The organism is Mesorhizobium calcicola, assembly GCF_042682105.1.
In the GTDB taxonomy this organism is placed as follows: domain Bacteria; phylum Pseudomonadota; class Alphaproteobacteria; order Rhizobiales; family Rhizobiaceae; genus Mesorhizobium; species Mesorhizobium calcicola.
Window position 1 is genome coordinate 1 of sequence record NZ_JBHUGY010000076.1, and the last position, 115,343, is coordinate 115,343.

A 115,343-nucleotide genomic window follows, 5' to 3' on the forward strand; every position below is an offset into this window, starting at 1 on the left:
GCGTGGGCCTCTGCACCGCAGGTGCGGATGGTCAGGGCACAGCGAGATCATGCCTCGGCCCAATCATCAGCAGCTTGGCGCGTTTGGGAAAGCGGTCAAGGGTATCGGTCGGCGAATAAAAAAGCATGTCGCATTGGTGAACGGCGAGGAAGAAATAGTCCACGAAGCCAGCAGCCTAGTCGCGAAGACTCACGATCGTTCAGCGTCATCTGCGCGTAACAGGAAATCGGCCTGCGCGAGCTCGACGAGGCCGCAGGTCGGCGGCCCGCCCCGGTCGGTGCTCCAGAACCAGAGGGCAAAGACGATGACGTTGGTCACCCAGATGTTGAGCGCGTCGATCAGCAGCGTCGTGCCGCTGTTGCCGGCATGGCCCTCCAGCAAGGCTCGCACCAGAAAGACCAGCGAGCCGCAATTCATGACGCTGATGATGGCGGTCATGGTCAGGGCTGTTCTGCGGATCATGACGCGAAACTGGCCGATCGCATGCCATTCGTGATCCTCGACCGCCGTTCTAGTGGCGGCCTGTGTCCAGGCCGTGGCCACCGACAGGGGCAGCAGCAGGGCGGCCTCCAGCGCCGGTGCCAGCCAGCGCGGTCCGAATGAGAGATTGTTGATGACCAGCAGCTGCAGGCAGATGATGACGAGGACGGCCGCACGCGCCATCCAGAAGTCAAGCGCACGGTAGTGGATGACGGCATGCTGGTGGTGGCGCATTGGGACCCGGGATTTTTCAGGCAGGGTCAGGCGTGCGGCGCTGTCCTGCGTGGAGAGAGGAGTGCCGATGCTCCTGCTCGATCTTGGTGCAGCAATGGCACACAGCTATACTTTTTCGTAAGCTTCGATGTTTGGGGCTGTTCGCTAAACCGGACTATGTGATTTAAGCGCCGCATGGCGGGGATAGATGGATCCATGGACCACTGGGTGCCGGCAGGATTGCCTGCCGCAGGCGTCGATTCGCCATCGGTTTTAGCCGGTCTAATCCGTCGTCCCTGGTATTTGCTGGCGATTCTGTGCCTGACGCAGATATTCTGCTGGACGGTGATGCCCGCACTTATCAACGTCGGACCGCCCAACGATGTCGTCGAAGGCTTCATGTGGGGACGCGAATGGGTGCTGTTGACCTACAAGCATCCACAGCTTCCCGCATGGCTGCTCGAGACCAGCCATCTGCTGACCGGATCGTTCCGCTGGCCGCAATATTTCGTGGCCCAGCTGACGATCTCGGCGACTTTCATCCTGGTCTATCTGCTGGCCCGCGACCTGCTTGGGCAGAGGCGCGCGCTGGCCGCCGTGCTTTTGATGCCGACGCTCTATTTCTTCGGCTGGCCGACCCCGCAGTTCAATCACGACTACGCGCAGATGCCCTTCTGGGCCGCTATCTGCTGGCTGTTGTGGCGTGTGGGCCGTGGTGGTGGGCCGGGCTGGTGGCTGGCGCTCGGACTGGTGTCGGGCGTCGGGCTCTATGCCAAGTTCTCGACCGGCCTGCTGTTGCTGTTCGGCGCCATCTGGCTGCTGTCCGATGCACGGGCACGCAGCCGGCTCGTCACGCCTTGGCCATGGCTTGGGCTTGCGGTTTTCGTCGCTGTCGCCGCGCCGCTGGCCGCCGAGCTCTACCGCGTCGATTTCCTGCCGCTGACCTATGCCGCCTGGCGCGATCAGTGGGTGATGGCCCATCGTTCCCGCTTTTACTACATCGGCGTCCAGGTGGCCGGGCTCTGCGGCTTTGTTCTGGTGTTGGCGATAGCAGGGCTGCTGCGGCGCTCGCCGGCGCCAGAAGAGCCCGTCGGGCGCGGTACGCTGGTCTATCTCTTGTGGATGGGACTTGGCCCGGCGATCCTCGTCATGGTGGCGTCCCTGTTCACCGGCGCAGGCGAGGCCTGGGGCGCGCCGATGTACAATCTTGTTGGCGTCGTGGCGATCGCTTTGCTGGGCCACCGCCTCGGCGCCGTCGAGATGAGAAAGCTGGCGATCTGCGCGTTCATCTTCATCATCGCCATCTCCGGTGCCTATGCGGGCATCCGCTGGACGAAATGCAATTTGCGCGGGCACATGGACGCCGTCTGCTGGCCGGCGCAGAAGATTTCGGACGAGGCAGAGGTCGTCTGGCATGCGGCCGCGCCCGGTAGGCTCGACATAGTCGGCGGCGATGGCCTTATTGCGCCGCTGGCGGGCCTCAATGCCTATGACAAGCCGTCGATCTTCACCGACCTGAACATGCAGTACGCCCCCTGGATCACCAAGGAGCGGCTGCGCGACCACGGCATACTCCTGGTCTGGCCTGGGCGAAACGTGCCACCGTATCTGCAGGCGTGGCTGGGCAATATCCCGGTCAAGACAGTTCTTTTCGACTGGTCGCTCAAGGCGCCGCCCGTGGCGATCAGTTTTGCCGCCGTTCCGCCCGGCGCGCCGCAGTTGCCGAGTGCGATCGACAGCCTCGCCCAAACGAGCAACTGAACCAAGGTCGGCCGATCCGCTGGACGAAGCAAGAGACAATGCCCATTTATGAGTGGATCCAACTTGTTTTTGCGCAATTCCAGACGGAAAACCGCTACTTTCCTGAATTGCTTTTGAGGAGACGTGAAATGGCGACTTCGACCGAACGCGCAGTCCTTGCCGGCGGCTGTTTCTGGGGCATGCAGGATTTGATAAGGCGCTATCCCGGCGTCATCTCCACGCGTGTCGGCTACAGTGGCGGCGACGTGCCCAACGCAACGTACCGCAACCATGGCACCCATGCCGAAGCCATCGAGATCAATTTCGATCCGGCCATCATCGGCTATCGCGCGCTGCTGGAGCGCTTTTTCCAGATCCATGATCCGACGACCCGCAACCGGCAGGGCAACGATGTCGGGATGAGCTATCGCTCGGCGATCTACTACACCACCGACGAACAGAAGCGCATCGCCGAAGACACCATCGCCGATGTCGATGCCTCGGGTCTGTGGCCAGGCAAAGTCGTGACCGAAGTCGCGCCGGTCGGCGATTTCTGGGAAGCCGAGCCTGAGCACCAGGACTATCTGGAGAAATACCCCAACGGCTACACCTGCCACTTCGTCAGGCCGGGCTGGAAGCTGCCGGTTCGCGAGAAGGCCGTTTCGTAGGGTTCACAGCCCGGTTCCGGCAGGTATCGCCGCTCGACCCGGTCGTCGAGCGGCGTCATCGTATCCCAAACGCCTTTCAGTCTGTGCGCGTTGTCGTGTCGGTGAAGCCGCCGAGCTTTTCACCGATGTCCGAAAGTGCCCCTCGAACGATTGTCTCGACCGTGTCTTGCCTATCGGGATCGAGCAAACGAAGACCGTGTTGGATTGCATTGCGCCAGTTGGCGCCACGATTCCATGCTTCAGCAAACACCACGGCGAGGTCATCTTGCCGGCGGGCAGTTGCCATTGCTTCGACAAGCAAGCTTGCCTGAAGAACATCCTTTTCCCGCTTTGCGGCGCCGTTTGCATTCTTTTGGCGAAGGGAGGCGACAATCAGTTTGTGGACAGCATATCGCTCGGGTGAGGGGACCAGCACCGGGACTCCGGATCGATGCAACAGGACGGTTCTTACGGGTTCGCGGATCAGAAAATCCAGGAATCGCAAAGGCTGCGCCGATGCACCGCCCAATGACGGCATCGCGCTCGCGTGGTCAGCGTATTCGTCACTGCCCCGGTTTGGCGTCAGGAATTCGACCTTGTACCGGGAAGCGTTTTCGAACTGCGTTGTGCGACTGACATCCGTTCGGTGCGGAATTTCGCGAAACGAAGGATCGACGGCGCGCAGCACATCCATGATCGGCGGCAGACTGTCGTTCACTTCGACGGAAACGGAGTGAAATTGAGCAAAGTCGGCATCGCCTGTCTGCAGCGCTACCCCCGGTAGCCTTACGCCCAGATATCCGGCGTAGGTCTGGAACGCGACGGTGCCGACCAATACACCCCGCAGGCGGAAAAACCCGGCCTTGCCAAGGGCTTCAACGATATCACCGGTGAATTTTTCCGGCTCCATCAGCCCAGCCTCGCGTACAAGCGTCGACACGAGCTTGCGACGAGCCTTCAGGTCGCTCTTGATTTCCCTGAAGGCGGCGACGCGGTTTGCGATCTCGGGATCGTCGGCCGGGCCGACATATCGTCTTGTTGTCTTCGGCCTGGTTTCCTCAAAATACCAGTAGTCGCGGCCTTTTACAGGAACCCGCACGAAATTGCCCGCGGTCGAGAAGTCGGTTTGGAACGAGGCGTCCAGGCTTCGTTGCACCAGTTCAGCGAACAAGGTGCGATAAGCGATGTCGATCGGTTTCATCCTGCGTTCGACCAATGCCTTCAGGTTATAAGAAATTCGCGGTTCTCTTATAACTGCGCGCCTTTGCCTCGAATTTCAAGGGAGTTATAAGAAAATTGCGAAAACCTTATAACCGTCGAACTTCGTGTCTGGCTTTCCTCCATACTGTCGGACTGGCGCCACCCATCACACGCCACGGAGCAACCGATCGCGGCGGGGAATGAGCCGCGGGAGTTTTCAGGCCTGCTGCGTCGGATAGAGCGTCAGGATGTTGACATTGACCCTTGGTGGCTGCGAGACCGCGTAGAGCATGGCGGCGGCGATATCCTCGCTCTCCAGCTGCTCCATGTCACCCAGCCTTTGCTCGACCGCCAGCCGGACATCGTCGCGCATGTTGGCGGTGAACTCAGTCCTGACCGCGCCCGGCTCGATCACGGTTACGCGGATGCCGTCCTTGCCGATTTCTCGGCGCAGCGATTCCGCCATAGCGCTGGCCGCATGCTTGGTGCCGGAGTAGACCACCGATGGGTGGATGTAGCGGCCGGTTCCGGACGAAACGATGACGATGTGTCCCGATCCCTGCCGTTTCATCGCCGGCAGCGCTGCGTTGATCGTGTAGAGCAAAGCCAGGATGTTGATGTCGACCATTTCCCGGTATTCGCCGGTGGTGGTGTTCTGGAAGGGGGCAGCGACGCCGACACCAGCGACATTGAACAGCATGTCCACCCGGCCATAGTCGTCCAGCACGCGCCGGACCATGGCGGTTGCCTGCGCTTCGTTGGTGATGTCGGCCTCGATCGCGAGCGCCTCGCCGCCGGCGTCGCGGATGCGTCTGGCCAGATCGTCGAGCCGCTGCCGACGCCGCGCCGCGATGGCGACAATCGCGCCTTGCGCCGCCAATGCCAGCGCGGTTGCCGCGCCAATGCCCGAGGAGGCGCCGGTCACCAGGGCGATTTTTCCGTTGAGTTTCCGCATGTTCGTGGCTCCTGCTCAGAGAGAGATTCAGATACGCTCGATGCCGATGACGGCGCCGTTTGAGACATATTCTCAAGCTAGGCAGCAGACGGTTTTCGGAAAATACCATAGAATGACACGATATTCATTGGAGAACACGGCATAATGCGCGGCAGTGACTATGCGGAGCTGAAGGCCTTTGCCGCTGTTGTCGCGCATGGCAGTTTCGCCCGTGCCGCTGAAGATCTGCGGATTTCGGCGTCCACGCTCAGCCAGACGATCCGCCAGCTCGAAGCGCGGCTTGGCCTGCGCCTGCTCAACCGCACGACCCGCAGCCTCTCTTTGACGGAAGCCGGCGCACGCCTGCACGCGCGCTTCACGCCAGCCATGGCCGAGATGGAGGCGGCGGTCGGCGATGCGACCGCCTTGCGCGACACACCGGCCGGCGTCTTGCGCGTCCATATGCCCAGCGTTGCCGCCGCCACCTACCTGGAGCCGGTGCTTGGCCGTTTTTATGAAGCATGGCCGGACATCGTGCTCGACGTGATGATCGACGATGCCGCCATCGACATTGTTGAGGCCGGCTTTGATGTCAGCGCCAGGCTTGGCGAATTCCTCGAAGCCGACATGGTTGCCGTGACGCTTGGCGGCACACAGCGACAGCTCGCCGTGGCCTCGCCGGACTACCTCGCCCGTCACGGATCGCCGTCGGCACCCGCGGATCTGCTCCAGCACCGCTGTATCAATTGGCGCCGGCCGGGCAGTGTCGGCCTCTACGCATGGGAATTCGCCAGGGATGGCCAATGGTTCTCGGTCGCGGTCAACGGCCCGCTTGTCGTCTCCAGCCGCGACATGGCCATTGCGGCGGCCGTGCAGGGCGTCGGCATCGCCTTTTGGGCGGAAGACCTCGTGCGGCCGCTGATCGATGCCGGCAGGCTGGTGTCGCTGCTGGATGATTGGTGTCCGACCTTTCCCGGTTGGTTCCTCTGCTACCAGAAGCAGCGTCATACGCCGCCGGCCGTGCGCGCCTTCGTCGATTTCCTGTGCCATGCGCATACCGGTCGCCCGACGCTGCCAGATGGTTGAGAGTTTGTCGTTCCAACGGCCCGGTTTCGCAGGCCTGGCGCAATGCTTTTAGCGCAGCGCGCCGAAAAACGGCTTTCCGCTCGAATGGTGCTCTAACCCGCGCATCACAGGGGTGCTCCGTACGGTCGGGGCTGAGACGGGGGCGGCAAGCCCACAGACCCTAGAAGCTGATCTGGGTAATACCAGCGGAGCGAGGCGGGCGATGTTTTCAGGCGCACAGATTTCCCTATATCCCATGGCCGACTGTTTCGTCGGCGTCATCCTTGGCGCGCTGGGCGCGCTCGATCCCTACCGCGATCGGCTCAGGATCGAGACCGACGACATCTCGACTCTGCTGGTCGGGCCGCCCGAAGTGCTGTTTCCGGCGATGCGGGACCTGTTCGTGGCGGCGGCACGCGGTGGCAAGCATTGCGTGCTGTCGGCCACCATCTCGCGTGGCTGCCCGGGCGAGCCGGATCATCCGATCTGCCGCTCCGATGCGCTTGGCGGGCCTGTCAGGCCACTCGGTCCGCGCAAGGACGCGGCAATCGCGGCGGTGCGCGGCGCAGCTTTGGCCGGTCAGCCGGCGGCAGCGCAGTTCTCGCTCTATGTGATGGGCACCGAAGACCACATGGACGAGATCTACGGCTGCATCGATTTTCTCAAGCAGTCCGGCGTCTATGAGCGCTCCAAGCATTTCTGCACGAAATTGCGCGCTGATGCCGGCGCGATCTTTTCGGCGCTCGACGAAGCCTTCTGCCGTTTCGGGCCCGGCGCCGGCCACGTAACCCTCGACGTCACGGTCTCGGCCAACAGCCCGTCGGCCGTCTGAGCCAGCCGCGCTCTGCGCGCGACCCCGTCAAAGGTTATGTCCGGGGCCTCATCCTCAGTCGCTTCGCGCCCGATCGCGAGCCTTCTTGTCAAGGCAGCACCAGCCGCGATCTCGGTCGGGTTGCTCCTGCTGGCGTGGGACCTATTCCGGCATCAAGCCGACGACACGCCGGCGCCGTCGCGCGTGTTCGCGCAAGCGATGCTCAATCGCGAGGCGCTGGTCGACAACGCCATTCCCACCATCCGCGCCACGCTGATCGGCTTTGCCTTTTCGCTCAGCGCGGCCTTTGCGCTGTCGATGCTGGTCGACTTCTTCCAGCCGCTGCGGCGTGCGCTGTTTCCCGTCTTCATTGTCAGCCAGACCTTGCCGCTGGTGGCGGTCGCGCCATTGGTGGTGCTGTGGTTCGGCTTCGGACTGGTGCCCAAGATCATGCTGGTGGCGCTGGTCACCTTCTTTCCAATGCTGGTGGCACTGGTGCAGGGCTACGAGGCGACGGAGGCCGAGATCGGCCGGATGCTGCGTGCCATGGGGGCAGGGCGCTGGCGCGTCTTCCTCCTGGCGCGGCTGCCCTCGGCGCTGCCCTATTTCTTCGCTGGCCTGAGGATCTCCATCACCTATGCCGTGGTTGGCGCCATCTTCGCCGAATATGCCGGTGTGGCGAAGGGGTTGGGCATCTACATGCTCAACGCCAAGAACAATTTCCGCCCCGACCTGGTGCTGGCCGCCGTCGGCGTCAGCGCAGCGCTGACCCTCATCCTGTTTGGACTGACGGTGCTGCTGCAGCGTCTTGCCATGCCCTGGGAACGGGCCGTCGGCAAGCAACCCGCAAGGACGGGGCCACAGCAATGAGCCGGCTCGAGCTGCGGCATGTGCGCAAGGCGTTTGGCGGGCTCGACGTGCTCGCCGACATTTCGCTCAGCGTCGGCGCCGGTGAATTCGTCTCCATCCTCGGTCCATCGGGCGCCGGCAAGTCGACGCTGTTCCAGCTGCTGACCGGTGCGCAGCACGGCGAAGGCGAGATGTTCTTCGACGGCACGCCGCTCGATGACCACGGCAGGCATTTCGCCTTCATGCCGCAGCGTGACGCGCTGATGCCGTGGCGACGCATCCTCGACAACACGACGCTTGGGCTCGAAATGCAAGGCATCGGGCGCTAGGCGGCGCGGGCGCGCGTCGCACCGTTGTTCGCCGAATTCGGGCTTGCCGGCTTCGAGCGGCATTTTCCCGCGCAACTGTCCGGCAGCATGCGCCAGCGCGCGGCTCTGCTGCGCACCGTGGTGCAGGAGCGCGACATGCTTTTGCTCGACGAACCGTTCGGTGCGCTCGACGCACTGACCCGCGCCGCCATGCAGCGCTGGCTGGAACAGATGTGGCGGTACCACCGCTGGACGGCGCTCCTGATAACCCACGATGTGCGCGAAGCCGTCTTCCTGTCCGACCGCATCTATGTGTTATCGGCGCGCCCGGCCCGCATCTCCGTGAGATCAAGGTGCCGCTGCCGCGCCCGCGCGACCCAACCGGCTTGGCCGCATGGCAGGCAAGCACGCTCGAGGCAGAGATTCTCGACATCATCCTCAATCCGCAACTATCCGAAGGAAACGACCATGACTGACCTGACGCGCCGGCAGGCCTTGTTGCTCACCCTTGCCTCCGGCCTTCCGGTGGTTGCCAGAGCGGGCCGTGCCCAAGCGCAATCGGCGGCGCAAAAAATCACCGTCGCACTCGACTGGACAGTCAACACCAACCACATCGGGCTGTTCGTCGCCCGCGACAAGGGCTTTTACGGCGAGGCCGGGCTGAATGTCGACATCCTGCCCTACAGCGATACTGGTGCCGGAACGCTGGTCGCCAACCGCGTTGCCGATTTCGGCATCAACGGCACCATCAGCCTGTTCACCCAGAAAACCGCCGGAGCCGACCTGAAGGGCGTCTATGCCGTGGTGCAATCCGAAACCGGCCGGCTGGTGTTCAACGCGGCGCGCAGCGAGATCAAAAGCCCCAGGGACCTCGACGGCCTGACCTATGGCGGCTTCGGCAGCGCCTGGGAAAACGCGGTGATCGGCACCATCATCCGCCACGATGGCGGCGAGGGCAAATTCGGGACGGTGACGCTCGGCACTTCGGCCTATGAAGCGCTGACCAACGGTTCGGTCGATTTCACGCTGGAGGTCTCGACCTGGGAAGGTGTCGAAGCCGAGTTGAAAGGCGTCAAGCAGCACAGCTTCGTCTATGCCGACTACGGCGTGCCCAACGAGCACACAACGCTGATCTCCTCGAGCGACGCCTATCTCCGGGCAAACCCCAAATCTGCTGCCGCCTTCATCCAGGCGACGCGGCGCGGCTACCAGTTCGCCGTCGACCATCCCGACGAGGCTGCAGCCCTCTTGATCGCCGCCAACAAGGACGCCCTGAGCAATCCGGCGCTGATCGATGCCTCGCTGAAGGCGTTGATCGACGGCCACTACCTGCGCGGCGAAAACGGCGCCATCGGCATCATGGATCCGGCCCGGATGGACGCGATCGGCGATTACCTCTTCGCGTCAGGCATTCTGCGTGATGCCGACGGCACGCCGGCCAAATCACGCCCGGATTTCGGGGGGTATTTCAGCAATGCTTATCTGGGGTAGGTGGCGAATATGCCCCTGAAAGGGAAGATCAGGAACTCGGGCGGCAGCCTAGGTATGGCGATCTTGTAGAGCAGGGCGATTTCGATCTGTCGCCCCGGCTCACCCTGCAGCGACGAGGCAGCCCTGCCCAAACCTGTTATTTCCCCTGCAGGCTGCGTGCCTTCTTGCGGTCGGCCTCGGCGCGCTTGTGGTTGCCCTTGGCGTCCCACGCCCTGCTCCGCACTTTGTAGGCGGCGGCGAAATCCGGTTTGAGCTTTATCGTCCGGCTCAAATCGGCGATGGCTCCGTCATAATCCGCCTCGCTGATTCGAATCACGCCTCGGCCCAAATAGGCAAAGGGGTTCTTGCGATCGAGGCTGAGGGCCTCTTCGAAATCACGTAACGCTGCAACGTCCTCATGCCTGCCCATCAATATGAGGCCCCGATCGGCATAGACCCTCGCGTCCCTGGTATTGAGACTGATGGCCTTTCCGTAGTCAGCAAGCGCCCCGTCGTAATCCTTTTGGAAACTGCGGTTCTGACCACGGTCGTAGTAGGTATCGGCAAAATTCGGATTGAGCGTGATTGCTTGACTGTAATCGGCGACGGCATGAGCGTATTCGCCCTTGGATCCCCAGGCCATCGCTCGGGCCAGATAGGCGTCGTGGAATACCGGAAGGAGCGCAATCGCCTTACCATACTGCGCGATGGCGCCGTCATAGTCGTTCTTCTCATACAGTGCCTGGCCCTTGCTGAACGCCTGCGCGGCTGATGAAGCGCTACTTAGCTTGATCGCCTCCTCGCTAGCCTGGCCAGCGGCTTCGTCTGATGTTTTTGAGGCGTTCGCTTTCGCCACCACCGCCAGCTTGCGGCCTTTACGAGCGAGCGCCAGCTTTGGATCGAGCTTCAGCGCCTGATCAAAGTCGGCAATGGCTTGGTCGTAATCGCCCTTTGCGAACCAGGTGCTGCCGCGGCCGAAATAAACCGGAGCATATTGCGGGTCTAGTTCGATCACGCGACTGTAGTCGGCGATGGCGCGGTCCAATTGATCCTTCCTGCTCCAGGCGACGGCGCGGCCGATGTAAGCGTCGACATAGGCGGGATAGAGTTCGGTGACCTTGCCGTAGTCGTCGATGGCCGCGTCATATTTGCCTATCGCGACAAGCGACGTGCCCCGACCGACATAGGCGGCGGCCTTCCTCGGATCGAGCGCGATCGCGCGGCTGTATTCAGCGATGGCCCGGTCGTATTTGCCTTTGTCGTAGAAGGCGTCGCCGCGATCGATGTGAGCCTTGAGGTTCTTGGGATCCGAGCCGGCGGCACCACGCGCGAGATCGCCTTTCTTCAAAGCAGCCACCGCTGCCTTGCGGGCGACCGCGTAGTCCCGATTGTACGGATGCAGCTTCATCGCCTGGTCGAAGTCGGCAATGGCAGCGTCGTAATCCTTGCTGTCAGCCAGTTCTATGCCACGCCCATAGTAGCTGGGGGCATCCTTCGGATCGATTTCGATTGCTGCCGAATAGGCTGTGATCGCTCGCCCCGCATCGCCCTTCACGTGCCAGGCCATGCCCATGCAGAAATATGCGTCCATCACCTTCGGATCGAGCACCGCGGCCCGGCCGCAATCGACGAGAGCACCTTCGGCATCACCAGACGTGGCCTTGGCCAGGCCTCGGCGAATATGGGCCGAGACCAGATCCGGCAGGAGCCGGATCACCCGATCATAGTCAGCGATCGCCCGATCATAGACTCGCTTGGCGGACCAGGCATTGCCGCGGCCAAAATAGGCGAGGGGACTGTCGGGGTCGAGCGCGATCGCCTTCGCGTACGCGCCGATTGCCTGGTCGTATTGGCCCGCGTCCGACAAGCTGTCAGCGCTCTGCACCGCAGCCAGAACACGCGGGTCGGTCGCCTGAATGAGCTCCGCCATCTTGGCGGTGGAGAGCCTGCCGTTAGACCGGGTATTGTTGCCAGCGTCCTGCGGCGTCGCAGGTTCGGTGTCGACCGCGGCGGCCGCCCTATCGCCCTGTCCTTTCGCCGCGACCGCCGCCTTGCGGCTGACGAGGTAGTCCGTATTGTCCGGATCGAGCTTGATCGCCTGGTCGAAGTCGGCGATGGCGCCGTCATAGTCTTTCCTGTCGGCACGCGCCATGCCGCGCCCATAATAGCTGGCGTCGTCCTTCGGATCGATATCGATCGCCACCGAATAGGCGGCCATCGCACTCCCTGGGTCGCCCTTTGCGTGCCAGGCCATGCCCTTGCAGAAATAGGCGTCGCGCGCCTTGGGATCGAGTGCCGCAGCCCGGCCGCAATCAGCAAGCGCGCCCTCCGCATCACCTGACGTGACCTTGGCGAGGCCCCGGCGAAAATGAGCCGCGGCAAAATTGGGGGCGAGTTCGATGACCTTGTCGTAGTCGGCGATCGCCTGCTCGTAGGCGCGTTTGGCGGCCCAGGCCCTGCCGCGGCCGAAATAAGCGAACCGGTTGTTCGGATCGAGCGAGATCGCCTGGTTGTAAGCGCCGATCGCCTGGTCGTACTTGCCCATGTCCAGGAAGGCATCGCCGCCAAGGATCGCTTCCAGGGCCTGCGGGTCGGTCGCCTCCAAGGCCTTCGCGGCCAGCGTGTCTTGCGTGGCCGTCATATTCGGAACGACGGCTCGCGGCCCCGGCTGTTGTGTGTCTGGCAACGGTGCCGGTTTGCTCTCGTCGCCGGAAACCCGGTCGCCGCAGATTCCTGCACGCGTCGGATCGAGCGTTATGGCGCGCCGGCAATCCGCTGCTGCTCCGATGCTGTCTCCCTTGAGCGTCTTGGCGCGGCTGCGGCCTAGATAGGCGTCGGCATTGTCCGGATCGAGGCTGATGGCCTTGTCGAAATCGAGCAGGGCGCCGTCGACACCATATTTCGACAACCGCATCCCAGCGCGCTCGATCAGGGTCTTTGCGGCCGCAGGATCCCCTGTCGTATCCTTGGCGGCGTCATCCTTGCCTTTGCGGAACAGGGACAGACCCCGCTTGTAAAAGGCATCGGCGAAACCCGGATCGAGGCTGATCGTCTTGTTGAAGTCGGCTATGGCCTGCTCGTCATCGCCCTTGTTGAACCAGGCCGTGCCGCGATTGTAGTAGGTCGAGGCCTGCTTCGGGTCGAGGGCGATCGCCTCGTCGTAGTCGGCGATGGAGCGGTCGTAATCGTGCTTGTCATCCCATGCGATACCGCGTTTGAAATAGGCGATCATGCGGTTTTGGTAGAACTCCGCCTTGTCCTCGATGATCGGTGTGCAGGCCACGATGCGCTTGTCCGGATCGATGTTCTTACCGATGCAGCCGGCATAGTCCTTGTCGGCGGCCATCGCGGAAGCGCCCGAGATGACAACAAGGCTTGCCAGCGACCAGCGCACCCAGGGCTGGGCCTTCACCGGCACGAATGATCCGACCGCGGCGGCAGCCAGCCCCGCACCTTTCCATCTCGGCATCTCGCTGGTCCTTCCCCCGAAAACCCTGGTCCGCTTGAGCGGATAGTCTGCCTATTGTTCTTTATTTGTTCCAAAAATGCAAGCATAAATTGCAATGCGACGGAATGGCCTGCCAGCGGTATGGTACAGGTCGGACCTTGCCGCGAGCGGCGAAGGCGTACGCTACGCTGGCCTCCGGGGACATATTGGGGGTTTAATGCCGATCTGATCTTGTTGGTTAACCGCCCGGCAATGGTTGCGTGCAAAGGTCGCCCCGAGGGATAATCGGGTGCTTGCCTTGCTCATGTCAAAAAGTGAAACCCTTTCGCACGTCAACCACGATGGGATTTTGTCCGCAGCCCGAAAGCGCGAAATCCTGGTCGACCTGCGGGAAGGCTTCTTTCGGCTCTGCGCGCTGGCTTTCGCGGGGCTGTTTGTCTACCGCGGCATATATCACCTTATCCTCGACCCGACCCGCCTCAATGTGGCGCTGGTGGCGACTTCCGAGATTCTTACCTTTACCTGGCTGCTTCTGTCGCGGCGGCCGCAGGTTCGCGACTGGAACCCGCTCACGGTGATCGTCTCCGTGATCGCCAGCTTCGGTGTCGGCTTCATCACCCTGGAGCCAGGTGTGGCCATCATCCCGGTCTATGTCGCCGCGCCGCTGCAAGCCCTGGCGTTGGGTTTCGTGATCTGGGGAAAGATATCGCTGGGGCGTTCGTTCGCCATTCTGCCGGGCAATCGAGGCGTGATGACCAACGGCGCCTATCGCCTTGTCCGGCATCCGATCTATGCCGGCTATCTGGTCGGCCATGTCCTCTATCTGCTGTCGGCTTTCTCCCTCTACAATCTCGCTGTCTACGCCATGATCACCTTCTTCCAGGTGCATCGCATCCTGCGCGAAGAGGCGCTGCTTGCCGCCACGCCGGAATACCGGACCTATATGAAGCGCGTCCACTACAGGCTGTTCTACGGGATCGTCTGATAACAAAGGCCCCTGGACGGGATCTTCGGCCAGCAATTGTGGCGGGCTTTCCGCGCGACTGCCCTGATAGTTCCCGTGCGTGCGCTGTCGCTGCGCCGGCGGAACGCTAAGGCGTTGAAAGCGTTCTCATCCCCAGCAACACGCGAATGGCGCGATGTTGAGCCGGCGCGGAAGCGCGTACAAAGGAGCGGGAAGCCATGAGCCTGGGAACCATACTCATCATCATCCTTATCATTGCGCTGCTTGGAGGCTTCAGCGGCCTCGGCGGCGGGCCGTTCTACGGAACCGGCTACTATGGCGGCGGCGGGCTCGGGCTGGTGCTGCTCATCATCATTATACTTGTCTTGCTCGGACGCATTTAGCTATTGTCGGCGATCGCAATCTCGTGAACGCATCGATGCATGCCGCGCACCGGATTGTGATGTAAACAAACCGGCTTGTGATCCGGCATTTCGCGAAACTTTTGTATGGTGAGCGCGGTCCCCACCCCCTGTGGAAACAAGAGGAAAGGGTCCCACACCTTGTCCTCCTCCAAGGCCCGCTCCGGTTCGCCGTGGCCGGCTTTTGCTTGGCGGCGAAGGAATCGGCTCCCGTCGAGACGGGTGAGTCGCGGAAGGCTGCCAAATGCCCGTGACGCTGCGGACAACACGTTGCGAAATTCGCGATGATACACGTCCTGCGGCGGATGGTGGCGGCTCGCGGCCATATCGAGACCATCCAGGGAATCGGTGCGCTGATTGGGGTGGCGGAAGCAGGGCCATAAGGGTCATCCGCCGCGTCGATCGCGCTGCCTGAACAGAAAGAAGGATCGGGATGAACATCAAGGAGATGACGCGGCAGGACTGCGTCGCCCTGCTAAAGACGCAACGCATTGGCCGCCTGGCCTGTGTGCGTGACCTCAAACCCTATGTGGTGCCGATCCATTTTGCCTTCGGCGACAACGCCATTTTCAGTTTCTCCCTTCCCGGCAGGAAGGTCTAGTGGATGCAGGCCAACCCCCACGTCTGCCTTCCGGTCGATGATGTCGGTGGCCGCATGGCTGGAGGAGCGTCGTCGCGGATGGCCTCTTCGAAGAATTGCCCAAAGGGCCGAACCTGGATGATAGCACTGCCAGCGTCGAAAGGATGATTGCCCTGATCGATGGTGAGCGCAAGCCTGGTCGCTTCTTGCAAAGCACGCGAACTGGTGGGAACCGGCAGCCCTGAAGCCAGGCAAGGCCCCGACTGTTTCCGGCAACCATCTCTTCTATCAGATCAGGATCGAGGCGATATCGGGAAGGTAGGCATCGTGGTAGCGGTCATTACGCCGCCCGCGGCACCCGTGAGGTGAATGTCGCCCGGATCACCGACACGCTGGTGCCGTCAGCGTCGCTGATGACGTCTACCTTGGCCTCCAGCTGTTTGACCAGCGCCTCGACGATGGCTGTTCCAAGGCCGGTAGCCGGCACGTCGTTGGCGATTTTGCCGACGGGCCGCTGGAATCGGACATCTTGCACCTTCCCTAGGGAACCTATCACAATATAGGGAATTGGGTCGGCGCGTTGGATTTTCGGGAGGTGACGTGGTGCAAGACCAGCGTTTCGATGAGCCGGTCAGGATTGCGCTCGGCCGGTCGCGAAACTCGATCTTCAACGTGGAGCGGGTCGCTCAGGCTGCCGATATTCTGATGAACCGCTGGCCGGTTGCGACCGGGCAGAGGCACATGGCCGCCCGCAAGGTCTGCCTGGCCGTTCTTGAGGGAAAGAAAGAAGCCTCGGCGGCACGGGCGGCGTTCATCAGCGCCGCGATCGAGGCGGATATCCTCGTCGAACCCCGTGAAGTGTCGATGCCGTAGCCTGTCCGGCCAATATTGAATCAGGACTTGGCTCTATCCTCTTGATAGATAGCGGTCTTTCGGCGTTAAGGCGTCGGCTTTTCAGGGTTGTTTATTGCCCTGCCCATCGAGGCTTTGCAGGCATTTCTGCAACATTCGGCTTGCCTTCGGCATCCCGTTGACACGGTCTCCACGCCTGTATATTGAACAGGACTACACAGGTTCACTAGACAGGTACGCATATGAAGCGGCGCGCGGTTCAGCTGTCTCCCGGCACGGGCAAGCCCGAGCAGATCGCCACCGTTCTGGAGCACGAAATCCGCTCCGGCGTGCTTGGTTTCGGCGACCGCCTGCAAAGCGAGAACGAGCTTGTCCAGCGCTTTTCCGTCAGCCGCAACACGGTTCGCAAGGGCCTCGAGGAACTGTCCAGCCGCGGGCTGATCACCACCAAGGTCGGCATCGGCTCGTTCGTCACCTTCGACGGCAAGCCGGTCGACGATGCGGTCGGCTGGTCGCGGGCGTTGGCCAATGCCGGCGCCAATGCCGAGACGCGGACGCTGCGGCTGGAGGTGATCGAGGACGCCGACCTGGCCGCCTGGCTCGGCATTGAGAGCCCGCTTTTCATTGCCGTCGACCGGGTGCGCACCAATGCCAGCGATGGCCATGCGATTTCGATCGAGCGCAGCCGACTGCCGCTGTCGACGGAACTGGAGGACGTGCCGTTGCGGGGCCTGCGCGAGGGTTCGCTGCACCAGACGCTGCGCGGCGCTGGTCTCATTCCGGACCATGGCGAGGAATGGGTGGAGATCGAGATGCTCAATGCCGAGGATGCCGCCATCCTCGGCTGCCCGCAAGGCACGCCGTTCCTGCGTGGCCGCCGGTTGACACGGGCCGCCGATGACCGGCCGATCGAGTATGTCACCAGCCTGCTCAACCCTGCGCATTTCGCGCTGCATATGCGGTTCTAAGCGATGTCGGACGCAACCAGCAAGGCGATCGACCGCGCCATGGGCGCACTTGTCGGCGGAGCGATCGGCGATGCGCTGGGCATGCCGACGCAGCTTCTGTCGCCGGCCCGCATCGCCGAGCTCTATGGCCAAGTCGACGATTTCGTCGCCCCGGTGGCCGACCATCCGGTGTCGAAAGGACTTCTGGCAGGCACTATCACCGACGACACCGAACAGGCGCTGCTGCTGGGCCGCATCCTGGTGGAGTCCGGCGACCGCTTCGACCATGTGCGCTGGGTCAACGCGCTGCTCGACTGGGAGCGCGAGGTCAAGGCGCGCGGCAGCTACGATCTGCTGGGACCGTCGACCAAGCGCGCCATCGACGCCATCAACAATGGCGCGCCGGCGGAAGAGGCCGGGCGCGGCGGCGACACCAATGGCGCGGCCATGCGTATTGCCCCTGTCGGCATCATGATGCCGCTGGAGCCGGTCGACGCGCTGGTCGCCAAGGTGGCGGAGACCTGCCGGGCGACGCACAACACGTCGATCGCCATCGCCTCGGCCGCCGCGGTCGCTGCCGCCGTCAGCCGCGGCGTCGCCGGCGGCGGCTGGCGCGCCGCGTCCGACAGCGCCGTGGCGGCGGCGAGGCGAGGGGCGACGCTCGGCCACTGGGTGACCGGCGGCGACATCGCCGCGCGCATCGTCTGGGCGCAGGACATCGTGCGCGGCAAGGCAATGAAGGTTGCGATCCGGCTGATCACCGATCTGGTCGGCACCGGGGTCGCCAGCCAGGAATCGGTTCCGGCCGCCTTCGCGGTGCTGGAAGTCGCCGGCGGCGATCCATGGCAAGCGGCCGTCATCAGCGCAAATCTGGGCGGCGACACCGACACGATCGGCACCATCGCGGCCGGCATGGCCGGCGCCTGCACCGGCTTTTCCCGACTGCCGCAGCAGCACATAGCCAGGCTTGTCGGCATCGACATGTTGGAGGTGCGCACGCTTGCCGGCGACCTTGTGGCGGCGCGAGTGGCGAAAACCGGTTCCGGCAAGGACGCGGCGGCATGAGCGGGCGCCTCGTCCATATCGGCAGTGCCGTCGTCGACTATGTCTACCGTATCGATGCCTTGCCGGCGCCTGGCACGGAGAAGACCGCATCGAGCTTCGCCCGGGTCGCCGGCGGCGGCTTCAACATGATGGTCGCGGCCTCCCGCACCGGCATGCGGGTGGTGTTTGGCGGCCAGCTCGGCAGCGGACCGAACGGCGACTTTCTGCGCGCCGCCTTTGTCGCCGAGGGCATCGAGACACTGACGCCGCCATCGCCCTTGATGGACAGCGGCAATTGCGTCGCCATGATCTCGAGCGACGCCGAACGCACCTTCGTGTCGTGGCCAGGCGCGGAGAGCGTGCTCAGCCTCGACATGATGGCGCCCGTGGTGGTCGCGCCTGGCGACTGGGTGTTCGCTTCCGGCTACACGCTGAGCTATCCCGCGAGCCGCGACGCGCTCGCCGACTGGATCGAGGCGCTGCCGGTAGAGACGCCGTTTGTCTTCGATCCGACGCCGGTGATATCGGACATTCCGCGCCCCATCCTGTCGCGGGTGCTCGCCCGCACCACATGGCTGAGCTGCAACACGACGGAAGCGCCTGAAATTGCCGGTCCGGGCGATGTCGGCGCCGTCGCGGCGCGGCTGCTGGCGGATCACTGCCCGAAGGCTGATGGTGTGGTCATCCGCGCCGGCACCAATGGCTGCCACGTCCGGCTGGCCGATGGAACAGCGCAGACCATTGCCGGCTTCAAGGTCACCGCCATCGACACCAATGGCGCCGGCGACACCCATATCGGCGCCCACGTCAGCGCGTTGTCGCGCGGCACCCCGCCCTTCGAGGCAGCGCGTTACGCCAATGCTGCGGCGGCGATTTCGGTGACCCGCCATGGCGGCTCGTCGGCGCCGACCGATCACGAAATCCAGACATTCCTGAGCCAGGTCACCGACCGTCGAGCGCAGGCCGGACACGGAAGGCCAATGCATAACTGCCAGAAAGCCTGACAAGCCCGGGAAGCGGGCAAACCAACAGAGAGGAACCAACCATGCGCATGCCTGATTTGACTGCTCTGCTGACGGCGACCGCCGTCTTCACCTCCGCACTCACGTTCGCCGCCAAGGCCGACGACGTGCATGTGCTCAACTGGAAGGGCTACGGCACCGACGAGCCGTGGGCCGTCGAGGCTTTCGAAAAAGCCACCGGCAACAAGGTCATCAACGACTTCTTCAATTCCGAACAGGAAATGCTGACCAAGATCCGGACCAATCCCGGCCTCTACGATGTCGTCATGATCAATGCCGCCTTCAACGATCAGGCGATGGATGGGAAGCTGATCCAGCCGATCGATACGTCGAAGTTGCCGAATTACGCCGACATCAGCAAGGACAAGGCGGGATCGCCAATGCTCGTCCATGACGGCAAGGTCTATGGCGTGCCGTGGGTGTGGGGACTGACGGCGCTTGCCATCAACGACAAATCCTTCGACAAGCCGCCGACCAGCATCGCCGAGATGTGGGATGCCGCCCACAAGGGCCGCGTCGTCATTCGCGACGACGCCGTCGAGGCGGTGCAGTTCGGTGCCATCGCCACCGGCCAGAACATCAACGACATCAAGGATATGGACGCGGTCAAGGCGAAGCTCACCTCGCTGATGCCGCAGATCAAGACGTTCTGGAGCTCGGAGAACGACTGGAACCAGATGGTCGCCTCCAACCAGATCGACATCGGCACTTATTGGAGCGGCTCGGCCGATCGCGCCAAGACGCATTTCAAGCTGCCGGTCTCGCTGGTCGTGCCGCAGGAAGGCGCCGTCGCCTGGCTGGACGCCTTTTCCATTCCGGTCGGCGCCAAGAACGTCGCCGGCGCCGAGGCCTTCATCAACTACATGATCGATCCGAAATTCTACGTCGAATGGGTTACCAAGGTCGGCGCGCCGGTGTCTGCCAACACCAAGGCGGTGGAAGCGCTGCCCGAGGATGCGTTCAACCGCAAGGTGATGGGCGACCCCGAGGTGGCCAAACGCATCCAGTTCCAGGCGCCGATCACCGACGCGCAGCGCGAAGCCTACCTTGCGCTCTGGCAGCAGCTCAAGGTCGACGTGAAGTAAAGCTCGCGTCCGGGCCAGCCGGCGGTTCGCGCCGGCTGGTTTTTCTGATCCTGGGAGGAGGGCACCATGGCAGCTGCGACAGGGTCGCGAAGCGGGCTGAGATCGGCACTGCCGCTGCTGGCGCCTGCCTACCTCTGGCTGACGGTGGCGATCTTCCTACCGTTGTCGGCCATGGTCTTCTTCTCGTTCATGACCGAGCTGCCGCTGTCGGGCAAGCCGTGGGCGTTCACGCTCGGCAACTATGCCGCCTTCTTCTCGCAAAGCCTCTATCTGACGCTGCTGCTGGCCTCGCTGCGACTCGGCCTCGAAGTGACGCTGTGGTGCATCGTGATCGGCTATCCCGCCGCCTACGTGCTGGCCAAGGTGCTCAAGGGCCGCAGCCGCGAGGCGATCTTCCTGCTGGTCATCCTGCCGTTCTGGTCGAACGGGCTGGTGCGCATCTTTTCCTGGGCGATGGTGCTGCGCGAAGGCGGCATTCTCGACACGGCGCTCAACGCCGTGCTGCCGTTCAAGATCAACATCGACCTGATGTATTCCTATCCGGCTGTGATCATCGGGCTTGTGCACTCCTACGTGCCTTACATGGTGCTGACTTGCTATCTCACGCTGCAGGCGATCGATGACTCGCTGATCGAGGCCGGGCGTTCGCTTGGTGCCTCGCGGCTGCAGCTGCTGAAGCGGGTGATTATCCCGCTGTCCATGCCCGGATTGGTGGCGGGTGCCGCGCTGATCTTTGTGCCTGTCGTCGGCTCGTTTATGGAACCGCGCATCCTCGGTGGTCGCACCGGCACCTTTTACGGCACCGTCATCGAGGACCAGTTCGTGGCGGTGTTCAACTGGCCGCTAGGCGCTGCTCTCTCCTTCATCCTGCTGGCCGTCGTGCTGGTCATTCTGGCAATCGCTTCGCCGGTGCTGCGGAGGGCCGCCTGATGGCGACGACGCGCATCCTTGAATGGCTCGGCCGCCTCTATATCGCAGTGCTGCTCGCCTTCCTCTATCTGCCGATCATCATCATGGCGCTGATGTCGTTCAACGTCTCGCCCTTCTACCAATTGCCATTCGAATGGACGACGGAGTGGTATACGTCGCTGTGGCAGAACGACCAGCTGATCGCCGCCACCTGGAACAGCGTCGAGATCGCCGTCGTCACCACCGTCATCTGTACGGTGCTCGGCTCGGCGGCGTCGCTGGCGCTCTACCGCCACGAATTCCGCGGCAAGAAATTCCTGCAGGCGCTGCTGTTTCCGCCGATCGCCATTCCATGGCTGATCACCGGCACGGCGATGCTGATCTTCTTCTTCGGCGTCGGCATCGGCCGCGGTCTGCATGCCATCCTGCTCGGCCATGTCGCGCTGGCGCTGCCCTATGTCATCGTCGTCGTCTCTGCCCGGCTGCAGACCTTCGCGCCGGAGCTGGAAGAGGCGGCGCGCTCGCTCGGCGCCAACCAGTGGCAGGTGACAAGACGCGTCACGCTGCCGTGGATCATGCCCGGCGTCATTGCCGGCGGGCTGTTCGCCTTTGCCGTGTCGTTCGACCAGTTCGTGGTGTCCTATTTCCTGGCGACGCCGGGGCAGACGACGCTACCGGTCGAAATCTACGCGGCGATCCGCAAGGGCTTCACGCCCGAGATCAACGCGGTCTCGACGATCATCATTGTCCTGTCGATGGCGCTGATGCTGCTCACGGCGCGCTTCTTCAAATTCGGCGGAGAGAAATAATGGCCGGCGTGCAGGTATCGAACGTCTCCCGCAGTTTTGGCGCGCACAAGGCGCTGGACGATGTCTCCATCGATTTCGCCGATGGCGGCTTCTATGCGCTGCTTGGGCCTTCCGGCAGCGGCAAGACCACGTTGCTCAGACAGATCGCCGGCTTCGATTTTCCCGACTCGGGCCGCATTTCCATCGGCGGCGAGAGCGTGGAGCGGGTGCCGGTCGAGAAAAGGCGCATCGGCATGGTGTTCCAGAACTATGCGCTGTTTCCCAACATGAGCGTCGCCGACAATGTCGCCTTCGGCCTTTCGGTGCGTGGCGAAGCCAAGGCGGTGATCGCGGCCGAAGTGCAGCGCGCGCTCGACCTCGTGCAACTCGGCAAGCTCGGTGGCCGGCGGCCGCATCAATTGTCCGGCGGCCAGCGCCAGCGGGTGGCGCTGGCGCGGGCCATCGTCACCAAGCCGCGCGTGCTGCTGCTCGACGAGCCGCTCGGCGCACTCGACAAGGCACTGCGCGTCGACATGCAGATCGAGCTGAAGCGCATCCAGCGCGAGATCGGCATCACCACCATCTTCGTCACCCACGACCAGGAAGAAGCGCTGACGATGAGCGACCGCATCGGCATCTTGCGCGACGGCAGGCTGGTGCAGGAAGGGCCACCCGAGGAGATCTACGACCGGCCAATGAGCGAGTTCGCCGCCACCTTCCTCGGCGACGCCAACATCTTTCGCGGCGACACGACGGGTAACGGCATCCGCCTGGCGGACGGCACGGCGATTGCCGCGGGCGCGGGCGCCAGGCTTGCCGCCGGCGCCAAGGCGAGCTGCGCCGTACGACCCGAACGCATCCGCATCGCCACCGATGCCGGGGTTTCGGATGCCGCCAATGCGAATGTGCTGCGGGGGCAAGTGTCGAAACGCATCTTCGCGGGCAACAACAGCACGTACTTCGTCGACCGTGCCGGCCAAACGCTCAAGGTCATTGTGCAGAACACCGGCAACGAGCGGTTGGCGGAAGGGCAGGAGGTGGTGCTGCGCTGGTCGCCGGAGAGCACGGTGCTGATCGCGGCTGGCTAGGCGGCGCTATTGCCCGATGGGGAGGTTGGCGTTCCGTCCCACCCCCCTCTGCCCTGCCGGGCATCTCCCCCGCCAGGGGGGAGATCGGCGGTTTCAGCGCCGGTGCTCTTCCCGCACCGTTGGAAATTTGCGAAGGCAGGGCAGAGGGGGGTGCTGTCCCTCCATAAGGTCGAGTAAGGCTCGGAGCACGATGATGCTGGAATTGACAGCTCAGGACCGATCCATGCTCGATGGCGAGCAAGGCCCGTCCGCCGCCGCTGCGATGAAGATCCTGGTCGCGTTTTCCAATGCGGTCGGGGCGGGCAGCCTGCTCGATATTGCCGGCGCCCATATCGACGGCTGTCTCTACCACGGCAAGGCGGGGCTCGATTTCGTCGAGCGGCTGGTCGAGGGCGGCGGCCGCGCCCGGGTGCCGACGACACTCAATGTCGGCTCGTTCGATCTGATCCATCCCGGCATGGTGAAGATGCCGGCGGCGGAGGAAGTGCCGGCGCGGCGGCTGATGAAGGCGCATCTGGAGCTTGGCTGTCAGGCGACTTTCACCTGCGCCCCCTACCAGACGCGCTTCCGGCCAAACTTCGGCGAGCAGATCGCCTGGGGTGAATCCAACGCCATCGTCTTTGCCAATTCGGTGATCGGCGCGCGCACCAACCGCTATGGCGATTTCATCGATCTGTGCTGCGCCATGACCGGGCGCGCGCCGGCCTGGGGTCTGCACTTGAGCGAGAACCGACGGGGCCGGATTCTGTTCGAACTGGACATTCCCGACCCGGAACCGAGCGACAGCCTGTTCGTCGGCGTCGGGCTGATCATCGGGCAAGCGAGCGGCGACCGCATTCCGGTGATTACAAGCCTGCCGCAGCCGCGCGACGAGGACCAATTGAAGGCTCTGGGGGCCGCCGCCGCAACGACAGGCGCGGTGGCGTTGTTCCATGCGGTCGCCATCACCCCGGAGGCGAGAACGCTCGACGAGGCATTCCAGGGCCATGCGCCGGAGGAGACGATCCGCATCACCCGCGCCGACATTGGTCACGCGCTGGCCAAGCTGTCTGATGTGCCCGATGGCGCGCCGCTTTCGGCCGTATCGCTCGGCACTCCGCATTTCTCGCATGACGAATGGATGCGGCTGTTGCCGTTGCTGCGCGAGGTCGCGCCGGGCAGGCGCATTCCGATCTACGTCAACACCGGTCGCGCCACGCTGACGCGGCTGCAGGAAGAGCGTGCGCTGGCCGGCATGGAGGCGTTCGGCCTGATCCCGGTCACCGACACCTGCACCTATGTCACCTCGATCCTCGAGCGGCTCGACGGCGTGGTGATGACCAATTCCGGCAAATGGGCGCATTACGCGCCCGGCAATATCGGCGTGTCAGTCGCCTTTGCCGACATGAAGGATTGCATCCGCTCCGCCGCGGTCGGGTATGTTGTGCGGAGCGCGTCATGACGCAATCCGTGGAAATCTCTCAAAGAGCTGGTAGCTTCCAGCTGGCCGGCGAGGCTTCAGGGCGCGCTCTGGTGTTTTCGCAGCCGCTCAGCTTCTGGGGCGGCATCGACGCCGAGACCGGCGATATAACGGACCATTCGCATCCGGGCCTTGGCCAGAACGTCGCCGGCAAAATCCTGGTCATGCCGAGCGGGCGCGGCTCGTCATCCTCATCCTCGGTTCTGGCCGAAGCGATCCGCAGGGGCACGGCGCCGGCCGGCATTCTCTTGGAACGGCCGGACCCGATCCTGGCGGTGGGAGCCATTGTCGCCGAATTCCTCTACGAGATCCGCATGCCGCTGGTGGTGTGCGATATTGCCGGTATCGCGTCCGGTGACAGGCTTGCGATCGGCCTTGGTGCGGACGGCCGGGCGATCATCAGCATCGGGAGACTTCCGGACTGAGTGGATTGGAAGTGCGGCCCCATCTTCGCGTCGCCATTTCGACCGATGGCGCGGGCAAGCGGGTGGAGCGCAAACACCAACCCGCGCGTTGAAGGGCCACTCCGGGCAAATCTTCCTCCCGGAGGCCGCGTCTTGTTGGCGCGGCCTTGGTCATTTCGTGGTTCCGAGCGGCGTCTGTCGTCACGACTGGTGATGGGAAATGATGGCGCAGGCCTTGGCCGAGGCGCAGGCCATCGCGTTATATCCTGTCCGGCCTTTGAGGACCGCACGGGAGGCGACGATGGCGACGGTCAAGACGAAGCGCGACTACAGCCTGGTCGGCGAAAGCACGGGGACCGCGATCGAGACCGGGCTGGCCTCGGCCGAGTGGTATCACACCGAAGTGCCACGCAAAGCGATGAAGGAGCTGATGCAGCGTTCCGACGCGCCGGCGATCCGCGACACCATCATTTGGATCGCCGCCATCCTGGGCTCAGCTGCCGGCGGCATCTGGTTCTGGGGCACATGGTGGTGCGTGCCGTTCTTCTTCGTCTACGGCGTGCTCTACGGCTCCTCCAGCGACTCGCGCTGGCATGAGTGCGGCCACGGCACGGCCTTCCGTACGCGCTCGATCAACGATGCCGTCTACCAGATCGCCAGCTTCATGCTGATGCGCAATCCGGTGACCTGGCGCTGGAGCCACGCCCGCCACCACACCGACACCATCATCGTCGGCCGCGACGCCGAGATCGCGGTGATGCGTCCGCCGGACCTGTTGCGCGCCGCACTCGCCTTTACCGGCATCCTCGATTTCCGGTATTCGCTGCCGACGCTGGTGCGCAACGCGTTAGGCAGTCTTTCGACCGGCGAGAAGAGCTTCGTGCCCGAGATGGAGCAGCACAAGGCGGTCATCGCCGCGCGCTGGCATATCGCCATCTATCTGGCTGCGATCATGCAAGCGCTCTACCTCTGGTCGTTCCTGCCGCTGGTGCTGATCGGCCTGCCGCGCCTCTATGGCAGCTGGCACATGGTGCTGACCGGTCTGCTGCAGCATATCGGGCTGGCCGACAATGTCACCGACCACCGGCTGAACACCCGCACCGTCTACATGAATCCGATCAGCCGCTTCATCTACTGGAACATGAACTACCACGTCGAACATCATATGTTTCCGATGGTGCCCTATCACGCGCTGCCGAAGCTGCACGAACTGATCAAGCACGACCTGCCGAAGCCCAATCCGTCGATGTGGCATGCCTACCGCGAGGTCTGGCCGGTGCTGATCAAGCAGCTTCAGTACGAGGACTATTTCCTCAAGCGCGAATTGCCGCCGTCGGCGCGACCGTACCGCGACGAGTTCCATGCGCTGACCGTTCCGGTGGCAGCGGAATAGAGGAGAACCAGATGGCCGGCTGGGTTGAAGCGTGTGGCGTTGATGATGTCGAGGAAGAGGACGTCATCCGCTTCGACCATGGCGGACGCACCTTCGCCATCTATCGCAGCCCGGACGGCGAGTTCTTCGCCACCGACGGGTACTGCACGCATGAGAAGGCGCATCTGGCCGATGGGCTGGTGATGGACGACATCATCGAATGCCCCAAGCACAATGGCCGGTTCAACTACAAGACTGGCGCCGCCAAGGGCGCACCGGTATGCGTTAATCTCGCGACCTATCCGGTGAAGGTCGAGGCCGGCAAAGTGATGATCCAGATCGGCTGATCTGCCGCAGCATTTAACAGAGGGAACCTTTCGATGAGCCGAAAAAGACCGACCGTAGCGGACCTGCGCGCCATGAAGGGCAAGCGCCAGCTGACCATGCTGCGCGTGCTGACGATGGACGAGGCCGAGGCAGCCGAGCGGGCAGGGGTCGACATCGTCTCGGTGCCGCCCGAACTTGTGCTCAACCCGCAATACCGCGATGCGGCGCCCAGCCTGTTCACCATGCCGGGGGAAAATTTCTTCGAGATCGGCACGGCCGACGACTTCGTCCGCTGGGCCTTCCGGCTCTACAAGGCGAGCGCCGACGCGGTCTATTGCAGCGCCGGCTACGCCACCATCAAGCGGATGGCGGACGACGCCATCCCTGTCATCGGCCATGTTGGCCTCGTTCCATCGCGCGCCACCTGGACCGGCGGCTTCAAGGCGGTCGGCAAGACCGCCGACACCGCCATGGAGGTCTTCGCAGCGGTGAAGCAACTGGAGGCCGCCGGCGCTGTCGGCGCCGAGATCGAGGTGGTGCCGGTCGAGGTGGCGAAAGCGATCTCGGAGCGGACGTCGCTGATCATGCTGTCGATGGGCGCGGGCACCGGTTGCGACGCTCAATATCTGTTCGCCGACGACATCCTCGGCCAGAACCGCGGCCAAATGCCCCGCCACTCCAAGGTCTATCGCAACTTCGCCGCCGAATATGATCGCTTGCAGGCCGAACGTATCGCCGCGTTCTCCGAATATGTCGCCGACGTCAACAGCCTGGCCTATCCCGAGGACAGGCATGTCGTGCACATGGACCCGGCCGAGCTACGCCTGTTCCTGGACAAGGTCGGTCGGGCGTAAGGTCGCCTGCCAGGGCCCATTGGCGAGCGCGGCGCAAAGCGCTTCGGCGTCTATGCCGAGCGGCCGGTCCTCTTTCAGGGCAGGGACGAGCGCCCGTATCGCCGTGTGAATTGCGGCGGTGCGTGGTGCCAGGGCGAGCCCGTCGCGCAGGTCGATCGCTTGTGCCGCCGCCATCAGTTCGAAGGCGATCAGCCGCCGCCACAGCACGATCATTCCGGCGCATTTCGCAATCGCCAGTGGTGTCTGCGTGGCATGATCCTCGACGCCTTCCGAAACCGGAAGGGAGTCGAGCATCACCGGATTGGCCTTGTGGCGGATGGCTGCCAGGATCGATGTCGCCGTCTTCTGCAGCGGCACGAAACCGGCCGAGGCGCCGCCGACCGGCGACAGATATTTCGGCAGGCCGTTGCGGCCGGAGCCGGTGAGCTGGATGAAGCGGGCAGCGCTCGCGGCAGCGCATTGCGCGATCGCCAGGCTGAGCGTCTCGAAGGCGAGTGAGAGCCCCGCGGTGTGGAAATTGCCGGTCGACATCACCACGCCGTCGTCGCCGAGTACGAGCGGGTTGTCGGCGGCGGCGTTGAGTTCGATCTCGACGGCACGCTTTGCCTGGCCGATCGCCTCGATCAGCGCGCCGTGGATCGACGGCATGCAGCGGATCGACAACGGGTCCTGAATAGTGGTCGGCGCTGGCATCTCGTCGCGGGCGAGCAGATCGTGCAGGGCCTTGGCGGCTTCCTGCTGGCCGGCCGCCGGCCGCGCCATATGCAGGCGAGGGTCGAGGATGGTGCGGTTGGCGCCAAAACCTTCCATGGTCAGCGCGCCGGCCTGTTGCTGCTGGGCAAGGGCGGACAGCGTATCCGTCACCACAAGCGCGCCGCCGCCGGCGGAAACCGCCGAAGCGTTGATCAGCGACAGCCCATCCTTGGGCGCCAGGCTGATGGGGACGAGGCGGGCTATCATCAACGCCTTGGCGGCCGGCATGCGCCTGCCCTGGTACTCGGCTTCGCCTTCGCCGGTCAGCAGGCGGGCGAGCGCCGTCATCAGCACCAGGTCGCCGGCGCCGATCGAGCCGAGCGACGGCATCACCGGATGGACGCCGGCATTGAGCGCGTCGACCAAAGCGACGAACACGGCGGGCGAAAGGCCGGAGCCGCCGGCCGAAAGCATCGACGCGCGGGCGACCATGGTTGCCCGTACGGTTTCGACCAGGAGCGCTTCGCCGACCGCGCCGCTGCGTCCTTCCAGGAGCTGGCGCTGGAACGCGCTGGCGTCGCCCGCTACCGTGGTGCCGAGATTGGCGCCGAGCCCGGTGTTGAGGCCATAGATCTGCTGGCCGGACGCAGCGGCCTGGTCGAGCACTTTTCGCGCCTTCTCCAGCCTGCCGATGACATTGGGTCCGATTTCCACCTTGCGCGCTTCGCGGGCCACTGTGGCGACATCCGCGATGCCGACGCCGGCTCCGGTGAGGACGAGCGCGCTCATGCGAAGCGCAGCCTCTGGCCGATACCTTGCGCCTGCGCCTTGGCCAGCATCGCCTTGCCCAACGCGATGTCGGACAGCGACAGGCCACGATGCCAGAACAGGATCGTCTCGGTGTCGTTCTCGCGCCCGGCCTTGAGGCCGGCGACAATCTGGCCGAGCTCTGCATGCAGCGTCTTTTCGCTCAGCCGCCCGGTCTCGACATGGGCGCGCAGCGAGCCGAACTTGCCGCCCTTGCACTGGCCCCAATCGTCAACGACCATCTTCTGCATGATGTCGGTCAACGACAGTTCCACCGCGCTCATCGTGCCGTAGGGCACGACCAGTGCGCCGGGCTTGATCCATTCGGTCTTGAGCAAGGGCTGCGGCTCCGGCAGCCGCGAGGCCTCGACGACGATGTCGGCGCCCTCGACGCAGCTTTTCCAGTCGGCCACCGCCGCCACCGGCTTGCCGAGATCGGCGGAGAGTTTGGCGGCAAAGCCGTCGCGACTTTCCGGGCGGCGCGAATGGACGCGGATTTCGTCGAAGTCGAAAAGATGGTCGAGCAGGCGGACGTTCCAGTAGGCGGTGCCGCGCGCGCCGATATGGGCCAGCACTTTTGAGCCCTTGCGCGCCAGATGCATGGCGCCGATGGCGGTGACGGCACCCGTGCGCATGTCGGTGATGACGGTGGCGTCGAGGATGGCGCGCGGCGTGCCGGTGCGAGGATCGAACAGATTGAGGATGCCGAATTCCGAAGGCAGGCCGTGCAGGTAGTTGTCGACATAGTCGCCGACGATCTTGACGCCGGCCGCGTCGAGCGGCGCGACGTAGCCGCGCAAGACATTGAAATGGCCGTGGAAGGAAGGGTCTGGCTTGAGATGGACGCGCGGCTCGATCACGGTCTCGCCCTTGCCTTGCGCCACCAGACCAGCCTCGACGGCGGCAATGATTTCACCATTGGTCATGGCGAGGGCGTCGATGTCGAGCGCATTGAGGTAGTCGATATAGATGGGCTTCATCTTGATGCGTGCACTTTCCTCGGCCGCCCCGTTCATCCCATAGCAGGCCGCAATGCGACACGAAAGTTTGTTGCGCCGTCTCTGGACGCGGCCGGCCAAATGCTATTCAAACCGGTTCCGTCATGACTGCCATTCCCGACACTGAAACCTTGCCCGATACGGCCACCAATGCGCGGCGCGTGGCGCTGATCGTGGCCATCGCCTTCTTCATGCAGCTGCTGGATTCGACGATCATCTCGACCTCGCTGCCGCAGATGGGCTCTTCGTTCGGCGTGCCGGCAGTGGCGATGAGCATCGGCATCACCGTCTATATGCTGACCATGGCGGTGTTCGTGCCGCTGTCGGGCTGGCTCGCCGACCGGTTCGGCGCGCGCAACATCTTCCTGCTGGCGATCATCCTTTTCACGCTGGCCTCGCTCGCCTGCGGTTTCTCTGAAAACCTGACCCAATTCGTCGCCGCGCGTGTCGTGCAAGGGCTGGGCAGCGCGCTGATGACACCGGTCGGCCGCATTCTTGTCTTGCGCAATGCGTCGAAGTCCGAGCTGATCAACGCCACCGCGCTGATCACCTGGCCGGCGCTGTTCGCGCCGGTCGTCGGGCCTGTGCTCGGCGGCTTCATCACCACCTATCTGTCCTGGCATTGGAATTTCTTCATCAACATCCCGCTCGGCGTGATCGGTCTGGCACTGGTTGCCCGCTTCATTCCGGGCGACCGCGAGGCCGATCCCAAGCCGCTCGACTGGCCGGGGTTTTTCCTGACATCGGCGGGACTTGCTTGCCTGCTCTACGGCCTCGAGCGCATCGCGCATCCTGAGGACGGCTTGCTGCCGACGATGGCGCTGATTGCCGCCGGCATCGTCATCGGCTGGCTGGCGGTTCGGCATCTCAGGCGCGCACCGCATCCGCTGCTCGAGCTCTCGTCGTTCAAGGTGCTGACCTTCGCCATCTCGACGCTTGCCGCTGGCACTTTTTTCCGGGTGGCGATCAACGCCACGCCGTTCCTGTTGCCGTTGCTGTACCAGGTCGGCTTCGGTTTGAGCCCCGTCGACGCCGGCATGATGATCCTGGCCTATTTCCTCGGCAATCTCGGTATGAAGACGGTGACGACACCGACGCTGCGGCGCTTCGGCTTCCGCTCGGTGCTGGTCGTCAACGGCCTGATCGCCTCCGCATCGATCATGGCGTGTGCAACGATCTCGCCGCAGACGCCGCCAGCGCTGGTGATTGCATTGATGCTCATCGCCGGCCTGTCGCGCTCGATGCAGTTCACCGCCCTCAACACGCTGGCCTTCGCCGATATCGACGCGGCCCAGCGCTCCTCGGCGGCGACGCTGTCCAGCATGCTGCAGCAAGTGGCGATGCTGTTCGGCGTCGCGGTGGCGGCGGCGATCCTCAACCTGTCGCAGATCGCCAGGGACCGGCCGGCGCTCGACCTCGTCGATTTTCGAATCGCCTTCATGGCGATCGGCGCCGTCGGACTGGTGGCGGCGTTGCGTTTCCTCGTGCTGCCGCCGGGTGCGGGCGCCGAGGTTTCAGGCCACTCGACGGGGGATTGAAATCGGATTTTTCCGCTCGAAGCAGAGATTAATTCCACCTTCTCCTTTCGCCGTGGGGTGGGCCTTTCACCAGTGGCCGCGATGGCGCAACCAATTGCCAAAAAATCCAGACTTTTCCGGACATTGCGCCAGTTTTGGCAATCAATGCGTCCACCCGATGAATATCGCCACCGGCCGGGCTTCTGAACGCGGATTCATTTGACGAACCGGCGCTGAGCCGATTAGCTTTCTTCCCAGGGATGGCAGCGCTGCCATTGGGGCGTAAGCAGACATGAACGCGATTGGCTGGCCGAATTTCAGGAGCCTGAACCAGGAAGGCATCGTCTTTGCCATCGCGATCGTGCTGTTCGTTGCTGCTGCCATCGGCCTGCCGGGCTTCATCAGTCCGAACAATCTCGTCGCCATCGTGCGTTCTGTCTCGGTGCTCGGTATTTTGGCGCTCGGCATGGCCGTCGTCATCATCGGCCGGGGCATCGACCTTTCGGCGGTGGCGATCATGGCAATGTCTGTCGCCTGGTATCTGCAGCTTTTGAATTCGGGGACGCCCGACGGGTTGGCCTTCGCCTATGTGCTGGCCGGCGTGCTCGCCATCGGCCTGCTCAACGGCTTTCTCGTCGCCTATGCCGATGTGCCGGCGATCTTCGTGACGCTGGCGACCGGTTCCTTCGTCTTCGGCTATGTGCGCTCGCAATTGATCACGCAGGATGCCGTGCCGGTGCCGCAGGGCCACTGGGTCGAGTTGCTCGGCGGCCTGCGCTTCCTCGACATTCCCATCGAGGTGTTCGTCTTCGCGGGTCTCGCTTTCCTGGTTTTCCTGTTCCTGCGCTACACCAAATGGGGCCGCTACATCTATTTCGCCGGCGACAATCCGGTCGCGGCGCGCAACATCGGCATTCCGGTGCGGCCGATGCTGGTGCTGCGTTATGTGCTGTCTGCCTTGGTCGCGCTGATTGCCGGCCTGCTGACGGCGGCCAGCCTGCATTCGATCAACACCCGCGTCGTGAATTCGACGCTGCTCTACGACATTGTGCTGGTGGCGGTGATCGGCGGCATCGGCCTGTCCGGCGGGCGGGGCGGGGTGCGCAATGTGCTGGTCGGGGCGGCGCTGATCGGCATTCTCTTGAACGCCATGACCATCATCGACATTCCGCTGCTCTACCAGAACCTGATCAAGGCGGCGATCCTGCTAGCAGCGATCATCGTCGACGGCATCATCAATCCACGTGACGAACAGACCGCGCAACAGGGTGACATTTAGACCAGAAGCGGACGGTTGGGGCCATCCGCGAACACAACAGCAAAACAGAGGATGTGACATGAAACTGATCAAGACACTCATGGCTGCCGCGACGGCGCTTGCCGTTACCGGCTTCGTGGCGCCCAGCTTCGCCGCCGACGATCCGGGCCCGGCAGCTTATGCGCAAGCGCTCAAGGGCAAGCGCGTGATGCTGGTGCCGCTAGCGATGGGCTTCGACCTGGCGCAGGGCTGGGCGCATTATCTGAAGACCGAAGTCGAGGCCTGGGGCGGCGTGTTCGAGACGCGCGACCCGAACTGGGTGGTCGATGCCGGCGCACAGGCGATCACCGATGCCATCTCGTCGGACACAAGGCCTGACGTGCTGATCATCCACGCGCCGGACCTCAACTCCTATTCCAAGCTGATGAAGAAGGCGCAGGCCGCCGGCACCTATGTGCTCTTGGTCGACAATCCCGCCAACTTCCCGGCCGACGCCTTTGTCGGCAGCGACTGGGACCGGCTCGGCCAGCTCGAGGCCGAAGCGGCGATCAAGGGCTGTGGCGAAAACTCGTCGAAGAAGATCGGCCTGGTGCAGGGCGACCAGGCGAACTCCTCCAGCCTCTACCAGTACGCCGGCATCATGAAGGTGCTGGACAAGCATCCCGACTTCAAGGTGGTGGCCAAGCCCGACTCCAACTGGGATGCGACGACCTCGCGCAACGTGACGACGACGATGCTGCAACAGAATCCGGACATATGCTCGATCATCGATTTCTGGGATGGTGACGCCACCGGCGCTTCCGCCGCGATCCGCGATGCCAAGCTCGAGGGCAAGGTGTTCCTGGTCACCACCGGCGGTGGCGAGAAGACCGCCGATTGCGATAAGCTGCAGGACGGCACCTATGGCGCCGTTGTGATGACCGAGCTTGCCCGCCAATCGGGCGACATGAACGCCATCATCAAGTTCCTGCTGCAGAGCGGCCAGCCGGCCGGCACCTCGCACACCTACATCTACACGCTGGAGAAGGCGACGACCAAGGCTGACCTGAAGCCTGACAGCTGCTGGGACCTGAAGGCGCTGCAGGCCGAAGCGGCGGCGAAATAGACCGATCCTTGCCAACACCGATCAACGAGGTGGCCGGATTGCCCGGCCACCTCTTTCTCTTGCAGCCCCGATTTTGCAGCAGTGACCTGATGTCCTTTCGCGAACGCCTCCAGTCCTGGCGCTACAATCTCGTGCCCGACCATCTCGTCGGCGAGATTCTGACCAAGCGCTGGACCGACAACGCCATTCCGTTCCTGGCGCTGGTGGTGACATTGGCGACCTTCGGCTCGATCATTCCGGGCTTTTTCAAGCTGACTTCGCTGCAGGAATCGACCCGCCAGCTCGGCGAGTTCTCGATGGTCGTCACCGGCATGACGGTGGTGATGCTGGGCGGCGGTATCGACCTGTCGGTCGGTTCGATCTTCGCACTGTCCTGTTTCTCGGCCGTCTATGTCTTCTTCATTCTCGAACAATCGATCTGGCTGGCACTGGCCGCCTCGCTTGCCACCGGCCTCGTCTTCGGCGCCATCAACGGCTATCTCGTCGGCTACCTCAGACTGCGCGCCTTTCTCACCACGCTGGTCACCTTCATCTTCGGGCGGGCGCTGTTCGATATCCTCGTCACCACCTATGCCGCCGACGTGCAGCTCTCGACAGCAACTTCCGACGTGCTCGACTTCATCGGCGACAGCACCTTCTGGGGCCTCTCCGTCTCGGTGTGGCTGGCGATCATCCTGGCCATCGTCACCCATATCGCGTTGACCCGTTCGCGGCCGGGCTGGCATGTGCTGGCGGTCGGCGGCTCCAGGCGCTCGGCCCACAATGCCGGTATCCGCGTGCGCCGCACCGTGTTCATGACCTATGTCTTTTCCGGCTTCTGCGCCTCGATCGGCGGTTTTCTCATCGCCTGCCGCCTGAGCGGGGCAGGGCCGGGCACCGGCCTCAACCTCGAGATCATGGCGCTGACAGCGGCGGTGGTCGGTGGTGTCAGCCTTGGCGGCGGGCGCGGCTCGGTGATCAAGGGGCTGATGGGCGCTATCATCGTCTTGACCATGACAAATGGGCTGATCCGGCTGGGCTACGGCACTGGCACCAACCAGATGGTGCTCGGCATCATGCTGGCGGTGGCGGTGACCACCGACATTCGCTGGCTGAAGAACCGCCACAAGGTGCTGAACGAAGTCTATGTCGCCCCGGTTTATCTCAAGATGGGCGAAACGCAGTCGGCGGCGCCCGGCTCGGGAACACCCTACGAGCTCGACAACCGGTTGTCGGCCGCCGACCACATCGGGCTCGGCGAACTTGAAGGACCGGAGGATGTCATCCTCGACCGCGGCGACCATCTCTATTGCGGCACGCGCCATGGCGAGATCGTCCGCTTCTTCGCGCCGGACTATGGCAGGTCGGAAGTGTTTGCCCACATCGGCGGCTTTCCGCTCGGCCTGGCCTTCGACAAATCAGGCAATCTGATCAGCTGCGTCGGCGCCATGGGGCTCTATTCCGTCTCGCCGGAGCGCGAGGTGAAACGCCTGTCGGCCGAGACCTCGCGCTCATGGACCTCGATCGTCGACGATGCGCGGCTGCGCGATCCCAACGACTGCGACGTAGCACCCGACGGCCGCATCTATTTCACGGATTCCACCAAGCGCTACGACGCCCATGACTGGGCCCTGGACTCGATCGAGAACCGCGCCACCGGCCGGTTGCTGGTCTACGATCCGAAGGACGGATCGACGACGACGCTGCTCGATGGCTACCGCTACACCAACGGCGTCTGCATGGCGCATGACGGCAAGTCGCTGTTCTTCGCCGAAAGCTGGGCCTGCCGGGTGCACCGCTACTGGCTGGAAGGGCCGAAGGCCGGCACCGCCGAATGCGTCATCCGCGACATGCCGGGCTACCCCGACAACATCAACCGCGCCTCCGACGGCAATTACTGGATGGCGTGGCTCGGCATGCGCACGCCGAGCTTCGACCTGTCGCTGCGCCACCCCGACATGCGCAAGCGCATGACGCGCCGGTTGCCGCAGGACGAATGGCTGTTCCCCAACATCAACACCGGCGGCGTGGTGAAGTTCAACGAGACCGGCGGCATCGTCGAGGCGATGGGCGACCTCACCGGCGGCGCACACCCGATGGTAACATCGATGCGCGAGCACAAGGGATATCTGTTCGTCGGCGGCATCCTCAACAACCGCATTGGCCGCTACAAGATTTCAGGCGCCGACCCGAACTGGACCAGCCCCGCTTCCTACTGGGGGGCGGCGTCATGATCCTTGATCCCGTGCTTGACCTGTTTCGCGGCAAGGCGGTGACCATCCCGCCGCTCGACGGGGCCTTCCGCCCCAACACGCTGCTGGACGACGCGCCGGCTTTCACCGAACTCTCCGAGCCCGACAATCTGCTGATTTCCAGCGACAGGCTGTTGGCCTCCAGCGGCAACGCCATCCATTCGATTGCGGAGGGCGCCGCGCCATCCGTGGTCGAGACCTTTCCATCTTCCGTCACGGCGTTGGCGCTCTCGCCGGCCGGCGAGCTGACGGTCGGGCTCGAAAGCGGCAAGCTCGTCATTGCCGGCAAGGAGGTTTCGCTGCCGGCCGGGATCCGCTGCATCACCGCGCTTGCCTATGCCGACGACGGCATGCTCTGGCTGGCCAATGGCTCGGCTGAACATGCGCCGTCGCAATGGGCCGCCGACCTGATGAAGAAGGGCGCCTCGGGTTCGCTGTGGAAGCAAGACGCGGCGGGCGGCGGCTTCCGCAAGGTGGCCGACGAGATCGCCTTTCCCTATGGGCTGCATCCCATGGGGCGGGATGTGCTGGTCAGCGAAAGCTGGCGTCACCAACTCGTCCGCTTCGACGGCGCAAACGGCAACCGCTCGACGGTGTTGACGCATCTGCCCGGCTATCCCGCACGGCTGTCGCCCTCCGCCGATGGCGGTGCATGGCTGGCCTTGTTCGCGCCGCGCAACCGGCTGATCGAATTCGTGCTGCAGGAAACGCACTACCGCCAGGACATGCTGGAACAGGTGCCGCCGGCCTACTGGATCGCGCCGGCCCTGGCCTCCAGCCGCAGCTTCCTCGAACCGCTGCAATGCGGCGGCATCCGCACCATGGGCATCCACAAGCCATGGTCGCCAAGCCGCTCCTACGGGTTGGTGGTCAGGCTCGACCGGCAGCTGCAGCCGCAATTCAGCCTGCACAGCCGTGCCAACGGCACGCGCCACGGCATTTGCAGCGCCGCGGAAAGGGATGGCCGGCTGTTCATCGCCTCCAGGGGCGGCGACTGCGTGCTGTCCGTCGCCACGGGAGGCTTCTGATGGAACCGATCGTCCGCCTGGAGAATGTCACCAAGGCGTATCGCGGCGTGCCCGCGGTGAAAAACGTCAGCTTTGAATTGCGCAAGGGCGAGATCCACGCGCTGCTCGGCGAGAACGGCGCGGGTAAGTCGACGCTGACCAAGATCATCGCCGGGGTGGTCGACGTGACGTCGGGCAAGATGTTCCATAAGGGCCAGGAGATCGCCTACGCCTCGCCGCATGCCGCCCTTGAGGCCGGTATCGCCATGGTGTTCCAGGAGACCAGCCTGGTGCCAACGATGACGGTGGCGCAGAACCTCTATCTCGGCACCGAAAAGTTCCTCAACCGGCTGCGCGGCACCTACATTTCGGCGCAGCAATTCCTGCAGTCGCTGAATTTTCCGGTCGACCCGAATGCCATGGTGGCGACGCTGGGTGCGGCCAAGCGGCAGATGGTCGAGATCGCGCGCGCCGTCCACCACAATGCCGAGATCATCATCTTCGACGAGCCGACGGCGACGCTGACGCCGGAAGAGAAACGGCATTTCTTCGCGCTGATCCGCCGGCTGAAGGCGAGCGGCGTGTCGATCGTCTTCATCAGCCACGCACTGGAGGAGGCGCTGATGATTGCCGACCGCATCACCATCCTGCGCGATGGCGAGCTGGTCATCACCGACGACACGTCGGCCTTCGACCGCGATCGGATCGTCGCCGCCATGGTCGGGCGTACGCTGTCGGGGCAGATCTACCGCCAGCGCGACGAGGCGAAGCTGCGCAAGGCGGGCCGGAAGGTACTGTCGGTGCAGGACATTTCGATGAGCAATGTCGTGCGCAACAATTCGTTCTCGATTTTCGAAGGACAGATCACCGGCGTGTTCGGGCTGATCGGCTCGGGCCGCACCGAGACCTTCAAGATCGTCTCCGGCATCTACAAGCGCGATTTTTTGCGCGGCGGGGCGATCGAACTCGACGACAGGCCGGTGCGCTATCTCATGCCGAGCGAGGCGGTGGCCGACGGCATTGTCTATGTCACCGAGGACCGCAAGAGCGAAGGCATCTTCGAGACGATGGGCATTGCCGAAAACCTGTTCGGCGGGCTGCTGGCGGCGGGCCGCGAAAAGGCCTGGGTGATCAACCAGCAGGAGATGCGCGCGCTGTCGGCCGATTGGACCAAGACGCTGAACATCAAGTCGATCAACGACAATGCGCGCGTCGTCGAGCTTTCCGGCGGCAACCAGCAGAAGGTGGTGATCGGCAAGGGACTGGTGCAGCAGCCGCGCATCGTCATCTTCGACGAACCGACGCGCGGCGTCGATGTCGGCGCGATCGCCGAGATCCACCAGATCATCAACCGGCTGGCCGATGAGGGCCTCGCCGTCGTCGTCATCTCGTCCTACCTGCCGGAGATCATGAACCTGTCCGATCGCATCCTGGTCTGCCGCCAGGGCCGCATCGTCGAGGAGTTTTCGCCGGCGGAGGCGACGGAGGAGAAGATCATGTACGCGGCCGTGCACTAGGTTCAGGCGAGGCCGGCCCGCAAATGGCTGATACCTGAATCTCCACGCCGCCGCTTGAAAAGTAAGCTATCCAATGGATTGGCCGCGATTGCTCAGGGCCCGCTTCAATGCGCTCACACGACGATTCAAACGAAAGGACCAGCCATGGCTACCACAAAACTTCTGACCGATGCCGAGGTGGAAAAAATCCCGGCCGTGAAAGCCGTCTTCGACGACATCCGCGCGACGCGTAAATCCGATTTCGTCAACAATTTCTGGCGCGGGCTGGCCGATGATCCGGCGGCGCTGAAGCGGATCTGGGAACAGCTGAGGGCGGTGATGGTCGCTGACAGCGCCATCGACCCGCTGACCAAGGAGATGATCTACATCGCCGTGTCGACCGCCAATGGCTGCTCCTACTGTGTTCACTCGCATACGGCGGCAGCGCGGGCCAAGGGCATGACCGATGCGCAGCATGGCGAGCTGGTGTCGATCATCGGGCTGGCCGGCCAGACCAACCATCTGGTCACGGCGATGCAGATTCCGGTCGACCCGCAGTTCGAGGTGAAGTGAGGGCGGCTGCTTTCCGGGGCTGGAATTTTCATGGACAAAAGCACCAGATTTCCAACGTCGCTCTCTGGCTACGAGATTGAAGGCCTGATTGGAATTGACGCTCCCCGACTGGTGCCGCTGTATCAGGGCTGCTCTGACTATGTCGTGCTGGAAAGAGGCGAGCCGCCAAACGCTGCCACTGCAAAGGAGGAATTTGAGAACTTTCCACCGAACCGGACGGAAGCCGACAAGTTCGTATTCGGGGTGAAGGCAATCGATGGTGAATTCGTCGGCTTGCTGGCCTGGGACCGCAATTATCCGCGAGTGGAGTGTTGGTGGATCGCGTTGTTCATGATCGACAAAGCGCTTCGAGGAAGAGGCTTAGGGCGAGCACTTTGCGACGACTTTTTCAGCTGGCTGAAATCTCGGCATGTCAAACGCGTGGAACTCGGCGTGATCGCAGAAAATGAGCAGGCTCTTCGCTTTTGGCAGGGGCAAGGTTTCGAGCTGGTGCGGACGGCGGGGCCAGTCAGCATTTGGGCAAAACGGCATATGGTCCAGGTTTTAGGTCGGCCGTTGTGAGGGCGCGTCACATCGGCCGATAAACCCTCTCCGCCGTGTTCCAGAAAATATCCGCCTCAGCTTTCGCGCCATGCTTTGCCGCCGCGGCGCGGTGCGCCGTGATCAGCTCGGCGTGACTGGTCCAGAGTTTCTCGATGGGGAAGTTCGAGCCGAACATCAGGTGGTCCGCTCCCAGGATGTCGATCGCATTGTCGACGATATAGGCGATCAGCGCCGGGTCGTTGCGGTGGACGAAGGTACCGAGACCGGACAGCTTGGCGTAGAAATTGGGCGCCGCCGACAGCGTGCGCAGGCCGGCTTTCCAGGCCTCGGTGGTTTCCGGCTCCATGCCGGTCAGCATGCCGGCATGGGTGAGGATGAAATCGATCTCTGGGTTCTCGCCAACCAGCGTCAGCCCGTCCTTCATTTGGGCCGGGAAAAGCTGCAGGTCGAAGGACAGGCCGTAGTCCTTCAGCCGGACGACATTGGCACGCACCTTCGGATCGATGACCTGATCAGCCGAGGCGGCGAAGCGGAAGGCCGGCGTCTCGTGCCAGTGCAGCTGCATGCGCACGCCGCGCAGCAAGGGGCACTTCATCAGACGGTCGATCTGGGGCCTGATATCGTCCACTGTCATGTCGGTATAGCCGACGATGGCATGCGGCCAGCCGGTCTCGTCGGCGGTCTTCTGCAGGAAAGCGACTTCCTTCTCGAAATCCTCCTTGGCCCAGTTGGTCTGGACATAGACGGCTTTCTCGACACCCGCGCCTTGCTGATCGGCAAGGAATTCCTCGATCGGGTAGTCGCGGCGGATCGGCTCGTAGGGGCCAAAAATGCGCGGCACCATCGGCCCGACCAGCCAGGGCTGGTCCTTTTGGCGCCAGATGTGGAAATGCGCGTCGATTGCTTTCTGCATCACGAAACCCTCTTCCAGATTGCCGCCGCCGCCGGAGCAGGGCGGGCGAGCAACAGGATGAAATCGGTGAGGCCCTTGAGTGACGAGCCATCGATGAGATCGTCGAGCACCGGCAGGATGGCGCGAAGTGCGGCCGTTGCCGGCCGGAAGCGCGGGTCGCCGGCCAGCGGTGTCGCCAGCGACAGCCGAAAGGCGCGGGCGCTCAGCCGGCGCATCGCCGTCTCCAGTTCGGCATGGTCGCCGCGCTCCAGCGCGTCCGAGAGGATGACAACGGCAGCACCGCGGGCGAAGGCGGAAAAGCGCGGCACCGAGAGGAAAGCGAGCAGCGTCGGCCCCATGCGGGTGCCGCCGTCCCAGTCGTCGACCTGGGCCGCGGCACGGGCCAGCGCCTGGTCGCGGTCGCGGATGCGAAGTGCGGTGGTGATGCGGGTCAGCCGCGTGCCGAAGGTGAAGATTTCGGCGCGGTCAGCACCTTGCACGGCGGCATGCGCCAGCTTGAGATAATCGGATGTGTGCAGCTTCATCGAGCCGGAGACGTCGACCAGGACCAGCAGCTTGCGCGGCACGGTCTGGCGGCGGCGCAGCAACGGCGAGGGCACGTCGCCATCGGCGCTGACGATTTCCCTGAGCGAGCGGCGCAAATCGAGCTTGCCGCGCGAGTGGGTGCGCACGGTGCGGAAGGAACGGCGGGCGGGCAGGGCGGACGCGAGCTTGCGGCGAAAGGCGGCCAGGCCATCGCCGTCGCGCTGGAAGTCGCGGGTGCTCAGCTGTTCGGCGCCGGAGGACAGTTCACCGCCTTGTTGCTGGCTGATCACCTCGGTCTCTTCCTGGCTGGCGCCGCCATCGTCCTTGATGCGGGTTTCCTCGTCTGCTTCGCCTTCGACCACGGCAGCGGCGTTGCCGTAAAAATGGTTCTGGAAATGCGCCTCGAATTCGGCACGGCGGTCGGGCGGCGGCGCCAGCGTGGCAAGGGCCGCCTCGCGGATGTCGGCCATCGATCGCGGCCCGAGCAATGTCACCGCTTGCATGAATCCTGACACCTGTTCCGGCGCGACGGCAAAGCCGTAGCGGCGCAACAAACGGCCGAAGCCGAGCAAAGGGGCCGCCGCCCGGGGCAAGGCCGGCAGGCGCTCCGCGCTCACGCCAGTGCCTCCTCGACAATCCGGCCAAGCTCCGGCGCGATATAGGACAGGTCCTCCTCGTCCTTGATCAGCACGCCGATGGCACGGCGGAAGGCCTCGGGCCATGGGCTGCCGCCCTTTTCCAGAATGGTGGCGGCGTTGGCCCATTCGACCGCCTCGGCGATACCGGGCGGCTTGGCCAGCGGGCGGGCGCGGATGATCCGCACGGCCGCCGCCACCGCGCGCGCCGTGCTTTCAGCAACATCGCCGGCGCGCAGCATGATGATGGCGGCCTCGCGCTCGGCGTCGGGATAGCCGATCCAGTGGTAGACGCAACGGCGGCGCAGCGCCTCGGCCAGTTCACGGGTGCGGTTCGAGGTCAGGATGACGATCGGCTGCGCGGTGGCGCGGATGGTGCCGCGCTCGGGAATGCTGATCTGGAAATCGGAGAGGAATTCCAAAAGCAGCGCTTCGAATTCATGGTCCGAACGGTCGATCTCGTCGACCAGCAGCACACGCTGCCCGGGTGCCTTGAGCACCTGCAGCAGCGGCCGGGCGATCAGGAAACGATCGTCATAGATGTCGATCTCATGCTCGCCGGCATGGCGGATGGCGAGCAACTGGCGCTGGTAGTTCCATTCGTAGAGCGCGTGCGCGGCGTCGATGCCTTCATAGCATTGCAGCCGCACCAGATCGCGGCCGAGCAGCTGCGCGATCGCCTTGGCCGCTTCCGTCTTGCCGACGCCGGGCGCGCCTTCGAGCAGCAGCGGCTTGCCGAGCCGGATCGCCAGGAAGATGGCGGTCGCCAGGCTGTCATCGGCCAGATAACGCGAGGCGGCCAGGTGCTCCGCCACCGCCTCCGGCGAGGTCGCTGATGTCTCGGCGTTCACCTCAGGCATTTCGACCACTCAGTTCGGCGCCCGCGCCTTGAGCGCGCGCAGGATGCGCTCCGGCGTGATCGGCAGCGTGTCGATGCGCACGCCGACAGCGTCGAAGACTGCATTGGCGACCGCCGGAATTTGTGGATTGGCGCACATTTCGCCCGGTCCCTTGGCGCCGTAAGGCCCGTCGGCCGACGGCCGCTCCAGCACGATGATCTCGGTTTGCGCGAGATCGCCCGGTCCCGGCATCAGATACTGATTGAAGTCGGTGCCGCCATGGTCGCGATTGGGATAATAGGGCTCAGTCGTCTCATAGAGCGCGTGGCTGATGCCCATCCACGAGCCGCCAACCAGCTGCTGTTCGACCATTTTCGGGTTCAGCGCCCGGCCGATCTCGAAGATGTTTTTCACCGATAGTACGGTGACCTCGCCGGTCTCGTCGTCGACTTCGACCTCGGCCACGGTGCAGGCGTGCGCATAACAGGTCGACGGCTTCATCGCGCCCGTTTCCTTCTCCGGATAGGAACGCGGGATCAGGAACATGCCGCGCCCCGAAATCGAGCGGCCGCGCTTGAAATGCGCCGACAGCGCGACATCGAAGATCGAGATCGACTTCTGCGGCGCGCCCTTGACCAGGATGTTGCCCTGGCCGTCGGTCTCGAGATCGGAGGCGTTTACTTCCAGCTCCTCGGCGGCCACTTCCAGCATCACCTGGCGCGCTTCCTTGGCTGCCTGAATGACGGCGTTGCCGGCGCGGTGGGTGCCGCGCGAGGCGAAGGTGCCCATGCAGTGCGGACCGGTGTCGGTGTCGGCGGTGTCGACGACGACGCGGTCGGTCGGCACGCCGATCGTCTCGGCGCAGATCTGCGCCATGATCTGCTTCATGCCCTGGCCGAGGTCGACCGATGACAGCGTTACCATGAAATTGCCGGTCGGCGTCGAATGCACCAAGGCCTGGGTCGGGTCGCCGCCGAGATTCATGCCGGTCGGATAGTTGATCGCGGCAACGCCGCGTCCGCGCCTGATCGCCATATCAAGTTCCCTTCACGTAGGACGACATCGCCATGAATTTCTCCGCCACCGGCCAGTTGGCGGCGCGCGAGGCCTCCTGCATGCACTCGATCAGCGCGGCCCCTTCGGTCCGCTGGCGATGCGCCTTCATGTCGCCGTCACGATAGGCGTTGATGAAGCGGAATTCGAGCGGATCCATGCCGATCAGCCGCGCCAGCTTGTCCATCTGCACCTCGAGTGCGAAATCGCCGATGGTAACGCCGAAGCCGCGCATGGCGGAAGACGGCGTGCGGTTGGTGTAGACGCAGTAGGTATCGATCCAGACATTGGGGATGGTGTAGGGGCCGGGGTAGTGCCCAGCGCCCTTTTGGGCGCCGTAGGGCGAGTGGCGCGAATAGGCGCCGGCATCGGTGTAGCCAGTGACCTTGCGGGCAACGACGCGGCCATCCTTCATGACGCCGTCCTTGATGACGACCTTTTCGGCCGCGCGGGGTGACGAAATCTGCATCTCCTCCTCGCGGCCGTAGATGAAGGAGACCGGGCGACCGGTGAGCTTGGCGCCGAGAATGGCGATCGGCTCGACGATGACGTCGACCTTGCCGCCGAAGCCGCCGCCGACGGTGCCGCCGACGAAATGCAGCTTATTGCCGGGCATCTGCAGGATGATCGAGGCATTGTCGAGGGTGAAGAACATCGCCTGCGTGTTGGTGTAGCAGGTGAACCGGTCATTGCCTTCGGGCGCCACCACGCAGCCGGTGGTTTCGGTCGGCGCATGCTCGATCGGCGAGGACTGGTAGCTCTGCTCCAGGATATGGTCGGCGCCGGCGAAGCCCGCCTCGACATCGCCGAAGCGCACCTTGCGGCACTCGCCGCTGTCATAGAGATAATAATTCCGGCCGTGATATTCGTTGACCAGCGGCGCGCCGGGTTTCAGCGCCTCTTCCATGTCGAAGACGGCCGGCAGCACCTCATAGTCGACCTTGACCTTGGCGGCGGCCTCCTGTGCGGCGCGCTCGGTCTCGGCCAGCACGGCCACCACGGCCTCGCCCTTCCAGCGCACCTTGCCGTCGGCCAGTACCGTTTCGTCTTCCGGCCCGATCTGGATCAGGATCAGGATGGTGTAGACATTGTGCGGCACATCCCTGGCGGTGAGGATTTTCACCACGCCGGCATGCTTCTCGGCCTCCGAGGTATCGATGCTGCGGATGCGGGCATGGTGGTGCGGGCTGCGCACCATCTTCAGGTGCAGCATGCCGGGGAAATTGCGGTCGGCGAAAAACGCGGTCTTGCCGGTGACGTGGCCTGGAGAATCCGAGCGCGGCCTGGGCTGGCCAATCTCATGCAGATCGTCCTTGCGGACATCGGCGAAGTAGTTCTTGCGCAATTCCATTTTGCTCCCCTCAGGCCGCGTTCTGCGAATTGGCGCGGGCCGCAGTCAGCACCGCCTGGATGATCGGCTCGTAGCCGGTGCAGCGGCAGATGTTGCCCGACAACGCCTCGACCACCTCGTCGCGGCTGGGGTTGGGCGTGTGGTCGAGCAGCACCTTGGCGGCCATGATCATGCCCGGCGTGCAGAAGCCGCATTGCGTGGCGAAGGTGTCGAGGAAGGCACGCTGCAACGGGTGCAGGACGCCGCCCTCCGAAAGCCCCGACGTCGTGGTGATGGCAGCACCATTGCAGGTCTCGGCCAGGGTCAGGCAGGACAGCCTGAGTTCGCCGTCGATGATGACCGAGCAAGCACCGCAGCTGCCCTGATGACAGCCGCCTTTCGGCGAGGTGTCGCCTATCTTGTCACGCAAGGCGTGCAGCAGCGTCGTGCCGCTGTCGATGAATTCAGCCTGTTCCGCGCCATTGAGTGTGAATTGAACCGGGACCTTTGCCATTCTTCCTCCTTGCGCGCCTGCCCGATTTGATCGGACAGACGCGCGCCCCCCAACGGGTGTTTTCAGGTCAGCAGCAGCCGGCCGAGATGGACCGGCAGCACTTCGTTGCGATACCAGGCGCTGGCGATCGGATCGGTGATGGGCGAGGTGCCTTCACCCGCGGCAGCCAGCGCCGATGCAATGCCGCCTTTGGTCAGGCTTTGGCCGATCAGCGCCTTTTCCGCCGCTCTGGCACGCATTGGTCGGTCGGCCATGCAGCCAAGCGCGATCCGCGCCGAGGACACGGTGCCGTCACCGGCCAGCCCAAGCACCGCGGCGATGCTGAGCACCGAGACCCCCTTGGGCTTGACCCGCGACACTTTCAGGAAGCGAAAGCCGCCTTGCGGGGGGAGCGCGAAACCGACCGAGGTGACGATGGCGCGGTCGCTGTCGCGCCCGGCCAGAAAGGTTTCGATCGGCGTTTCGCCCCCATCAGTGCTGACCGTGGCATCGAGCGCCAGCAGGGCAACGGCGAAATCGCCATACGGCGCCGGTGCGAACAGATTGCCGCCGACGGTCGCCATGTTGCGGACTGCCGGGCCGCCGACGGCGCGGGCGGCACGGACCAGTGAACTGAGGTCCGGATGACGGGCGATCGCCGCCATGGTCACCGAAGCGCCGATGCGGGCTTTGCCGCCGCCGACAGCGATGGTGAACAGCGACGGATCGGTCGAGCGGACAAGGCTGGAGACCGAAACATCGCCTTCATTGGCGGCGCGCACCACCAGCGTGCCGCCACCGAGATAGCGGTTGCCCGGGGATTTCAGGGCCGCGTTGGCGTCCTTTACCGTTGCAAAAGTCTGCAGTGCTAGCGCCATGGCTTGGCTCCTCAGCTCTTGCCGGCGAAATGGCTCTTCAAGGCATTGAAGCCGCCCTGGAAGACGTTCGCGCCCATGCCCTCGGCCAGCTTGCCGGCTTCCTCGGGCGCCGCGTCGAAGCTCGCGGTCCATTCGGCATAGGTACGGTCGCCGTCGGTCACGCGCCGCAGCTGTAGCGTCGCCTTGTGGTTGGTGAGCGGCTGCGGCGTCTCCAGAATGGAGTAGCTGACGAGGAAATTCTGATCGGAGAAGTCGAGCAGCTTTTCGCGCAGGCGCGCGCCACTGATCAGCTGGAAATTGCGCACGCAGCCGATTGAAGTGGCGTCCTTGCCATCCTCGATATGGCTTTCGACCATGCGCGGATGCCAGCTTGGCAGGCCGTTGAAGTCGCGTATGCGCGCCCAGACCTTTTCGACCGGTGCGTCGATGACGCTTGAGATGGTGATATCAGCCATATGGATGTTCCCTTGCAAATGCGACGGTTGGGCAAGGGTAGGGCAGCCATTTCACGGACGCTTATCAATGCGTCTTGAGCGCCTATCAAGGAGTCTGAAAAAGCGTGGAGGCTGAAAAGGTAGCGGCAGGTTGGCTCAGGCGATTGCCCGCGCGGCCTCGCGATAGAGTGTCGGCGGCACGCCGACATGGTCGCGGAAGAAGCGCGAGAAATTGCCCTGCGTGGTGAAGCCGAGGTTGCAGGCGACCGAGATCAGCGGCTCCTGCGACCACTGCAATTGCCGCACCGCCTCTTCCATGCGCAGCGTGTTCCAGTAGACATTGGGGGTCAGATTGGTCTGTTCCTTGAACAGGGCGAAGAAGTGCGGCCGCGACAGGCCGACGGCGCGCGCCACGTCGTCGAAGCAGATGCGCTCGCAGACATTGGCCTTCATCAGCTGGATTGCCTTGCGGACGCGGAAATCCTGCATGGTGTTTATGCGGACGCGCGCCTCCTGCGGCGCCGTGGCATCAGCGGCATCGAGCACGCTGTCGATGAAGCGCTCGATCTCGTAATTGGCGACATCGTCGACGCTTTCATTGTCGCTGAGGTGATCGAGCAGATTGGCGGCAGCCTGATGCAGCCAGGGCTCCAGCGTGATCGCGGCTTGTGAAAACAGCGGCGCGGACGAGGGCAGGTCGCGGCGGCGCCGCGCCCAGTCAGGGTCGATATAGAAGGCGAGGAACAGGCCCGGCGTGCCGTTCTGCGACAGGACGTGGCTGTGCGGCTGAAAGGAATTGATGCCGGCGGCGGTGCAAGGCCCGAGCCGGACCGTCTCACGGCCGATGGTCATCTCGCCGGCCGTACCTTCCAGCCAGATGATCAGATGCGCCTCGACATGGGCATGGGTGACGAAGTCGCTTGCGACATTCAGGACAGAAACATGTCCGAACCGGCCCCAGTAGAGCCTGATCGCTTCCGTCATGGGTATATCCTCCCGCAGGCGACTGGCCTCCCTTCGCCTGCAGGAGGATTGTGCGGCGGAGTTCGGGCGCGCGTCAAGGTGCAGGTCGGCTGTGGCCTTCTGCTGCGTGCCTTGACAGTGGATTTTCAGACTGAGCGATAGGTAGTGAACCGAATAACGGTTGGATGGCCGCGCCGGCGTTGGTGCCTCAAACCGAAGCCGTCATGCCGCCGTCGACATAGAGCGTATGGCCGTTGACGAAGGACGATGCGTCGGAGGCGAGGAACACGGCGGCGCCGACCAGTTCATCGACATGGCCCCAGCGTCCGGCCGGCGTGCGCTTTTCCAGCCAGGCGGAAAATTCGAGATTGTCGACCAGCGCCTGGTTCATCTCGGTGCGGAAGTAGCCGGGCGCGATCGCATTGATCTGCAGGCCGTGCTTCGCCCAGTCGGCGCACATGCCTCGCGTCAGATTGCGGATCGCGCCCTTGGTTGCTGTGTAGGGCGCGATGTTCGGCCGGGCCAGTTCGCTCTGCACCGAGCCGATGTTGATGATCTTGCCCTTGCCACGGGGAATCATGTGGCGGGCCACGGCCTTGCCGGCATGGAAGGCGCCCGAGACATTGGTCTTGATCAGCCGCTCCCATTGCTCCTTGGGAAAGTCCTCGAGCGGGGCGCGGAACTGCACGCCGGCATTGTTGACGAGGATATCGATGGCGCCGATCTCGGCTTCGATGCGGGCGACGTCCGTGTTGACCGCTTGAAAATCGGTGACGTCGAAGATCGAGGCGTGCGCCTTGAAGCCTGCATCGCGCAGTTTTTCGACGGCGCTGCCGATCCTGGCGGTATCGCGGCCATTCAGCACCACGCTCGCGCCGTGTTCAGCCGGGCCACGCGCCAGGGCAAAGCCGATGCCCTAGCCGGAGCCGGTGATGAGCGCCAGTCGCCCATCAAGGCCGAACGGCGAGTTTGCCATGGACCGTCTCGGCTTAATCGTTGCGGCGGAAATTGCGGATGCGGTCGAACAGGACCGCCAGCAGGATGGCGCCGCCGATGAACACGCCCTGCCAGAAGGCATTGATGCCGAGCAGGCCGAGACTGTTGCGGATCACCTCGATGAGCGCCGCGCCGACGATGGCGCCGAAAGCGGTGCCGACGCCGCCGGCAAGGTTGGCGCCGCCGATGACGGTGGCGGCGATGACCTGAAGCTCCATGCCGGTGCCGAGATTGGTGGTGACGGCGCCCAGCCATCCGGTCTGGATGATACCGGCAATGCCGGCCGACAGCGCCGAAGTCATGTAGACGGCGACCTTGATCTGGCGCACCGGAACACCGGTCAGCGTCGCCGCATGCTCATTGCCGCCGATGGCGAAGATGTGCCGGCCGAACTTGGTCCAGCGCAGGATGAAGCCGGTGATCAGCGCCAAAAGGATCATGTAAAGCACTGGATTGGCGATGCCGAACACCCAGGCGCCGCCGCCCAGCGCCAGCAGCTTGTCGTGGTCCGGTCCGAACTGGAAGACCACGGTGTTGTTGGAAGCGACCATGGCCAGGCTGCGGGCGATCGACAACATGCCGAGCGTCACCACGAACGGTGGAAAGCCGAGATAGGCGATCAGAATGCCGTTGAAGGCGCCGATGGCAAGCGCAGTGGCGATAGAGGCCAGGATGCCGATCTCGATCGAGTAGCCGGCATGCATGGTGACGGCCAGCACCATCGACGACAGGCACAGCACCGAACCGACCGACAGGTCGATGCCGCCGGTGATGATGACGAAGGTCATGCCGAGCGCGATGATGGCGACGAAGGTGATGTTGCGGGTGATGTTGTAGAGGTTCTTCTGCGTGGCGAACGCGTCGGTGGCAAACGACAGGAACAGGCAGGCGAGAATGACCGCGATCACCACCCAGAAGGTCTGGCTGGCAAACAGCTTCGACAGCAAGGTGTGCTGTTTCTGTGCGATCGTCTGGTCAAGGGTGACTGCCATTATCGACCTTTATCTGCCGGTGAAACGCGCTGAAATCAAACCTGTTCGATAGCACCAGTGATCAGCCCGGTGACTTCCTCGGGCGAACTGGACGCGATCGTCTTGTCGGCGACCTTGCGGCCACGCCGCATGACGATAACGCGGTCGGCGACGGTGAAGACGTCGGGCATGCGGTGACTGATCAGCACGACGGCAATGCCCTGGTCGCGCAAATGGCGGATCAGGTTCAGCACCTCGGCGACCTGCCGCACCGAGATCGCCGCCGTCGGCTCGTCCATCAGCACGATCTTGGCTTGCGACAGCATGGTGCGAGCGATTGCCACCGCCTGGCGCTGGCCACCCGACATCTGCTTGACGAGGTCGCGCGGGCGCGTCTCGGATTTGAGCTCGGCGAAGATCTGGCCGGCGCGCTTGTACATAGAGGCGTAATCGAGAATGCGGAAGGGGCCGACGCCGCGGCGCAATTCACGGCCGAGATAGACATTCGCCGCCGCCGTCAAATTGTTGCAGAGGGCAAGATCCTGGTGGACGATCTCGATGCCATGCTGGCGCGCCTCGACCGGCTTGTGCAGAATCAAATCCTTGCCGTCCATCCGCATGCTGCCATGGCTCGGAGGGAAGTTGCCGGCGATCATCTTGACCAGTGTCGACTTGCCGGCGCCGTTGTCGCCCATCAGGCCGACCACCTGGCCGGGCTCGATCGACAACGACACGTCGTTGACCGCCTGGATGGCGCCGAAATGCTTGGATATGTTGGTGAGTTCGAGAACCGCCACCAGCCTTCTTGCCTCCCCGTGCTTTGCGACCTGCTGCTGTTCCCGGCGTGAATGCCGACGCTGCTTTGGTCTCGCTCTCCCCGGCTCCTCCCGGGACAGCGTTAGCGTTCTTTTACGCAAAAGCCGGCGCGCGTCAACCAATTGTCGGACGAATTAAGGCTGTATTATTTTAAAAATCCGTTTTGTAGGACAAATAGCATTGACGTTGGTGGCGAGCCGATATTAGCTAGGCGTCGGAGGAGATTATGCGGATCCCTGCTGGCGGTTCGCCGGGGTGGAATCAGCGGAGGTTTATCGGTCGAGGTTCCGGCGGCACCCGTGTGTTGGGCCGGTCTAAAGCCGTATCTGGAAATACTATCGATCTGTCTTGGCGACACGAGTGCTCGCGAAACGAACCTCGGTCATCACGCGTCCGGTCGATCTGTGTGGCGGGCACGCCGTGTCCGTCTGTTTCAAGGGAGGACTGACATGAGGAAATCACTTTTGCTCGCCGCCGTCGCTATGATGGCGCTTGGCGCCGGGCCGGCTTTGGCCAAGAAACAGCTCGTCATTGTCGTGAAAGGTCTCGACAATCCGTTCTTCGAAGCCATCCACCAGGGTTGCGAGAAATGGAACAAGGAAAACGCCAGCTCGGAATATGAGTGCTTCTACACCGGTCCGGCTTCGACCTCGGACGAAGCTGGCGAAGCGCAGATCGTCCAGGACATGCTGAGCAAGGCCGACACAGTGGCGATGGCGATTTCGCCGTCCAATGCGCCGTTGATCGCGCAGACGATCAAGACCGCGAATCCGACGATCCCGATCATGACCCTCGACGCGGATCTCAGCAAGGAAGATGCGGCGCTGCGCAAGACCTATCTCGGCACCGACAACTACCTGATGGGTCACAAGATCGGTGAGTACATCAAGAAGGGCAAGCCGAATGGCGGCACGATCTGCACCATCGAGGGCAATCCTGCGGCCGACAACATCCTGCGCCGCGCCCAAGGCATGCGTGACGCGCTGTCGGGCAAGGAAGGCCTCGCGGCGCTCGCCGGCGAAGGTGGCTGGACCGAAGTCGCCGGCTGCCCGGTGTTCACCAATGACGACGGCGCCAAGGGCGTGCAGGCGATGACCGACATCCTCGCCGCTAACCCCAAGCTGGATGCGTTCGGCATCATGGGCGGCTGGCCGCTGTTTGGCGCCCCGCAGCCCTATCGCGATCTGTTCGGACCGCTCAAGGACCGGATAGCCAGCAACGACTTCGTCATCGGAGCCGCCGACACGATCGGCGACGAAGTGGCGATCGCCAAGGATGGCCTCGTGACGGCTCTGGTCGGTCAGCGGCCGTTCGAAATGGGCTACAAGGCGCCGTCGGTGATGATCGACTTAATCTCAGGCAAGCCTGTCACCGATCCGGTGTTCACCGGTCTCGACGAATGCACCAAGGATACGGTCGACACCTGCATCCAGAAGTAGGTCGCGATTTTCGGGGCGCTCGGTAGCGGGCGCCCCGTCATTTCCTGAACGGGACGCTGTGGTTGGGGCAACGGGCTTCGGCTTTGACGCGCCCATGCTCTGGAATTTTCGGCAACGAGATCGGCGCGCCGTGCAGGTTCGGACCAGTCCGGACGACAACGGCCGACGCATTGGAACGTGAATGCCGGACGGAAAGTCAAAGAAGCGAGCCGACCGGGCCAAGGCACAAGCCAGCCGCCGTCCGGCTGTCATGCGCAGGGCTGGCGCCGCGCACTTTCCGGGCGCGAGCGTCCATGTCTCGCTCGCCGGCGAGATCGGTCTCAGGATCGTGCGCGGCGACTATCCGCCCGGCACCATCCTGCCCAACGAGGCCAAGTGGGCCGAGATATTCAATGTTAGCCGTTCGGCGGTGCGCGAAGCCATCAAGATGCTGATGGCCAAGAGCCTTCTGGCCTCACGCCCCAAGATCGGCAGCTGGGTCGAGCCGAAAGAGCGCTGGAACCTGCTCGATCGCGACGTGCTGGCCTGGTACGCGACGGCGCCCGACCGCGAGGCTTTCCTGCGCACCGTGCAGGAGTTTCGTCACATCATCGAGCCGGAAGCGTCGGCCTTTGCCGCAATGCGGCGCAGCGACGAGCAGATGGCGGAGATCAGCCAGGCCTGTCGCGAGATGGGCGATGCTTTGAGCCTGCAGGAACGTATCCGTGCCGACACGCGTTTTCATCTCGCCATCCTGCGCGCCTCCGGCAACGACCTGCTGGTGCCGCTCGGCGTGCTGATCGAATCGGCGCTCGACCATCTCTTCGTCTTCACGACGCAGCAGATCGGCGATCAGCGGCAGGCACAGAAGCTGCATGAGGCGATCGAGAAGAATATCCGCCTTCAGCGTCCGGCAGCCGCGCGCAACGCCGTGCACAAGCTGCTTGAAAACACCGATGACGGGATCGGGCGGTCAAGGCGGTGACCAGCGCCTTCGCTTGGGGATCACTCAAATCGTCTGTTTCTTGCCATCCCTGGTCGGCATCAGGTCAACGCCGTTGACCTTGGCGATATGCGTCGCCAGCATCGGCACGAATTGCTCGGCCGGGCCGGTGGCGAAGGCGCCGGCGAAGGAGTTCTTGGTGGCGTTGCCGAGTGGGTTGGCGATACCGGCCGCGCCGGCCATCGATTCCAGATAGGTCAGGTCCTTGAAGGCGTTGGCGATGGAGAATTTGTGGGCGTCGCGGTCGCCCTCCAGCGTCCAGCGCATGAAGGTCTGGTAGAAGCCGCAATCCATGCGGCCATTGCGGATGACGCTGTCGAAGCGCGGCGGCGAGATGCCGACCTTTTGCGCCAGCGCCAGCGCCTCGGAATAGATCGCCGCATAGCCGAGCGAGATGAAGTTGTTGAGCAGCTTCATGCGGTGGCCGTCGCCGGTGTCGCCGATATGAACGATGCGGCCGGCCCAGGTTTCCAGCACCGGCTTCAGCCGGGCAAAGACGGCGTCAGGCGCGCCGACCATGGCGTCGAGCGTGCCTTCCCAGGCCTCCTTCGGCGTGCGGCTCAGCGGCGCGTCGACATAGTCGATGCCGAGCGCCTTGAGTTCTGCCGCCAGCGCCACGGTCGAGACCGGATCGGAGGTCGAGCAGTCGACGACGACCGAGCCCTTTTTCAAGCCCTCCTTGAGGCCGCCGGGACCGCGAATGACGGCTTCGACCTCGCGCGAACCGGTGACGCAGATGAAGACGATTGTCGATGCCGCTGCCACGTCGCGCGAAGTCGATGCTTCCGCGGCACCGCGGCCAAGCAGATCCTCCGCCGGCTTGCGGTTCTTGCGGCCGAGAAAGGTCAGGCTGTAGCCCTTGTCGACGATGTTCTTGGCGATCCCGTGCCCCATCAGGCCAAGCCCGATAAAGCCGATCTTTTCGCTCGCGGCGGTCGTGTTCATGTCTTCAAGTCCTGTTGCAATGATTGATGGTCAGCGCTGCCGTTTTGCAGGCGAGGATGGTTGCGGATCGCGATATTGTCTGACAATACACATGAATCCCAGAGGATGTGGAGAGCAAAATGACGAAGCGGATCATGTTCACCGGCGGCAGCGGCAAGGCCGGACGCCATGTCGTGCAGTATCTGGTGGAGCAGGGCTGCCAGGTGCTCAACATCGATACCAAGCCGCTCGACAATCCCAAGGTGCGCACGCTGATCACCGACATCACCGACAGCGGGCAGGTGTTCAACGCGCTGTCGAGCTATATGGGCCTGCATGAATTCGACCCGTCGCTGCGCGCGCAGCCGGTCGATGCCGTGGTACATTTCGCCGCCATTCCGCGCATCATGATCACCACCGACAATGAGGTGTTCCGCATCAACGCGCTCGGCACCTACAATGTCATCGAGGCGGCGGTGAAGCTCGGCATCCGCAAGGTGGTGATCGCCTCCAGCGAGACGACCTACGGGCTGGTGTTCGCCAACGAGCCGCGTGATCCCCAATATTTCCCGCTCGACGAAGACTACGATGTCGATCCGATGGACAGCTATGCGCTGTCCAAGGTCGTCAACGAGAAGACGGCGCGGGCCTTCGCGCTGCGCAGCGGCATCGACATCTACGCCTTGCGCATCGGCAACGTCATCGAGCCGCATGAATATTCGCTGTTTCCGAAATGGTTCGCCGATGCGGGTTTCCGCAAGCGCATCGCCTGGAGCTATGTCGACGCGCGCGACCTCGGCCAGATCACGCTGCGCGCCATCGAAAAGGACGGGCTCGGCTATCAGGTGTTCAACGCCGCCAATGACGACACCTCATCCGACCTGCCGACCGCCGAACTCCTGAAGCGGTTCTATCCAGGCGTCCCGGTCAAGGCCGAACTCGGCGAGTACGAGACGCTGCTCTCCAACCGCAAGGCGCGGGACATGCTGGGTTTCCGCCCGGAGCATAGCTGGCGCAAATACGTCAAGCAGGCCTGATCCACCGGAGCAGCCGAGGCTGATCTGTGCACAGCGGCAAGCTTTGCGGCCCAAGCCGCTTGCCGCGCTTGACAGCCTCTTCAATCCGGACTTTCTGGAGCTATGCGGGACGCAAAGCCGAACAAGGAAAAATCGCCAGCGAAAGCGGCCTCCGTCGAGCGCCAGGCCGGCGTTCGCCGACCTGACGCGGCGCGCATTCCAGGGTCGAGCGTCCATGCTTCGCTGGCGAGCGAGATTGGTCTCAGGATCGTGCGCGGTGACTACCCGCCCGGCACCATCCTGCCCAATGAAGCGAAATGGTCGGAGACCTTCAGCGTCAGCCGCTCTGCTGTGCGTGAAGCGATCAAGATGCTGATGGCCAAGAGCCTGCTCGCCTCACGTCCCAAGATCGGCAGCTGGGTCGAGCCGAAGGAGCGCTGGAACCTGCTCGACCGCGATGTGCTGGCCTGGTACGCGACGTCACCGGATCGCGAGGTGTTCCTCAAGACCGTGCAGGAGTTCCGCCACATCATCGAGCCGGAAGCGACCGCCTTTGCCGCCATGCGGCGGACCGACGAACAGATGGCCGAGATCAGCCAGGCCTGCCGCGAGATGGGTGGAGCGGCCAGTCTGCAGGAGCGCACCCGCGCCGACACGCGCTTTCACCTCGCCATCCTGCGCGCCTCCGGCAACGATCTTCTGGTGCCGCTCGGCGTGCTGATCGAATCTGCCTTCGATCACCTGTTCGCCTACACCACCCGGGCCGTGGACGATCTCAATCATGCGCAGAAGCTGCATGAGGCGATCGAGAAAAACATCCGCCTGCAGCGGCCGGATGCGGCGCGCAACGCGGTGCGCAAGTTGTTGGCCAACACCGACAGCGTCATCCGATCGCGCTAGGCGCCTGCCGGCCGCCGCTAATCCTCCTTGTCACGTCCGAAGGCGGTGCGCAGTTCGTCCTTGGCGTCCTCAAGCACCTTTTTGCGCGTGGCGGGCAGGTTCTTGCCGGCGCGGTTGATGTAGAAATTCAGCATCGACATGGCGGACTGGAACGGCTCGGCCTTGCGCCGATGGCTGTGTTCGGCGGATCGCTTAAGCGAGGCGGCGATCTTCCTGGCTTCGTTGGATTGAAAGACGTGGTCCTCAAGATCCATTGCGTCGCTGTGCTCGGTCACCTCGGCCGACCATTTTTTCTTGGCGATCATGGCAGGACTCCTTTGCAGGTGCTTGCCGGGAAACTCCGCACATTGGCATCGGTTCCAACATTCGCCCTTGGTCTGGAGCCACGGATTCGCCCGCTGTGGTGCTGCTGCGCGCTGCGAATGCGCCGATAGTAGCGCAACGGTAGCCGATTTGAGACCGCCGACAGGAAATGCCTTGACCCGAACCGACTTGAGCCTGCCGAGCCCCGGCATCGACAGTACCTACGCCTGGATGCGGCTCGCCATATCGATGCTGCTGGCGACGATCGGAGCCGTCGGCATGTGGGCAGTCGTCGTCGTGCTGCCCGCCGTGCAGGCCGAGTTCGGCGTTGATCGCGCAGCGGCGTCTATGCCCTACACCGCGACCATGGTCGGTTTCGCCGCCGGCAATGTGCTGGTCGGCCGCGCCATCGACCGCATGGGCTACTGGATCCCGGCGCTGCTCTCCTCGGTGGCGCTCGCCGCCGGCCTTCTGCTCGCGGCGCTGTCGACCTCGATCCTGCAATTCACCCTTGCTCAAGGGGTGCTGATCGGTGTCGGAACATCGGTGATCTTCGGGCCGCTGATTGCCGATATCTCGCATTGGTTCAATCGCCGGCGCGGTGTCGCGGTGACCGCGGCGGCGGCCGGCAACTACCTCGCCGGAGCGATATGGCCGACCATCATGCCAACGCTGATGAAGGCGGAAGGCTGGCGCTTCACCTATGCCGCCATCGGCGTCTTCTGCCTGGTCACCATGGTGCCGCTGGTGCTGTTGCTAAGGCGCGGTGCCCCACTGGCGGCCGCCGCCGGTTCGCCCGGAAGCCGGCGGGTGCAGCCGATTTCGCTGTCGCCGGCGGCGTTGCAGGTGCTGCTGGTGGTCGCCGGCCTCGGCTGCTGCGTGGCGATGTCGATGCCGCAGGTGCATATCGTCGCCTATTGCATGGATCTCGGCTACGGCATGGCGCATGGCGCCGACATGCTGTCGATCATGATGGCGGCGGGCGTCGTCAGCCGGCTGGCATCCGGCTTTCTCGCCGACCGCATTGGCGGCGTGAAGACTCTGCTCATCGGCTCGGTGCTGCAGTGCCTGTCGCTGCTGTTCTACATTCCCTTCGACGGCCTCGCCTCACTCTATGTCGTGTCGCTGGTGTTCGGCCTGTCGCAAGGCGGCATCGTGCCCTGCTACGCGATCATCGTGCGCGAATACATGCCGGCCAAAGAGGCCGGCCAGCGCATCGGCATCGTCATGATGGCGACGATCTTCGGCATGGCGATCGGCGGCTGGATGTCGGGCTGGATCTACGACCTGACCGGCTCCTACGCCGCGGCGTTCCTCAACGGCATCGCCTGGAATCTGCTGAACATACTGGCGGTCGGGTTGTTCTCGTGGAAGGCAAGGCAAAGCGCCGCGGCGATGGCCTGAACGGGCAGGGCTGTTTCCCGTTGCTTGACAACGACAACAGGCTGCGCGACGCCAGAAGACAAGTGGGTGCGGCAAAGCGGGCCGGTGAGATGACGACAGCAAGGACGATCGTATCGCGACCGCGCTTTGGTGGGCGCATTTCCGAGCGAGCGGGTCCTTGATCAAGCCGCGCTCGCGCCGGGGCGGCGGGCGCCCGACCATATCGGATGTCGCGCGCAAGGCCGGCGTCGGCGCCATCACCGTGTCGCGCGCGCTGCGCGAGCCGGAGCGCGTCTCGGAGGAATTGCGCCGCCAGATCCAGGCCGCCGTCGACGAACTCGGCTATGTGCCGGACCCGAATGCGCGGGCATTGGCCTCGGCGCGTGCCGAGGTGTTCGGCGTGCTGGTGCCATCGCTCACCAACAACGTCTTTGCCGAGGTGGTGCGCGGCATCTATGACAGCCTGTCGGCCAGCCCGTTCCGCATCCAGCTCGGCAACACCCATTATTCCGGCCTCGAGGAAGAGCGGCTGCTGCAGGTGTTCGGCTCGCAGCGGCCGGCAGCGCTGATCGTCGCCGGCATCGACCAGACACCTGTGTCACGAAAACTGTTGGAGAACGCCGGCTGTCCGGTGGTGCAGGTCATGGAAACCGGGCCCGACCCTGTCGACATGATGGTCGGCTTCTCGCATTTCGACGGCGGCAGGACGGCGACCGAGCACCTGATCGAGGCGGGTTACCGCCGCATCGGCTTTATCGGCGCGCGCATGGACCCGCGCTCGCAGCGGCGCTTGGCGGGTTACCGCGCGGCGATGGAGGCCGCCGGCCTGTTCGACCCGCGCCTTGTCACCACCACGCCGGTGCCGTCCAGCGTGTCGCTCGGTCGCGAAATGTTGCGCGACGCGCTGGCCAAGGTCCCGACGCTCGACGGTGTGTTCTGCAACAATGACGACATCGCGCTCGGCGTGTTGTTCGAGTGCCATCGCGCCTCGATCGCGGTGCCGAAGACGATCGGCATCGTCGGCTTCAACGACCTCGACATGATGCAGGTGGCGTTTCCTTCGATCACCAGCATCCGCACCCACCGCTATGAGATCGGCAGGCGTGCGGTCGCCATGGCGCTGGCGGCAATCGCGGGCAACAGGCCGGAACAACGGACCGTCGATCTCGGTTTCGAACTCAAGCGCCGCGAGAGCACCGCCCGTTGAAACACACAGAAGCGACTGTGCGGATGCCGGTTTACACAACGTCATGGTAGCGCTACCAATTGCTTTGCGCGAAAATTCATAGCCAAGGTCGATGCCTGTTTATTATACATAAGCGACAGCTGATACTTGTTTATTATGTATAATATGATAGTTTTGGTTTTCGCTTGAGGGGCGACAAAGGGGAGGGGACCAGGTCGGCACGGCCACCTGAAAAGCGCGACCGGCAAGGCGGGAGGTGCCTGGCCAGACGTGAATTGTACTTCAGCCAACAACAAATAGAATTGCAACTGGGAGGAATATCGATGATCAAGTCACTCGTTGGTGGCATCGTTGCCGCCACTGCATTCGTCATGCTCAACTCGGCCGCAATGGCCGCCGGCCCCGAAATCGGGAAGGGACCAGCCGCCGAGCCGGACTGCTTCGCGCCCTGGGCCGCAGATACGCAGTTCTTCAAGTTTCCCAAAAAAGATGGCCCATACCGGATCGCGCTCGCCAATGGCTATATCGCCAACACCTGGCGCATCCAGATGATCCAGACCGCCAAGGCTTACGCAGCGCAAAAGGACGTCGCCGCCAAGCTGAAGGAATTCAAGGTGGTGTCGACCGGCGAGGATGTGCCGGCGCAGATTTCTGCGATCAACAACTTCATCGATTCCGGCTATGACGCCATTGTTGTCAACGCGCAGAACCCGACCGCTTTCGCGCCGGTCATCAAGCGCGCCAAGGTAGCCGGCGTCGTGCTGGTCGCCTTCGACAACATTCTCGACACCAAGGATGCCATCAACGTCAATGTCGATCAGAAGGGCCTCGGCGAACTTTGGGGCAAATGGCTGATCAGCCATATACCCGATGGCGGCAAGATTCTTGAAGTGCGCGGCGTTGCCGGCACGTCGGTCGACACCGATCGCCACAATGGCATCCATGAGGCTCTCGACGCTTCGGGTAAGAAATGGGACGTCACCGAAGTTGCCGGCAAGTGGGACGATCCGACGGCGCAGAAGGTCACGGCTGACGCGATCGCCACCAATGGTCCGTTCGTCGGCATCACCGGCCAGGGCGGCGATACCGGTATCGTGCAGGCGATGATCGACGCCAAGCATCCGTTCGTACCGTTCGGCGGCGAAACGGAGAACGGCTTCCGCAAGTTCTGCGCGGCCCATGCAGCGGACGGGCTGAAGTGCTCGTCGGCCGGTACCGGCCCGGCCCAGGTGGCGGTTGCCATCAAGACGGCGATCTCAGCCCTTGAAGGCAATGTCGTCCCGCAGTCGGTCAAGCTGCCGCTTGCGATCGTCGAGGATCCGAACTTCAAGGCAGGTCAGGATTTCTTCCCCGATCAGTCCGACAATTTCTTCGTCGGCAATTCCTTCCCGACCTGCGGTATCAATTTCACCGCGCAGGAAATCATGGGCCAGACCAAGGCTGACCAGTAGGCTGCACCCCGGCGCCGCGGGATATCCCGCGGCGCCGACCACTCGATATCCCTAGTCGTCAAAGTGCCTCGGGAGGGCCGATGGACGGTGCGGTTCCGCTCTTCCGGATGGAAGGCATATCCAAGCGCTATGGTGGTGTTCGGGCGCTGGAAAAGGCCGAGCTTTCGGTCTCGTCCGGCAGCATTCACGCCATCCTCGGCGAAAACGGCGCCGGCAAATCGACGCTGATCAAGGTCATGGCGGGTGTCGTCGCGCCCGACGAAGGCCGCATGACGCTAGACGGCCGCGAGGTGACGTTCGCGTCGCCGGCTGCCGCCAACCAGGCCGGCATCGTCTGCATCTTCCAGGAACTGTCGCTGGTTCCCGAGCTCAGCGTCGCCGACAACATTGTCATCTCGGACCCGCCGACGCGGTTCGGCATGATCGACCGCAAGGCACAACGCCGGATCGCGGAGGTCGCGCTGGCGCGCGCGGGCGCCGCAGACATCCACCCGCTGGCGCTGGTCAAGGACCTGCCGCTGTCGCGCCGCCAGATGGTCGAGATCGCCAAGGCGCTGGCACGCAAGCCGCGCATCCTGATCCTCGACGAGGCGACCTCGGCGCTGACCGCGACGGATGTCGCCAAGATTTTCGGCGTGCTGAAGCGGCTGCGCTCGGAAGGGCTGGCACTGCTCTATATCTCGCACCGCATGAACGAGATCGCCGAACTGGCCGACCAATGCACGGTGTTTCGCAACGGTCGCAATGTCGCCAGTTACGCGGCGGGCACAAAGAGCGACAATGAAGTCGTCGAACTGATGATCGGGCGCGAATACAGCCATATCTTTCCGCCGAAGCCGACACGCGCTTCGGCTGCCGCCGTTCCGGTGTTGGAGGCACGCCAGCTTTCATGGACCGACCGGTTGGATAATGTCTCGCTGACGGTTGGGGCAGGCGAGGTGGTCGGTCTTGGCGGTCTCGACGGTCAGGGCCAGCGCGAATTGCTGCTTGCCTTCTTTGGTGTGCTGCGCGGTCTGTCGGGCCAGATCCTCATCGACGGCAAGCCCGTCGCCATCGCCAGCCCCGCTGCCGCGCGCGAAGACGGTATCGGCATGGCGCTCATTCCCGAAGATCGCAAGACCGAAGGCCTGATGCTGCCGATGACGGTGCACGAGAATCTGTCTTTCGCCGCCCTCGACCGGCTGTCGAGAGCCGGCGTCATCGACCGTGCCGCCGAACAGCGGCTGATCGACGATATGGTCGGCCTGTTGGCGATCAAGACGGCGGGCCTCGACATTCCGGTCGGCGCACTGTCGGGCGGCAATCAGCAGAAGGTGGTCATCGCCAAATGGCTGATGCGCCAGCCGCGCATCATCCTGCTCAACGATCCGACGCGCGGCATCGACGTCGGCACCAAGCAGGAGCTCTACCAACTGATGCGCAAGCTCGCCGACGCGGGTGCGGCGATCCTGTTCTATTCGACCGACTATGACGAGCTGATCGGCTGCTGCGACCGCGTGCTGGTGCTCTATGACGGAGCGGTCAAGCGCGAGCTGGTCGGCGCCGAGATCACCGAGCGGGCGCTGATTGCCAGCGCGCTCAACATCCAAGGCGAGGAAAGCCCCGTGAGCCAAGGAGCAGACGCGTGAAGGATTGGCGCTACTGGCTGGCCGAGCAGCGCGGAACGCTGCTGGCGCTCGGCATCTTCATCGTCATGTTCGTCATCTACACCTCGAACCATCCGGCGGGCTTCACCGCCAATGTGGTGCAGACGGCGGCAAACAAAGGGGTGCTGCTCGCCTTCGTCGCCATGGCGCAGACGCTGGTGGTGATCACCGCCGGCATCGACCTTTCCGTCGGCATGATCTTCCTGCTCACCAATTGCCTCGCCTCCTGGCTGGTGGTGGGCACGCCGATGCAGACGACGCTTGGCGTCATCGCCGTGCTGGCGGCGGGGCTGCTGTGCGGGGCGATCAATGGGGCGATCGTCATCTATGGACGGCTGCAGCCGATCGTAGCCACCATCGCCACTGGTGCCGTCTATTTCGGCATTGCCCTGCTGCTGCGACCTTTTCCGGGCGGCTCGGTCAACGAGGACCTCGCCGACGCTTTGACCGGACGACTGTTCGGCGTGGTGCCGGCAAGCTTGGTCGTGCTGTTGGCCGTCGTGTTCGTCGTCTGGGTGCCGTTCAGCCGCTCGGTGCTCGGTCGAGCCGCCTACGCTGCCGGATCGTCGGAGACGGCGGCCTACATGTCCGGCGTGCCGATCCGGCGCGGCAAGTTCGCCGTCTACACTCTGGCCGGGCTGCTGGCAGCGATCGGCGGGCTGTTCCTCACCTTCTTCACCTATACGGGCGAGGCAGCCTATGCCAGCGGCAACGCCTACACGCTGTTTTCGATCGCTGCCGTGGTGCTTGGCGGCGTCTCGTTGTTCGGCGGCAAGGGCAGCGCCATCGGCGCCATCTTCGGCGCGCTCGCCTTCCGCACCATCGGCGACCTTTTGTTCGTCTTCGATTTCGATCCGCTCTGGCAGCCGCTGTTCCAGGGCGTTATCCTGCTGATCGCCGTCAGCCTCGGCGCCTTCGCCCTGTTTCGGGTCCGCAACCGGCTGGAGTGGTTCCTGTGAGCGAAACGACGCTTGGCGGCATTGCCGGCCGCATGCCCAGATTCATCCGCCGCGCCGATCCGGCGGTGCTGACAGCCTTTGCCTGCATCGTGCTGTTGCTGTTCCTGGGCAGCCTCTATTCCAGAAGCTTCCTGTCGCCTGAATATCTTCTGCAGCAGCTCAAGGTGGCGTCGTTCCTCGGCGTCATCGCCACCGGCATGATGCTGGTCATCCTGCTTGGCCAGATCGACCTGTCGGTGCCATGGGCGGTCGCAGTGGGCGCCATGATGGCCAGTGCGGCAGCCGCTTATGGCCCGGTCGGCGTGGCGCTGGCTATTCCGTTCGGCATCGTCTGCGGCATGCTCATCGGCGTCGTCAACGGCATCGGCGTCGCCTATCTGCGCATCCCCTCGATGATCATCACGCTGGCCACCAACGCCGTCGCGCAAGGGCTGATGGTGGTCTACACCGGCGGCTTCTCGCCACAGGATGCGGCGACCGGCGCGATGCGCTACCTGGCGACAGGTTTTGCCATTCCGGGCGTGCCCAACGCGGTCATTATCTGGGCGCTGATCGGCACGGCGATGGTGTTCGTGCTGACCCGCACCAGCTTCGGCCGCACCGTCTATGGCATCGGCAACCGTGAGCGCGCGGCCTATCTCTCAGGCATCGACACGCGGCGCGTGATGATGATCGCCTTTGCCGTTTCCGGCGGGCTCTCGGCGTTCGGCGGCGTGCTTCTGGCCGGCTATGCGTCCAAGGCGGCGCAGTCGATGGGCGACGCCTATCTGCTGCCGTCGATCGCGGCGGTGGTGCTTGGCGGCACCTCGATCCTGGGCGGACGCGGCTCCTATCTCGGCACCGTCGCCGGCGTCATCCTGATCACGCTGCTGCAATCCATCCTGTCGGTCATGCAGATGCCGGAGGCGGGGCGTCAGATCATCTATGGCATCGTCATTGTCGCCATGCTGCTGCTCTACGGCCGCGCGCCGGCAAGCCGCTGACAGTGGACGAAAAGGCAGCACAGGCGCCGACGGGCGCTCCCGGTTCGGCGCCGGTCATCGTGGTGATGGGCGTCGCTGGCTGCGGCAAGTCTGCCGTCGGCATCGCGCTGGCGGCCGCGCTAGGCGTTGCCTTTATCGAGGGCGACCTGCTGCATCCGCCCGAAAACGTCGCGCGCATGGCCAGCGGCGAGCCGCTCACAGATCAACTGCGCGAAGGCTGGCTCGACGCGATCGGCGAGCGCATCGCGGCTTCTGTGGGGCAAGGGCAGGGCGTGGTTGCCGCCTGTTCGGCACTGAAGCGCGGCTATCGCTCGCGTTTGAGCGGCTTCTGCCGGGATATCGTCTTCCTCTATCTGGAGATCGATCCTGCCACGGCCAGAAAACGCGTTGGCAACCGCAAGGGCCATTTCATGCCGGCAAGCCTGGTCGACAGCCAGTTCGCCATCCTCGAGCCGCCGGCTGCCGACGAGCGGGCATTGACACTCGATGCGACGCGCCCGGTTGGCGAACTCGTCGCTGCCGCGGTCCGCAAGATACGCGGATCATGAGCCCGCGTTTCGCGAACTAAATCTGCGACGTCAGCTCGACCGGAAAATCATCATTGTCGGCGTCGCGCATGGCGGCGAGGCTGCGATTGTCCAGCACTTCGGCGATCGCCTGCCGCACCTCCAGCATCATGTGCCGGACCTGGCAGGTCGCCTCGTCACAGTCCTCGCAGCGCTGATACTGCGTGCGGCTGGCGCAGGGGATCGGCGCCAGCGGTCCGTCAAGTACGCGCACGACATGGCCGATCTTGATTTCGGAGGCAGGCCGGGCGAGGCGATAGCCGCCCTCCTTGCCCTTGCGGCTCTGGACGAAGCCGGCGTTGCGCAACTCGCCCAGGATGGCATCGAGGAATTTCTTCGGGATGTTGTTGGCGACCGCGATGTCGTTGACGAAGGCCAATTGGCCAACCGGCAGGCCGGACAGATGCACGAGGGCCTTGAGGCCGTATTTGCCTTTTTTCGTCAGCATGCCCAGATCAACCCATAAATCCCCAACCACCCGCATCTGGCGACTGTTTGTGTGCAAATAATGACGGTTTGATTCACGCGATGATGTTTCGCAAAAACAAGCCGCCCGATGGCACGTTAGGCACAAGCGCGTTGATTCTTTGTAACGTTTTGCCCGGATGGCGGCCATAGAGCCTGTTCCATCCCGATAGAATCGGGGTTGCCGGCGCACGAAACGAAAAAGCCGGCAAGCGCCGGCTTTTTCGTTCACCTTGGATGGTGCTGCCGTCAGCGGCTGCCGTAGGTCTGGTCGAGCAGGCCGCCGGCGGCGAAATGCTCCTTTTGCAACTTGTCCCAGCCGCCGAAGACGTCTTCCACCGTCAGCAGGCGGACATCGGGAAAGTCGGCCTTGTACTTGGCGGCGACAGCCGCGTCGCGGACCCGGTTGCCGTTCTGGGCGAGGATGTCCTGACCCTCGGGCGTGTAGAGGAAATCGAGATAGGTCTTGGCCAGATCGCGGGTGCCATGCTCGTCGGCCACCTTGTCGACGATCGCCACCGGGAATTCGGCCAGCAGGCTGACCGAGGGCGTGACCTGCTCGAACTTGTCGTCGCCATACTGCTTGCGGATGCCACGCGTCTCGGACTCGAAGGTGATCAGCACGTCACCGATCTCGCGCTGCACGAAGGTGGTGGTCGCGGCGCGGCCGGCGGTGTCGAAGATCGGCACGTTGTTGAACAGCTTGGTGATGAATTCCTTCACCTTGGCGTCGTCGCCCTTGAAGGCTTCCTTGGCGTAGGCGGTGGCCGCCAGATAGGTGTAGCGCGCATTGCCCGAAGTTTTCGGGTTGGGGAAGATCACCTGCACGTCGTCGCGCACCAGATCGTTCCAGTCCTTGATGTGCTTGGGATTGCCGGCGCGCACCAGGAAGGACGGCAGCGAATAGAAGGGCGAGGCGTTGTCGGGAAAATCCTTCTGCCAGTCGGCCGAAACGAGGCCCTTCTTGACCAGGAAGTCGATGTCGGTGACCTGGTTGAAGGTGACGACATCGGCGCCAAGGCCCTCGGCGATGGCGCGTGCCTGCGCCGAGGTGCCGGCATGCGACTGATCGACGGTGACGCCGGGATGCTGGGCGATGAAGGCCTTGTTGACCTGGACGAACAGTTCGCGGCCGACATCATAGGAAGCGTTGAGCAGTTTGTCGGCCGACCAGGCTTGGGAGGTTGCCAGGAAGAGGCCGGCGACGGTGGCGACGCCAAGGAAAAGTCGCTTCATGAAAAAGACTCCGATGCAATGCGTTTGTGATCGGACCATAGCCGTGGCGCATGATGCGCGACGAGGCATAGGTTCAGGGCTTGACCCCCGTTGCTGGAAAAACCGTTGCTGAAACAAACGGCTCGTAGTTTTTTCTTTCAAGTAGGGTCTCTTTTGATGGCCTTCGGAAGCCGGTTCTCCTCGGCACCTCACTGGCTAGATTATAAATAGATACACATTGTGTATGCGGAGTGTTATGGTGGGGAAGGAGTCCTCCATGACAAAGACCACACCCGAGACCCACGCCAAGCCTGTCAATCTGCGCATCCGAGAGGATGTGCGCATGCTGATTGACCGCGCCGCTAAAATACGCGGGAAGACTCGGTCCGACTTCATGATCGATGCTGCGTACCGGGCGGCCGAAGATACGCTCCTCGACCAGGCCTTGATCAAGGTGGATCCCGAGAGCTACCGGCATTATCTCGACATCCTTGATGGACCGCCGAGCGGTGAAGGTTTTGCACGCCTTATGAACGTGCCCAAGCCATGGCAGGGCTGATGCTATCGGCGCCCGCGCCGCTGGCCGAAAACCACGATGTCGAACTTTTCCAAAACGGGACGGAAAGTCTCGACCAGTGGCTTCGCCTCAGGGCGCGGGCCAACCAAGTCAGCGGCGCGTCGCGTACTTATGTGGTGGCGGAAGGCGCGCGCGTCGTCGGTTACTACTGTCTCTCTTCGGGCGGGCTTGATCTCGTGGAAGCGCCCGGCGCCATTCGTCGCAACATGCCAGATCCCATTCCGATGGTCATGCTCGGGCGCCTCGCCGTGGATGCTGGTTGGCAAGGGAAGGGACTAGGCGCGGCGCTGTTGCAAGACGCCGTACTGCGCGCCGGTCAGGCCGCGACAATCCTGGGCATTCGCGGCATTTTTGTTCATGCCATATCGGATGAAGCGAAAGCCTTCTATGAGCGCTACGGCTTTGCGGCTTCCCCGAAAAATCCGATGACCTTGGTGCTGTCTTTGAAAGGCGCGCCGAAAGGGTAGTCGATTTCGCTCAGCACGAAAGAGGCACCATCAGGCCGGGATGTTCCTCAGTGCACCAGATTCACAGGACCCTCATAGCTAGAGCGGTTTGCGTTTTGTCTGAATCAGGATTCCCAAGATTGAGCAAATCAGATTCGATGTTCTGACCGTTGGAGGTCGGGACAGATGGCCAAGCCTTATTCGATGGATTTGCGGGAACGGGCACTGGCTCGCCTTGAAGAAGGCGAGACGAGCCGAGAGGTGGCTGCGGCGCTGAAGGTGGCAGTTTCGAGCGTGATCAAGTGGGCGGCGCGCAAGCGTCGGCTGGGCAGTGCGGCACCCGGCAAGATGGGCGGTCATCGACCCTATCTGATTGACGGGGAGCATCGTGCTTTCGTCCTGAGCGAGGTCGAGCGGGATGCCAACATAACGCTTCATGAATTGACGGCCGCACTGGCTGACCGGGGTCTCATCATCCACCCCGCCAGCGTCGGTCGCTTCTTGCATCGCGAGGGCAAGAGCTTCAAAAAAAACCGTTCTGCCGGCTGAGCAGCTCAAGCCGAAGCTGATGCGTCGGCGGGCGCAATGGATGCGCTATCAGACCCGCATTGACCCAACGCGCCTGGTCTTCCTGGATGAAACGTGGGTCAAGACCAACATGGCGCCGTTGCGTGGCTGGGGTGTGCGCGGCAAGCGGCTGATGGCTCACGCGCCATATGGTCATTGGAAGACGATGACCTTCATCGCCGCGCTGCGGCATGATCGGGTAGAGGCGCCTTGGGTCATTGACGGACCCATCAATGCGCAGGCCTTCCGTGTCTATGTCGAAACCGAACTCATCAAGACACTGAAGCCGGGCGACATTGTCATTCTCGACAATCTCGGGTCTCACAAGGCCAAGCCGTCCGCGACATCGTCAGGGCCGCCGGAGCGCGGCTCTTCTTCCTGCCGCCCTACAGTCCAGATCTCAATCCAATCGAGAAGCTCTTCGCCAAGCTCAAGCACTGCATGCGACGTGCCGCCAAACGAAGCATCCAGGCCGTACACAACGCTATCGCCCGCACCCTCGACGACGTCACCCCAAATGAATGCAACAACTACATCGAAAGCGCAGGCTATAAGTCAACCTAAATGCGAACCGCTCTAGACGGCCGGGAACAGCTTCCAGCGACCAGGACGGAACGCCACCCGGCTTTTCTGCGCCGCGGGGTGATCGACCGGCAGTTCTATTTCGACCCGCTGGCGCTCGCCACCGATCTCGAGCTCGACGCGCCGCGTGCCGGCGACGCGGCGGCTGGCGGCGACCGTGCCGGCGATGCAGCCGCTGCAGCCGTCCAGCAGTTCGACATCGTGCGGACGGAAGAACAGCATCGCGTCGCCCGAGGGCTCGTTGGGCGCGGCAAGCCCGATCGGACGGTCGGCGAGCCAGATCTCGCCGTTCTCGACCTTGACGGGAAGCGAGCTCGATTCACCGATAAAGCCGTAGACGAAGGGCGAGTTCGGTGTGTCGTAGATGTCGTCGGCGGTGCCGACCTGCTCAATGCGGCCCTGGCTCATCACCACGACGCGGTCGGCAAGCTCCAGCGCCTCTTCCTGGTCATGGGTGACGAAGACGGTGGTGTGGCCGGTGGCGTCATGGATCTCGCGCAGCCAGCGGCGCAATTCCCTGCGCACCTGTGCGTCGAGCGCGCCGAACGGCTCGTCGAGCAGCAGCACCTTGGGTTCGATCGCCATGGCGCGCGCCAGCGCCACGCGCTGACGCTGGCCGCCGGATAACTGTGCCGGATAGCGTTTTTCCAGCCCCGAAAGCTGAACGAGATCGAGCAGCTCGGTGGCACGACGGCGGATCTCCTGCGCCGGCGGGCGCGACGGCCCGTGCCGGACCTTGAGGCCGAAACCGATGTTGTCGGCCACCGTCATGTGCCGGAACAGCGCATAATGCTGGAAGACGAAGCCGACATTGCGCTCCTGGATCGATTTCTGCGAGGCATCCTCGTCGCCGAAGAAGATTTTTCCCCTTGTCGGCCGCTCCAGCCCGGCAATCAGCCTGAGCAGGGTCGTCTTGCCGGATCCGGACGGCCCCAGCAGCGCGATCAGTTCGCCCGACTTGATATCCAGTGACACGTCATGCAGCGCCGGAAACCGGTCAAACTCCTTGCGCACGTTGGCAACGCGAACTTCCATGCAAATCCCTCTGTCAGTGTCCGCGCGTCGCGGCGATCTCGGCGCCGTAGCGCATCTCGAGAAGTGTTTTCAAGACCAGCGTGACGAGCGCCAGGCCCGCAAGCAATGAAGCCACGGCAAAGGCGCCGACGGCGTTGTACTCGTTATAGAGGATTTCGACATGCAGCGGCATGGTGTTGGTCAGGCCGCGTATGTGGCCCGACACCACCGACACCGCGCCGAATTCGCCCATGGCGCGGGCGTTGCACAGCAGCACGCCGTAGAGCAGGCCCCATTTGACGTTGGGCAGCGTCACATACCAGAAGGTCTGCCAGCCATTGGCGCCGAGCGAAAGGGCGGCCTCCTCGTCGCCATTGCTCTGTTCCTGCATCAACGGGATCAGTTCGCGGGCAACGAAGGGGAAGGTGACGAACACGGTGGCCAACACAATGCCGGGCACGGCGAACAAGATCTGGATGCCATGTGCCTTCAGCCACTCGCCGAGCAACCCTTGCGCGCCGAACAGCAGCACATAGACCAGGCCCGAGATGACCGGCGAGACCGAGAAGGGCAGGTCGATCAGCGTGGTGAGAAACGCCTTGCCCTTGAACTCGAACTTGGCAATGGCCCAGGCGGCGGAGATGCCGAAGACGACATTGAGCGGCACCGAGATCGCCGCGACAAGCAGTGTCAGACGGATGGCCGAGCGCGCGTCCGGCTCGCCCAATGCCTGCGTATAGGCGCCGACGCCTTTTGCCAGCGCCTCGTGGAAGACGATGATCAGCGGCAAAAGCAGGAAGACGCCGAGGAAGACAAAAGCGATCGCCATCAGCACGGCTTGCGCGGGACGGCTTTCGGTCACCGCCGCCGAGCGGCTCTCATGGTAGGGCTCGTAGGATTTGATTTCGGGATCAGCCATAGCGCTTGCGGCTCCATGTCTGCACGAGATTGACGACCAGAAGCATGACGAACGACAGAGCCAGCATGATCGCAGCGATCGCGGTCGCCGCCGGGTAGTTGTATTCCTCCAGCCGGATGACGATCAGAAGCGGCGCGATCTCGGATTTGTAGGGCAGGTTGCCGGCAATGAAGATGACCGAGCCGTATTCGCCGACGCCGCGCGCGAAGGCCAGCGAGAAGCCGGTGATGATGGCCGGTGCCAGGCCCGGAAACAGCACGCGGGTGATGATCTGGAAGCGGCTGGCGCCGAGCGTGGCGGCGGCTTCTTCCACCTCCTTGTCGATCTCTTCCATGATCGGCTGCACGGTGCGCACGACGAAGGGCAGGCCGATGAAAACCAGCGCGATGACGATGCCGAGCGGCGTGTAGGCGACCTTGATGCCGAGTGGCATCAGCAATTTGCCGATCCAGCCGTTCGGCGCGTAGAGCGTGGTCAGCGCGATGCCAGCCACCGCCGTCGGCAGCGCGAACGGCAGGTCTACCATGGCATCGACGATGCGGCGGCCGGGAAAACGGTAGCGCACCAGCACCCAGGCGACCAGCGTGCCGAAGACGACGTTGACGGCAGCCGCGATGAAGGCGGTGCCGAAGCTGATTTCCAGCGCATTGAGAGTGCGGCGGTCGGTGGCGATTGCCCAGAATTCGGGCCAGCCAAGGGCGGCCGAGCGCCAGAGCAGCCCGGACAGCGGGATGAGGATGATGAGGGTGAGGTAGGCAAGCGAGAAGCCGAGCGTCAGTCCGAAACCCGGAATGACGCTGGGCTGTCTGAACCGCCACCCCGCCTGCGCGGGTGCTGTGGTCATATCGTCCTGATCTAGATCTAGCTCACTGGGCCGGCTTGTAGATCTGGTCGAATATACCACCGTCGCCGAAATGATAAGGCTGTGCTTTCTTCCAGCCGCCAAAAAGTGGATCGTCGATGGAGATCAGCTTGATATCCGGTGTCTTGGGAAGATCAGCCGGGGCTACAAGTTCGGGCTTGGCCGGACGATAATGGTTCTTGGCGATGATCGTCTGGCCTTCCTTGGAATAGAGCCAGCCCAGATACGCTTCGGCGACCTTGCGTGTGCCCTTGGCGTCGACATTGGCGTCGACAACCGCCACCGGCGGCTCGGCCAGGATCGACGTCGGGGGATAGACGATGTCGAAATTGTCGGCGCCGAACTCGTCGAGTGCCAGATAGGCATCATTTTCCCAGGCGATCAGCACGTCGCCGATGCCTTTTTGCGCGAAGGTCACGGTCGAGCCGCGGGCGCCGGTGTCAAGCACCGGGGCATTGGCATAGAGCTTGCCGACGAATTCCTTGGTCTTGGCCTCGTCGCCGCCATCATTGGCGTTGGCGTAGGCCCAGGCGGCGAGATAGTTCCAGCGCGCCCCGCCGGAGGTCTTGGGATTGGGCGTGATCACCTGGGTGCCATCCTTGACGAGGTCGTTCCAGTCGTGGATGCCCATGGGATTGCCCTTGCGGACGAGAAAGACGATCGTCGAGGTGTAAGGCGCTGAATTGTTTTCGAATTTGGTGCGCCAGTCGGGATTGATCTTCTTCGACTTCGAGACGATGGCATTGATGTCGCCTTCGAGCGCCAGCGTCACCACATCGGCGTCGAGGCCGTCGATGACGGCACGGGCCTGGGCGCCCGATCCGCCATGCGACTGCTGGATCGTGACGGTCTCGCCGGTCTCGGCCTTCCAATGCGCGGTGAAGGCTTCGTCATAGGCCTTGTAGAGCTCGCGTGTCGGATCGTAGGACACGTTGAGAATGGTGGTATCGGCAAACGCGAAACCGAGCGTGCCGAACTGGACAGATGTGGCGACCAGTGCGCCGAGCAGTTTCCTGAAATGAGGTTTGGTCATTTCTGCCTCCGTTGAACCCGCGCCAAATCTACCGAACTGATAGAAATTAGATGCATTCAATGTTGCCTTTTTTACCCCTCTGAAGAAAATATTCGACGATCTTTCGCTGTGTGGAGAAATTTCTTCCTCACGGCTGCACTGTGCGACCTTCGAGCCTGCCTGACGTTTGATCTAGGCTTGGGCTCGGCCGGGACAAGGACTTCGCCGGCCAGGCCCGATTCGCTTAGCCTTCGCTGTCGATGGTGATCAGCGAAGCCATGTTCGGGCTGTTGGGCGGCACGGATGAAGGGCAGCGGCAGCCCGCAATGACGGCGACGTCGAACAGCTCGGTAATATGCCCTTTCAACTCGATCCACTCGGCTATGCCGCCGGTATGCAGGTCGATGATGTAGAGCGCGCAACGCGGCTCTGCGTCGCGCGTCTGCAGATTGTCCTGCAGCGGCAGGTCCTTGAACAGGCCATCGCGCGGCAGCGACGTGGTGACGATGGCAAAGCGGCCACGAAAGCTCAGGCCGCGCAGGAAGCCGGGGCAGAAGGCGATGTTCTGCCGCTGTCCGGTTGCGGGATCGATGCGGACCAGGAAGCCGCGGCCGGAATCGAGCACCCACAGCGCACCGTCATGGACGCGCGGCGAATGCGGCATCGACAAATCGTCGACCACCACCCTATCCTCGGTGATGTCGATGATCATGCCGCCTTCCCAGCGGCGGTCGCGCCAGCCGCCGACCGAGTCCGACCGGCTGATCGCGCTGACATAGCGGGCGCGCCCGTTCTGCATGGCGAGGCCGTTGAGATGGCAGCGGTCCTCCGGCACCAGCTTGCTGATGAAGGACGGCTTCCACAGCGGCCGGAAGGAGTGCGTCGGGCTCAGCGTCGCCAGGCAGGAGAACTTGGTGTTGATGAACAGGATCTGCCCGTCTTCGCGGACGGCCAGCTCATGGATGTCGAGGTCGCCGGTGTAGGAGGTGGCGCGCGGCATATACATGCGGTCGTAGATGGTGTTGGCGACCTGGTCGGGTCCGAGGATGTTTTCGAGCCGCCACACCGCCGTGTCGGAGGCAAGGACGATGCGCTGCCCGGCAACGGTCACGCCCATGGCCCTGACGAAACTGGTCTGGTGGATCGAGGCCTTCCTGTCGCCGGTGAGGCCGACCAGGAACAGCTGCCCGGTCTGGTAGGAGGTGAAGGCCAGCGAGCACTGCGCCGTCTCCATCCAGTTGATGAAACCACGCGACAGCGAGACGTTGGTCTGCTGCTCGGCCGGGCTGGCAGGCGGAGTTTCAGCCGGTTTCGCCGGGGCCTCGTCGGTGGCCTTGGATGTGCTCACGCTCGCTCCATGGAAAGACCCAGTCATGACTACGCCGGCCGCGAGGGCCGGTGCAAGACCTTCAAGATGCAATCCGCTGGGCTACCAGCCGTAACGGAGTGCCGCGCCGATGGAGCCGGCGCTGTACCTGTCGCCGAAGCGGACGCTGCCGCGGACCACGCCGGACCAGTTGCTGGCGCTGGCCACGTTCACACCGACGCCGACTTCGCCTGATGTGCCGTTGCCGGCGCTGTCGGTGGCCGAGAAGGCGCTGCCGGGGAAGTTGATGTCGACGGCATTGTCGCTGCCGAAGTGGTTCCAGACGCTCAGCGTCAGGTCGGGACTGACGGTCATGCCGTTCACCGGCATGTAGGTGCCGATGCGCACGCCGATCTTGGCGCGGCCGCTGCTGCCGTTCTGGAAGTCGATGGCACCGCCGAACAGCGAGACCGTGGCCATGTTGGTGTGAACCCACTCCAGGCTGGCCTGCGGCTCGATGAAGCCCCAGCCCATGACGACGCGGTAGCCGGTGTCGAGGCGCATGCCGATATTGGTGGCGTTGGTGCTCGCCTTGCCGCCGACGTCGTTGATGTCGACATCGAGGAAGTCTGCCTTGACGAGGCCGTCGAGGTAGAAGCCGCCGTTCAGGAAGGTGGCATAGGCGCCGACCGTGCCGCCCTTGTAGTTCCAGCTGTCATCCGTCGCCTTGAAGTCGAGCCTTGAGGTGACATAGCCGCCCATGACGCCGAACAGCATGTCGCCGCCGGCAACACCCTCCAGACCCATGTCGATGCCGCCCAGGAAGGCGCCCGTGCGCTGCTTGCGATCGAGATCGAGCGTCCCGGTCAACAGCGAGACCGGATCGGTGTAGTTTATGGTGCTGTCGCGATTTGACCAATCGCCCGACGCCCGCGCCCAGAGGCCGCCCATGCGTGCGGCGAGTTTGTCCTCCGGCATATCGGCATTGTGGACGCCGCTCTGCTCGATGCGCAGATCGGCCATGCGATCCTGCCAGAAACCGGTGGTGCCCAGCCACACATCCTGTGCGCCGGTGACGCCGGCAGGCAGTTCGAAAGCCGCGTTGCTGAGGCCAGTGGAACGCAGGCCGTGCGTGTTGCCCTGCAGGAACAGGCCATAGGTAAAGAAGCCGGCTTTGATGGGAGTGGCCAGATCGAAATCGCCCTCGGCGGTCGTTCCGGCCACCGTGACCACGGGGATGAAGACCGCCGGCGCGCCGGCGCGGGTGGCGTTCACGACCAGATCGGTATGACCGGAGGCATTGCCGCCGATTGTCAGCGTGTCGGCCGTGCCGGAGGAAAAATCGACATCGACACCGAGCACCGAATTGCCCTGGCCGGTGAAGTTGCCGCTTATGGTCAGCTTGTCGCCGGTCACGCCATCGATCATCGTCGTCAGGCCAGCACCCGAACCGGTGCTGCCGTTGACGAAGTTTTCGAGACCGAGCAGGCCGACCGTGTTGGGCGACGAACCGAAATAGCTGCCCGACGCGTTGATGGTGCCGTCGTTGTTGAGCGTATCGTTGCCGGCGCCGAACTTGCTGTCGGTGAATGCCCTGAAGACACCGTTGCCATTGATGTTCATGACATTTCCGGCGTCGCTCAGTTCGACCCGGCCAAGGATCACGCCATCATTGTTGATCGCCGCGGTTCCGGCCAACGACTTGATGGCGAGGTTGTTCCCGGCACTGAGGGAACCGGAAGCATCGACGTTGATCGTCGATCCCGCCGTCGAATCGGACCGGATGCCGCCGAGAGCGCCATGGATGCTGGATCGGCCGTTGATAACAACCGTGCTCGACGCTCCGTTTGCGTCGGCAATCACGCCAAAGCCGCCGACACCGGTAGTGTTGCCGCTGGTCGTGATGGTGATGCTGCTGTTGGCTCCGGCGGTGAACGCCGAGATTGCCGCATCGCCACTCAGGGAGCTTACAGAGGCTTGGTTGGTGATGATGACATTGCTGTCGTCGCCATTCGACTTGGCGTAGACGCCGGCGCTGGTCGAGACGATCGCGCCGCTGTTGGTGACCGTGACGGTGCCGTGGGAACCATATGTGTAGGCGCCGATACCCTTGGCGCCTGCATTGATCGCGGCGGCATTGGTGACTTCGACCGTGCCGCCGTCGTTGGCGTTGGGGGGAGCGCCGTCCAGGCTGCCGGCCTGGGCAAAGATGCCGAATGCATCGCTGACGGTGGTGGTGATCGTGCCGCCGGCCTTGTTGTTGACGACGACGTTGCCGTTGGAGCCGGAGTAGTAGTTGGCCATCGCCCAAATCCCGGCCGCGTTGGCGCCGACCGTATGGATCGCACCGTTGTTGGTGACATTGAGCTGGCTATTGTCGCCGTCGACGTCGGCGAAGATACCCGACGAGCCGCCGAAACTCGAAGTGCTGGCACCGGTTTCGATGGCGCCGCTATTGTCGACGCTCACCATGCCGCCCGCGCCGGTCGAGCGCGCGAAGATGCCGACGGAATCGGCGCCTGTGGTTATCGCAGCCGTGTTGGTGACCGAGACCTGCGGGTTGGGACTCGCAGCACACAGACAGGTTCCGTTGTCGGCCTCGATACCGCTGGAATTGGCGCCGCCGGCGGTGGTGTCGATGGCGCCGCTGTTGGTGATGCTGATGGTCGAGTCGCTGCCATCGGCCACGGCCAGGATGCCGCTGGAGCCATCATATCCGCCGTTACCGGAGGTGATGGCGGCCTTGTTGGTGATGGTGATGCCAGAGCCGCCGCCATAGGCGAAGCTGCCGATGCCGACATAGCCGGAACTGATCGTGGCGGCATTGGTGATCTGGATGGTCCCGCCATTGTCGGGGGAACTGTCATTGCCGGCCATCGCAAAGATGCCGTAGGCACCCTTGGTGGTGACGATTGAACCGCCCGCCTTGTTATCGATGACGATGCTGCCGTTGGCGCCGTCATAGGCGTTGGCGTTCGCCCAGATGCCGGCCGCGTTGGTGCCGACCGTGGTGATCGTGCCGTCGTTGGTGATGCTGATCTGGCTGCCGTCGCCCTCGGCAATGGCGAAGATACCGGACGAGTAGCCGAAGGTCGAACCGCTGCTGGCACCAGTTTGGATAGCGCCACTGTTATCGATCATCACCGTGCTGCCCGAGCCGACCGAATAGGCGGAGATGCCGACGGAATCGACGCCGGTGGTTATGGCAGCCGTATTGGTGATCGAGATGTCCGCGCTGGAACCCGCGACTGGCGATCCGTTGACGGCCTCGATGCCGTTGGAATAGGCGCCGCCGGCCGTGGTGTCGATGGCGCCGCTGTTGGTGATGACGATGGTCGAGTCGCCACCATAGGCCAGTGCCCTGATGCCGGTGGAGCCGTGTCCGCCGGTGCCGGTGGTGATGGCGGCCTTGTTGGTGATGGTGATGTCGCCGCCGCTGCCATAGTTGACGGCGCCGATGCCAATGTAGCCCGAGTTGATCGTGGCGGCATTGGTGATCTCGATGGTGCCGGCCCCGTACGGGCCGATGCTGGCCGCAAAGATGCCGGCTGCATGGCTGCCGGTGGTGGTGATCGTGCCGCCCGACTTGTTGTCGATGACGATGCTGCTGTCGGAACCGGCGTAGTAGTTGGCCGCCCCAATGCCGATCGCGTCGTCACCGACCGTGCTGATCGACCCGTTGTTGTTGACGTTGATCTGGCCCTCTTCGCCGGCGACCGTGGCGAAGATGCCGAACGAATTGCCGCTCCCCGAGGTGCTGGGTCCGGTCTGGATGTTGCCGCTGTTGTCGATCGTCACCACGGCGCCATCGCCGATCGAACGGGCGAGGATGCCAGCGGAATCGGCTCCTGTGGTGATGGCGGCCGTGTTGGTGACGAAGATGTTGGTGTTGGAGCCCGCACACAGACAGGGTGTGTTGATGGCCTCGATGCCGATCGAATAGGCGCCGCCGGCCGTGGTGTCGATGACGCCGCTGTTGGTGATGCTGATGGTCGCGTCGCCGCCATTGGCCACCGCCTTGATGCCGTCGGACCCGTCATATCCGCCAGTGCCGGCGGTGATGTTGCCCTTGTTGTCTATGGTGATGTCGCCGCCGCTGCCATAGGTGAAGCCGGCGATGCCCATATAGCCGGCGCTGACCGTGGCAGTGTTGGTGATGGTCACCGTGCCGCCGTCGTTCGGTGCGATGCCGCCGGCCTGGGCAAGGATGCCGTAGGCGCCGGCGCCCGTGGTGGTAATGGCTGCCTTGTTGTCGATGACGATGCTGCCGTTGTCGCCATTGTAGTAATTGGCAATTGCCGAGATGCCGGAAGCGGTGTCGCCGATCGTGCTGATCGCGCCACTGTTGGTGACATTGATCTGGCTGTTGTCGCCGTCGACGGCGACGAAGATGCCGGACGATGTGCCGCTCGGCGAGGCGCTGGCGCCGGTCTGGATGGCGCCACTGTTGTCGATGGTCACGAGGTTGTTGGAACCGTAGCTGGCGTTGGCATAGATGCCTTCCGCGTTGGGGCCAGCGGTCAGGTTGCCCGAATTGGTGATGGTGATGTGCGTGTCGCCGCTAAGGACGGTGCCGCTCGTGGCGCCGTCGGTCGCCTCGATGCTGTCGCTGTAGGAGTTGATGGTGCCGCTGTTGTTGATGGTGATGTCGGCGCCAATGCCGTTGGTGCCGGCATAGATGCCGCGCGCGCCGGTCGATTGCGAATAGTCTGTGTTGGGCGGCTGCGGAACGAGCGAAGTCGACGTCGTCGTCAGCGGTCCGCTGTTGGTGATGTCGACAGTGTTGCCATTGCCGGTCGTCACAATGTCGATGGCGTTGTCGCCAGCCACGGTTGCCGTGCGTGCGACGGTGTTGGCGCACGAGATCGGCGTTGCCGCACCGTTGACCGTGATCGGCGAGGGCGAGGCCGGCTGCGTGCAGTTCGCCGCGAAGGACGGGGAGGCGGAGAACGCTATCAAGGTCGAGCCGAGTGCCGTGCCCAAAAGCAGCAGGTGGCGATGCTTTGGACATAGCTCAACAACGTCGCGCGCGAACGCGACGTCAAAACCCAACGTAAAGCCCATTGGAAGCCCTCCAGCGGCCATGGGTATCCTCACGGAAGAAAATTGCAATTTGAGTCTGTCCGGTCTCAGGACAATTACTGGTCACTGGCAATTTATGTTGTAATTATACAACAACTTTCCGAAGTGCTGGGTCGCGGCACAGCAGATCCGCCGGGCTTGGGCATCCCGGCCTCACTCGGCGGTGATGCGAAAGTCAAAACGCTGCCTGGCGAACGGTTCATGTGCCAGCGTGAAATGCCACCATTCGCGGGCGTAATTCTTGAAGCCGCCGGTGCGCATGACATTGACAAGCATCTTGCGGTTTGCCGCCGGTACACGGGCAAGCGGTCGGTGGGCGGTTTCGCTCATCGGGTCAAAGCAGTCGAAGCCGGTGCCGAAATCGAGCGTGTCGGCATCGACAGCCCCGCAGACCGGTTTCGGTGCCGGGGGCCGGTCGGCTCGCGCGATGGCAATATCGACGGTCGAGCCGCGAGAATGGCTGGACAATTCACCGACATAGCCCTTGGCGATGAGGTCGCCACGCTCGACCAGCGGATACCATTGCGGATCGGGCGGCCCGCCCTCTCGCGTCCATTCGCCCATATCGGTGACGGCACGGGCAGGGCGGTAGCAATCGAACACGACCAGCGTCAGGCCCTTGGCGGTGATCGCCTTCTGGATGCCGGAGAGCGCCCTGGCCGCCTGCTCGGTGAGGACGCACACCGCCGCGTCGTAGCCATTGGCTTTGCGATGGAGGAAATTATCCGATCCGGCGTAGCGGATGTCCTGGCGGATGGACGGGTCGACATCGGTGAGGCGAACAAAGCCGGCAGGCAGAGCGTCGGCATGTGCCGGCAGAGCGAAAGCCGCGACCATCAGCGCGCAAAAGCCAATGCGCTGAATCGCTTGGCTCATTCTATTCAAGGAACGCTTTCACTCGACGAACACTTTCACGCTGGCCGCGCGGCCGGCGGCGTCGATAACGGTCAGCGTCGAGTAGCCGGCGCCGTCCGGTTGCCACGTCGCGGTGCGGCGGCGGTCGATGCCGGTGAGCGGCTTGCCATTGGCCAGCCAGCGGAACGGCGCGCGGCCGCCTTGCAGCTTCAGCACCAGCGGCGAGGCATCGGCTGAGTTGGTGCCGAGATCGACGCGGGCGCCGTCCGGCGGAAAGATGATGGTCGGCGCGGGTTCGGTCGGCGTCGCCTGCACCAGGCCGTCCGAACCGGCGCCGAAGCGGGCGAGCGTTACCGGCAGGTCCTCGCGTTTGGGGCTGAAGATGCCGGGCGGCTTGCCCGGCAACGGGACGGTGGCGAGGCCGGAGCGAACAAAGCCATCGAACAGGATCGGCGCAGCCGAGACATAGCCGGACAGGCCAGGAACCGCGCCGGCATCGGGACGGCCGACCCAGACGCCCAGCACATAGCGGCCGTCGAAGCCGACCGACCAGGCGTCGCGGTAGCCGTAGGAGGTACCGGTCTTGTAGGCGATGCCGCGCTGCAAGGCGCCCTCGGGCGGCTTGACGCCCGACAGGATGTCGATGATCTGCCAGTTGGCCTGATTGTCGAGAATGGTGGCGGAGGTGCGCTCGGCATTGGCCGGCTCGGTGCCGTCATGCAGCGTGTGCGTCTTGCCGCCATTGGCGAGCCCTGTGTAGAGTTGGACGAGATCGCGCAGCGTAATCCCAACGCCGCCAAGGCCAATGGCGAGGCCCGGCGCCTCGTTGACCGGCAGCACGGGGCTCACGCCGGCCTGGCGGAAGCGTGCCATCAGCCGCGTTGGTCCGACCGCGTCGAGCACGCGGATCGCCGGCACGTTGAGCGACAGCTGCAGCGCCTGGCGGATGCTGACGTCGCCCTGGTAGCCCATGTCGAAATTCTTCGGCCGGTAGCCGGAGAAATCGACCGGGCTGTCGTCGATCAGCGTTTCCTGCGCCACCAGCCCCTGCTCGAAGGCAAGCCCGTAGATGAACGGCTTCAGCGTCGAGCCGGGCGAGCGGACGATCTTGGTCATGTCGATCCAGCCGGAGCGGCTGGCATCGAAGAAATTGGCCGAGCCGACTTCGCCGAGAATTTCGCCGGTGCGGGCGTCGGCCAGCACCATGGCGACGGAGAGGCGAGGTCCAAGCTTGGTGGCGGCGTCCCTGGCCACCTGCTCCAAGCCTTCCTGGACGCTCTTGCGGATCGTCAGTTGCAAGGGCTGGCCGGGCACCGCCTTGGGCAGCATCGCATAGGCGGCGTGCGCGGCAAGCGCCGGCAAGGTGCGGCGCAGGCCCGAGACATCGTCAAGGGCGGCGCGCGCGGCCTCGCGCTCACCGAGCAGGCCCGAGGAGACCATGCGGGTCAGCACCCGGTCGCGGGCCGCGTGGGCGATCTGCAGGTTGCGGTCGGGCCGGCGCTTTTCCGGCAGCTGCGGCAAGGCAACGAGCAGGGCGGCTTCGGAAACGGTGAGCCGCTTCGGCTCCTTGCCGAAATAGGCAAGCGAGGCGGCGCGCACGCCTTCTAGGTTGCCGCCATAGGGCGCCAGCGTCAGATAGCGTTCGAGGATCTCGCGCTTGGAAAGCCGGCGCTCGATCTGGATGGCGCGCAGCATCTGCTTGATCTTGGAACCGAGGCTGCGGCTTTCGCGCGGCTCGATCAGCCGGGCGAGCTGCATCGACAGGGTCGAGCCGCCGGAGACGATATGGCCGCTGGTGGCGAACTGGCCTGCCGCGCGAGCCAGCGCCAGCACGTCGACGCCCTCATGGTCCCAGAAGCGCTTGTCCTCATAGGTGACCAGCATGTCGACGAACTGCTTGTCGACCTGGTCGAGCCTGGTTTCGAGCCGCCAATAGCCGTCCGGCGTGGCAAAGGCGCGCAACAGCTGGCCGTCGCGGTCTTGCACTTCCGTCGAGACCGCGAGTTCGGCCGGCAGCGGTGGCGGAAAGGCGCGGTCGAGTTCCCAGAGGCCGGCGGCGGAAAAGGCAAGGACACCGGCGCAGGAAGCTACTGTTATGGCCGAACGGCGCAGGAGTTTTTTCGAGAGCATGGCGCTGCTCCTCATCCGCCTGCCGGCACCTTCTCCCCGCATAGCGACGGGGAGAAGGGGGCTGTCGTAAGCGCAGTCGCCATGTTCATGATCGCCACCATCGACGCCTTACGGCGCCTTGATCTCCATCATGCCGGTAGCGGTGCGGGCCGAATATTGCGGCCGGTACATATCCTCCACCGTTGCCGCCGGATGGGCGTAGGTGCCCGGCGTCACCGCGCGCACGACATAGGCGAGTGTCAGATTGTGGTCGTGGTCGCCGTCGGCCGGGTTGAACGCCGCGACGAAACGGTCGTCGCGGAATTCGAGATGGGCCGCATCGGTCTGCGCCAGCCAGGAGAAGTTCGTCAACTGGGCACTGGAGACCAGGCCCGGATTGTCGATCTCGAAGCCGGCCGGCAACAGGTCGGTGATCAGGAGGCGCGACGGCCAGCTGTTCTGTTCGTTGACCTTGAGCACGACGACATAGCGTTCGTTCTGGGTCGCCTCGGTGACATTGGCTTCGGTGCCATCGAGCTTGTAGTAGGTGCGGCCGATGGTGAAGCCGTCGCCGCTGGCCGGCAAGGGCTGGATCGGCGACGCCACGGTGGTGACGACGGCCTGCAGCGGGGTCTTGCCGGTGTTGGCGATGGCGAGCGGGCTGTCGACCAGGTCGCTGCCGTTGATCTGGTCGGAATAGCCGCCGGCATGCGGTGCGCCATTGACGGTCAGCGTGATCGAGTCATTGCCTTCCTTCAGCGCACGCGCCGCCAGCAGCATCCAGGAATCGTCCTGGGTGCTGGTCCAGCGGGCTCTGGCGCGTTCCCTGGTCACCAGCTTGATGAGTTCCGGCACGATGGTCGGCACCGGCTTCGATTCCGCCGCCAGCGCCAGCATCGCCGCGCCGTCACGCAGTGGCGAGCCATAGTCGGAGCGGTAGTAGTCGTAGCCGGTGGCCGACTTGGCCAGCTGCAGGGCGGTATTGAACGTCGATTCCGCACGCGGCGTGTCGCCGTAGAGCGCCAGGCTCGCCGCCAGCTGGGCAACCGCCATCGGGCTCGAGAAGGCTTCGAGCTGGGTGTCCGCGTAGTAGCGCAGATCGCCGACCGAGGCCTTCTTGTTGCGGGCCAGCACGTAGAGGGCGTAGGCGATCTCGCTGCCACGGTCCTGTACGCTCTGGTCGTAGCCGAGCGAGTTCTGCAGGTTGCTCAGCGCCTGGTTCATCGCCAGGCTCGGCACGTCGTATTTCTGTTCGCGCGCCCTGGTCAGGAAGTCGGTGACATAGGCATCGAGCCAGAGGTCGCCGGAGCCCGGACCCCACAGGCCGAAGCTGCCGGCCGAGGCCTGGTAGCTCAGAACCTTGTAGATGGCGTCCTGGATGCGACCATGCAGGTCGGGATCACTGGCCATGCCGATGCCGGACGCCATTTCATTGACGTAGAGCAGCGGCATGGCGCGGCTGGTGGTCTGCTCGGCGCAACCATAGGGGTAGCGGTCGAGCGTCATCAAAAGCGACGGCACGTCAAAAGCCGCCGCCTGCGAAACGCCGACGCTGACGGAAGCGCCGTCGAGCAGGCTTGCCGCCAAGAGCTCCTTATCGACGCGCAGGGCGCCGCCATTGCCCTTGAGGTCGACCACCAGGCGAGTGGTGAGCGGCAATTGCGCCGGACGAACCGGCACATAGAGCGTCTGCTCGACGGCGGTGCCGTCGGCATGGGCAAGCTTGATGGTGATCGAGGCATTGCCCGCCGTCTGTGCCGTCAGCGGCACGGTCAGCGTCTGCCGCTTGCCCTTGGCCAGCGTCAGCTTTTCGGGCAGTGGCTTGTCACCGGTCGACAGGCCGCCGGTCGTGTTTATCGACAGCCCATAGTCGCCGGCCGGACCATCGGTGTCGGCGACGTCGAGGCGCATGACGGCAGCGTCGCCAGGCGCCAGGAAGCGTGGCAGGCCGGCGGTGATCACGATGGGATCACGCACGATGACGTCGGACTGGGCATGGCCGACCGCTTCCTTGGTCCAGGCGACGGCCATGACGCGCACGGTGCCGTTGAACTGCGGGATGTCGAAGTCGATCCGCGCCTTGCCATCGGCATCGAGCTGGACGGGACCGGAGAAGAAGGCGACCAGCTTTTCGGTCGGCGGGCTGCCTTGCGTCTGCATGTTGGCACCGTCGCCGCCGGTCCTGAGCTTGCCGGTGTTACCGAGCGAGCCGTCGATCAGGCGGCCGTAGATGTCGCGGATTTCCATGCCCAGCATGCGCTGGCCGAAGAACCAGTCTTCCGGATCCGGCGCCTTGTAGTTGGTCAGGTTGAGGATGCCGACATCGACGGCGGCGACCATGACATAGGCATTGCTGCCCGGCTGCACGCCGGCCACCGCGACCGGGATCGACAGCTGCTGGCGCGGCATGGTCTTGTCTGGCGGCGTCAGGGTGATGGCGAGTTTCTTCGAGCCCGGATCGACCTTCAGCCATTTCACGCCGATGGCGCGGGCCGGCATGCGCGATTCCTGCGCATCGCCAGGCCGGAACAGGGTCGCCGTGACATAGGCGCCGGCGCCCCAGTCGTCGCCGACCGGGATGTCGACGGTGCTGCCGCCGGCCGGCACGGTTGCCGTGACGGTCTTCAACAGCTTGTCGGAGCCGATGTTGATCAGAAGTTCGCCGGCAAAATGCGGCGAGACCTTGAGCTTGGCCACTTCGCCGGCGGCATAGGTGTCCTTGTCGAGGGCGATCTCGAGGCCGTCGGGCGTTTCGGTGGTGGTCGAGGAAACGTACCAGCCGGCATCGAATTCGTAGCTGGTCGCCGGTCCCTCGGGATCGGCGGTTTCGACCTCGAGCCGGTACTGGCCCCAGTCGACCGGTACGGAGACCGTTGCATCGCCGTCGGCGCTGAGGTCGATCTGGCCGTTGGCGATCGACTTGGTGAGGGTGACCGGCTCGTAGTTCCACGAGTTGTTGGAGCGGTACCACTGGTAGTTGCGTTCGACCTTGACCAGCGTCCACAGCGCGCCTTTCAGCGCCTCGCGCTTGCCGTCGGGATCGACGGCGATCAGGCTGAACTTGGCCGTGCCGCCCTGCGGCACTTCACCGTCGGCGAAGTCCGGCCGGATGCCGATCATATGGCCTTGCGGGCGGATGCCGATGTTGAGCGAGCGCTCGATGGCGCGGCCGCCGGTTTCGCGCATCCTGACCGTCACCTTGGCATCGACCAGCTTGGTGGTCGAAGGCAGTTGATCGGCGGAGACCGGGAAAGTTACCTTGCCGTCGTCGCCAACCACCGGCAGATCGGTGAGGGGGGTGACCGTGGGTTCGGCCGACTGCTCGTCGGCGAGGCCGAAGGAAAAGCCCTGGAACCGGTCCCAATCGCGGGACGTCGACAGCGTCAACTCGCCCTCCAGCGCAAGGCCCGCCGCCGGCGCGCCGTAGAGGAAGCGGCCGTCAATGTTGATGTTGGCGGTTTCGCCCTGCGCGATCTCCTTCTTGTCGGCGGTCATGTCGAATTCGATGCGATCCGGCACGAAATCCTCGACCAGGAACATCTGGCTGGCGACCGCCGCCTGCTTTGGATCGGTGTAGATCGACACCGACCAGGTGCCGCGCATGGCGTTGGGTTCGAGCGGCAGGTCGACGGCATGGCCGCCGGCCGATGCGCCGTCGCTGACGATGCGGCGGTCCTCGACGCCGTCGGGGCGCGAGAAGATGAAGGTCAATGGCAGGTTCTCGACCGCCTTGGCGGCGCCATCGCGGGCAAGCGCCGCGACATGGACATCCTCGCCGGCGCGGTAGATGCCGCGTTCGGTCCAGGCATAGACGTCGAGCGCGCCGGGGGCCGCGCGCCCGGTGACGCCGCGGTCGGACAGGTCGAAGCCGGCCCGGCCCATGTCGAGGAAGACGAAATCATTGTCGCCCTGCTTGGCCATCAGCACCGCCGGCGCCATGCCGGCGTCGCCGCGGGTCAGGCCGGGGTTGAAGACGGCGTGGCCGTCCGCATCCGTGGTCGCGGTGCCGAGAACCTCGTTATTCCTGGCGACCAGCGTCAGTTCGGCGCCCGAGATCGGCTTGGCGCTGCCCAGCGAACGGGCAAAGACATTGAGCCCGTCCTGGCCGGTATAGGTCGACAGGCCGATGTCGGAGACGACGAACCATTGCGTGGCCATCGAGTTGTAGTCGTCGCTCTTGTCGTTGACGGCCTGAGCGGTCAGCACATAGACGCCGGGCTTGCGCTGCGGCAGTGCTTCGTCGACCGGGAAGGAGGTGGTGACCTCCTTGTTCAGGTCATTGGCGATGTCGAGTTGGCCTTGCCAGACCGGCTCGCCCATCTGCTCGGAAATGTTGGAGATATCATAGCCGTCGAGCTGGTGCAGGAACTGGTAGCCTGACAGAAGCTGCGCCAGCGAACGATCGCCGATGCGGTAGAGCTTCATCTCGGCGGCGTTCATGTTGACGGTGACGACCGGAATGCCGCGGCGCGCGCCGGCCGGCAGCACGAAGCTGTCGCCGGTGAAGCGGGCCGAGGGGGCGCGGTCCTGCACATAGATCGACAGCACCACGGGGGCGGCGGTCACCTCGCCAATGGCGGCCGGCAAGCCGGCGCGGAAGGTGACGTCGTAATGCTGGCCATGCTCGAGCCCTTCGACGCAGATCTGCTTGTCCTTGGCCTCGACGCCCTTGGGCGGCGCGTTGTCGACAGTGACGAATTGGGCGTAGTCGACGCCGGTCTTGACCAGATCCTCGGAGAATTGCGCGCAGATGCGCGGCGCGCTGGTGTCGGCATCGACGCTGTGGTCGATGACGCGGAAGCCCTTGCGGGCTTTGAGATCGGTATAATCGGCCTGAACCGCCGGCGAAGGTACCAGCGCGAGGCTGGCCTCATAGGCCTGCAGCGCCGGCCGGTAGAGGTCGCGCTTGTCGAGGCCGTTGCCGAGCAGCGCCAACACTTCGGCGCGCGTCTTGGCGGTGCGCAGCAACTTGTGGGCGTTGAAAGCGGCCGACGTGCCGTTTGCCGGCAAAGTGGACGCTTCCGAAGTGTTGGCGGACGGCTGGGTGGCCAGCGTTTCACGCGCCAGATTGAGCCAGAATTGGCCATCGTCGGGCAGCACCGAGACCGCAGCCTCGTATTTCAGCATGGCGGAGCGATGGTCGCCGGTAAGCACGGCCTGCTCGGCGGCGTTCGTCAGCGCGGCCAGCCCTTCGGTCGACTTGGTGTAGGCCGGACCGAGCAGCTTGTTGCGGTATTGCTGGGCCTGATCGGCCATCCAGTTGGGGAAGAAGGCGAGTTCCGGCGGCGCGCCGATGTCGGGGTCGCCGTCGATGTTGACGACCTTGCCGGCGACCGCGCCGTTGAACGATTTCAACTGGTTGTAGTCGGATTTGAGGAAACACCATTTGGCCTTGGTGTTGTAGGTGAAGGCGCGGCAGGCCGGATCGCCAAGACATGTCGTCTTGCACTGGTCGAGCGTGACATTCTGGTCGGATCTGAGATCAAAGCCGAAATAGTCGGAATTGTCCGTTGTCGCGATTCGCCGGGCCTCGGCCGCTTGCGCGACACCATTCCAGGCTAAGACATTGGCCCAGGCAAAAAAGAGAAGAATCAGGATCGACAGACCACGAGCCGCGCGCATTGCCATAACACCCTCCAGACACTGCTGACGTCAAGGCATGTTCAAGCTTCAGTCAAGCTTGTCAACACAGGACGCGGCAGGGTTCCGCCTGCCAACGGTTTCCTTTCCGGCCGATGGCCGGTAGTACCTCCATAGGACAGGGGATCACGCATTCTTGCGGCGACGCAGAAGGTGTGAATTCCAAGCCCGTCCTATTTCAGACAATTGGATTGTGGCCCCTTTACGAGCGCTTCAGAACTTCATTCCAATTTTAGTTTTTCAATCTAGGTTGTCTTAATGCCGGCGCATGAAGAGCGGATGTCAGGAGGTACCACGCCAGGGCGTGTGCTTTCGCGCGCCCTGCTCTTGGCCATGATCTGTTCGACCGCGCTTGTCGCCGAGGCCGGAAATGCCGCCGCTTTCGAGCTTTTCGGCATCAAGCTATGGGGATCGTCTGATAACGAGGACGCCGACATCGTCGATCCCCTGCGCTACGCCGTGACCATCACAGCACCCGATGCCGACAAGGATCTCGTCAAGAGGCTCGAAAATGCCTCGGCCCTGAAAAGTGACGAGGAGCGCCCGGTTTCCGGCTCGCTCGGGCTGATGGCCAAGGCGCGCAGCGATCGTGAGCAACTGGTCGCCGCGCTCTATGCCGATGCCCGCTACGAAGGCGTCGTCACCATCACCATCGACGGCAAGCCGCTCGACGATTTGCCGCCCGATGCCGAATTCAAGGGCCAGCAGCCGGTTCCGGTGGCCATCGACATCGCCAGCGGGCCGAAATTCACTCTCGGCAATATCCGGCTGGAGGGCGACGCGGCGGGGCTGATGAGCGCCGATTATGGCCTGATCGCCGGCGGTGACGCCGGTTCCGGCGCCGTGCTCAAGGCCGAGGCGCTGATCGTGCGGGCGTTGAAGCAGGAGGGCAGGCCGCTGGCCAAGGTGACCGACCGCCAGATCGTCGCCGACCATGCCACCTCGACGCTCGACGTGACACTGACGGTCGCCGCCGGGCCGGTCGCCGGCTACGGCGACACCACGGTGGAAGGCACCGAAAAGGTCGACCGCGAGTTCACCGAATACATGACCGGCCTCCAGCGCGGCCGGCAATACTCACCCGACGAGATCAGCGATGCGCGCGACCGGTTGCTGGCGCTCGAGGTCTTCAACAGCGTGACGTTCAAGGAAGCCGACAAGCTCGATGCCGACGGCAACATTCCCATCGGTGTTCAGGTCAGCGAGCGCAAGCCGCGCTATTTCGGCGTCGGCGGCACCTTCTCCAACACCGAGGGCCTCGGTCTGGAAGGCTATTGGGGCCACCGCAACCTGTTCGGCCGGGCTGAAAAGCTGCGCATCGACGGCGCCATCAGCGGCATCGGCAGCAATGATCTGAGCCAGCTCAACTACAATGCCGGCATCATGTTCGAAAAGCCCGGCGTGATCGGGCCGGCATCAAAATTCTTCGCCAGCTTCAAGACCGTGCTCGAGCATCCGGACGCCTATGACCATTTCTCGGTCAAGGGCAGCACCGGCCTGTCCTACGAACTGACCAAGAAGCAGACGGTATCGGCGGAAGTGTCGCTCGACTATTCCCGAATCCACGACGCTTTCGGCAAGCACAAATATCTGATCGCCAGCATTCCGCTGCAATATGTCTACGACAACAGGGACAACAGGCTGAACCCGACCGGCGGCTTCCGGGTGCTGGCCTATGCCGAACCGAGCTACGACATTTTGAGCGGTGCGGCCTTCCTCAAGCTGAAGGGCGAGGGATCGGCTTATCAGTCGCTGGATTCGGCTTCGAAGTTCGTGCTGGCCGAGCGTGTCGCCGTCGGCTCGATCGTCGGCACCAGCCTCGAACACGTCCCGGCCGACCGGCGCTTCTATTCCGGCGGTGGCGGCTCGGTGCGCGGCTATGCCTATCAAGGCATCGGCCCCAAGGACTTCAACGGCCAGCCGATCGGCGGCCTGTCCTTCTTCGAGACCTCGGTCGAAATGCGCATTGCGATCACAGACACGATCGGCATCGTGCCGTTCGTCGACGCAGGCACGGTGTCGACCAAATCGGTCCCCGATTTCGCCGACGTCAAGGTCGGCGCCGGTGTCGGCCTGCGCTATGTCACCCCGTTCGGGCCGCTGCGCATCGACGCCGCGGTGCCATTGAACCGCGATCCGGGCGATCCGCATTTTGGCATCTATGCCGGCATCGGACAGGCGTTCTGAGCGATGAAGACAGTCAGGCGCATCCTTCGCATTGTCCTCTACACGCTGCTCGTCGCGGTCGCCGGGGCGATCGGCGCGCTGGTGGTGCTGACCAAGACAGAGCGTGGACGCGACAATCTCGCCGGCATCATTTCGCGGCTGGCATCGAGCGACGACCGCAAAGTCACCGTCAGCGGCATCGACGGCATCTGGTCGGGCGCGCTCAGCGTCGACCATGTCGTGCTGGAAGACCGTGAAGGCGCCTGGCTGGTGGCGCGCAAGGTCGCAGTCGACTGGTCGCCGCTGGCGCTGTTGTCGAAAAGCATCAGCGCCGAGCGCATCGCGGCCGAGCGCATCGAACTGGCGCGGCTGCCGGTGGCCAGCACGCAGCCAGCGCAGAGCAGCGGCACGACGACCCTGCCGGTCTCGATTGACATCAGGCAGATCGATCTCCCCGAAATCGCGCTCGGGCAGGATCTGGCCGGCAGCGGTATCGCCGAACTTGCCGCCAAGGGCATGCTCAAGGCCGACGCCGCGCCGCTGGCGGTCGAGACGACGCTCAACGTCACCCGCCATGACGGCAAGCAAGGCAATGTCGACGCCAAAGTCCATTTCGCGCCAGCCGACAACAAGCTCGACCTCGATCTGAAGGCGTCGGAGCCGGCGGGCGGTATCATCGCCAACCTGCTCAATCTGCCTGATGCGCCGCCGGTCGACATCATTGTCTCGGGGACGGGTCCGCTGGCCAACTGGAGCGGTATCGGTACCTTCGTTGTCGATGGCCAGATCGTCACCCAGCTCACCGGGCGCCATCAACTGACCGACAAGGGCAATCACGTCGAAGCCAAAGGCGATGGCGATTTCGCCCGCTTCCTGCCGGAGAATTTGAAGCCGCTGTTTGCCGGCAAGACCAGCTTCGATTTCGCCGGTACCGCCACGTCAGCCGGCGGCGTCAGTGTCGACCGCGCCAACATCGACAGCGATGCGGTGCACGGCACCGCGGCCGGCATCGTCGATCCTGCCGGCGCCAGCGATCTGTCGGTCGAACTCGCCGCCAAGGGCGCGCCGGTGGTGATCGGTGTCGGCAGCAAGGCGCAGCCGATCACGCTGGCGATCAACAACGCCACCGCCCGCGCGTTCGGTGACGGCAAGACCCCGATCATCGACGTCGGCGCCTCTGTCGCTTCGATCGTCGCCGGCGGCACGCGGCTGGACGATCTGGCGGCGCAGATCCATTCCGACGGCTTCGACATCCAGAACCGCGCCGGACCGGTCACCGTCAAGCTGGAGGCGGGTGGTCTCAAAACCGACGTGGCGACACTGGCGCCGCTGGTCACCGGCAAGGTCAATGTCGACCTGGCCGGATCGGTCAGCAAGGACACCGTTGCCATCGACCAGGGCACGTTGCGCTCCGACGCGCTCAATGCCTCGCTGACGGCGACGGTGACGCTTGCCGACCTGTCGATGCAGCTCAAGATGAATGCCGATGCGGTGGCGACGGCCTTGCCGCCGCAGATCGCCTCGGTGCTCGGCGCCCGGGTGAAATTCTCGGCCGCCGCGACCCGCGATCCGCAGGGGTCGTTTGCCGCCAACTCGATCTCATTGACGTCCGGCACGCTCAGCGCCAGCGGCACCGCCAGCGCGCAAGGCACCGACATCCAGGCCGACATCAAAGGCAGGCTGGGCGATGTTTCTGTGCTGTCGCCGACGGTCGGCGTACCGGTTGCCGGCGGCGTCGATTTCGCATTGTCGGCAAGCGGCGCCAGGACAGCGCCGGATTTCACGATCTCCGCCGACAGCGACAGCCTGACGGCCTCGGGCCGCACGGTGAAGGCCATCAAGCTGACGGCAAGCGGCAAGGCCGATATTGCCAGCCCCGCCGCCAATGTTTCGCTGACCGGTTCCGTCAAAGACCAGCCGCTCGACATCAAGGCGGCGCTGGTGACGAGCGAGGGCAAGCGGTCGATCAATGGCTTCCTGGTCTCGCTGGGCGACAACAAGGTCTCGGGCGATCTCGCGCTGGATGAGAAATTCATGCCCTTGGGCACGCTGACGCTCGCCGCGCCTGCTATCGACCAATTGGCAGCGCTCGCCGGCCAGGCGGTGACGGGCGATATCGACGGCACCATCCGCTTCGCCAGGGATGGCGACGCGCCCTCGGTCGCCATCGACGCGAAGAGCACGTCGATTGCGCGCGGCGAGGTGACGGCCAAGGCCATCACCGTCAACGCGCTGATCGCCAACTATCTCAAGGCGCCGGCGATCGCCGGTTCGATCAAGGCCGACAGCGTCACCTCGGGCGCCACCGAAATCAGCGGCATCGGCGTCGACTTGAAGCGCGATGGCGACTGGACCAATTTTACCGGCGGCGCCACCATAGCGGGCATTCCGGCGACCGCTGCCGGCCGGGTCAAGATCGCTGACGGCACGACCAGCGTCGAGATCGCCTCTGGCGAAGCCACAGTTCGCGGCATCAAGGCGGCTATCGCGCAGCCATCGACGTTGAGCATCGCCAATGGCACGACCAGCATCGAAAAACTGGCGCTCGATGTCGGCGGCGGCTCGGTGACGTTGTCCGGCACCGCTGGCCAGGCGCTCGACCTCGCCGCGCAATTCTCGGCACTGCCTGCGGCACTCGCCAATGATTTTTCGCCCGGTCTCGATGCCGTGGGCACGCTCGGCGGCACTGCGCAAGTAACGGGCTCGCCGTCGGCGCCCGAGGTTCGGTTCAACGCACAACTGGCCGGCGTCGAAACCATCCAGACCCGCCAGGCCGGGCTCGGGCCGCTCGCCGTCGATGCGGTCGGCAGCTACACCATGGCCGGCGGCGTCGCCCTCGATCATGCGACGCTCTCCGGCGACAAGATTTCCGGCAAGGCGACGGGCACCCTCAATCCGAACGGTGCCAGCGATTTCGCCCTCGACCTCGCCTCGACCGGCCCCAGCCTGCCGCTGACGCTGGGCAGTGCTGAAAGCCCGATCAAGCTCGAACTGCAGGCGCTGTCGGTGAAAGCTGCCGGGCAAGGCACGCAGCCGCGTCTCGATATTTCGGCGAACCTGCCCTCGGTCGCCACCAACCTGACCAAGGTCGAGGGCGTCGTGGTCGCCCTGCATTCCGATGCTTTCGATCTGAAGGCCCGGACGGGTCCGATCTCCGGCACGGTATCAGCTGACAGGATCGGCCTCGACAATCCGACCATCGCACCGCTGATCGCCGGCAAGGTCACGGCGAAGGTGACCGGCAGCCTCGCCACGGACGCCGTCACCATCGACAGCGGCTCGGTGACGAGCGATGTGCTGAACAGCGGTTTTAGCGGCCGGGTATCGCTGGCCGACGGCGCCATCGACCTCAACTTGAAAGCCGATGCGGCTTCCGCGGCACTGCCGGCGGCGGCGCGCGGCGTGCTTGCCGAACGCACGGAGCTGAGTGCTGTGCTGAAGCGCGACGCTGCGGGCAATGTCAATGTCGACGGGTTGAGGCTGGCTTCGGGCGCGCTGACTGCCGAGGGCCAGGCGAGCCTCGCCGACAACAAGGTGGCCGCCGACATCAAGGGCTCTCTCACCGACATCTCCCTGCTGTCGAAAGACGCCAAGGGCGCCATCGCCTTCGCCCTCAACGCGCAGGGACCGGCGACCGCGCCCGACCTGTCGCTGACGGTCGACAGCGACCGGCTGCTGGTGGCAGCGCGCGAGATCACTGGGCTGAAGCTCACCGCCACCGGCAAGGCCGATGCCGCCAATCCGGCGGCGAATGTGCAGCTGACCGGCAATGTCGCCGGCCAGGCGCTGCAAGGCAGTGCGGTGCTGGACACGGCGGACGGCAAGAGTGCCATCAACGGCCTGTTGCTGGCGCTCGGCAAGAACAGGATCTCCGGCGATCTGGCGCTGGACGAAAAGTTCGTGCCGGTCGGCACCATCGCGCTCGACCTGCCCGACATCGGTCCGCTGGCGGCGCTTGCGCTGGAAAAGGCCGAGGGCGACGTGCGTGGCACCATCGCTTTTTCGAAGAATGGCGCCGCGCCGCAGGTCGCGATCAAGGCGGCGACGGCCTCGATTTCGCGCGGCGACCTCCAGGCGAAGGCCGTTTCCATCGATGCGCTGATCGCCAACTATCTCGCGGCACCGGTGATCTCCGGAAAAATCCGTGCCGACACCGTCACCTCCGGCGGCACCGTGATCAGCGGCATCAATGTCGATTTGAAGCGCGATGGCGACTGGACCGGCTTCTCCGGTGGGGCCGCGGTCAAGGGCATCCCGGCGCAGGCCGCGGGAAGGGTGAAGGTGGCCAACGGCACGACCACCATCGAGCTCGCTTCCGGCCAGGCGACCATCCAGGGCATCAAGGCAGCCATCGCCCAGGCCTCGACCGTCAGCATCGCCAATGGCACGACGACACTGGACCGGCTGGTGCTCAACCTTGGTGGCGGTACGGCGACGGTGACCGGCAAGGTCGGCACGGCGCTCGACATCAACGCGACGCTGGCGCGGGTGCCGATGTCGCTTGCCAACAGTTTCTCGCCGGGCCTCGATGCCGCCGGTTCGATCTCGGGCACCGTGAAGGTGACGGGTGCGCCGGCGAGCCCGGCCGCTGCGTTCAACATCGACGCGGCCGGCGTGCAGACCTCGCAGACCCGCGGTGCCGGTGTCAGCGCGGTGAGCGTTTCCTCTTCCGGCACCTTCGCCGTCAACAAGCTGACCTTCAACGCCAATGTCAGCGACGGAGCCGGCCTTGGCCTCAAGGGCGGCGGCACCGTGACGACAGCAGGCACGCCGGCGCTGGTGCTCGACTTCAATGGCGCCGTGCCCTTCGGCCTTCTCAGCCAGAAGCTTGCCGCGCAAGGTCTGTCGCTGTCTGGAACCGCCAATGTCAATGTGCAGGTGCGCGGTCCCGCGACATCGCCTGTCATCGGCGGCTCGGTCAGCGCCTCAGGCGCGCGCCTGGTCGATGCGCGCTCGGGCCTTGCGATCAACGATCTCGCCGCCGACGTGTCGATCGCCGGCGGCGTCGCCAGGATCAACCGGCTGACCGGCACGCTGTCGACGCGCGGCAGCCTGTCGGCGAGCGGCACGGTCGGCATCAACCCGGCGCAAGGGTTTCCGGCCGATCTGTCGATCAAGCTGGTCGACGGCCGCTATACGGACGGCCGGGTGGTGACCGCCAATCTCGGCGGCGACCTGACGATCAAGGGACCGCTGACCTCCGCACCGGTGATTGCCGGCACCATCAATCTCGCCAAGACGGTGATCACGGTTCCTGACAAGCTGCCAGGTTCGCTGGCGGCGCTCGACGTCAAGCACAAGAATGCGCCGGGCGCAGTGCGGGCGCAGGACAAGGCGCTGCGCCCGCCGACGACCAGTGGCGGTGGCGGCGGCAGCGGCCTCGCTCTCGATGTCACGGTCAACGCGCCGAACCAGATCTTCATCCAGGGCAGGGGCGTCGATGCCGAACTCGGCGGCTCGCTCCGGCTGACCGGCCCGGCGTCGTCGCCGCAAGCGGTCGGCACCTTCACCCTGCAGCGCGGTCGGCTGACGATCCTCGGCAAGCGGCTGACGTTCACCGAAGGCACGGTCGGCTTCTCCGGCTCGCTGGTGCCTTACCTCAACCTGACGGCGACAACGACGACGACCAGCACCACCGTCACCATCGTGGTGTCGGGCGAGGCGACCAATCCGAAATTCACCTTCTCCTCGGTGCCGGCGCTGCCCGAGGACGAGGTGCTGGCGCAGCTGGTCTTCGGGCGCTCGATGTCGAACCTGTCGCCGCTGCAGATCGCCCAGCTCGCCGAAGCGGCCGGACAACTGGCCGGGGTCGGTGGCTCGACGTCGCTGCTGGAAAACCTGCGCAGCGCGATCGGCGTCGACGATCTCGATGTCACCACCGACGACAAGGGGGGCACAGCGGTTTCGGCGGGCAAGTATTTGAACGACCGCACCTATGTGACGATCCAGAAAGGCGACAAGCCGGGTTCAGGCAAGGCGACCATCGACCTCAATGTCGGGCGCGGCGTCAAACTGCGCGGCGAGGCCAATGATGCCGGCGAAGCCAAGGGCGGCATTTTCTACGAGAAGGAATATTGATATTTCGACGGGGCTTTTGGCCTCATGGTGGCCCAAGGCTGGCGCTGTCCGGCGTTCAGTAAATGTCTCAGTTTATTCGACTATCGAGATTCCAGAGGAATCCGTCGGGCAGTAGCAAATTTGCGCCAAGACTGTCGTTATCACGCGAACCGCCCGCTTTCCAAAGTTGCACATTCGTTCACATATTCCCAATCCATGGCGGCTTTGACATCATGGCCTGGATGCGGAATGTTAAAAGGCGGAAAGCCAACAATGGGAGTTAAGTCATGACGATTTACAAGAGTAACGGCGATCGCGTTCCGGATCACATCCTGGCGATGGCCGAAGAAGCCAAGGCAGGCAAGGTGGATCGCCGCGAATTCCTCGCCCTGGCCAGCGTCTTCGGCGCATCCACTGCGATGGCCTACGGCATGCTTGGTCTTGCGGTGCCGACCGAGGCGCGAGCCGAAGATGCCCCTAAGAAGGGTGGTATCCTGAAGGTCGCCCAGTGGGTCAAGGATCCGAAGGATCCGCGCAAATCCGACTGGTCGGAGATCGCCAATGCCGAGCGCCAGGCGCTCGAGCCGCTGGTCAAGTACACCACCGAATACACGTTCCGTCCGTATCTGCTGGAGAGCTGGGATGTGAACGACGATGCCACCGAGTATGTGCTGCATGTGCGCAAGGGCGTGACCTGGCACAACGGCGATGCGTTCACCGCCGACGACGTGGTGCACAACTTCAACCGTTGGGGCGAGAAGGCCGCCGAAGGCAATTCCATGCCCGGCCGCCTCGGCACGCTGTTCGACGACAAGACCGGCAAGCTGCGTGAAGGCGCGGTCACCAAGGTCGACGACATGACCGTCAAGCTGTCGCTGACCAAGCCCGACATCTCGATCATTCCCGGCATCTGTGACTATGTCGCTCTCGTCGTCCACAAGAGCTTCGACGAGAAGGGCGGCGATTTCAAAGCCTGCCCGATCGGCACCGGTCCGTTCGAACTCGTCTCCTACGACGTCGGCCAGAAGGTGGTCTACAAGCGCCGCGCGGACAACAAATGGTGGGATGGCGACGTCTATCTCGACGGCGTCGAGTTCATCGACTACGGCACCGATCCGGCGGCCATGGTCAGCGCCTTCGAGGCGGGTGAAGTCCACACCAATTTCGAGACGTCGGCCGACTATGTGTCGATCCTCGACGGCATGAACCTGGTCAAGTCCGAAGTCGTCACCGCCTCGACCATCGTCTGCCGCACCAACGTCAACAACAAGCCTTACGACAACGAAAAGGTTCGCAAGGCGCTGCAGCTCGGCGTCGACAACAATGTCGTCCTCCAGCTCGGCTACGGCAATGCCGGCTCGGTCGCCGAAAACCACCATGTCTGCCCGATCCATCCGGAGTATTACGAGCTGCCGAAGCTCACCCGCGATCCGGCCAAGGCAAAAGCCTTGATGGCGGAAGCTGGCCAGGCCGACTTCGAACACGAGTTGATCACGGTCGATGAGGACTGGCACAAGAACACCGGCGATTCCATCGCCGCGCAGATGCGCGACGCCGGCATCAAGGTGAAGCGCACGGTGCTGCCGGGCTCGACATTCTGGAACGACTGGCTGAAGTATCCGCTGTCGATGACCAACTGGAACATGCGGCCGCTCGGCGTCCAGGTTCTGGCGCTGGCCTATCGCACCGGTGAGGCCTGGAACGAGTGTGCTTGGTCGAACCCCGAGTGGGACGCCAAGCTCAATGCCGCGCTTTCGGTTGCCGACGCCGCCAAGCGCAAGGAGATGATGAAGGATATCGAGCAGATCCTGCAGGATTCCGGCATCATCATCCAGCCCTACTGGCGCAAGCTCTACAGCCACTCGGTCGCCGCGGTTAAGAACTACAAGATGCACCCGACGTTCGAGCGCGACTACGGCAAGATCTGGCTCGACCAGGCCTGATCGGAGCGATCGGGGAAAGGGGTGCTATGCCCCTTTCCCTCGCTCTTGCATGGTTCCAAAACCGGAAGTCGGCGCAGCAAAAAGGTGCGGACTTTTCGGGCATGATCGTGCAATAAAACAGAGTTGATCGCATTCGAGGGCCTGTTTGACAGCCAGTTCTGCCGTCGCGGCTGAGGTGGTTTTCCAGCAGGCTTCAACCCCAACCAGACCGGCAGGGGACCGCCATGCTTTCTTTCGTTATCAGGCGTCTCGGCACCATGGCATTGACGATGCTGTGCCTGACGATGGTCGTCTTCTTCCTGATCAACCTTGAACCCAACCTGAAGAAGCTGGCGATCAGCCAGACCGAAATGCATACGTCGGCCGAGCAGCTCGAGAGCTGGCTGGTCAACCATGGCTACCGGCAGAACTTCTTCGTCCGCTATGGGCAGTGGCTGGGCATCGTGCCCAAACAGCCGGTAACCGACCCGGCGACCGGCAAGCCGGCGCAGCGTTTCTCCTTCTGCAACGATCCGCTCGTGCCAACGTTCTCCGGCATTCTGCAGGGCGATTTCGGTTGCTCGACCAAGTTCAAGACCGCCGTGTCGTCGAAGCTGTTTCCGGCGCTGAGCGCCACCGGCGTCCTGATGCTCTGCGTTCTGCTGGTGATGGTGCCGATCTCGCTCCTGATCGGGATCCTTGCCGGCATGCGCGAAGGTTCGCGGACAGACCGGACGCTGTCGGTGGCCTCGATCGCCTCGACGGCGACACCCGAATATGTGTCGGGCGTCATCTTCACCGTCATCTTCGCCTCATGGCTTGGCTGGCTGAACGGTTCGGCGGCTTCGGCCAGCCAGGGCATCACCTTCTACAATTTCACCTTGCCGGTGATGACGCTGGCGATTTACGGCATCGGCTACATCGCCCGCATGACGCGCGCTTCGATGGTCGAGGTGATGACGCAGCAATATATCCGGACCGCCCGACTGAAGGGTCTCTCCTTCGGCAGCGTGGTGGTCAAACATGCGTTGCGCAACGCGCTGATTGCGCCGTTCACGGTCATCATGCTGCAGTTTCCCTGGCTGCTCACCGGCGTCGTCATCGTCGAGGTGATGTTCCGCTACCAGGGCTTTGGCTACACGCTGGTCGAGGCGGCGGGCAACAACGACATCGACTTGCTGCTCGGCTGCTCGCTGGTTTCGGTGTTCATCGTCTTGATCACGCAGCTCATTTCCGATGTAGGCTACGCGTTTCTCAATCCGCGTATCAGAGTTCAGTAGGAGGCGAAGCGGATGCCGGTCCAATATCTCAGTGCCTTCACCGTCGTTCTCGAAGTGCTGTCACGCTTCTGGCCGGTCTGGATCGCGCTTCTCATCGTCATGGGCGCGAGCTTCGCCTACAAGAAGAAGCTGGCGCTCTACGGCCAGCTGTTCGACAGCGGCGTCGGCATCGTCGGCGTCGGCATCTGCCTGTTCTGGCTGTTCACGGCGATCTTCGCCGCAACCATCTCGCCTTTCGATCCGTTGGCCCAAGTCCCCATCATGAAGGACGCGCTGCCGGGCGCCATCGAACCGCAATCGGGGCTGACCTATCTCTTCGGCGGCGACAAGCTGGCGCGCGACGTGTTTTCGCGCATGGTCTATGGCAGCCAGATCGTGCTGATTATCGCGCCTGCCGCGACGGGATTCGCGCTGATGGTCGGCATCACGCTTGGCCTGCCGGCCGGCTACTATGGCGGCAAGATCGACACGGTGCTGTCGTTCCTGGCCAATCTGGTGCTGGCCTTCCCGGTGATCCTGCTGTTTTACCTGCTGGTGACGCCGGGCATCATGGATACGCCGATCCCCTATGCCATGGCCGGCGTGTTCTTCCTGTTCCCGATCATCTTCTTTAGCGTGCTGTTCTGGACACGCTACAAGAACCGGCCGGACCGGCTCTACATCCTGCTCGGCATCACCCTGATTGTCGGCGGCTGGATCTATGCCGGACTGGTGTTTGACGCCGATCCGCTGAAGGTCGTGCATATCGATCCCAACCAGCTCAACATCTTCGTGGCGGTGGTGTTCGCCTCCAGCCCCGGCGTGTTCCGCATCGTGCGCGGCCTGGTGATGGACATCAAGACGCGCGACTATGTGGCGGCGGCGCAGACGCGCGGTGAATCGCCCTGGTACATCATGCTATGGGAAATCCTGCCCAATGCGCGCGGGCCGCTGATCGTCGATGCCTGCCTGCGCATCGGCTACACCACGATCCTGCTCGGTACGCTCGGATATTTCGGCCTTGGCCTGGCGCCGGAAAGCCCGGACTGGGGTACTGCGATCAAGGATGCCAGCCGGCTGTTGCGCTCCTTCATCCACCCGGCGCTGCCGCCGACGATCGCACTGATGTCGTTCGTGCTGGGGCTCAATTTGCTCGCCGACTCCTTGCGCGAACAATCGATGAAAGACTGATTGACGGGCGTCGGCCCGCATCTGGTAAAATTGGATTGGAGCGACCCATGAACGAGGCAGTTCGAAATCCGGCCCAGCCGATCATCGAGATCGAAAACCTGTCGATCTCCTTCTTCACCCGCAAGGGCGAGATCCCGGCCGTCATGGATTTTTCTTGCACGGTCATGCCGGGCGAGGCGATGGGCATCGTCGGCGAATCCGGCTGCGGCAAGTCGACCGTGTCGCTCGGCATCATGCGCGACCTCTCCAACATCGGAAAGATCGTCGGCGGCAAGATCAAGTTCCAGGGCAAGGATATGGGCGAGCTTTCAGACGAGGAACTGCGCGCCATCCGCGGCAACAAGATCGCCATGATCTACCAGGAGCCGATGGCCAGCCTCAATCCGGCGATGAAGGTCGGCCAGCAATTGATGGAAGTGCCGCTGATCCACGACAAGGTGTCGAAGGAAGAGGCTTACAAACGCGCCCTCGAAATGGTGCGTTCGGTCAAGCTGCCCGATCCCGAGCGCATGATGCGCTCCTATCCGCACCAGCTCTCCGGCGGCCAGCAGCAGCGCATCGTCATTGCCATGGCGCTGCTGTCGAAGCCGGCGCTGCTTTTGCTCGACGAGCCGACGACGGCGCTCGACGTGACGGTGGAGGCGGGCATCGTCGAACTGGTCAAGGGGCTCGGCGAGAAGTTCGGCACGTCGATGATCTTCGTCTCGCACAATCTCGGCCTGATCCTCGAGACCTGCGACCGCATCACGGTGATGTATTCGGGCGAAGCGGTCGAGACCGGCAAGATCAAGGACGTGTTCGACCGGATGCGCCATCCCTACACGCAAGGGCTGTTCCGCTCGATCCCGTTGCCCGGCGCCGACAAGAACTCGCGGCCGCTGATCTCCATTCCTGGGCAATTGCCGCTGCCGCACGAGCGGCCCAAGGGCTGCAATTTCGGCCCGCGCTGCCACCATTTCGTCGAGGGCGTCTGCAACGCCGCCGAAATCCCGATGATCGAGGTCGCGGGGCACGAAGGCCATTTCTCGCGTTGCGTGCGCTTCAACGAGATCGACTGGGAAGCGCTGCCACCCGGCGCCAAGAAGGTCAAAGAGCGCGTCGTGCCCGGCGCGCCGGTGCTCAAGATCGAGGATTTGAGAAAATACTACAAGGTCGGCGGCAGCGAGGTGTTCGGCTCGAGCGAGGGCCGCGTCGTCAAGGCCAACGAGACGATCTCGTTCATGGCGCGAGAATCCGAAACCGTCGCCATCGTCGGCGAATCCGGCTGCGGAAAGTCGACGCTGGCCAAGGTGCTGCTCGGACTGGAGACGGCAAGTGCCGGCACTGTGACGCTGGGCAACAAGGAAATCCAGTCGACCGGCATCGAGAGCCGCAGTGTCGAAACCGTGTCGTCAATCCAGATGGTGTTCCAGAACCCGTTCGACACGCTCAATCCCAGCCATTCTGTCGGTTCGCAGATCATCCGCACGCTGGAGAAATTCAATGTCGGCAAGACGGTCGCCGACCGCCGCAAGCGCATGCTGGAATTGCTCGACCTGGTGAAGCTGCCGCGGGCGTTCGAGACCCGCAAGCCGCGCCAGCTGTCCGGCGGCCAGAAGCAGCGCATCGGCGTGGCGCGCGCCTTTGCCGGCGATGCCAAGGTGGTGGTCGCCGACGAGCCGGTGTCGGCATTGGACGTGTCCGTGCAGGCGGCGGTGACCGAACTCCTGATGGACATCCAGCGCAAGAACAAGACGACGATGCTGTTCATCAGCCACGATCTGTCGGTCGTGCGCTACATCGCCGACCGAGTCGTCGTCATGTATCTGGGCTATATCGTCGAGCAGGGTACGACCGACCAGATCTTCGCGCCGCCCTATCACCCCTATACCGAGGCGCTGCTGTCGGCGATCCCGATTGCCGACACGAGCGTGGTGAAAAAGCACATCGTCCTCGAAGGCGACATCCCCTCGGCGATGAACCCGCCGACCGGCTGCCCGTTCCAGACGCGTTGCGGCTACAAGAAACTGGTGCCGGACAATCTGTGCGAGACCAAGGTGCCGCCCGTCAAGCATCTCGGCGACGGCCATATGAGCCTGTGCTGGCTGGCCGACGACGTGCTGGCCAAGATGGAGCCGGTGATCAAGTTCGACAAGGACCATGCCGCGCATGAGGGCGTGCCGGAAGACGCGCCGCCTGTTTCGGAGGCGCCCACTTCCACGCCCAAGCCTCCACGCGGCAAAAAGCCGAACTGACGGCGGAGGCTGTTTCTTTTGACCAATTCCGGACGGAAAACCGTTTCAAACTTTTCCTGGAATTGCTCCGGTCAGCGCAGCGGCTGGATCAATTGCCGCACTGGCTCAATTGCTGCGCATAGTCCCGCGCCATCTTTTCGGTGGCCCGGGCGTAGCCCTGGACGCCGGCATCGCCGCGGTTGCCGCGGCCATAGGCGGTCCAGCCGAGATAGTAGGCGAGATAGAGATTGTAGGTGTCGTTGCGGGCGACGCCATAGCTGTCTGCCGTCTTGGAATGATACCAGCCAACGAAATCGACCGCGTCGGCGAATTTTGTCCGCCGCGCCGCCCAGTTGCCAGTCTCCGTCTGATATTGCGACCAGGTGCCGTCCAGCGCCTGTGAGAACCCCTTGGCCGACGAGACGTGTTTCCACGGAATGAAGCCGAGCAGCTTGGTGCGCGGCGGCCGGGCATTGCTCTTGAAGCCGGATTCCTTGCGCACCGTCGCCATCAGCACGGGCACCGGCACGCCGTATTTCCGCTGCGTGCGCTCGGCGGCCGACTGCCAGTTGTCGAACCAGCCGTCGTTCTGGTCGAAGACGGCGCAGACATTGTTGATATGACTGGGCGCCGTGGCACAGGCCGAAAGCGCCAGCAGCACGCAAACCGCACCAATTTTACTAAAACTCGAGCTACGCATTGGAAGAGCAATAGGGCGAAAATATAAAAGGAATCTTGCTGCGTCCGTTAACGCGTCATCGGCGCATCCACTCGAGAAAACTCCATAGTAATAATCCGACGCATTTCGTCGCTTTTTCTAAACAGACATTGCAGAAATGCCGCCGTGGCTAAAATCACGCCCGCAAACGGCGCATTTCTGACAGCTTGCCTGGTTTGCCGGCGCTTTGATATCCGGCATGAACGAACCAAGACGCAAACGCGGCGCCGAGCGCACCAGCAACAGGGGGCCGTCGGCCATCCCGCAATTGCCGCTCAGGCGGGTGACCAATCCCTATCCGCCGATGGCGATGCTCTCGGACGACCAGATCGAGCAGATCCATCAGGCGTCGATGCACATATTGGAGAATTTCGGCATCGAGGTGATGAGCCCGCGCGCGCTGTCGCTGTTCGAGAAGGCAGGGGCCAGGGTCGATCATGCCTCAGCCAATGTCCGCATCGATCGCGGCCTGGTCGCCGAGGCGCTGAAGACAACGCAATCCAGCTACACGCTGATGCCGCGCAATCGGGCCAACGCCGTTCATCTCGGCGGCAACACCATCAACTTCACCCTCGTCGCCGGCCCCCCCCAATGTGCACGACATGGAGCGCGGCCGCCGTGCAGGCAATTTGCGCGACTACCGCGATCTCACCCGGCTGGCGCAGCATTTCAACTGCATCCACATGCTCGGCAACCAGGTCTGCGCGCCGGTGGAGCTGCCTGCGAACTCCCGCCATCTCGACACCTACTTCACCAATCTGACGCTGACCGACAAGAGTTTCCATGTCTCGGCGATCGGCCGGGGCAGGGCGCTGGACGGCATCGAGATGATGGCGATCGCGCGCGGGCTGACACTGGACCAGATGCGCGACGATCCCGGCGTCACCACCATCATCTCGGTCAACTCGCCGCGCCGCTTCGACGAGATGATGGCCGAGGGGCTGATGACCATGGCCGAATTCGGCCAGTCAGTGGCGGTGACGCCGTTCACGCTGATGGGCGCCATGAGCCCGGTGACACTGGCCGGCGCGCTGGCGCAGCAGAATGCCGAGGCGCTGTTCGGCGTCGTGCTGACGCAGCTTGTGCGTCCGGGCGCACCAGTCATGTACGGCGCCTTCACCTCCAATGTCGACATGAAGTCGGGCGCGCCGGCCTTCGGCACGCCCGAAAACACCAAGGCCAACATCGCGTCCGGGCAACTGGCGCGGCGCTACGGACTGCCCTACCGCACGACGCCGGGCTCGGCCTCCAACGCCGCCGATGCACAAGGCGCCTATGAGACGCTGATGGCGCTGTGGGGCGCGGTGCTCGGCCATGGCAACCTCGTCTATCATGCCGCCGGCTGGCAGGAGGGCGGCCTGACGGCATCGTTCGAGAAGCTCATCATCGATGTCGAGATGATCCAGCACATGATGGAGTTTTTGCGCCCGATCGAGGTCAACGAGGCCGAGCTTGCCGTCGAAGCGCTGGGCGCGGTGCCGACCGGCGGTCATTTCTTCGGCGAGCCGCACACGCTGGAGCGCTACGCCACCGCCTTCTACCAGCCGATGCTGTCCAACTGGCAGAACTACGAAGCCTGGCAGGAGGCCGGCGGGCTCGACGCGACGGCGCGTGCGACGCGGCTGTGGAAGAAGGCGCTGGAGGATTATGTCGAGCCGGTGATGGATATCGCCGTGCGCGAGGCGCTTGAGGCTTACATGGCCAGGCGCAAGGAAGCGATCGGGCAGGGCGAGCCGTGATACCTCCCATATCGATACATCTCACCCATCCAACTCACTGATATCAGAGAAAAATCCATGAAATCGCATGCAAAGGTCGTGGTCATTGGCGGCGGTGTCGTCGGGTGCTCCGTGCTGTTCCATCTGGCCCGCCATGGCTGGACGGACGTCGTTCTTCTGGAACGCGACGAACTGACCTCGGGTTCGACCTGGCACGCGGCCGGCGGCATGCACACGATCAATGGCGACCCCAACGTCGCCAAGCTGCAGAAATACACGATCGGCCTCTACAAGGAGATCGAGGAGCTTTCCGGCCAGGCGACCGGCGTGCATCTGACCGGCGGCGTGCTTCTGGCGGCGACCGAGGCGCGGCTGGACTGGCTGCGCGGCGTCGTCGCCAAGGGCCGCTATCTCGGCATCGAGCTTGAGGAGATCTCGCCGAAAGAGGCGGCCGAGCTGATGCCGCTGCTCGATCCCAAGCAGTTCGTCGGCGCTGTCAGAAACAAGGAGGACGGTCATCTCGATCCGTCGGGGGTCACCCACGCCTATGCCAAGGCCGCGCGGAAGTTGGGCGCGGAGGTCGAGCGCTTCACCAAGGTGGAGGACATCGTGCGGCGCGCCGACGGGATGTGGCGCGTCATCACCAACAAGGGCGAGGTGGTGGCCGAGCATGTCGTCAATGCCGGCGGCCTGTGGGCGCGCGAGGTCGGCCGCATGGTTGGCCTCGAACTGCCGGTGCTGGCGATGGAGCACATGTACCTGATCACCGAGGACATGCCGGAGGTCGCCGCCTGGAACGCCAAGACCGGCACCGAGATCATCCACGCGGTCGATTTCGATGGCGAGCTCTATCTGCGCCAGGAGCGTGGCGGCATGCTGATGGGCACCTATGAGAAGGCCAACAAGCCGTGGTCCGAGTTCCAGACGCCATGGAATTTCGGCCATGAATTGCTGGCGCCGGACATCGACCGCATCGCGCCGTCGCTGGAGGTCGGGTTCCGGCATTTCCCGGCCTTCCAGAACACCGGCATCAAGCAGATCATCAACGGGCCTTTCACCTTCGCACCCGATGGCAACCCGCTGGTCGGGCCGGTGCGGGGCCTGCCGGGCTTCTGGGTCGCCTGCGGTGTCATGGCCGGCTTCAGCCAAGGCGGCGGCGTCGGCCTGGCGCTGTCCAACTGGATGATCGAAGGCGATCCCGGCGCCGATATCTGGGCGATGGATGTCGCGCGTTATGGCGATTGGGCGACGATGGCCTACACCAACGCCAAGGTGCGCGAGAACTATTCCAGGCGTTTTTCGATCCGCTTCCCCAATGAGGAACTGCCGGCCGGGCGGCCGCTGAAGACGACGCCGGTTTACGATTTGTTGTCCGCCAAAGGGGCGCAGTGGGGCGTCGCCTATGGGCTGGAGGTGCCGCTCTGGTATGCGCCCGAAGGCGTCAAGGACGAGTTCTCGTGGCGCCGCTCGAGCGATTTCACACAGGTCGCCAGGGAGGTCGCGACCGTTCGCGATGGTGTCGGCCTGTCCGAGATTTCAAGCTTCGCCAAATACAAGGTGACGGGCGAGGGGGCCGCCGCCTGGCTCGACCGGATGCTCGCCTGCAAACTGCCGAAGCCCGGCCGTATGACGCTGGCACCGATGCTGAAGGAAGACGGCAAGCTGATCGGTGATTTCACGCTCGCCAATCTCGATGGCGAAGGCTGGTTCCTCGCCGGCTCCGGCATCGCCGAGCAATACCATATGCGCTGGTTCGAGAAGCATTTGCCCGACGATGGTTCGGTGCATGTCGAGGCGCTGGGCCAGAAACTCACCGGCCTGTCGATTGCCGGGCCGACGGCGCGGGATGTGCTAGCGAAAGCCACGCGCTCGGACGTGTCGAATGCCGCGTTTCCGTTCATGGCCATGGGCAGGATGGACATCGGCATGGCGCCTTGCCTGGTCGGCCGCGTCAGCTACACCGGCGATCTCGGCTACGAGATGTGGGTGCCGCCGGAGTATCAGCGCGCCGCATTCCAGGCCTTGATGGCGGCCGGGGCGGAGTTCGGCATCGGCCTGTTCGGATCGCGTGCGCTCAACGCGCTCAGGCTCGAGAAGAACTACGGCTCATGGGGGCGCGAGTACCGGCCGATCTATGGGCCGCTGGAAGCCGGTCTCGACTGCTTCGTTGCCTATAGCAAGGAAGCGGATTTCATCGGCAAGGCCGCGGCACTCGCCGAGCGCAAGCAAGGCGGCAAGCTGCGGCTGCGCGCCTTCATCGTCGATGCCGACGACGCCGATGTCATCGGCGACGAGCCGATCTGGTTCGGCGGCGCGGTGCGCGGCTGGGTCACTTCGGGCGGCTACGCGCATCACTCGAAACAATCCGTCGCCGTCGGCTATGTGCCGAAGGAGATCGCCGACGAGAGCGACGGCTTCGAGATCGAGTTGCTGGGCAAACGCCATGCCGCGCGCATGCAGGCGGCGCCGCTGTTCGATACCAATTTCGAGCGGATGCGCGCGTGAAGCGCTTCGGCTTTGCCGATGCGCTTCAGGTTCTTTTTATGCATGTCGTTGTCCCAAAACCGCTGGCACTTTTGGGCGACATGCATTGGGCGCGCATCCCTTTCAAGACGGTCAGGCGCTGCGGCGAGTGTCCAGCGCAAAAGCACCGGCGCCGGCAAACACCAGATAGAGGAAGATGAAGCAGAACGAGATCGCCAGATCGCCGCCGTTGTTGACGGGGAAGAAGTCGCGCGGCATGTGCGCCATGAAATAGGCGATCGCCATTTCGCCGGCCAGCAGGAACGCGACCGGGCGGGTGAACAGGCCCAGCGCCAGCAGGATACCGCCGGCGAATTCGAGAATTCCAGCAGCGAGTGTCAGCCCGGTGAGGGCGTGGGGTTGGTCGCCGACCGGAAAATTGAACAATTTCTGGCTGCCGTGTTCGATGAACTGCAGCGCGGTCATGATGCGCAGCACGCCCAGAGCCTGCGGCTGGTATTTGGCGAGGCTTTCGAAAAGCTTCATAAATGACTCCATTTTGCTTCCGGACCGGCCATAAATTATCGCCCGGCAATGGACCATTCACTTCCCATGGCCTGCCATCAACAATCGGTGATTGGAAATGTTCCCCGGTTTGACCTTTCATATTGTTCTCGCCAGGGTTGCATTCATATCGCCATGGTTGTATTGATATGGACACTCTAAACCGTGGGGTTCCTTAGCTATGAAAAAAGTCGCCATCAGCCTATTCGCAATCCTTGCAGGGACCAGCTTCGCCATGGCCGAGGATGCCGGCTGCGAGGCCTTCAAATGGCCGGTGACGCGGGAACAGGCGTTGTTTGCCGCCGCGCCTGCAACGCCGTCTGGAGCGATGCTTGCGGTGGGCGCTGCCGCGGATCTGGCGCTGGTCCCGGCGGAGCAAGCCGGTTTTACGCTACCGCCCGAACATGCCCCCGCATCAGGCACGTTCGGTGCCGTGGCCAGCGTGGTGGTGCCGCCCGAGGGCACCATCCAGATAAGCCTGTCGGGCGAGGCCTGGGTCGATGTCATCCAGGACGGCCACGCCGTGAAGTCGGCGGGCTACAGCGGCGTGAAGACCTGTCCGAGCATCCGCAAGAGCGTGCGTTTCAAGCTTGCTGCCGGCCCGGCCACCGTCCAGTTCAGCGGCGCGAAAAAGGCTGAGCTGAAGGTCGCGGTGCTGACGCCGGAATAGACGGCCAGGCAGAGGAACGCGGCCTTTCATCACTGGTGCGATGAAAGGCCGGCGCTTCGTACCCACCGGTGGTGATCGCCGTCAGCGCACCGGCGCCATCAATGCGAAATGGGCGCCTTGCGGATCCTGGCACTGCACGACCCAGCTGCCGCCGGGGACCTCCATCGGGCCCATCAGGATCTTGCCGCCATTGTCGGTCACCCGCTTGGTCGCCGCGTCGATGGCCGGAACGTTGAAATAGAACTGCCAGACCGGGACCGGGATCTGTTCAGGCTTGTTCATGATACCGCCTCCGGATTCGGGGCCGGCGGTGAAGGTCTGGTAGGTGCCCATCGGGCCCATGTCGAAATCGCCGGCATCGACCCAGCCGAACTGGTCGGAATAGAAATCGAACGCCGCCTTCCAATCCGATGTGTAAAGCTCGTGCCAGCCGATATGGCCTGGCGTGCTGGCCGGCACGATGGGCTGGTCAGGGCCGTTCGGCTGCAGGAACATGAAGGTGGCGCCTTGCGGATCGGCGACGACGGCAAAGCGGCCGACGCCCGGAATGTCGTCGGGCCGGCGGTGAACCTTACCGCCAGCTTTCTCCAGCGATGCCGTCGCGGCATCGACATCCCTGGTATGGATGTAGCCGAGCCAGGCGGGCGGCATGCCCATCTTGGCGGCGTCCTCGGGTATCGTCATCAGCCCGCCGACGCCACGCTCGCCGACATTCATGACGATATAGCGCGGCATGCCCGGAGCCTTGTCGAAAGGCTGCGCCGTCCAGCCGACCACCTTGGTGTAGAACGCCTCGGCGGCGTCGAGGTCTGTGGTCATCAATTCGTACCAGAAGAAGGGCATCGGGGATTTTGGCATGGTCGGTCTCCTCACCGGTTATGCATTGATCGTCGGTCGATCCATCCTAGGACGATCTTCTCGATGGAAATCCGACAACCGCCCAAACAATAATGTCGATCCATGACAAGCGTTCCCAGGTTGCGCGCCCAGCGGTTTTCGATTTCTCTGCGGTATCGAGGGGGTGTCGTTTCATGCGCCGGATGTCGCTCACGCCTGAGCTTGTCGCATTGTGTCATCGGGAGGAGGCCGATCCTGGCCCGGACCCGAGCTGGACCGAGTTGAAAGACGAGGATTTCCGGCCCCTTGCCTTGCGGCTGTCCGGTGAAGCCGACGAGGGGCCGCTTTGGGTATTCGCCTATGGATCGCTGATCTGGAAGCCGGAGTTCGAGTCGGTCGAACGACAGCGGGCCACCGCTTTCGGCTGGCATCGCTCTTTCTGCCTCGACATGGTCCGTTGGCGCGGCAGCGCCGAGCAGCCGGGGCTGATGATGGCGCTCGAACGGGGCGGACGATGCAACGGCGTGATCTACCGCTTGCCGGAGGGCGAAAAACCGGCCCAGATCGAAAGGCTACTGCGGCGCGAGATCAGCGACCACGAAAGTATCGACACGGTCAGGTGGCTGCCGGTGCATACGGCACAAGGGTCGCTGCGGGCGCTTGGCTTCTGGGTTGGCGTGAAGGGCAGGGGAACGTCACTGAACCAGCCGTTGGACAGGGTGGCGAGCGTGCTGGCCAGAGCCTGCGGGCATATCGGGTCCGGCGCCGAATATCTCTACAACACGGTCAGTCATCTCGAAGCGTTCGGCATCCACGACCGCAATCTGTGGCGGTTGCAGGAACTGGTCGCGGACGAGGTTCGGGCTATCCATGGCCGCGCTGTCGAGCCCAGCCACTCGCTGACGCTGCAAACGCCATAACATGAGTAAAAATATCATGTTTTTATTCAGTCTTTTCATGACCTTGCACCGAAAATTGACCAATTGATAAAAAAATAAAACGTGCTAGCCTTCCCCAAAACGAAAATATGGGGAACTGACGATGCCAGAAGGCCAGTTCAAGGAAGGTATTGCCGGCGGCCGGCTTGCGGCCGACCAGTATGCGGACAATTTTTCCGACCTGCACCCGCCGCTCGATCATCACGAGGCGCTGGTCGAATCCGACCGCTGCTATTTCTGCTACGACGCGCCGTGCATGAATGCATGCCCGACCTCGATCGACATTCCCCTGTTCATCCGCCAGATCTCGACCGGCAATCCGATCGGTTCGGCCAAGACCATCTTCGACCAGAACATTCTGGGCGGCATGTGCGCCCGCGTCTGCCCGACCGAGACGCTCTGCGAGGAGGTCTGCGTGCGCGAAGTGGCGGAAGGCAAGCCGGTGCAGATCGGCCGCCTGCAGCGCTACGCCACCGATGTCGCGATGAGCGAGAACAAGCAGTTTTACCAACGCGCCACTGCCACCGGCAAGACGGTTGCGGTGGTCGGCGCCGGGCCGGCAGGCCTTGCCGCCGCGCACCGGCTTGCTCGTCATGGTCATGACGTGACCATCCTGGAGGCACGTCCGAAGGCCGGCGGGCTTAACGAGTATGGCATTGCCGCCTACAAGAGCGTCGACAATTTCGCCCAGGCCGAGGTCGACTACGTCACTGCCATCGGCGGCATCGACATCCAGAACGGCAAGGCGCTTGGCCGTGACTATCAGCTGTCCGACCTGATCCGGAACTATGACGCGGTGTTTCTCGGCATGGGGCTTGGCGGCGTCAATGCGCTGCGCGCCGACGGCGAGGATGCCGACGGCGTCACCAATGCGGTCGAGTTCATTGCCGAACTGCGGCAGGCCAGTGATCTCGCCAGCCTGCCGGTCGGCCGCCGCGTCGTCGTCATCGGCGGTGGCATGACGGCGATCGACGCGGCCGTGCAGTCGAAGCTGCTCGGCGCCGAGGAGGTGACGATCTGCTACCGGCGTGGCCAGGAGCACATGAACGCTTCCGGGTTCGAGCAGGATCTGGCCGCCGCCAACGGCGTCACCATCCGCCACTGGCTGCAGCCGAAGCGGGTGATTGCCGAAGGCGGCAAGGTGTCTGCCATCGAACTCGAATACACCGCCATGAACGGCGACAGGCTTGCCGGCACCGGCGAGAGGCTGACGCTCGTTGCCGACCAGGTGTTCAAGGCGATCGGCCAGAGTTTCGTGCCGGCCGCGCTCAATGGCAGCGGTGCCGAGATCGAACTCGAAGCCGGCCGCATCAAGGTCGATGCGGAAGGACGCACCTCGCTCGCCAAGGTCTGGGCCGGCGGCGACTGCATCTTCGGCGGCGACGACCTGACCGTCTCGGCGGTCGCGCAAGGCCGCGACGCGGCGGAGAGCATCCACAGGAGCCTCTCTCAGGGATAGGATCATGGCCACGGTGGAACCGGGCATCGCCCGTCACTACGACATATCGGGTCTGGAGGAGCGGATCCTTGCCGCGTTCGCCGATAGGGGTGTGGACGTTGCCCATCTGCGCGCCAGCGATCTCGAGGCGGTCGACGAATTTCACATCGGCGGCTTCGCCGCCACCAGGGAACTCATCGAGCAGATGGGGCTGAAGCCGGGGGCCAAGGTTCTCGACATTGGATCAGGCGTGGGCGGTCCGGCCCGCTTTGTCGCCAACAGCGTTGGCGCCGATGTCACCGGCATCGACCTGACGCAGAGCTATGTCGATATCGCGACCAGCCTGTCGAAGAGAACCGGGATGGCCGGCAAGACGCGGTTCGTGCAAGGCAGCGCGCTGGACATGCCATTCGCGGATGCCAGCTTCGATGCGGCTGTCATCCTGCATGTCGGTATGAACCTTCCCGACAAGCCGAGGCTGATGAGCGAGGCTGCCCGCGTGCTGCAGCCGGGTGGTGTTTTCGCCGTCTACGATGTGATGCGCCTGAAAGACGGAGCGCTGACCTATCCGCTGCCATGGGCATCGGATGAAACCATGTCCTTCGTCGCAACGCCTGACGTCTATCGCTCGGCTGCGGTCGCCGCCGGGTTCTCGGTGACCGCCGAGCGTCCGCGCGGCGCCTTTGCCATCGAGTTCTTCGCGACGATGCGTGCGCGAATGGCTGCCGCGCAAGCGGAAGGCAACAAGCCGCCGCTCGGCGTCGGCCTCATCATGGGCGAGGACGCCCGCACCAAGATCGCCAATATCACCGCCGCGCTTGAAGGCGGCATTCTTGCACCCGTCGAACTGCTCCTTCGTCTCGGTTGAAAGGGGACCTGTCATGGCAGACATCCGCAACAATTTTGTCGGCATCAAATCGCCCAATCCGTTCTGGCTGGCCTCGGCGCCGCCGACCGACAAGGCCTACAACGTGATCCGTGCCTTCAAGGCCGGCTGGGGCGGCGTGGTGTGGAAGACGCTGGGCGAGGAGGGCCCGCCGGTGGTCAACGTCAACGGCCCGCGCTACGGCGCGATCTGGGGCGCCGACCGGCGCCTGCTCGGCCTCAACAACATCGAGCTGATCACCGACCGCGACCTGCAGGTCAATCTGCGCGAGATCAAGCAGGTCAAGAAGGACTGGCCCGACCGCGCCATCGTCGTCTCGCTGATGGTGCCTTGCGTCGAGGAGAGCTGGAAGGCGATCCTGCCGGTGGTCGAGGAGACCGAGGCCGACGGCATCGAGCTCAATTTCGGCTGCCCGCACGGTATGTCGGAGCGCGGCATGGGTGCCGCCGTCGGCCAGGTGCCGGAATACATCGAAATGGTGGTGCGCTGGTGCAAGGCCAACACCCGCATGCCGGTCATCACCAAGCTGACGCCCAACATCACCGATGTGCGCAAGCCGGCGCGCGCCGCCCTTGCCGGCGGCACCGACGCGGTGTCGCTGATCAACACCATCAATTCGATCACCGGCGTCGACCTCGACAGTTTCGCGCCGCAGCCGACCATCGACGGCAAGGGCTCGCATGGCGGCTATTGCGGCCCGGCGGTGAAGCCGATCGCCATGAACATGGTGGCCGAGATCGCGCGTGATCCCGAAACTCACGGCCTGCCGATCTCCGGCATCGGCGGCATCACCACCTGGCGCGATGCGGCTGAGTTCATGGCGCTCGGCGCCGGCAATGTGCAGGTCTGCACGGCAGCGATGACCTACGGCTTCAAGATCGTGCAGGAGATGATCGCCGGTCTGGAGAACTGGATGGACGAGAAGGGCCATGCCTCGCTCGACGACATTGTCGGCCGCGCCACGCCCAACGTCACCGACTGGCAGTACCTTAACCTCAACTATGTCGCCAAGGCCCGTATCGACCAGGACGCCTGCATCAAATGCGGCCGCTGCCACATCGCCTGCGAGGACACCTCGCATCAGGCGATCACCAGCATGGTCGATGGCAAGAGACACTTCGAGGTGATCGAGGCCGAATGCGTCGGCTGCAATCTGTGCGTCAATGTCTGCCCGGTCGAGAACTGCATCACCATGGAGCCGCTGGCGGCCGGCGTCATGGACCAGCGCACCGGCAAGCCGGTGTCGCCGATCTATGCGAACTGGACGACCCACCCGAACAATCCGATGGCCAAGGTGGCGGCGGAGTAGGGGCTGCCATTCGTCGAAAAAAGCGGCGCCTTCGGGCGCCGTTTTTCATTTTCCTATTGCAGATAGCAAGTATCCACGATAAAAGATATCCATGAATTGGAGATCGACACGATGAAGCTGGGCGAGGGCGTTGAAGCGGCCATCCACTGCGCCGCCATGCTGGCCGGCGTCGACGGCGACGCGACGATATCGGGCGCCGCGATGGCGGAGGCCTTTGGCCTGTCGCCGAGCTATCTCCTGAAGCATCTCAACATGCTGAGCGCGGCGCGTATCCTGGAATCGGTCTCGGGCCCGGCCGGTGGCTACCGGTTGGCGCGGCCGGCCGAGCGCATCACACTGCTCGATATCGTGCTCGCCGTCGAAGGGCGCGAGCCGGCCTTTCGGTGTGGCGAGATCCGCCGCAACGGTCCGGTCAGGCTCGATGCCTCGGCCTATGTCAAACTGTGCGGCATCAATGTCGCGATGCTGAAGGCCGAGCGCGCTTATCGCGCGGCGCTCGCCGAGGCAAAGCTGTCCGACATCGTGGCGGAATACATGACCGATGCCGATCCGCGTTCGGTCGCCGCCGGCTGCGCCTTCGTGGCGCGCCATCAGCGGCCGCGGAAATCCAGTTCAACCAAGCAAGCGTAAAGGACAGTCGAATGAAACAGAGGCTGCAATTTTTTGCCAAGGCGCCGGAAATCATGAAAGCGGTGTCGGCGCTCAACAAGGCGGTCGATGAATGCGGGCTCGAGGTGAGTTTGCTGCACCTGATCAAATTGCGGGCATCACAGATCAATGGCTGCTCGTTCTGCGTCGAAATGCACAGCCGCGAGGCGAGGCACGACGGCGAGACCGAGCAACGGCTCTATCTGGTTTCAGCCTGGAAGGAATCGCCGCTGTTTTCCGAGCGCGAACGCGCCGCCTTCGCCTGGACCGAGGCCGTCACTTTGATCGCCAACAACGGCGTGTCGGACGAACTCTATGCCAAGACGCTCGAGCATTTTTCGGAAGAAGAGCTGGTCAAGCTGTCCGTCGCGCTCGGCATGATCAACACCTGGAACCGGCTCTGCATCCCGTTCCACGCCCTTCATCCGATGCCGGCGGCCAAGGCGGCCTGATTGAGCGATTGTGTTTTGGAGCGCCGTCGAGGAGGCGGCGCTCCAGTTGTTCTAAAAGGGAGAGTTTGATGCCCGTCGATTTTCGGCCCTGTTGGTTCTCGGCCGCCTGTTGCTCGGCGCAGCCTTCATCTTCGCCGGCCTGCGCAACATCCAGAACGCGACCTTCCTGACCCAACTGATAGCCGCGCGCGGCGTGCCGCAGGCGCGGTTGGCGCTGTCGGCCGGCATTGTCCTGCAGATCATTGCCGGCGCCTTGGTGATAGCAGGCGTCTGGACGGCAATTGCCTGCGCGGTGCTGCTGCTGTTCCTCGTGGTTGCCACGCCGATGTTCCACAATTTCTGGGACCACCGAGGCCCGGAACGCGCTTCGCGCATCAATGGCTTCGTCGGCAATGTCGCGCTGGGCGGTGGTTTTCTGACGCTGATCGCGCAATCTGTATGACCGAGCCGACGGTGGCCGCCATTTCCCTTGGATGCGCGGTTCGATAGCGACCGCGGCACGGTAGCGCCGCCGCATCGATCTTAAATCGGAACCAATCGGGCCGTTGACGCATTTCGCACCTGTATGCCGAGCATCCCGGGATGAAATATGAAAATTGCCCATGTCGCGCCGCTTTATGAATCGGTGCCGCCACGGCTTTATGGCGGTACCGAGCGCATCGTCTCGTATCTGACCGAAGCGCTGGTCGATCTGGGTCACGAGGTGACGCTGTTTGCCAGCGGCGACAGCCAGACCTCCGCGAAGCTGGTGGCTGGCCGGGAATGCGCCCTTCGCCTCGATCCGCGTCCGCTCAAATCCGAGATCGCGGCGCATCTTTCGATGCTCGCCGAGGTGCGCAAACGCGCGCGAGAGTTTGACGTCATCCACTTCCACCTCAGCCACTTCCTGCACTTTTCCTTCTTCGAGGACATGGCGCAGCGGACGGTGACGACGCCGCATGGCAGGCTGGACTATGTCGACCTGGCGCCGGCCTATGAGCGTTTCCCGCGCTTTCCGATGATTTCCATTTCGCACAGCCAGAAGGCAGGCCTTGCCAGGGCCAACTGGTTGGCGACGGTCCACCACGGACTGCCGACCAATATCTACGAACCGACTTTCGAGACGACGCGCGAAGTACCCTATCTCGCCTTCCTCGGCCGGCTTTCACGCGACAAGCGCCCGGATCGCGC

Annotated in this window: 96 protein-coding genes, 4 pseudogenes and 1 riboswitch (1 of these 101 running past the window's edge); of the genes and pseudogenes, 62 read left to right on the forward strand and 38 right to left on the reverse strand. The window is 63.7% G+C overall.

Annotation, left to right across the window (positions count from 1 at the left end; translation table 11 throughout):
• Positions 1–31 precede the first annotated feature (31 nt).
• On the reverse strand, positions 32–163 hold the full coding sequence (locus ACFSQT_RS36800) for a hypothetical protein (protein ID WP_379026929.1): 132 nt from the start codon (positions 161–163) through the stop codon (positions 32–34).
• A gap of 26 nt (positions 164–189) precedes the next feature.
• Positions 190–714, reverse strand: a complete 525-nt coding sequence (locus ACFSQT_RS36805; protein WP_379026930.1) for a hypothetical protein — start codon at positions 712–714, stop codon at positions 190–192.
• A gap of 327 nt (positions 715–1,041) precedes the next feature.
• On the opposite strand from ACFSQT_RS36805, the gene ACFSQT_RS36810 reads away from it, so the two are divergent.
• A complete protein-coding gene (locus ACFSQT_RS36810) occupies positions 1,042–2,454 on the forward strand; it encodes a glycosyltransferase family 39 protein (RefSeq protein ID WP_379026931.1) in 1,413 nt (470 codons plus the stop codon).
• A gap of 128 nt (positions 2,455–2,582) precedes the next feature.
• A complete protein-coding gene (gene msrA / locus ACFSQT_RS36815; RefSeq protein WP_379023814.1) occupies positions 2,583–3,101 on the forward strand; it encodes a peptide-methionine (S)-S-oxide reductase MsrA in 519 nt (172 codons plus the stop codon).
• 76 nt (positions 3,102–3,177) lie between these two features.
• On the opposite strand, the gene ACFSQT_RS36820 is transcribed toward msrA, so the two are convergent.
• Positions 3,178–4,281: a nucleotidyltransferase family protein gene (locus ACFSQT_RS36820; RefSeq protein WP_379023816.1), complete on the reverse strand. Its 1,104-nt coding sequence runs from the start codon at positions 4,279–4,281 to the stop codon at positions 3,178–3,180.
• A 216-nt stretch (positions 4,282–4,497) separates the two neighbouring features.
• Positions 4,498–5,235: an SDR family oxidoreductase gene (locus tag ACFSQT_RS36825; protein ID WP_379026932.1), complete on the reverse strand. Its 738-nt coding sequence runs from the start codon at positions 5,233–5,235 to the stop codon at positions 4,498–4,500.
• Positions 5,236–5,379: 144 nt separating this feature from the next.
• Here ACFSQT_RS36825 and ACFSQT_RS36830 point away from each other — a divergent pair, with 144 nt between their 5' ends.
• The 5 genes and pseudogenes from ACFSQT_RS36830 (at position 5,380) to ACFSQT_RS36850 (ending at position 9,738) form a co-directional block, all read left to right on the forward strand.
• Positions 5,380–6,300, forward strand: coding sequence for a LysR family transcriptional regulator (locus ACFSQT_RS36830; RefSeq protein ID WP_379026933.1), 921 nt, complete (start codon positions 5,380–5,382; stop codon positions 6,298–6,300).
• Between the two features lie 98 nt (positions 6,301–6,398).
• Positions 6,399–6,512, forward strand: a riboswitch (TPP riboswitch).
• Positions 6,503–7,111 carry a YkoF family thiamine/hydroxymethylpyrimidine-binding protein gene (locus ACFSQT_RS36835; RefSeq protein WP_379026934.1) on the forward strand — a complete coding sequence of 203 codons (609 nt, stop codon included), beginning with the start codon at positions 6,503–6,505 and terminating at the stop codon, positions 7,109–7,111. (Overlaps the previous riboswitch by 10 nt.)
• A 36-nt stretch (positions 7,112–7,147) precedes the next feature.
• Entirely contained in the window at positions 7,148–7,960 is an 813-nt protein-coding gene (locus ACFSQT_RS36840; protein ID WP_379026935.1) for an ABC transporter permease, read from the forward strand.
• Positions 7,957–8,723 (forward strand): annotated as a pseudogene (locus tag ACFSQT_RS36845) (ABC transporter ATP-binding protein). Before ACFSQT_RS36840 ends, ACFSQT_RS36845 begins: the two are co-directional and overlap by 4 nt.
• Positions 8,716–9,738 (forward strand): ABC transporter substrate-binding protein, encoded by a 1,023-nt coding sequence (locus ACFSQT_RS36850; RefSeq protein ID WP_379026936.1) that lies wholly within the window; start codon positions 8,716–8,718, stop codon positions 9,736–9,738. The pseudogene ACFSQT_RS36845 and the gene ACFSQT_RS36850 overlap by 8 nt, the downstream one beginning before the upstream one ends.
• Here the strand turns inward: ACFSQT_RS36850 and ACFSQT_RS36855 are convergent.
• Entirely contained in the window at positions 9,726–9,869 is a 144-nt protein-coding gene (locus ACFSQT_RS36855; RefSeq protein WP_379026937.1) for a hypothetical protein, read from the reverse strand. The genes ACFSQT_RS36850 and ACFSQT_RS36855 overlap by 13 nt on opposite strands.
• 5 nt (positions 9,870–9,874) lie before the next feature.
• The gene (locus ACFSQT_RS36860; protein WP_379026938.1) at positions 9,875–13,186 is read right to left on the reverse strand and encodes a tetratricopeptide repeat protein; all 3,312 of its coding nucleotides are present in this window, start codon (positions 13,184–13,186) and stop codon (positions 9,875–9,877) included.
• A 328-nt stretch (positions 13,187–13,514) separates the two neighbouring features.
• Between ACFSQT_RS36860 and ACFSQT_RS36865 the strand changes: the two genes are divergently transcribed.
• A complete protein-coding gene (locus ACFSQT_RS36865; RefSeq protein WP_379026939.1) occupies positions 13,515–14,150 on the forward strand; it encodes a methyltransferase family protein in 636 nt (211 codons plus the stop codon).
• Positions 14,151–14,347: 197 nt separating this feature from the next.
• A complete protein-coding gene (locus ACFSQT_RS36870) occupies positions 14,348–14,512 on the forward strand; it encodes a DUF3309 family protein (protein WP_379026940.1) in 165 nt (54 codons plus the stop codon).
• On the opposite strand, the gene ACFSQT_RS36875 is transcribed toward ACFSQT_RS36870, so the two are convergent.
• Entirely contained in the window at positions 14,509–14,856 is a 348-nt protein-coding gene (locus ACFSQT_RS36875) for a hypothetical protein (protein ID WP_379026941.1), read from the reverse strand. The two genes, ACFSQT_RS36870 and ACFSQT_RS36875, sit on opposite strands and share 4 nt — an antisense overlap.
• Before the next feature lie 107 nt (positions 14,857–14,963).
• Between ACFSQT_RS36875 and ACFSQT_RS36880 the strand changes: the two genes are divergently transcribed.
• On the forward strand, positions 14,964–15,131 hold the full coding sequence (locus ACFSQT_RS36880; protein WP_379026942.1) for a pyridoxamine 5'-phosphate oxidase family protein: 168 nt from the start codon (positions 14,964–14,966) through the stop codon (positions 15,129–15,131).
• Between the two features lie 319 nt (positions 15,132–15,450).
• Here the strand turns inward: ACFSQT_RS36880 and ACFSQT_RS36885 are convergent, their stop codons facing one another.
• Positions 15,451–15,645, reverse strand: a complete 195-nt coding sequence (locus ACFSQT_RS36885; protein ID WP_379026943.1) for a histidine kinase — start codon at positions 15,643–15,645, stop codon at positions 15,451–15,453.
• Positions 15,646–15,713: 68 nt separating this feature from the next.
• On the opposite strand from ACFSQT_RS36885, the gene ACFSQT_RS36890 reads away from it, so the two are divergent.
• From ACFSQT_RS36890 to ACFSQT_RS36950, 13 genes are all read left to right on the forward strand, one after another.
• A complete protein-coding gene (locus ACFSQT_RS36890) occupies positions 15,714–15,983 on the forward strand; it encodes a DUF982 domain-containing protein (protein WP_111543819.1) in 270 nt (89 codons plus the stop codon).
• Positions 15,984–16,204: 221 nt separating this feature from the next.
• Positions 16,205–16,930 (forward strand): GntR family transcriptional regulator, encoded by a 726-nt coding sequence (locus ACFSQT_RS36895; RefSeq protein WP_379026944.1) that lies wholly within the window; start codon positions 16,205–16,207, stop codon positions 16,928–16,930.
• 3 nt (positions 16,931–16,933) lie between these two features.
• The gene (locus tag ACFSQT_RS36900; protein ID WP_379026945.1) at positions 16,934–17,974 is read left to right on the forward strand and encodes an ADP-ribosylglycohydrolase family protein; all 1,041 of its coding nucleotides are present in this window, start codon (positions 16,934–16,936) and stop codon (positions 17,972–17,974) included.
• The gene (locus ACFSQT_RS36905) at positions 17,971–18,957 is read left to right on the forward strand and encodes a PfkB family carbohydrate kinase (RefSeq protein WP_379026946.1); all 987 of its coding nucleotides are present in this window, start codon (positions 17,971–17,973) and stop codon (positions 18,955–18,957) included. The genes ACFSQT_RS36900 and ACFSQT_RS36905 overlap by 4 nt, the downstream gene beginning before the upstream one ends.
• A gap of 41 nt (positions 18,958–18,998) precedes the next feature.
• The gene (locus tag ACFSQT_RS36910; protein WP_379026947.1) at positions 18,999–20,060 is read left to right on the forward strand and encodes an ABC transporter substrate-binding protein; all 1,062 of its coding nucleotides are present in this window, start codon (positions 18,999–19,001) and stop codon (positions 20,058–20,060) included.
• A 66-nt stretch (positions 20,061–20,126) separates the two neighbouring features.
• Positions 20,127–20,990 carry an ABC transporter permease gene (locus ACFSQT_RS36915; RefSeq protein WP_379026948.1) on the forward strand — a complete coding sequence of 288 codons (864 nt, stop codon included), beginning with the start codon at positions 20,127–20,129 and terminating at the stop codon, positions 20,988–20,990.
• Positions 20,990–21,778, forward strand: coding sequence for an ABC transporter permease (locus tag ACFSQT_RS36920; RefSeq protein ID WP_379026949.1), 789 nt, complete (start codon positions 20,990–20,992; stop codon positions 21,776–21,778). Before ACFSQT_RS36915 ends, ACFSQT_RS36920 begins: the two co-directional genes overlap by 1 nt.
• On the forward strand, positions 21,778–22,845 hold the full coding sequence (locus ACFSQT_RS36925) for an ABC transporter ATP-binding protein (RefSeq protein WP_379026950.1): 1,068 nt from the start codon (positions 21,778–21,780) through the stop codon (positions 22,843–22,845). The genes ACFSQT_RS36920 and ACFSQT_RS36925 overlap by 1 nt, the downstream gene beginning before the upstream one ends.
• Before the next feature lie 190 nt (positions 22,846–23,035).
• On the forward strand, positions 23,036–24,286 hold the full coding sequence (locus ACFSQT_RS36930; protein WP_379026951.1) for an aconitase X: 1,251 nt from the start codon (positions 23,036–23,038) through the stop codon (positions 24,284–24,286).
• Entirely contained in the window at positions 24,283–24,729 is a 447-nt protein-coding gene (locus tag ACFSQT_RS36935) for an aconitase X swivel domain-containing protein (protein ID WP_379026952.1), read from the forward strand. Before ACFSQT_RS36930 ends, ACFSQT_RS36935 begins: the two co-directional genes overlap by 4 nt.
• 280 nt (positions 24,730–25,009) lie before the next feature.
• On the forward strand, positions 25,010–26,101 hold the full coding sequence (locus ACFSQT_RS36940) for a fatty acid desaturase family protein (protein ID WP_379026953.1): 1,092 nt from the start codon (positions 25,010–25,012) through the stop codon (positions 26,099–26,101).
• Between the two features lie 11 nt (positions 26,102–26,112).
• On the forward strand, positions 26,113–26,427 hold the full coding sequence (locus ACFSQT_RS36945; RefSeq protein WP_379026954.1) for a MocE family 2Fe-2S type ferredoxin: 315 nt from the start codon (positions 26,113–26,115) through the stop codon (positions 26,425–26,427).
• A 33-nt stretch (positions 26,428–26,460) separates the two neighbouring features.
• Positions 26,461–27,261: a 3-methyl-2-oxobutanoate hydroxymethyltransferase gene (locus tag ACFSQT_RS36950; RefSeq protein ID WP_379026955.1), complete on the forward strand. Its 801-nt coding sequence runs from the start codon at positions 26,461–26,463 to the stop codon at positions 27,259–27,261.
• On the opposite strand, the gene ACFSQT_RS36955 is transcribed toward ACFSQT_RS36950, so the two are convergent.
• Complete coding sequence (locus ACFSQT_RS36955; RefSeq protein ID WP_379026956.1) at positions 27,226–28,743, reverse strand: HAL/PAL/TAL family ammonia-lyase; 1,518 nt, start codon at positions 28,741–28,743, stop codon at positions 27,226–27,228. The genes ACFSQT_RS36950 and ACFSQT_RS36955 overlap by 36 nt on opposite strands.
• Positions 28,740–29,741: an ornithine cyclodeaminase family protein gene (locus ACFSQT_RS36960; protein ID WP_379026957.1), complete on the reverse strand. Its 1,002-nt coding sequence runs from the start codon at positions 29,739–29,741 to the stop codon at positions 28,740–28,742. Before ACFSQT_RS36960 ends, ACFSQT_RS36955 begins: the two co-directional genes overlap by 4 nt.
• A 122-nt stretch (positions 29,742–29,863) precedes the next feature.
• Between ACFSQT_RS36960 and ACFSQT_RS36965 the strand changes: the two genes are divergently transcribed.
• The 8 genes from ACFSQT_RS36965 (at position 29,864) to ACFSQT_RS37000 (ending at position 39,507) form a co-directional block, all read left to right on the forward strand.
• On the forward strand, positions 29,864–31,297 hold the full coding sequence (locus ACFSQT_RS36965; RefSeq protein WP_379026958.1) for a DHA2 family efflux MFS transporter permease subunit: 1,434 nt from the start codon (positions 29,864–29,866) through the stop codon (positions 31,295–31,297).
• Positions 31,298–31,568: 271 nt separating this feature from the next.
• Positions 31,569–32,555 (forward strand): ABC transporter permease, encoded by a 987-nt coding sequence (locus ACFSQT_RS36970; RefSeq protein WP_379026959.1) that lies wholly within the window; start codon positions 31,569–31,571, stop codon positions 32,553–32,555.
• A 58-nt stretch (positions 32,556–32,613) separates the two neighbouring features.
• The gene (locus tag ACFSQT_RS36975) at positions 32,614–33,639 is read left to right on the forward strand and encodes a sugar ABC transporter substrate-binding protein (RefSeq protein WP_379026960.1); all 1,026 of its coding nucleotides are present in this window, start codon (positions 32,614–32,616) and stop codon (positions 33,637–33,639) included.
• Positions 33,640–33,728: 89 nt separating this feature from the next.
• Positions 33,729–35,852, forward strand: a complete 2,124-nt coding sequence (locus tag ACFSQT_RS36980; protein ID WP_379026961.1) for an ABC transporter permease — start codon at positions 33,729–33,731, stop codon at positions 35,850–35,852.
• On the forward strand, positions 35,849–36,898 hold the full coding sequence (locus tag ACFSQT_RS36985) for an SMP-30/gluconolactonase/LRE family protein (RefSeq protein ID WP_379026962.1): 1,050 nt from the start codon (positions 35,849–35,851) through the stop codon (positions 36,896–36,898). Before ACFSQT_RS36980 ends, ACFSQT_RS36985 begins: the two co-directional genes overlap by 4 nt.
• On the forward strand, positions 36,898–38,394 hold the full coding sequence (locus tag ACFSQT_RS36990) for a sugar ABC transporter ATP-binding protein (protein WP_379026963.1): 1,497 nt from the start codon (positions 36,898–36,900) through the stop codon (positions 38,392–38,394). Before ACFSQT_RS36985 ends, ACFSQT_RS36990 begins: the two co-directional genes overlap by 1 nt.
• A gap of 144 nt (positions 38,395–38,538) precedes the next feature.
• A complete protein-coding gene (locus ACFSQT_RS36995) occupies positions 38,539–38,946 on the forward strand; it encodes a carboxymuconolactone decarboxylase family protein (RefSeq protein ID WP_379026964.1) in 408 nt (135 codons plus the stop codon).
• A 30-nt stretch (positions 38,947–38,976) separates the two neighbouring features.
• On the forward strand, positions 38,977–39,507 hold the full coding sequence (locus ACFSQT_RS37000) for a GNAT family N-acetyltransferase (protein WP_379026965.1): 531 nt from the start codon (positions 38,977–38,979) through the stop codon (positions 39,505–39,507).
• Positions 39,508–39,514: 7 nt separating this feature from the next.
• Here ACFSQT_RS37000 and ACFSQT_RS37005 read toward each other — a convergent pair whose 3' ends face one another.
• The 12 genes and pseudogenes from ACFSQT_RS37005 to ACFSQT_RS37060 all read right to left on the reverse strand — a co-directional run bounded on the left by ACFSQT_RS37005 (position 39,515) and on the right by ACFSQT_RS37060 (position 50,316).
• Positions 39,515–40,402 (reverse strand): amidohydrolase family protein, encoded by an 888-nt coding sequence (locus ACFSQT_RS37005; RefSeq protein ID WP_379027078.1) that lies wholly within the window; start codon positions 40,400–40,402, stop codon positions 39,515–39,517.
• On the reverse strand, positions 40,402–41,478 hold the full coding sequence (locus ACFSQT_RS37010) for a vWA domain-containing protein (protein WP_379027079.1): 1,077 nt from the start codon (positions 41,476–41,478) through the stop codon (positions 40,402–40,404). Before ACFSQT_RS37010 ends, ACFSQT_RS37005 begins: the two co-directional genes overlap by 1 nt.
• A 62-nt stretch (positions 41,479–41,540) precedes the next feature.
• Positions 41,541–42,422, reverse strand: coding sequence for an AAA family ATPase (locus tag ACFSQT_RS37015; RefSeq protein ID WP_379026966.1), 882 nt, complete (start codon positions 42,420–42,422; stop codon positions 41,541–41,543).
• A 9-nt stretch (positions 42,423–42,431) separates the two neighbouring features.
• Positions 42,432–43,436, reverse strand: coding sequence for a xanthine dehydrogenase family protein molybdopterin-binding subunit (locus ACFSQT_RS37020; protein ID WP_379026967.1), 1,005 nt, complete (start codon positions 43,434–43,436; stop codon positions 42,432–42,434).
• 1 nt (position 43,437) lies between these two features.
• Positions 43,438–44,805 carry a xanthine dehydrogenase family protein molybdopterin-binding subunit gene (locus ACFSQT_RS37025; protein WP_379026968.1) on the reverse strand — a complete coding sequence of 456 codons (1,368 nt, stop codon included), beginning with the start codon at positions 44,803–44,805 and terminating at the stop codon, positions 43,438–43,440.
• 10 nt (positions 44,806–44,815) lie between these two features.
• Positions 44,816–45,298, reverse strand: a complete 483-nt coding sequence (locus ACFSQT_RS37030; RefSeq protein ID WP_379026969.1) for a (2Fe-2S)-binding protein — start codon at positions 45,296–45,298, stop codon at positions 44,816–44,818.
• Positions 45,299–45,360: 62 nt separating this feature from the next.
• Positions 45,361–46,155, reverse strand: a complete 795-nt coding sequence (locus tag ACFSQT_RS37035; RefSeq protein ID WP_379026970.1) for an FAD binding domain-containing protein — start codon at positions 46,153–46,155, stop codon at positions 45,361–45,363.
• Between the two features lie 11 nt (positions 46,156–46,166).
• Complete coding sequence (locus ACFSQT_RS37040; protein ID WP_379026971.1) at positions 46,167–46,610, reverse strand: SRPBCC family protein; 444 nt, start codon at positions 46,608–46,610, stop codon at positions 46,167–46,169.
• Positions 46,611–46,745: 135 nt separating this feature from the next.
• Positions 46,746–47,573: an AraC family transcriptional regulator gene (locus tag ACFSQT_RS37045; RefSeq protein ID WP_379026972.1), complete on the reverse strand. Its 828-nt coding sequence runs from the start codon at positions 47,571–47,573 to the stop codon at positions 46,746–46,748.
• 187 nt (positions 47,574–47,760) lie between these two features.
• Positions 47,761–48,528, reverse strand: a pseudogene (locus ACFSQT_RS37050) (SDR family oxidoreductase).
• Between the two features lie 13 nt (positions 48,529–48,541).
• Complete coding sequence (locus ACFSQT_RS37055) at positions 48,542–49,540, reverse strand: ABC transporter permease (RefSeq protein WP_379026973.1); 999 nt, start codon at positions 49,538–49,540, stop codon at positions 48,542–48,544.
• A gap of 35 nt (positions 49,541–49,575) precedes the next feature.
• Positions 49,576–50,316, reverse strand: a complete 741-nt coding sequence (locus ACFSQT_RS37060; protein WP_379026974.1) for an ATP-binding cassette domain-containing protein — start codon at positions 50,314–50,316, stop codon at positions 49,576–49,578.
• A 468-nt stretch (positions 50,317–50,784) separates the two neighbouring features.
• On the opposite strand from ACFSQT_RS37060, the gene ACFSQT_RS37065 reads away from it, so the two are divergent.
• Together ACFSQT_RS37065 and ACFSQT_RS37070 are read left to right on the forward strand one after the other, a co-directional pair.
• The gene (locus ACFSQT_RS37065) at positions 50,785–51,774 is read left to right on the forward strand and encodes a sugar-binding protein (protein WP_379026975.1); all 990 of its coding nucleotides are present in this window, start codon (positions 50,785–50,787) and stop codon (positions 51,772–51,774) included.
• Positions 51,775–51,955: 181 nt separating this feature from the next.
• Complete coding sequence (locus ACFSQT_RS37070; protein WP_379026976.1) at positions 51,956–52,738, forward strand: FadR/GntR family transcriptional regulator; 783 nt, start codon at positions 51,956–51,958, stop codon at positions 52,736–52,738.
• A 24-nt stretch (positions 52,739–52,762) separates the two neighbouring features.
• Here ACFSQT_RS37070 and ACFSQT_RS37075 read toward each other — a convergent pair whose 3' ends face one another.
• Positions 52,763–53,701 (reverse strand): NAD(P)-dependent oxidoreductase, encoded by a 939-nt coding sequence (locus ACFSQT_RS37075; RefSeq protein ID WP_379026977.1) that lies wholly within the window; start codon positions 53,699–53,701, stop codon positions 52,763–52,765.
• Positions 53,702–53,820: 119 nt separating this feature from the next.
• Between ACFSQT_RS37075 and ACFSQT_RS37080 the strand changes: the two genes are divergently transcribed.
• Both ACFSQT_RS37080 and ACFSQT_RS37085 read left to right on the forward strand, forming a co-directional pair.
• Positions 53,821–54,717, forward strand: coding sequence for an NAD-dependent epimerase/dehydratase family protein (locus ACFSQT_RS37080; RefSeq protein ID WP_379026978.1), 897 nt, complete (start codon positions 53,821–53,823; stop codon positions 54,715–54,717).
• 102 nt (positions 54,718–54,819) lie between these two features.
• Positions 54,820–55,596: a FadR/GntR family transcriptional regulator gene (locus ACFSQT_RS37085; RefSeq protein WP_379026979.1), complete on the forward strand. Its 777-nt coding sequence runs from the start codon at positions 54,820–54,822 to the stop codon at positions 55,594–55,596.
• Positions 55,597–55,613: 17 nt separating this feature from the next.
• Here ACFSQT_RS37085 and ACFSQT_RS37090 read toward each other — a convergent pair whose 3' ends face one another.
• Positions 55,614–55,901, reverse strand: a complete 288-nt coding sequence (locus ACFSQT_RS37090) for a DUF3175 domain-containing protein (RefSeq protein ID WP_379026980.1) — start codon at positions 55,899–55,901, stop codon at positions 55,614–55,616.
• 172 nt (positions 55,902–56,073) lie between these two features.
• Between ACFSQT_RS37090 and ACFSQT_RS37095 the strand changes: the two genes are divergently transcribed.
• The 7 genes from ACFSQT_RS37095 to ACFSQT_RS37125 all read left to right on the forward strand — a co-directional run bounded on the left by ACFSQT_RS37095 (position 56,074) and on the right by ACFSQT_RS37125 (position 64,055).
• Positions 56,074–57,303, forward strand: a complete 1,230-nt coding sequence (locus ACFSQT_RS37095) for an MFS transporter (RefSeq protein ID WP_379026981.1) — start codon at positions 56,074–56,076, stop codon at positions 57,301–57,303.
• Positions 57,304–57,460: 157 nt separating this feature from the next.
• Entirely contained in the window at positions 57,461–58,489 is a 1,029-nt protein-coding gene (gene gntR / locus ACFSQT_RS37100; RefSeq protein ID WP_379026982.1) for an HTH-type transcriptional regulator GntR, read from the forward strand.
• A 302-nt stretch (positions 58,490–58,791) separates the two neighbouring features.
• Entirely contained in the window at positions 58,792–59,919 is a 1,128-nt protein-coding gene (locus ACFSQT_RS37105) for a sugar ABC transporter substrate-binding protein (protein WP_379026983.1), read from the forward strand.
• An 80-nt stretch (positions 59,920–59,999) separates the two neighbouring features.
• Complete coding sequence (locus ACFSQT_RS37110) at positions 60,000–61,547, forward strand: sugar ABC transporter ATP-binding protein (RefSeq protein ID WP_379026984.1); 1,548 nt, start codon at positions 60,000–60,002, stop codon at positions 61,545–61,547.
• Positions 61,544–62,524, forward strand: a complete 981-nt coding sequence (locus ACFSQT_RS37115; RefSeq protein ID WP_379026985.1) for an ABC transporter permease — start codon at positions 61,544–61,546, stop codon at positions 62,522–62,524. The genes ACFSQT_RS37110 and ACFSQT_RS37115 overlap by 4 nt, the downstream gene beginning before the upstream one ends.
• Positions 62,521–63,507, forward strand: a complete 987-nt coding sequence (locus ACFSQT_RS37120; protein ID WP_379026986.1) for an ABC transporter permease — start codon at positions 62,521–62,523, stop codon at positions 63,505–63,507. Before ACFSQT_RS37115 ends, ACFSQT_RS37120 begins: the two co-directional genes overlap by 4 nt.
• 2 nt (positions 63,508–63,509) lie before the next feature.
• Positions 63,510–64,055: a gluconokinase gene (locus tag ACFSQT_RS37125; protein WP_379026987.1), complete on the forward strand. Its 546-nt coding sequence runs from the start codon at positions 63,510–63,512 to the stop codon at positions 64,053–64,055.
• A gap of 16 nt (positions 64,056–64,071) precedes the next feature.
• Here ACFSQT_RS37125 and ACFSQT_RS37130 read toward each other — a convergent pair whose 3' ends face one another.
• Complete coding sequence (locus ACFSQT_RS37130; RefSeq protein WP_006202816.1) at positions 64,072–64,521, reverse strand: RrF2 family transcriptional regulator; 450 nt, start codon at positions 64,519–64,521, stop codon at positions 64,072–64,074.
• Between the two features lie 266 nt (positions 64,522–64,787).
• Complete coding sequence (locus ACFSQT_RS37135; RefSeq protein WP_379026988.1) at positions 64,788–65,774, reverse strand: sulfate ABC transporter substrate-binding protein; 987 nt, start codon at positions 65,772–65,774, stop codon at positions 64,788–64,790.
• Positions 65,775–66,030: 256 nt separating this feature from the next.
• Between ACFSQT_RS37135 and ACFSQT_RS37140 the strand changes: the two genes are divergently transcribed.
• From ACFSQT_RS37140 to ACFSQT_RS37150, 3 genes and pseudogenes are all read left to right on the forward strand, one after another.
• The gene (locus ACFSQT_RS37140) at positions 66,031–66,312 is read left to right on the forward strand and encodes a type II toxin-antitoxin system TacA family antitoxin (RefSeq protein WP_379026278.1); all 282 of its coding nucleotides are present in this window, start codon (positions 66,031–66,033) and stop codon (positions 66,310–66,312) included.
• On the forward strand, positions 66,312–66,797 hold the full coding sequence (locus ACFSQT_RS37145; protein WP_379027080.1) for a GNAT family N-acetyltransferase: 486 nt from the start codon (positions 66,312–66,314) through the stop codon (positions 66,795–66,797). The genes ACFSQT_RS37140 and ACFSQT_RS37145 overlap by 1 nt, the downstream gene beginning before the upstream one ends.
• Positions 66,798–66,962: 165 nt before the next feature.
• Positions 66,963–67,907, forward strand: a pseudogene (locus tag ACFSQT_RS37150) (IS630 family transposase).
• A gap of 12 nt (positions 67,908–67,919) precedes the next feature.
• Here the strand turns inward: ACFSQT_RS37150 and ACFSQT_RS37155 are convergent.
• The 9 genes from ACFSQT_RS37155 to ACFSQT_RS37195 form a co-directional block, all read right to left on the reverse strand.
• Positions 67,920–68,960 (reverse strand): sulfate/molybdate ABC transporter ATP-binding protein, encoded by a 1,041-nt coding sequence (locus ACFSQT_RS37155; protein WP_379026989.1) that lies wholly within the window; start codon positions 68,958–68,960, stop codon positions 67,920–67,922.
• Between the two features lie 13 nt (positions 68,961–68,973).
• Positions 68,974–69,858, reverse strand: coding sequence for a sulfate ABC transporter permease subunit CysW (cysW, locus tag ACFSQT_RS37160; RefSeq protein ID WP_379026990.1), 885 nt, complete (start codon positions 69,856–69,858; stop codon positions 68,974–68,976).
• Positions 69,851–70,702, reverse strand: a complete 852-nt coding sequence (gene cysT / locus ACFSQT_RS37165; RefSeq protein WP_379026991.1) for a sulfate ABC transporter permease subunit CysT — start codon at positions 70,700–70,702, stop codon at positions 69,851–69,853. The genes cysW and cysT overlap by 8 nt, the downstream gene beginning before the upstream one ends.
• Positions 70,703–70,724: 22 nt before the next feature.
• Complete coding sequence (locus tag ACFSQT_RS37170; RefSeq protein ID WP_379026992.1) at positions 70,725–71,753, reverse strand: sulfate ABC transporter substrate-binding protein; 1,029 nt, start codon at positions 71,751–71,753, stop codon at positions 70,725–70,727.
• A 223-nt stretch (positions 71,754–71,976) separates the two neighbouring features.
• Entirely contained in the window at positions 71,977–73,080 is a 1,104-nt protein-coding gene (locus tag ACFSQT_RS37175) for a TIGR03032 family protein (RefSeq protein ID WP_379026993.1), read from the reverse strand.
• 81 nt (positions 73,081–73,161) lie between these two features.
• Positions 73,162–78,102: a beta strand repeat-containing protein gene (locus ACFSQT_RS37180; protein ID WP_379026994.1), complete on the reverse strand. Its 4,941-nt coding sequence runs from the start codon at positions 78,100–78,102 to the stop codon at positions 73,162–73,164.
• A gap of 171 nt (positions 78,103–78,273) precedes the next feature.
• Entirely contained in the window at positions 78,274–78,996 is a 723-nt protein-coding gene (locus ACFSQT_RS37185) for a M15 family metallopeptidase (protein WP_379026995.1), read from the reverse strand.
• Between the two features lie 18 nt (positions 78,997–79,014).
• Positions 79,015–81,105: a penicillin-binding protein 1C gene (gene pbpC / locus ACFSQT_RS37190; RefSeq protein WP_379026996.1), complete on the reverse strand. Its 2,091-nt coding sequence runs from the start codon at positions 81,103–81,105 to the stop codon at positions 79,015–79,017.
• A gap of 108 nt (positions 81,106–81,213) precedes the next feature.
• Entirely contained in the window at positions 81,214–86,712 is a 5,499-nt protein-coding gene (locus ACFSQT_RS37195) for an alpha-2-macroglobulin family protein (RefSeq protein WP_379026997.1), read from the reverse strand.
• A gap of 270 nt (positions 86,713–86,982) precedes the next feature.
• Here ACFSQT_RS37195 and ACFSQT_RS37200 point away from each other — a divergent pair, with 270 nt between their 5' ends.
• From ACFSQT_RS37200 to ACFSQT_RS37225, 6 genes are all read left to right on the forward strand, one after another.
• Positions 86,983–88,911 (forward strand): autotransporter assembly complex protein TamA, encoded by a 1,929-nt coding sequence (locus ACFSQT_RS37200; RefSeq protein ID WP_379026998.1) that lies wholly within the window; start codon positions 86,983–86,985, stop codon positions 88,909–88,911.
• 3 nt (positions 88,912–88,914) lie between these two features.
• On the forward strand, positions 88,915–94,968 hold the full coding sequence (locus tag ACFSQT_RS37205; protein ID WP_379026999.1) for a translocation/assembly module TamB domain-containing protein: 6,054 nt from the start codon (positions 88,915–88,917) through the stop codon (positions 94,966–94,968).
• 266 nt (positions 94,969–95,234) lie between these two features.
• Positions 95,235–96,890, forward strand: coding sequence for an ABC transporter substrate-binding protein (locus ACFSQT_RS37210; protein WP_379027000.1), 1,656 nt, complete (start codon positions 95,235–95,237; stop codon positions 96,888–96,890).
• A gap of 224 nt (positions 96,891–97,114) precedes the next feature.
• Positions 97,115–98,149 (forward strand): ABC transporter permease, encoded by a 1,035-nt coding sequence (locus tag ACFSQT_RS37215; RefSeq protein WP_379027001.1) that lies wholly within the window; start codon positions 97,115–97,117, stop codon positions 98,147–98,149.
• Positions 98,150–98,161: 12 nt separating this feature from the next.
• Positions 98,162–99,319 (forward strand): ABC transporter permease, encoded by a 1,158-nt coding sequence (locus tag ACFSQT_RS37220; protein WP_379027002.1) that lies wholly within the window; start codon positions 98,162–98,164, stop codon positions 99,317–99,319.
• A 47-nt stretch (positions 99,320–99,366) separates the two neighbouring features.
• Complete coding sequence (locus tag ACFSQT_RS37225) at positions 99,367–101,553, forward strand: dipeptide ABC transporter ATP-binding protein (RefSeq protein ID WP_379027003.1); 2,187 nt, start codon at positions 99,367–99,369, stop codon at positions 101,551–101,553.
• A gap of 88 nt (positions 101,554–101,641) precedes the next feature.
• On the opposite strand, the gene ACFSQT_RS37230 is transcribed toward ACFSQT_RS37225, so the two are convergent.
• Entirely contained in the window at positions 101,642–102,232 is a 591-nt protein-coding gene (locus ACFSQT_RS37230) for a transglycosylase SLT domain-containing protein (protein ID WP_379027004.1), read from the reverse strand.
• Positions 102,233–102,449: 217 nt separating this feature from the next.
• Between ACFSQT_RS37230 and ACFSQT_RS37235 the strand changes: the two are divergent.
• Together ACFSQT_RS37235 and ACFSQT_RS37240 are read left to right on the forward strand one after the other, a co-directional pair.
• Positions 102,450–103,989: pseudogene (locus ACFSQT_RS37235) on the forward strand (trimethylamine methyltransferase family protein).
• A gap of 57 nt (positions 103,990–104,046) precedes the next feature.
• Positions 104,047–106,473 (forward strand): GcvT family protein, encoded by a 2,427-nt coding sequence (locus ACFSQT_RS37240; protein WP_379027005.1) that lies wholly within the window; start codon positions 104,047–104,049, stop codon positions 106,471–106,473.
• Between the two features lie 111 nt (positions 106,474–106,584).
• Here ACFSQT_RS37240 and ACFSQT_RS37245 read toward each other — a convergent pair whose 3' ends face one another.
• A complete protein-coding gene (locus ACFSQT_RS37245; protein WP_379027006.1) occupies positions 106,585–106,977 on the reverse strand; it encodes a DoxX family protein in 393 nt (130 codons plus the stop codon).
• A gap of 199 nt (positions 106,978–107,176) precedes the next feature.
• Here ACFSQT_RS37245 and ACFSQT_RS37250 point away from each other — a divergent pair, with 199 nt between their 5' ends.
• A complete protein-coding gene (locus ACFSQT_RS37250; RefSeq protein ID WP_379027007.1) occupies positions 107,177–107,665 on the forward strand; it encodes a hypothetical protein in 489 nt (162 codons plus the stop codon).
• 81 nt (positions 107,666–107,746) lie between these two features.
• Here the strand turns inward: ACFSQT_RS37250 and ACFSQT_RS37255 are convergent, their stop codons facing one another.
• Positions 107,747–108,523: a VOC family protein gene (locus ACFSQT_RS37255; RefSeq protein WP_379027008.1), complete on the reverse strand. Its 777-nt coding sequence runs from the start codon at positions 108,521–108,523 to the stop codon at positions 107,747–107,749.
• 173 nt (positions 108,524–108,696) lie between these two features.
• Here ACFSQT_RS37255 and ACFSQT_RS37260 point away from each other — a divergent pair, with 173 nt between their 5' ends.
• The 8 genes from ACFSQT_RS37260 to ACFSQT_RS37295 form a co-directional block, all read left to right on the forward strand.
• Positions 108,697–109,422, forward strand: coding sequence for a gamma-glutamylcyclotransferase (locus tag ACFSQT_RS37260; RefSeq protein WP_379027009.1), 726 nt, complete (start codon positions 108,697–108,699; stop codon positions 109,420–109,422).
• A 121-nt stretch (positions 109,423–109,543) separates the two neighbouring features.
• Positions 109,544–110,899 carry an NAD(P)-dependent oxidoreductase gene (locus tag ACFSQT_RS37265; protein WP_379027010.1) on the forward strand — a complete coding sequence of 452 codons (1,356 nt, stop codon included), beginning with the start codon at positions 109,544–109,546 and terminating at the stop codon, positions 110,897–110,899.
• A 4-nt stretch (positions 110,900–110,903) separates the two neighbouring features.
• Positions 110,904–111,746 carry a class I SAM-dependent methyltransferase gene (locus ACFSQT_RS37270; RefSeq protein ID WP_379027011.1) on the forward strand — a complete coding sequence of 281 codons (843 nt, stop codon included), beginning with the start codon at positions 110,904–110,906 and terminating at the stop codon, positions 111,744–111,746.
• Positions 111,747–111,759: 13 nt separating this feature from the next.
• Positions 111,760–113,073 (forward strand): NAD-dependent dihydropyrimidine dehydrogenase subunit PreA, encoded by a 1,314-nt coding sequence (gene preA, locus ACFSQT_RS37275; RefSeq protein ID WP_379027012.1) that lies wholly within the window; start codon positions 111,760–111,762, stop codon positions 113,071–113,073.
• A gap of 111 nt (positions 113,074–113,184) precedes the next feature.
• Positions 113,185–113,703: an RrF2 family transcriptional regulator gene (locus tag ACFSQT_RS37280; RefSeq protein ID WP_379027013.1), complete on the forward strand. Its 519-nt coding sequence runs from the start codon at positions 113,185–113,187 to the stop codon at positions 113,701–113,703.
• A gap of 11 nt (positions 113,704–113,714) precedes the next feature.
• A complete protein-coding gene (locus ACFSQT_RS37285; protein WP_379027014.1) occupies positions 113,715–114,173 on the forward strand; it encodes a carboxymuconolactone decarboxylase family protein in 459 nt (152 codons plus the stop codon).
• 88 nt (positions 114,174–114,261) lie between these two features.
• Entirely contained in the window at positions 114,262–114,615 is a 354-nt protein-coding gene (locus tag ACFSQT_RS37290) for a DoxX family protein (protein WP_379027081.1), read from the forward strand.
• Between the two features lie 147 nt (positions 114,616–114,762).
• Positions 114,763–115,343 carry the 5' portion of a glycosyltransferase family 4 protein gene (locus tag ACFSQT_RS37295; RefSeq protein WP_379027015.1) on the forward strand. 481 nt of this gene lie beyond the right edge of the window, so the window shows 581 of its 1,062 coding nt (coding positions 1–581); the start codon lies at positions 114,763–114,765; its stop codon lies off the right edge, out of view.

Bases quoted from the DNA above. Each gene is read 5' to 3' on its own strand.
- ACFSQT_RS36805 (WP_379026930.1), bottom strand. From the start codon at position 714: ATGCGCCACCACCAGCATGCCGTCATCCACTACCGTGCGCTTGACTTC.
- ACFSQT_RS36810 (WP_379026931.1), top strand. From the start codon at position 1,042: ATGCCCGCACTTATCAACGTCGGACCGCCCAACGATGTCGTCGAAGGC.
- msrA (WP_379023814.1), top strand. From the start codon at position 2,583: ATGGCGACTTCGACCGAACGCGCAGTCCTTGCCGGCGGCTGTTTCTGG.
- ACFSQT_RS36820 (WP_379023816.1), bottom strand. From the start codon at position 4,281: ATGAAACCGATCGACATCGCTTATCGCACCTTGTTCGCTGAACTGGTG.
- ACFSQT_RS36825 (WP_379026932.1), bottom strand. From the start codon at position 5,235: ATGCGGAAACTCAACGGAAAAATCGCCCTGGTGACCGGCGCCTCCTCG.
- ACFSQT_RS36830 (WP_379026933.1), top strand. From the start codon at position 5,380: ATGCGCGGCAGTGACTATGCGGAGCTGAAGGCCTTTGCCGCTGTTGTC.
- ACFSQT_RS36835 (WP_379026934.1), top strand. From the start codon at position 6,503: ATGTTTTCAGGCGCACAGATTTCCCTATATCCCATGGCCGACTGTTTC.
- ACFSQT_RS36840 (WP_379026935.1), top strand. From the start codon at position 7,148: ATGTCCGGGGCCTCATCCTCAGTCGCTTCGCGCCCGATCGCGAGCCTT.
- ACFSQT_RS36850 (WP_379026936.1), top strand. From the start codon at position 8,716: ATGACTGACCTGACGCGCCGGCAGGCCTTGTTGCTCACCCTTGCCTCC.
- ACFSQT_RS36860 (WP_379026938.1), bottom strand. From the start codon at position 13,186: ATGCCGAGATGGAAAGGTGCGGGGCTGGCTGCCGCCGCGGTCGGATCA.
- ACFSQT_RS36870 (WP_379026940.1), top strand. From the start codon at position 14,348: ATGAGCCTGGGAACCATACTCATCATCATCCTTATCATTGCGCTGCTT.
- ACFSQT_RS36875 (WP_379026941.1), bottom strand. From the start codon at position 14,856: ATGGCCGCGAGCCGCCACCATCCGCCGCAGGACGTGTATCATCGCGAA.
- ACFSQT_RS36880 (WP_379026942.1), top strand. From the start codon at position 14,964: ATGAACATCAAGGAGATGACGCGGCAGGACTGCGTCGCCCTGCTAAAG.
- ACFSQT_RS36895 (WP_379026944.1), top strand. From the start codon at position 16,205: ATGAAGCGGCGCGCGGTTCAGCTGTCTCCCGGCACGGGCAAGCCCGAG.
- ACFSQT_RS36900 (WP_379026945.1), top strand. From the start codon at position 16,934: ATGTCGGACGCAACCAGCAAGGCGATCGACCGCGCCATGGGCGCACTT.
- ACFSQT_RS36905 (WP_379026946.1), top strand. From the start codon at position 17,971: ATGAGCGGGCGCCTCGTCCATATCGGCAGTGCCGTCGTCGACTATGTC.
- ACFSQT_RS36910 (WP_379026947.1), top strand. From the start codon at position 18,999: ATGCGCATGCCTGATTTGACTGCTCTGCTGACGGCGACCGCCGTCTTC.
- ACFSQT_RS36915 (WP_379026948.1), top strand. From the start codon at position 20,127: ATGGCAGCTGCGACAGGGTCGCGAAGCGGGCTGAGATCGGCACTGCCG.
- ACFSQT_RS36920 (WP_379026949.1), top strand. From the start codon at position 20,990: ATGGCGACGACGCGCATCCTTGAATGGCTCGGCCGCCTCTATATCGCA.
- ACFSQT_RS36925 (WP_379026950.1), top strand. From the start codon at position 21,778: ATGGCCGGCGTGCAGGTATCGAACGTCTCCCGCAGTTTTGGCGCGCAC.
- ACFSQT_RS36930 (WP_379026951.1), top strand. From the start codon at position 23,036: ATGATGCTGGAATTGACAGCTCAGGACCGATCCATGCTCGATGGCGAG.
- ACFSQT_RS36935 (WP_379026952.1), top strand. From the start codon at position 24,283: ATGACGCAATCCGTGGAAATCTCTCAAAGAGCTGGTAGCTTCCAGCTG.
- ACFSQT_RS36940 (WP_379026953.1), top strand. From the start codon at position 25,010: ATGGCGACGGTCAAGACGAAGCGCGACTACAGCCTGGTCGGCGAAAGC.
- ACFSQT_RS36945 (WP_379026954.1), top strand. From the start codon at position 26,113: ATGGCCGGCTGGGTTGAAGCGTGTGGCGTTGATGATGTCGAGGAAGAG.
- ACFSQT_RS36950 (WP_379026955.1), top strand. From the start codon at position 26,461: ATGAGCCGAAAAAGACCGACCGTAGCGGACCTGCGCGCCATGAAGGGC.
- ACFSQT_RS36955 (WP_379026956.1), bottom strand. From the start codon at position 28,743: ATGAGCGCGCTCGTCCTCACCGGAGCCGGCGTCGGCATCGCGGATGTC.
- ACFSQT_RS36960 (WP_379026957.1), bottom strand. From the start codon at position 29,741: ATGAAGCCCATCTATATCGACTACCTCAATGCGCTCGACATCGACGCC.
- ACFSQT_RS36965 (WP_379026958.1), top strand. From the start codon at position 29,864: ATGACTGCCATTCCCGACACTGAAACCTTGCCCGATACGGCCACCAAT.
- ACFSQT_RS36970 (WP_379026959.1), top strand. From the start codon at position 31,569: ATGAACGCGATTGGCTGGCCGAATTTCAGGAGCCTGAACCAGGAAGGC.
- ACFSQT_RS36975 (WP_379026960.1), top strand. From the start codon at position 32,614: ATGAAACTGATCAAGACACTCATGGCTGCCGCGACGGCGCTTGCCGTT.
- ACFSQT_RS36980 (WP_379026961.1), top strand. From the start codon at position 33,729: ATGTCCTTTCGCGAACGCCTCCAGTCCTGGCGCTACAATCTCGTGCCC.
- ACFSQT_RS36985 (WP_379026962.1), top strand. From the start codon at position 35,849: ATGATCCTTGATCCCGTGCTTGACCTGTTTCGCGGCAAGGCGGTGACC.
- ACFSQT_RS36990 (WP_379026963.1), top strand. From the start codon at position 36,898: ATGGAACCGATCGTCCGCCTGGAGAATGTCACCAAGGCGTATCGCGGC.
- ACFSQT_RS36995 (WP_379026964.1), top strand. From the start codon at position 38,539: ATGGCTACCACAAAACTTCTGACCGATGCCGAGGTGGAAAAAATCCCG.
- ACFSQT_RS37000 (WP_379026965.1), top strand. From the start codon at position 38,977: ATGGACAAAAGCACCAGATTTCCAACGTCGCTCTCTGGCTACGAGATT.
- ACFSQT_RS37005 (WP_379027078.1), bottom strand. From the start codon at position 40,402: ATGCAGAAAGCAATCGACGCGCATTTCCACATCTGGCGCCAAAAGGAC.
- ACFSQT_RS37015 (WP_379026966.1), bottom strand. From the start codon at position 42,422: ATGCCTGAGGTGAACGCCGAGACATCAGCGACCTCGCCGGAGGCGGTG.
- ACFSQT_RS37020 (WP_379026967.1), bottom strand. From the start codon at position 43,436: ATGGCGATCAGGCGCGGACGCGGCGTTGCCGCGATCAACTATCCGACC.
- ACFSQT_RS37025 (WP_379026968.1), bottom strand. From the start codon at position 44,805: ATGGAATTGCGCAAGAACTACTTCGCCGATGTCCGCAAGGACGATCTG.
- ACFSQT_RS37030 (WP_379026969.1), bottom strand. From the start codon at position 45,298: ATGGCAAAGGTCCCGGTTCAATTCACACTCAATGGCGCGGAACAGGCT.
- ACFSQT_RS37035 (WP_379026970.1), bottom strand. From the start codon at position 46,155: ATGGCGCTAGCACTGCAGACTTTTGCAACGGTAAAGGACGCCAACGCG.
- ACFSQT_RS37040 (WP_379026971.1), bottom strand. From the start codon at position 46,610: ATGGCTGATATCACCATCTCAAGCGTCATCGACGCACCGGTCGAAAAG.
- ACFSQT_RS37045 (WP_379026972.1), bottom strand. From the start codon at position 47,573: ATGACGGAAGCGATCAGGCTCTACTGGGGCCGGTTCGGACATGTTTCT.
- ACFSQT_RS37055 (WP_379026973.1), bottom strand. From the start codon at position 49,540: ATGGCAGTCACCCTTGACCAGACGATCGCACAGAAACAGCACACCTTG.
- ACFSQT_RS37065 (WP_379026975.1), top strand. From the start codon at position 50,785: ATGAGGAAATCACTTTTGCTCGCCGCCGTCGCTATGATGGCGCTTGGC.
- ACFSQT_RS37070 (WP_379026976.1), top strand. From the start codon at position 51,956: ATGCCGGACGGAAAGTCAAAGAAGCGAGCCGACCGGGCCAAGGCACAA.
- ACFSQT_RS37075 (WP_379026977.1), bottom strand. From the start codon at position 53,701: ATGAACACGACCGCCGCGAGCGAAAAGATCGGCTTTATCGGGCTTGGC.
- ACFSQT_RS37080 (WP_379026978.1), top strand. From the start codon at position 53,821: ATGACGAAGCGGATCATGTTCACCGGCGGCAGCGGCAAGGCCGGACGC.
- ACFSQT_RS37085 (WP_379026979.1), top strand. From the start codon at position 54,820: ATGCGGGACGCAAAGCCGAACAAGGAAAAATCGCCAGCGAAAGCGGCC.
- ACFSQT_RS37090 (WP_379026980.1), bottom strand. From the start codon at position 55,901: ATGATCGCCAAGAAAAAATGGTCGGCCGAGGTGACCGAGCACAGCGAC.
- ACFSQT_RS37105 (WP_379026983.1), top strand. From the start codon at position 58,792: ATGATCAAGTCACTCGTTGGTGGCATCGTTGCCGCCACTGCATTCGTC.
- ACFSQT_RS37110 (WP_379026984.1), top strand. From the start codon at position 60,000: ATGGACGGTGCGGTTCCGCTCTTCCGGATGGAAGGCATATCCAAGCGC.
- ACFSQT_RS37130 (WP_006202816.1), bottom strand. From the start codon at position 64,521: ATGCTGACGAAAAAAGGCAAATACGGCCTCAAGGCCCTCGTGCATCTG.
- ACFSQT_RS37135 (WP_379026988.1), bottom strand. From the start codon at position 65,774: ATGAAGCGACTTTTCCTTGGCGTCGCCACCGTCGCCGGCCTCTTCCTG.
- ACFSQT_RS37140 (WP_379026278.1), top strand. From the start codon at position 66,031: ATGACAAAGACCACACCCGAGACCCACGCCAAGCCTGTCAATCTGCGC.
- ACFSQT_RS37145 (WP_379027080.1), top strand. From the start codon at position 66,312: ATGCTATCGGCGCCCGCGCCGCTGGCCGAAAACCACGATGTCGAACTT.
- ACFSQT_RS37155 (WP_379026989.1), bottom strand. From the start codon at position 68,960: ATGGAAGTTCGCGTTGCCAACGTGCGCAAGGAGTTTGACCGGTTTCCG.
- cysW (WP_379026990.1), bottom strand. From the start codon at position 69,858: ATGGCTGATCCCGAAATCAAATCCTACGAGCCCTACCATGAGAGCCGC.
- cysT (WP_379026991.1), bottom strand. From the start codon at position 70,702: ATGACCACAGCACCCGCGCAGGCGGGGTGGCGGTTCAGACAGCCCAGC.
- ACFSQT_RS37170 (WP_379026992.1), bottom strand. From the start codon at position 71,753: ATGACCAAACCTCATTTCAGGAAACTGCTCGGCGCACTGGTCGCCACA.
- ACFSQT_RS37180 (WP_379026994.1), bottom strand. From the start codon at position 78,102: ATGGGCTTTACGTTGGGTTTTGACGTCGCGTTCGCGCGCGACGTTGTT.
- ACFSQT_RS37185 (WP_379026995.1), bottom strand. From the start codon at position 78,996: ATGAGCCAAGCGATTCAGCGCATTGGCTTTTGCGCGCTGATGGTCGCG.
- pbpC (WP_379026996.1), bottom strand. From the start codon at position 81,105: ATGCTCTCGAAAAAACTCCTGCGCCGTTCGGCCATAACAGTAGCTTCC.
- ACFSQT_RS37195 (WP_379026997.1), bottom strand. From the start codon at position 86,712: ATGGCAATGCGCGCGGCTCGTGGTCTGTCGATCCTGATTCTTCTCTTT.
- ACFSQT_RS37200 (WP_379026998.1), top strand. From the start codon at position 86,983: ATGCCGGCGCATGAAGAGCGGATGTCAGGAGGTACCACGCCAGGGCGT.
- ACFSQT_RS37205 (WP_379026999.1), top strand. From the start codon at position 88,915: ATGAAGACAGTCAGGCGCATCCTTCGCATTGTCCTCTACACGCTGCTC.
- ACFSQT_RS37210 (WP_379027000.1), top strand. From the start codon at position 95,235: ATGACGATTTACAAGAGTAACGGCGATCGCGTTCCGGATCACATCCTG.
- ACFSQT_RS37215 (WP_379027001.1), top strand. From the start codon at position 97,115: ATGCTTTCTTTCGTTATCAGGCGTCTCGGCACCATGGCATTGACGATG.
- ACFSQT_RS37220 (WP_379027002.1), top strand. From the start codon at position 98,162: ATGCCGGTCCAATATCTCAGTGCCTTCACCGTCGTTCTCGAAGTGCTG.
- ACFSQT_RS37225 (WP_379027003.1), top strand. From the start codon at position 99,367: ATGAACGAGGCAGTTCGAAATCCGGCCCAGCCGATCATCGAGATCGAA.
- ACFSQT_RS37230 (WP_379027004.1), bottom strand. From the start codon at position 102,232: ATGCGTAGCTCGAGTTTTAGTAAAATTGGTGCGGTTTGCGTGCTGCTG.
- ACFSQT_RS37240 (WP_379027005.1), top strand. From the start codon at position 104,047: ATGAAATCGCATGCAAAGGTCGTGGTCATTGGCGGCGGTGTCGTCGGG.
- ACFSQT_RS37245 (WP_379027006.1), bottom strand. From the start codon at position 106,977: ATGAAGCTTTTCGAAAGCCTCGCCAAATACCAGCCGCAGGCTCTGGGC.
- ACFSQT_RS37250 (WP_379027007.1), top strand. From the start codon at position 107,177: ATGAAAAAAGTCGCCATCAGCCTATTCGCAATCCTTGCAGGGACCAGC.
- ACFSQT_RS37255 (WP_379027008.1), bottom strand. From the start codon at position 108,523: ATGCCAAAATCCCCGATGCCCTTCTTCTGGTACGAATTGATGACCACA.
- ACFSQT_RS37260 (WP_379027009.1), top strand. From the start codon at position 108,697: ATGCGCCGGATGTCGCTCACGCCTGAGCTTGTCGCATTGTGTCATCGG.
- ACFSQT_RS37265 (WP_379027010.1), top strand. From the start codon at position 109,544: ATGCCAGAAGGCCAGTTCAAGGAAGGTATTGCCGGCGGCCGGCTTGCG.
- ACFSQT_RS37270 (WP_379027011.1), top strand. From the start codon at position 110,904: ATGGCCACGGTGGAACCGGGCATCGCCCGTCACTACGACATATCGGGT.
- preA (WP_379027012.1), top strand. From the start codon at position 111,760: ATGGCAGACATCCGCAACAATTTTGTCGGCATCAAATCGCCCAATCCG.
- ACFSQT_RS37280 (WP_379027013.1), top strand. From the start codon at position 113,185: ATGAAGCTGGGCGAGGGCGTTGAAGCGGCCATCCACTGCGCCGCCATG.
- ACFSQT_RS37285 (WP_379027014.1), top strand. From the start codon at position 113,715: ATGAAACAGAGGCTGCAATTTTTTGCCAAGGCGCCGGAAATCATGAAA.